Source organism: Neobacillus niacini, from assembly GCF_031456445.1.
Classification (GTDB): Bacteria; Bacillota; Bacilli; order Bacillales; family Cytobacillaceae; genus Neobacillus; species Neobacillus niacini_I.
The window spans coordinates 1-104,255 of the sequence record NZ_JAVDUQ010000014.1; the positions used below are offsets into that span (position 1 = coordinate 1).

At 39.5% G+C, this 104,255-nt stretch carries 104 protein-coding genes, 2 pseudogenes, 1 riboswitch and 1 other annotated feature; of the genes and pseudogenes, 80 read left to right on the forward strand and 26 right to left on the reverse strand.

Annotated elements, in window-relative coordinates; translation table 11 throughout:
* Nucleotides 1-233 precede the first annotated feature (233 nt).
* The gene (gene trpB, locus J2Y67_RS13120; RefSeq protein WP_310174690.1) at nucleotides 234-1,403 is read left to right on the forward strand and encodes a tryptophan synthase subunit beta; all 1,170 of its coding nucleotides are present in this window, start codon (nucleotides 234-236) and stop codon (nucleotides 1,401-1,403) included.
* A gap of 256 nt (nucleotides 1,404-1,659) precedes the next feature.
* A complete protein-coding gene (locus J2Y67_RS13125) occupies nucleotides 1,660-3,168 on the forward strand; it encodes a DHA2 family efflux MFS transporter permease subunit (protein WP_310174692.1) in 1,509 nt (502 codons plus the stop codon).
* A gap of 44 nt (nucleotides 3,169-3,212) precedes the next feature.
* On the opposite strand, the gene J2Y67_RS13130 is transcribed toward J2Y67_RS13125, so the two are convergent.
* Complete coding sequence (locus tag J2Y67_RS13130) at nucleotides 3,213-4,238, reverse strand: acyltransferase (protein WP_310174694.1); 1,026 nt, start codon at nucleotides 4,236-4,238, stop codon at nucleotides 3,213-3,215.
* 169 nt (nucleotides 4,239-4,407) lie between these two features.
* Between J2Y67_RS13130 and J2Y67_RS13135 the strand changes: the two genes are divergently transcribed.
* The 4 genes from J2Y67_RS13135 (at nucleotide 4,408) to J2Y67_RS13150 (ending at nucleotide 8,322) form a co-directional block, all read left to right on the forward strand.
* On the forward strand, nucleotides 4,408-4,731 hold the full coding sequence (locus tag J2Y67_RS13135; RefSeq protein WP_310174696.1) for a hypothetical protein: 324 nt from the start codon (nucleotides 4,408-4,410) through the stop codon (nucleotides 4,729-4,731).
* A 69-nt stretch (nucleotides 4,732-4,800) separates the two neighbouring features.
* The gene (locus J2Y67_RS13140) at nucleotides 4,801-5,724 is read left to right on the forward strand and encodes an aldo/keto reductase (RefSeq protein ID WP_310174698.1); all 924 of its coding nucleotides are present in this window, start codon (nucleotides 4,801-4,803) and stop codon (nucleotides 5,722-5,724) included.
* Nucleotides 5,725-5,880: 156 nt separating this feature from the next.
* Nucleotides 5,881-7,425 carry a DUF4145 domain-containing protein gene (locus J2Y67_RS13145; protein ID WP_310174700.1) on the forward strand — a complete coding sequence of 515 codons (1,545 nt, stop codon included), beginning with the start codon at nucleotides 5,881-5,883 and terminating at the stop codon, nucleotides 7,423-7,425.
* A gap of 423 nt (nucleotides 7,426-7,848) precedes the next feature.
* Nucleotides 7,849-8,322, forward strand: a complete 474-nt coding sequence (locus tag J2Y67_RS13150; protein WP_310174702.1) for a hypothetical protein — start codon at nucleotides 7,849-7,851, stop codon at nucleotides 8,320-8,322.
* An 11-nt stretch (nucleotides 8,323-8,333) separates the two neighbouring features.
* On the opposite strand, the gene J2Y67_RS13155 is transcribed toward J2Y67_RS13150, so the two are convergent.
* Entirely contained in the window at nucleotides 8,334-8,534 is a 201-nt protein-coding gene (locus tag J2Y67_RS13155; RefSeq protein WP_310174704.1) for a hypothetical protein, read from the reverse strand.
* A gap of 158 nt (nucleotides 8,535-8,692) precedes the next feature.
* Here J2Y67_RS13155 and J2Y67_RS13160 point away from each other — a divergent pair, with 158 nt between their 5' ends.
* The 3 genes from J2Y67_RS13160 (at nucleotide 8,693) to J2Y67_RS13170 (ending at nucleotide 10,720) form a co-directional block, all read left to right on the forward strand.
* A complete protein-coding gene (locus J2Y67_RS13160; protein ID WP_310174706.1) occupies nucleotides 8,693-9,214 on the forward strand; it encodes a DUF2179 domain-containing protein in 522 nt (173 codons plus the stop codon).
* A gap of 93 nt (nucleotides 9,215-9,307) precedes the next feature.
* The gene (locus J2Y67_RS13165; RefSeq protein ID WP_310174708.1) at nucleotides 9,308-9,733 is read left to right on the forward strand and encodes a hypothetical protein; all 426 of its coding nucleotides are present in this window, start codon (nucleotides 9,308-9,310) and stop codon (nucleotides 9,731-9,733) included.
* A 90-nt stretch (nucleotides 9,734-9,823) separates the two neighbouring features.
* Nucleotides 9,824-10,720 (forward strand): TIGR01777 family oxidoreductase, encoded by an 897-nt coding sequence (locus tag J2Y67_RS13170; protein WP_310174710.1) that lies wholly within the window; start codon nucleotides 9,824-9,826, stop codon nucleotides 10,718-10,720.
* Nucleotides 10,721-10,969: 249 nt separating this feature from the next.
* On the opposite strand, the gene J2Y67_RS13175 is transcribed toward J2Y67_RS13170, so the two are convergent.
* On the reverse strand, nucleotides 10,970-12,313 hold the full coding sequence (locus J2Y67_RS13175; protein ID WP_310174711.1) for a TldD/PmbA family protein: 1,344 nt from the start codon (nucleotides 12,311-12,313) through the stop codon (nucleotides 10,970-10,972).
* Between the two features lie 3 nt (nucleotides 12,314-12,316).
* Nucleotides 12,317-13,705, reverse strand: coding sequence for a TldD/PmbA family protein (locus J2Y67_RS13180; RefSeq protein WP_310174713.1), 1,389 nt, complete (start codon nucleotides 13,703-13,705; stop codon nucleotides 12,317-12,319).
* A 244-nt stretch (nucleotides 13,706-13,949) separates the two neighbouring features.
* On the opposite strand from J2Y67_RS13180, the gene J2Y67_RS13185 reads away from it, so the two are divergent.
* Entirely contained in the window at nucleotides 13,950-14,453 is a 504-nt protein-coding gene (locus tag J2Y67_RS13185) for a hypothetical protein (RefSeq protein ID WP_310174714.1), read from the forward strand.
* Nucleotides 14,454-14,679: 226 nt separating this feature from the next.
* Entirely contained in the window at nucleotides 14,680-15,762 is a 1,083-nt protein-coding gene (locus tag J2Y67_RS13190) for an inorganic phosphate transporter (RefSeq protein ID WP_310174716.1), read from the forward strand.
* Here J2Y67_RS13190 and J2Y67_RS13195 read toward each other — a convergent pair.
* Nucleotides 15,759-15,941 (reverse strand): hypothetical protein, encoded by a 183-nt coding sequence (locus J2Y67_RS13195; protein WP_310174718.1) that lies wholly within the window; start codon nucleotides 15,939-15,941, stop codon nucleotides 15,759-15,761. The genes J2Y67_RS13190 and J2Y67_RS13195 overlap by 4 nt on opposite strands.
* 46 nt (nucleotides 15,942-15,987) lie before the next feature.
* Between J2Y67_RS13195 and J2Y67_RS13200 the strand changes: the two genes are divergently transcribed.
* From J2Y67_RS13200 to J2Y67_RS13215, 4 genes are read left to right on the forward strand one after another with little or no spacing between them, the layout of a single operon-like run.
* Nucleotides 15,988-17,292: a toprim domain-containing protein gene (locus tag J2Y67_RS13200; protein WP_310174720.1), complete on the forward strand. Its 1,305-nt coding sequence runs from the start codon at nucleotides 15,988-15,990 to the stop codon at nucleotides 17,290-17,292.
* Nucleotides 17,268-18,695, forward strand: coding sequence for a hypothetical protein (locus tag J2Y67_RS13205; protein WP_310174722.1), 1,428 nt, complete (start codon nucleotides 17,268-17,270; stop codon nucleotides 18,693-18,695). The genes J2Y67_RS13200 and J2Y67_RS13205 overlap by 25 nt, the downstream gene beginning before the upstream one ends.
* Entirely contained in the window at nucleotides 18,640-19,338 is a 699-nt protein-coding gene (locus J2Y67_RS13210) for a hypothetical protein (RefSeq protein ID WP_310174880.1), read from the forward strand. The genes J2Y67_RS13205 and J2Y67_RS13210 overlap by 56 nt, the downstream gene beginning before the upstream one ends.
* Nucleotides 19,335-22,541, forward strand: a complete 3,207-nt coding sequence (locus J2Y67_RS13215) for an AAA family ATPase (RefSeq protein WP_310174724.1) — start codon at nucleotides 19,335-19,337, stop codon at nucleotides 22,539-22,541. The genes J2Y67_RS13210 and J2Y67_RS13215 overlap by 4 nt, the downstream gene beginning before the upstream one ends.
* Before the next feature lie 650 nt (nucleotides 22,542-23,191).
* Here J2Y67_RS13215 and purF read toward each other — a convergent pair.
* Nucleotides 23,192-24,571, reverse strand: a complete 1,380-nt coding sequence (gene purF, locus J2Y67_RS13220; protein ID WP_310174726.1) for an amidophosphoribosyltransferase — start codon at nucleotides 24,569-24,571, stop codon at nucleotides 23,192-23,194.
* 160 nt (nucleotides 24,572-24,731) lie between these two features.
* Between purF and purK the strand changes: the two genes are divergently transcribed.
* The 16 genes and pseudogenes from purK to J2Y67_RS13300 all read left to right on the forward strand — a co-directional run bounded on the left by purK (nucleotide 24,732) and on the right by J2Y67_RS13300 (nucleotide 39,901).
* Nucleotides 24,732-25,859 carry a 5-(carboxyamino)imidazole ribonucleotide synthase gene (gene purK / locus J2Y67_RS13225; protein WP_310174728.1) on the forward strand — a complete coding sequence of 376 codons (1,128 nt, stop codon included), beginning with the start codon at nucleotides 24,732-24,734 and terminating at the stop codon, nucleotides 25,857-25,859.
* 46 nt (nucleotides 25,860-25,905) lie between these two features.
* Entirely contained in the window at nucleotides 25,906-26,625 is a 720-nt protein-coding gene (purC, locus tag J2Y67_RS13230; protein ID WP_310174730.1) for a phosphoribosylaminoimidazolesuccinocarboxamide synthase, read from the forward strand.
* Nucleotides 26,618-26,872, forward strand: a complete 255-nt coding sequence (gene purS / locus J2Y67_RS13235) for a phosphoribosylformylglycinamidine synthase subunit PurS (RefSeq protein WP_310174733.1) — start codon at nucleotides 26,618-26,620, stop codon at nucleotides 26,870-26,872. Before purC ends, purS begins: the two co-directional genes overlap by 8 nt.
* A 1-nt stretch (nucleotide 26,873) precedes the next feature.
* Nucleotides 26,874-27,557: a phosphoribosylformylglycinamidine synthase subunit PurQ gene (purQ, locus tag J2Y67_RS13240; protein WP_310174735.1), complete on the forward strand. Its 684-nt coding sequence runs from the start codon at nucleotides 26,874-26,876 to the stop codon at nucleotides 27,555-27,557.
* Nucleotides 27,544-29,790: a phosphoribosylformylglycinamidine synthase subunit PurL gene (gene purL / locus J2Y67_RS13245; RefSeq protein ID WP_310174736.1), complete on the forward strand. Its 2,247-nt coding sequence runs from the start codon at nucleotides 27,544-27,546 to the stop codon at nucleotides 29,788-29,790. Before purQ ends, purL begins: the two co-directional genes overlap by 14 nt.
* 50 nt (nucleotides 29,791-29,840) lie before the next feature.
* The gene (gene purM / locus J2Y67_RS13250; protein ID WP_310174738.1) at nucleotides 29,841-30,875 is read left to right on the forward strand and encodes a phosphoribosylformylglycinamidine cyclo-ligase; all 1,035 of its coding nucleotides are present in this window, start codon (nucleotides 29,841-29,843) and stop codon (nucleotides 30,873-30,875) included.
* A gap of 84 nt (nucleotides 30,876-30,959) precedes the next feature.
* Nucleotides 30,960-31,196 (forward strand): annotated as a pseudogene (locus J2Y67_RS13255) (phosphoribosylglycinamide formyltransferase); the annotation flags it as partial.
* 361 nt (nucleotides 31,197-31,557) lie between these two features.
* Entirely contained in the window at nucleotides 31,558-32,283 is a 726-nt protein-coding gene (locus J2Y67_RS13260; protein WP_396954076.1) for a TerC family protein, read from the forward strand.
* A gap of 72 nt (nucleotides 32,284-32,355) precedes the next feature.
* Complete coding sequence (locus J2Y67_RS13265; protein WP_310174742.1) at nucleotides 32,356-32,733, forward strand: hypothetical protein; 378 nt, start codon at nucleotides 32,356-32,358, stop codon at nucleotides 32,731-32,733.
* Nucleotides 32,734-33,020: 287 nt separating this feature from the next.
* Nucleotides 33,021-33,221, forward strand: coding sequence for a hypothetical protein (locus J2Y67_RS13270; protein WP_310174744.1), 201 nt, complete (start codon nucleotides 33,021-33,023; stop codon nucleotides 33,219-33,221).
* Between the two features lie 64 nt (nucleotides 33,222-33,285).
* The gene (locus J2Y67_RS13275) at nucleotides 33,286-35,463 is read left to right on the forward strand and encodes a transglycosylase domain-containing protein (RefSeq protein WP_310174745.1); all 2,178 of its coding nucleotides are present in this window, start codon (nucleotides 33,286-33,288) and stop codon (nucleotides 35,461-35,463) included.
* Between the two features lie 151 nt (nucleotides 35,464-35,614).
* Nucleotides 35,615-35,902 (forward strand): hypothetical protein, encoded by a 288-nt coding sequence (locus J2Y67_RS13280; protein ID WP_310174747.1) that lies wholly within the window; start codon nucleotides 35,615-35,617, stop codon nucleotides 35,900-35,902.
* Nucleotides 35,903-36,023: 121 nt separating this feature from the next.
* A riboswitch (TPP riboswitch) is annotated at nucleotides 36,024-36,137 on the forward strand.
* 137 nt (nucleotides 36,138-36,274) lie between these two features.
* A complete protein-coding gene (thiC, locus tag J2Y67_RS13285) occupies nucleotides 36,275-38,044 on the forward strand; it encodes a phosphomethylpyrimidine synthase ThiC (RefSeq protein WP_310174749.1) in 1,770 nt (589 codons plus the stop codon).
* Complete coding sequence (locus J2Y67_RS13290; protein WP_310174751.1) at nucleotides 38,019-38,216, forward strand: hypothetical protein; 198 nt, start codon at nucleotides 38,019-38,021, stop codon at nucleotides 38,214-38,216. Before thiC ends, J2Y67_RS13290 begins: the two co-directional genes overlap by 26 nt.
* Nucleotides 38,217-38,434: 218 nt before the next feature.
* Nucleotides 38,435-39,613: an MFS transporter gene (locus tag J2Y67_RS13295; protein WP_310174753.1), complete on the forward strand. Its 1,179-nt coding sequence runs from the start codon at nucleotides 38,435-38,437 to the stop codon at nucleotides 39,611-39,613.
* A 129-nt stretch (nucleotides 39,614-39,742) separates the two neighbouring features.
* Nucleotides 39,743-39,901 (forward strand): hypothetical protein, encoded by a 159-nt coding sequence (locus tag J2Y67_RS13300; protein ID WP_310174755.1) that lies wholly within the window; start codon nucleotides 39,743-39,745, stop codon nucleotides 39,899-39,901.
* A gap of 770 nt (nucleotides 39,902-40,671) precedes the next feature.
* On the opposite strand, the gene J2Y67_RS13305 is transcribed toward J2Y67_RS13300, so the two are convergent.
* The 4 genes and pseudogenes from J2Y67_RS13305 to J2Y67_RS13320 all read right to left on the reverse strand — a co-directional run bounded on the left by J2Y67_RS13305 (nucleotide 40,672) and on the right by J2Y67_RS13320 (nucleotide 41,796).
* Nucleotides 40,672-40,929 carry an HPr family phosphocarrier protein gene (locus tag J2Y67_RS13305; RefSeq protein WP_310174757.1) on the reverse strand — a complete coding sequence of 86 codons (258 nt, stop codon included), beginning with the start codon at nucleotides 40,927-40,929 and terminating at the stop codon, nucleotides 40,672-40,674.
* Between the two features lie 147 nt (nucleotides 40,930-41,076).
* Nucleotides 41,077-41,425: pseudogene (locus J2Y67_RS13310) on the reverse strand (CAP domain-containing protein); the annotation flags it as partial.
* 75 nt (nucleotides 41,426-41,500) lie between these two features.
* The gene (locus J2Y67_RS13315) at nucleotides 41,501-41,641 is read right to left on the reverse strand and encodes a hypothetical protein (protein ID WP_310174758.1); all 141 of its coding nucleotides are present in this window, start codon (nucleotides 41,639-41,641) and stop codon (nucleotides 41,501-41,503) included.
* A 29-nt stretch (nucleotides 41,642-41,670) separates the two neighbouring features.
* Entirely contained in the window at nucleotides 41,671-41,796 is a 126-nt protein-coding gene (locus J2Y67_RS13320; RefSeq protein ID WP_310174761.1) for a hypothetical protein, read from the reverse strand.
* 184 nt (nucleotides 41,797-41,980) lie between these two features.
* Between J2Y67_RS13320 and J2Y67_RS13325 the strand changes: the two genes are divergently transcribed.
* The gene (locus J2Y67_RS13325) at nucleotides 41,981-43,105 is read left to right on the forward strand and encodes an NADH-dependent flavin oxidoreductase (RefSeq protein WP_310174763.1); all 1,125 of its coding nucleotides are present in this window, start codon (nucleotides 41,981-41,983) and stop codon (nucleotides 43,103-43,105) included.
* 26 nt (nucleotides 43,106-43,131) lie between these two features.
* Here J2Y67_RS13325 and J2Y67_RS13330 read toward each other — a convergent pair whose 3' ends face one another.
* Entirely contained in the window at nucleotides 43,132-43,269 is a 138-nt protein-coding gene (locus tag J2Y67_RS13330) for a hypothetical protein (RefSeq protein ID WP_310174765.1), read from the reverse strand.
* Nucleotides 43,270-43,340: 71 nt separating this feature from the next.
* Entirely contained in the window at nucleotides 43,341-44,396 is a 1,056-nt protein-coding gene (locus tag J2Y67_RS13335; protein ID WP_310174767.1) for a C40 family peptidase, read from the reverse strand.
* Between the two features lie 378 nt (nucleotides 44,397-44,774).
* On the opposite strand from J2Y67_RS13335, the gene J2Y67_RS13340 reads away from it, so the two are divergent.
* Entirely contained in the window at nucleotides 44,775-45,002 is a 228-nt protein-coding gene (locus J2Y67_RS13340; RefSeq protein ID WP_310174769.1) for an alpha/beta fold hydrolase, read from the forward strand.
* 88 nt (nucleotides 45,003-45,090) lie between these two features.
* Here the strand turns inward: J2Y67_RS13340 and J2Y67_RS13345 are convergent, their stop codons facing one another.
* Nucleotides 45,091-45,234, reverse strand: a complete 144-nt coding sequence (locus tag J2Y67_RS13345) for a hypothetical protein (RefSeq protein WP_310174771.1) — start codon at nucleotides 45,232-45,234, stop codon at nucleotides 45,091-45,093.
* Between the two features lie 407 nt (nucleotides 45,235-45,641).
* Here J2Y67_RS13345 and J2Y67_RS13350 point away from each other — a divergent pair, with 407 nt between their 5' ends.
* From J2Y67_RS13350 to J2Y67_RS13370, 5 genes are all read left to right on the forward strand, one after another.
* Nucleotides 45,642-47,216 carry a spore germination protein gene (locus J2Y67_RS13350; RefSeq protein ID WP_310174773.1) on the forward strand — a complete coding sequence of 525 codons (1,575 nt, stop codon included), beginning with the start codon at nucleotides 45,642-45,644 and terminating at the stop codon, nucleotides 47,214-47,216.
* A 27-nt stretch (nucleotides 47,217-47,243) separates the two neighbouring features.
* The gene (locus J2Y67_RS13355; protein ID WP_310174775.1) at nucleotides 47,244-48,344 is read left to right on the forward strand and encodes a spore germination protein; all 1,101 of its coding nucleotides are present in this window, start codon (nucleotides 47,244-47,246) and stop codon (nucleotides 48,342-48,344) included.
* A complete protein-coding gene (locus J2Y67_RS13360; protein ID WP_310174777.1) occupies nucleotides 48,328-49,509 on the forward strand; it encodes a Ger(x)C family spore germination protein in 1,182 nt (393 codons plus the stop codon). Before J2Y67_RS13355 ends, J2Y67_RS13360 begins: the two co-directional genes overlap by 17 nt.
* Before the next feature lie 123 nt (nucleotides 49,510-49,632).
* Nucleotides 49,633-50,604, forward strand: a complete 972-nt coding sequence (locus J2Y67_RS13365; protein ID WP_310174779.1) for a transglutaminase domain-containing protein — start codon at nucleotides 49,633-49,635, stop codon at nucleotides 50,602-50,604.
* Nucleotides 50,605-50,705: 101 nt separating this feature from the next.
* Complete coding sequence (locus tag J2Y67_RS13370; protein ID WP_310174781.1) at nucleotides 50,706-52,907, forward strand: MMPL family transporter; 2,202 nt, start codon at nucleotides 50,706-50,708, stop codon at nucleotides 52,905-52,907.
* A 265-nt stretch (nucleotides 52,908-53,172) separates the two neighbouring features.
* On the opposite strand, the gene J2Y67_RS13375 is transcribed toward J2Y67_RS13370, so the two are convergent.
* Entirely contained in the window at nucleotides 53,173-54,045 is an 873-nt protein-coding gene (locus tag J2Y67_RS13375) for a processed acidic surface protein (RefSeq protein WP_310174783.1), read from the reverse strand.
* Between the two features lie 195 nt (nucleotides 54,046-54,240).
* On the opposite strand from J2Y67_RS13375, the gene J2Y67_RS13380 reads away from it, so the two are divergent.
* Both J2Y67_RS13380 and J2Y67_RS13385 read left to right on the forward strand, forming a co-directional pair.
* Entirely contained in the window at nucleotides 54,241-57,339 is a 3,099-nt protein-coding gene (locus J2Y67_RS13380) for a DEAD/DEAH box helicase (protein ID WP_310174785.1), read from the forward strand.
* A gap of 28 nt (nucleotides 57,340-57,367) precedes the next feature.
* Nucleotides 57,368-58,150, forward strand: a complete 783-nt coding sequence (locus J2Y67_RS13385) for an arylamine N-acetyltransferase family protein (protein ID WP_310174787.1) — start codon at nucleotides 57,368-57,370, stop codon at nucleotides 58,148-58,150.
* 36 nt (nucleotides 58,151-58,186) lie between these two features.
* Here the strand turns inward: J2Y67_RS13385 and J2Y67_RS13390 are convergent, their stop codons facing one another.
* Nucleotides 58,187-58,528, reverse strand: coding sequence for a helix-turn-helix domain-containing protein (locus J2Y67_RS13390; RefSeq protein ID WP_310174789.1), 342 nt, complete (start codon nucleotides 58,526-58,528; stop codon nucleotides 58,187-58,189).
* A gap of 190 nt (nucleotides 58,529-58,718) precedes the next feature.
* On the opposite strand from J2Y67_RS13390, the gene J2Y67_RS13395 reads away from it, so the two are divergent.
* The 10 genes from J2Y67_RS13395 (at nucleotide 58,719) to J2Y67_RS13440 (ending at nucleotide 68,225) form a co-directional block, all read left to right on the forward strand.
* Nucleotides 58,719-59,723: an asparaginase gene (locus J2Y67_RS13395; protein WP_310174791.1), complete on the forward strand. Its 1,005-nt coding sequence runs from the start codon at nucleotides 58,719-58,721 to the stop codon at nucleotides 59,721-59,723.
* A gap of 35 nt (nucleotides 59,724-59,758) precedes the next feature.
* Nucleotides 59,759-61,189: an aspartate ammonia-lyase gene (gene aspA / locus J2Y67_RS13400; protein WP_310174793.1), complete on the forward strand. Its 1,431-nt coding sequence runs from the start codon at nucleotides 59,759-59,761 to the stop codon at nucleotides 61,187-61,189.
* A 145-nt stretch (nucleotides 61,190-61,334) separates the two neighbouring features.
* Nucleotides 61,335-61,802, forward strand: a complete 468-nt coding sequence (locus tag J2Y67_RS13405; RefSeq protein ID WP_310174796.1) for a flavin reductase family protein — start codon at nucleotides 61,335-61,337, stop codon at nucleotides 61,800-61,802.
* A gap of 161 nt (nucleotides 61,803-61,963) precedes the next feature.
* Nucleotides 61,964-63,370: an aminodeoxychorismate synthase, component I gene (pabB, locus tag J2Y67_RS13410; protein WP_310174797.1), complete on the forward strand. Its 1,407-nt coding sequence runs from the start codon at nucleotides 61,964-61,966 to the stop codon at nucleotides 63,368-63,370.
* Nucleotides 63,367-63,954: an aminodeoxychorismate/anthranilate synthase component II gene (pabA, locus tag J2Y67_RS13415; RefSeq protein ID WP_310174799.1), complete on the forward strand. Its 588-nt coding sequence runs from the start codon at nucleotides 63,367-63,369 to the stop codon at nucleotides 63,952-63,954. Before pabB ends, pabA begins: the two co-directional genes overlap by 4 nt.
* Nucleotides 63,955-63,958: 4 nt before the next feature.
* Complete coding sequence (pabC, locus tag J2Y67_RS13420) at nucleotides 63,959-64,798, forward strand: aminodeoxychorismate lyase (RefSeq protein WP_310174801.1); 840 nt, start codon at nucleotides 63,959-63,961, stop codon at nucleotides 64,796-64,798.
* Between the two features lie 220 nt (nucleotides 64,799-65,018).
* Nucleotides 65,019-65,804, forward strand: a complete 786-nt coding sequence (locus J2Y67_RS13425; RefSeq protein ID WP_310174803.1) for an ABC transporter ATP-binding protein — start codon at nucleotides 65,019-65,021, stop codon at nucleotides 65,802-65,804.
* Nucleotides 65,788-66,549, forward strand: a complete 762-nt coding sequence (locus tag J2Y67_RS13430) for an ABC transporter permease (RefSeq protein ID WP_310174805.1) — start codon at nucleotides 65,788-65,790, stop codon at nucleotides 66,547-66,549. Before J2Y67_RS13425 ends, J2Y67_RS13430 begins: the two co-directional genes overlap by 17 nt.
* Nucleotides 66,550-66,579: 30 nt before the next feature.
* The gene (locus J2Y67_RS13435) at nucleotides 66,580-67,581 is read left to right on the forward strand and encodes an aliphatic sulfonate ABC transporter substrate-binding protein (RefSeq protein WP_310174807.1); all 1,002 of its coding nucleotides are present in this window, start codon (nucleotides 66,580-66,582) and stop codon (nucleotides 67,579-67,581) included.
* Nucleotides 67,582-67,736: 155 nt separating this feature from the next.
* Nucleotides 67,737-68,225: an SCO family protein gene (locus J2Y67_RS13440; RefSeq protein ID WP_310174810.1), complete on the forward strand. Its 489-nt coding sequence runs from the start codon at nucleotides 67,737-67,739 to the stop codon at nucleotides 68,223-68,225.
* Between the two features lie 55 nt (nucleotides 68,226-68,280).
* On the opposite strand, the gene J2Y67_RS13445 is transcribed toward J2Y67_RS13440, so the two are convergent.
* Nucleotides 68,281-68,796 (reverse strand): gamma carbonic anhydrase family protein, encoded by a 516-nt coding sequence (locus J2Y67_RS13445; protein ID WP_310174812.1) that lies wholly within the window; start codon nucleotides 68,794-68,796, stop codon nucleotides 68,281-68,283.
* Between the two features lie 283 nt (nucleotides 68,797-69,079).
* Nucleotides 69,080-69,332, forward strand: a binding site (T-box leader).
* A gap of 67 nt (nucleotides 69,333-69,399) precedes the next feature.
* Between J2Y67_RS13445 and ilvA the strand changes: the two genes are divergently transcribed.
* The 11 genes from ilvA to J2Y67_RS13500 all read left to right on the forward strand — a co-directional run bounded on the left by ilvA (nucleotide 69,400) and on the right by J2Y67_RS13500 (nucleotide 78,289).
* Nucleotides 69,400-70,680, forward strand: a complete 1,281-nt coding sequence (gene ilvA / locus J2Y67_RS13450) for a threonine ammonia-lyase IlvA (protein WP_310174814.1) — start codon at nucleotides 69,400-69,402, stop codon at nucleotides 70,678-70,680.
* 183 nt (nucleotides 70,681-70,863) lie between these two features.
* Nucleotides 70,864-71,553, forward strand: coding sequence for a response regulator transcription factor (locus tag J2Y67_RS13455; protein WP_310174816.1), 690 nt, complete (start codon nucleotides 70,864-70,866; stop codon nucleotides 71,551-71,553).
* Nucleotide 71,554: 1 nt separating this feature from the next.
* Entirely contained in the window at nucleotides 71,555-72,910 is a 1,356-nt protein-coding gene (locus J2Y67_RS13460) for a sensor histidine kinase (RefSeq protein WP_310174818.1), read from the forward strand.
* Nucleotides 72,911-73,185: 275 nt separating this feature from the next.
* Nucleotides 73,186-74,523 (forward strand): MDR family MFS transporter, encoded by a 1,338-nt coding sequence (locus tag J2Y67_RS13465; RefSeq protein ID WP_310174820.1) that lies wholly within the window; start codon nucleotides 73,186-73,188, stop codon nucleotides 74,521-74,523.
* A 103-nt stretch (nucleotides 74,524-74,626) separates the two neighbouring features.
* Entirely contained in the window at nucleotides 74,627-75,058 is a 432-nt protein-coding gene (locus tag J2Y67_RS13470) for a VOC family protein (RefSeq protein ID WP_310174822.1), read from the forward strand.
* Between the two features lie 114 nt (nucleotides 75,059-75,172).
* Complete coding sequence (locus J2Y67_RS13475; RefSeq protein WP_310174824.1) at nucleotides 75,173-75,415, forward strand: replicative helicase loader/inhibitor; 243 nt, start codon at nucleotides 75,173-75,175, stop codon at nucleotides 75,413-75,415.
* A gap of 109 nt (nucleotides 75,416-75,524) precedes the next feature.
* On the forward strand, nucleotides 75,525-75,944 hold the full coding sequence (locus J2Y67_RS13480; RefSeq protein ID WP_310174825.1) for a GNAT family N-acetyltransferase: 420 nt from the start codon (nucleotides 75,525-75,527) through the stop codon (nucleotides 75,942-75,944).
* Between the two features lie 307 nt (nucleotides 75,945-76,251).
* On the forward strand, nucleotides 76,252-76,425 hold the full coding sequence (locus J2Y67_RS13485; protein WP_310174827.1) for a hypothetical protein: 174 nt from the start codon (nucleotides 76,252-76,254) through the stop codon (nucleotides 76,423-76,425).
* A gap of 175 nt (nucleotides 76,426-76,600) precedes the next feature.
* Nucleotides 76,601-77,026: a DMT family transporter gene (locus J2Y67_RS13490; protein WP_310174828.1), complete on the forward strand. Its 426-nt coding sequence runs from the start codon at nucleotides 76,601-76,603 to the stop codon at nucleotides 77,024-77,026.
* Between the two features lie 25 nt (nucleotides 77,027-77,051).
* Nucleotides 77,052-77,750, forward strand: coding sequence for a Crp/Fnr family transcriptional regulator (locus J2Y67_RS13495; RefSeq protein ID WP_310174829.1), 699 nt, complete (start codon nucleotides 77,052-77,054; stop codon nucleotides 77,748-77,750).
* Nucleotides 77,751-77,779: 29 nt separating this feature from the next.
* Nucleotides 77,780-78,289, forward strand: coding sequence for a DMT family transporter (locus J2Y67_RS13500; protein WP_310174831.1), 510 nt, complete (start codon nucleotides 77,780-77,782; stop codon nucleotides 78,287-78,289).
* Nucleotides 78,290-78,312: 23 nt separating this feature from the next.
* On the opposite strand, the gene J2Y67_RS13505 is transcribed toward J2Y67_RS13500, so the two are convergent.
* Nucleotides 78,313-78,717 carry a hypothetical protein gene (locus tag J2Y67_RS13505; protein ID WP_310174833.1) on the reverse strand — a complete coding sequence of 135 codons (405 nt, stop codon included), beginning with the start codon at nucleotides 78,715-78,717 and terminating at the stop codon, nucleotides 78,313-78,315.
* Nucleotides 78,718-78,873: 156 nt separating this feature from the next.
* Here J2Y67_RS13505 and J2Y67_RS13510 point away from each other — a divergent pair, with 156 nt between their 5' ends.
* Nucleotides 78,874-80,466 carry a long-chain-fatty-acid--CoA ligase gene (locus J2Y67_RS13510; RefSeq protein ID WP_310174835.1) on the forward strand — a complete coding sequence of 531 codons (1,593 nt, stop codon included), beginning with the start codon at nucleotides 78,874-78,876 and terminating at the stop codon, nucleotides 80,464-80,466.
* Nucleotides 80,467-80,534: 68 nt separating this feature from the next.
* Here the strand turns inward: J2Y67_RS13510 and J2Y67_RS13515 are convergent, their stop codons facing one another.
* From J2Y67_RS13515 to J2Y67_RS13525, 3 genes are read right to left on the reverse strand one after another with little or no spacing between them, the layout of a single operon-like run.
* The gene (locus J2Y67_RS13515) at nucleotides 80,535-80,771 is read right to left on the reverse strand and encodes a hypothetical protein (RefSeq protein WP_310174836.1); all 237 of its coding nucleotides are present in this window, start codon (nucleotides 80,769-80,771) and stop codon (nucleotides 80,535-80,537) included.
* A gap of 50 nt (nucleotides 80,772-80,821) precedes the next feature.
* The gene (locus J2Y67_RS13520) at nucleotides 80,822-81,055 is read right to left on the reverse strand and encodes a hypothetical protein (protein WP_310174838.1); all 234 of its coding nucleotides are present in this window, start codon (nucleotides 81,053-81,055) and stop codon (nucleotides 80,822-80,824) included.
* 5 nt (nucleotides 81,056-81,060) lie between these two features.
* Complete coding sequence (locus tag J2Y67_RS13525; protein ID WP_310174840.1) at nucleotides 81,061-81,294, reverse strand: hypothetical protein; 234 nt, start codon at nucleotides 81,292-81,294, stop codon at nucleotides 81,061-81,063.
* Nucleotides 81,295-81,513: 219 nt separating this feature from the next.
* Here J2Y67_RS13525 and J2Y67_RS27990 point away from each other — a divergent pair, with 219 nt between their 5' ends.
* A complete protein-coding gene (locus J2Y67_RS27990) occupies nucleotides 81,514-82,017 on the forward strand; it encodes a hypothetical protein (RefSeq protein ID WP_396954075.1) in 504 nt (167 codons plus the stop codon).
* A gap of 193 nt (nucleotides 82,018-82,210) precedes the next feature.
* Here J2Y67_RS27990 and J2Y67_RS13535 read toward each other — a convergent pair whose 3' ends face one another.
* Nucleotides 82,211-82,888: an SOS response-associated peptidase gene (locus tag J2Y67_RS13535; protein WP_310174842.1), complete on the reverse strand. Its 678-nt coding sequence runs from the start codon at nucleotides 82,886-82,888 to the stop codon at nucleotides 82,211-82,213.
* Nucleotides 82,889-83,211: 323 nt separating this feature from the next.
* Between J2Y67_RS13535 and J2Y67_RS13540 the strand changes: the two genes are divergently transcribed.
* From J2Y67_RS13540 to lsrF, 14 genes are all read left to right on the forward strand, one after another.
* On the forward strand, nucleotides 83,212-83,949 hold the full coding sequence (locus J2Y67_RS13540) for a GntR family transcriptional regulator (protein ID WP_310174844.1): 738 nt from the start codon (nucleotides 83,212-83,214) through the stop codon (nucleotides 83,947-83,949).
* Between the two features lie 68 nt (nucleotides 83,950-84,017).
* Nucleotides 84,018-84,860 carry a fructoselysine 6-kinase gene (locus tag J2Y67_RS13545; protein ID WP_310174845.1) on the forward strand — a complete coding sequence of 281 codons (843 nt, stop codon included), beginning with the start codon at nucleotides 84,018-84,020 and terminating at the stop codon, nucleotides 84,858-84,860.
* Nucleotides 84,861-84,963: 103 nt separating this feature from the next.
* Nucleotides 84,964-86,259 (forward strand): ABC transporter substrate-binding protein, encoded by a 1,296-nt coding sequence (locus J2Y67_RS13550; protein ID WP_310174847.1) that lies wholly within the window; start codon nucleotides 84,964-84,966, stop codon nucleotides 86,257-86,259.
* Nucleotides 86,260-86,315: 56 nt separating this feature from the next.
* Nucleotides 86,316-87,203, forward strand: a complete 888-nt coding sequence (locus J2Y67_RS13555; protein ID WP_310174849.1) for a carbohydrate ABC transporter permease — start codon at nucleotides 86,316-86,318, stop codon at nucleotides 87,201-87,203.
* 4 nt (nucleotides 87,204-87,207) lie between these two features.
* The gene (locus J2Y67_RS13560) at nucleotides 87,208-88,110 is read left to right on the forward strand and encodes a carbohydrate ABC transporter permease (protein ID WP_310174850.1); all 903 of its coding nucleotides are present in this window, start codon (nucleotides 87,208-87,210) and stop codon (nucleotides 88,108-88,110) included.
* 138 nt (nucleotides 88,111-88,248) lie between these two features.
* Nucleotides 88,249-89,214, forward strand: a complete 966-nt coding sequence (locus J2Y67_RS13565; RefSeq protein WP_310174852.1) for an SIS domain-containing protein — start codon at nucleotides 88,249-88,251, stop codon at nucleotides 89,212-89,214.
* 50 nt (nucleotides 89,215-89,264) lie between these two features.
* Entirely contained in the window at nucleotides 89,265-90,278 is a 1,014-nt protein-coding gene (locus J2Y67_RS13570) for an SIS domain-containing protein (RefSeq protein WP_310174854.1), read from the forward strand.
* Nucleotides 90,279-90,563: 285 nt separating this feature from the next.
* Nucleotides 90,564-91,115 (forward strand): GNAT family N-acetyltransferase, encoded by a 552-nt coding sequence (locus J2Y67_RS13575; RefSeq protein WP_310174855.1) that lies wholly within the window; start codon nucleotides 90,564-90,566, stop codon nucleotides 91,113-91,115.
* Nucleotides 91,116-91,204: 89 nt separating this feature from the next.
* A complete protein-coding gene (locus J2Y67_RS13580) occupies nucleotides 91,205-91,615 on the forward strand; it encodes a VOC family protein (protein WP_310174857.1) in 411 nt (136 codons plus the stop codon).
* Nucleotides 91,616-92,017: 402 nt separating this feature from the next.
* On the forward strand, nucleotides 92,018-93,535 hold the full coding sequence (gene hutH / locus J2Y67_RS13585) for a histidine ammonia-lyase (RefSeq protein ID WP_310174859.1): 1,518 nt from the start codon (nucleotides 92,018-92,020) through the stop codon (nucleotides 93,533-93,535).
* 100 nt (nucleotides 93,536-93,635) lie between these two features.
* The gene (locus J2Y67_RS13590) at nucleotides 93,636-93,785 is read left to right on the forward strand and encodes a hypothetical protein (RefSeq protein WP_310174861.1); all 150 of its coding nucleotides are present in this window, start codon (nucleotides 93,636-93,638) and stop codon (nucleotides 93,783-93,785) included.
* Nucleotides 93,786-93,941: 156 nt separating this feature from the next.
* Nucleotides 93,942-95,504 carry an autoinducer-2 kinase gene (lsrK, locus tag J2Y67_RS13595; protein ID WP_310174862.1) on the forward strand — a complete coding sequence of 521 codons (1,563 nt, stop codon included), beginning with the start codon at nucleotides 93,942-93,944 and terminating at the stop codon, nucleotides 95,502-95,504.
* A gap of 23 nt (nucleotides 95,505-95,527) precedes the next feature.
* Entirely contained in the window at nucleotides 95,528-95,884 is a 357-nt protein-coding gene (locus J2Y67_RS13600; RefSeq protein WP_310174864.1) for a cupin domain-containing protein, read from the forward strand.
* A gap of 15 nt (nucleotides 95,885-95,899) precedes the next feature.
* Nucleotides 95,900-96,691 (forward strand): 3-hydroxy-5-phosphonooxypentane-2,4-dione thiolase, encoded by a 792-nt coding sequence (gene lsrF / locus J2Y67_RS13605; protein ID WP_310174866.1) that lies wholly within the window; start codon nucleotides 95,900-95,902, stop codon nucleotides 96,689-96,691.
* Between the two features lie 42 nt (nucleotides 96,692-96,733).
* Here the strand turns inward: lsrF and J2Y67_RS13610 are convergent, their stop codons facing one another.
* Nucleotides 96,734-97,126, reverse strand: a complete 393-nt coding sequence (locus tag J2Y67_RS13610; protein WP_396954077.1) for a thiol-disulfide oxidoreductase DCC family protein — start codon at nucleotides 97,124-97,126, stop codon at nucleotides 96,734-96,736.
* 122 nt (nucleotides 97,127-97,248) lie between these two features.
* Between J2Y67_RS13610 and J2Y67_RS13615 the strand changes: the two genes are divergently transcribed.
* Entirely contained in the window at nucleotides 97,249-98,328 is a 1,080-nt protein-coding gene (locus J2Y67_RS13615; protein WP_310174868.1) for an NAD(P)H-dependent flavin oxidoreductase, read from the forward strand.
* A gap of 262 nt (nucleotides 98,329-98,590) precedes the next feature.
* The gene (locus J2Y67_RS13620; RefSeq protein ID WP_310174869.1) at nucleotides 98,591-99,238 is read left to right on the forward strand and encodes a phosphatase PAP2 family protein; all 648 of its coding nucleotides are present in this window, start codon (nucleotides 98,591-98,593) and stop codon (nucleotides 99,236-99,238) included.
* An 86-nt stretch (nucleotides 99,239-99,324) separates the two neighbouring features.
* Here the strand turns inward: J2Y67_RS13620 and J2Y67_RS13625 are convergent, their stop codons facing one another.
* From J2Y67_RS13625 to J2Y67_RS13640, 4 genes are all read right to left on the reverse strand, one after another.
* Nucleotides 99,325-99,993, reverse strand: a complete 669-nt coding sequence (locus J2Y67_RS13625) for a DUF2642 domain-containing protein (protein WP_310174871.1) — start codon at nucleotides 99,991-99,993, stop codon at nucleotides 99,325-99,327.
* Nucleotides 99,994-100,179: 186 nt separating this feature from the next.
* Nucleotides 100,180-101,265 carry a hypothetical protein gene (locus J2Y67_RS13630; protein ID WP_310174873.1) on the reverse strand — a complete coding sequence of 362 codons (1,086 nt, stop codon included), beginning with the start codon at nucleotides 101,263-101,265 and terminating at the stop codon, nucleotides 100,180-100,182.
* Between the two features lie 66 nt (nucleotides 101,266-101,331).
* On the reverse strand, nucleotides 101,332-101,832 hold the full coding sequence (locus J2Y67_RS13635; RefSeq protein WP_310174875.1) for a hypothetical protein: 501 nt from the start codon (nucleotides 101,830-101,832) through the stop codon (nucleotides 101,332-101,334).
* Nucleotides 101,833-101,987: 155 nt separating this feature from the next.
* A complete protein-coding gene (locus J2Y67_RS13640; protein ID WP_310174876.1) occupies nucleotides 101,988-103,058 on the reverse strand; it encodes a CotH kinase family protein in 1,071 nt (356 codons plus the stop codon).
* A gap of 317 nt (nucleotides 103,059-103,375) precedes the next feature.
* Between J2Y67_RS13640 and J2Y67_RS13645 the strand changes: the two genes are divergently transcribed.
* Nucleotides 103,376-104,035 carry a hypothetical protein gene (locus J2Y67_RS13645; RefSeq protein ID WP_310174878.1) on the forward strand — a complete coding sequence of 220 codons (660 nt, stop codon included), beginning with the start codon at nucleotides 103,376-103,378 and terminating at the stop codon, nucleotides 104,033-104,035.
* Nucleotides 104,036-104,255: the final 220 nt, after the last annotated feature.

Genomic DNA, 104,255 nt, shown 5'->3' on the forward strand with positions numbered 1-104,255 from the left:
CCCCATTATCTAAATGATTTTTTATTAATTATACAAAAAAGTACCCTATAGGTAGACCTTTTTTCAAAGTGTCTACTCTATAGGGTACATTTTAATCCGGGATGCCTTTTATTAATTTAAAGCTTTAAAGCGTCGGGGGTCAGACCCCAAAAATCTTAAAAACGAAATAATTGGAAAATTCACTTAAATAATGTATAATAAATCGAAAAAGTGGAGAAGGAGTCGAGTGGAGAATGACGAGCTTGAGCACAGAGAAAAAAGGGTATTTTGGGGAATTTGGTGGGAGTTTTATTCCAGAAAACCTCCAGGAAGTGATGGATCAGTTAGAGGAACAATTTTTGCGCTATAAGGATGATCCTGAATTTCAGGAGGAATTTAAATTTTATCTTAAGCAATATATTGGTCGGGAAAATCCGCTTACATATGCAGAAAACTTAACACAGAAAAATGGCGGGGCGAAGATCTACTTGAAACGGGAAGATTTAAACCATACAGGTGCCCATAAAATCAACAATGCCATTGGGCAAATCCTCCTTGCGAAAAGGATGGGAGCCAAAAGAATCATCGCTGAAACAGGTGCCGGGCAGCACGGCGTAGCAACTGCAACAGCATGTGCGATGTTCGATATGGAGTGTATCATCTACATGGGTAAACTTGATACCGAGCGCCAGGCATTAAATGTTTTCCGAATGGAATTACTTGGTGCGAAGGTCGTGCCCGTGGAAAAAGGACAGGGGCGTCTGAAGGATGCCGTTGACGAAGCACTGGCCGATTTGGTACAAAACTATAAAAATACATTTTACCTGCTGGGTTCCGCAGTCGGGCCGCATCCATATCCAACAATGGTCAAGCATTTTCAGTCAATCATTAGTGAAGAGTCCAAACGCCAAATCCTTGAGCAGGAAGGCAAACTGCCTACAGCCGTGATTGCCTGTGCCGGCGGCGGAAGTAATGCCATTGGGGCGTTTGCTCACTATATCGATGAAAAAGAAGTAAGGTTAATCGGAGTGGAACCAGCCGAAGCTCCTACGTTAACGGAAGGAACCCCAGCTGTCATTCACGGCTTTAAATGTCTCACCTTGCTTGATGAAAAAGGCGAGCCGAAACCAACTTATTCGATTGCAGCAGGCCTCGATTATCCTGGTGTTGGTCCTGAACACAGCCACCTTAAGGTCAGCGGCAGAGCTGAATATGTAACCGTGACTGGTCAAGATGCGTTGGATGCATTCCAGATTTTATCTAAAACAGAAGGGATTATACCCGCATTGGAAAGCTCTCATGCTGTTGCCCATGCCATCAAATTGGCCAAAGAGCTATCGAAAGACGATATTTTGATTGTGAATTTGTCTGGTCGCGGTGATAAGGATGTTGAGCAGGTCTTTAAAATGTTAAAAAATAAATAAAGCAAAAAATCCCCGAATCTTTATAAGAACGGGGATTTTTTTATGATCAAGCTTCTTTTTTAAAATGAAAGGTTCTATTAAATACTACTTGTAATAAGCAAGTAATTTGACAAAGTACTTTAGACTCAATATATAATAATAAACATTGGAAAAATCCCATTAAGATCATTTTACGTTTTAATCATCCTTCATTTTCAAATACTATAAAAAACATAATTTTTTCTTTTCAAATACAAATTTAGGGGGAGATTTTTACTTGGACAACCAAAAAAAATCAAATTTATCAGTGCGAACGACACCTATTTTTGCCGTTCTCATTGCAGGTGCTTTTGTAGCCTTTTTAAATCAAACAGTCATAAATGTTGCATTGCCACAAATTATGAATACATTTCAAATTTCAGCTGCAACGGCAAACTGGTTAAGTACAATTTTTATGTTAACAAATGGGGTTGTGATTCCCATTACAGCTTTCTTAATGCAAAGATTTACGACCAGGCAATTATTTTTATTCTCAATGGGAATTTTCTCGGTAGGAACCTTTATTTGTGCGATTGCACCGGCATTTTCTGTTATCTTAGTAGGCCGGGTTGTGCAGGCGATTGGTGCCGGCATACTTTTTCCATTAATTACAAATGTCATTTTTACCATCTTTCCATTGGAACGACGTGGTTTTGCCATGGGTATTTTTGGTGTCGCGATGAACTTTGCCCCAGCCATTGGTCCAACCTGGGCAGGGTGGATTATTGAAACATATTCCTGGCATGTGATGTTTTATATCATCGCCCCAATTGGACTGATAGACTTTTTTATTGCCATTTTTCTTGTGAAAAATGTGTCAGAGACAAGCCGTCCAAAACTTGATGTCCTGGGTGTTATTTTATCGACCATTGGATTTGGCGGAATTCTTTATGGGTTCACTACAGGAGGAACAAAAGGGTGGAATGACCCCGAGGTTATTAGCTTGTTTATTGTGGGCGGGATTAGCTTAATCCTGTTTGTTTGGCGTCAGTTGACGGTAGATCATCCGATTTTAGAATTCAGGATTTTTAAATATAAGATGTTCACGTTAACCACTATTATAAATGTGATTGTCACAATGGCGATGTTCTCAGGCATGATTCTAATGCCGATTTATATGCAAAATATTCATGGCTTCAGTCCGCTCCAAGCCGGATTCATGCTCCTTCCGGGCGGGGTGGTAATGGGGATTATGTCGCCTATTACGGGGAAACTGTTTGATAAATATGGGGCAAAATGGTTAACCATCATTGGTTTAGCCATCACGATTATTACCACCTATGCTCTAACAAGACTACATACCGATACTTCGTTTTCGTATGTATTATGGGTATACACTTTAAGGATGTTTGGGATGTCACTTTTGATGATGCCAATTTTTACAGCTGGTTTAAATGATTTGGGACTTAGTTTAAATAAATTCGGTACGGCCATGGTGAATACGTTAAGAATGGTTGCAGGAGCTGTAGGAATGGCCTTTTTTGTCTCCATAATGACCAATAATGGGGAAAGCCATGTGAAAAACATCATGGGGGAACAGCAGATTTCTCCAACAGATAAGGTCCAAATGGCTCTGGCAATAAAGCAGGGAACGGTGATGGGAATTGATGATGCCTTTATGATTGCTACTTATCTAACCATTGCTGCCTTTGTTTTGGCTTTCTTTATTCGGACAGGGAAACCTGGAAGAACAGAAGAATCACCGAATCGAAGCAAAGTCATAAAAAAGGTACCGCAGCCGCAATAACCGTAGAAATGAAAAAGCTTGCATCATTTGCAAGCTTTTTTTCTTTATCGCCCAAATAATTGACTAGTTTTTGTATATTGAATAAAGTTGTAGGTTATATATGACATGGTGAAAACAAGAAAGGCATCCATCACGTTTAATGTTATACTATGTGTCATTTTTCCAAGACCGAAATGGTAGAATATAAAGTCGTCGATATCAATAAACAACACATGAATCGTATAGATCCCCAAAGCATTTCCGCCTATTTTTGTGATTAACATTCCCTTACCAACTTGTTGATTTTTGATTGTAAATAAAAACAAAAAAACGGTTAAAAAGATCGTAGAGAAAAAATACTCACCATGCTTAGCAGATAACACCTTTTCAAGCCAATATCCTTCAGATAGCTGAAGCGCAAAGAATAGGAAAAAGAAATAAAAATAGGTTTTTATTTCCCCTTTCCGAGACTGTTGAAAAGGGGAAGCAGAAGCAAACCAAAATCCTATTGTCGTATAAAAGAGGCCAATGAATAAGGCATCCCGGGTACTGTCTATTGGAATTTTAAAAAATTGCGAATACCCTTGACCAAAAAGACCCACTATATTTAAACAAAGACTAAGGATTAGGAGGATCCTAATTTTTTTAAGCTTGAAGAATAGATATAATAAAGCGATACTCCAAGCAAGAGAGATGACAAACCACAATTGATATCCGCTTGTTCCTTCACCATAGTATAGGAGATTCAGAGGAGTTAAGTTCTCTAAATATTTATCTAATTCTCGGCTATGGTTGCCGTTGCCCATATAAATTTGAAAAACATCATAAAAAATATAAAAAATTAGCCAGCTAAAATATATCTTTAAGATTTTAATTACATATTTCTTAAAATATTCGACAGATTTAGGATTGTTTATCACTTTAAGTCCAAATAAATATCCTGAAGCCGCAAAGAAAAACGGTACCGCAAACCTGGAAAAGTTATCAAGGATGAAGTAGCCGAGCTCATGGTCACTCGGGAAAGTATGAATAACTACAACCGCTACGATTGCAAAAAATTTAATAAAGTCGATTGCATAATTTCTTTCCATTGTCCGGCCCCTCTGTTTGTTTATCCAGGTAATGCTTATATTATGTCCTTAACAGAATGGATTATGTTTAACAATAATACGCGAATCGCTGACCATTCCATTATTAGAGAATAAAATTGATCCACTTTAAAATGGGTCATACTATTGAAAAATGGTAAGGAGGATCACCATGCCACGAAAATCATCGCAAAATAACGAGACCACAGAAGAGGAAACAAATGTAGTTTTTCTAAAAGATGAGGGGAATGAAGATGAAACTGAAAATCTAACCCGGATGCTGGCAGCTGTTATGAATTATCTTACAGATGATGAATTAGAAGAGATGGATATTGAATATTTATTGGACAACACAGTTGGTCTTCGGGACTGGTGGAATCAATATCGCGAAAGTAACAAAAAAGTAATCGAGGAAGAAATTAAAAAATCACTAGGGGACCTGTCCTTAAGAGATCTAGAGAAGATCCATGAACAAATAAAAGAAATCAAGGAATAGTCAGGCTATATCCTATACCTTTGTTTTCCAAATTTGTTATCATGTAGTCATGAGAGGAGATGATTGGAAATGGCACTTCAAGTTCAAATTGGGAAAACGGAGTTAAAGGTAAATCCAATAGGGTTGGGGACGAATGCGGTCGGCGGTCATAATTTATTTCCGATCCTTGATGAACAAGCTGGAAGACAGTTAGTGCAAACGGGACTCGCGAATGGGATTAATTTTTTGGATACGGCCTTCATTTATGGACCAAAACATTCTGAAGAAATCATCGGGGAAGTAGTAAAAGAGAACGGAAACCGTTCTGATGTCGTTATCGCCACAAAAGCAGCCCATAAAATGGTGGGGAACGAAATTGTAATGGATAATTCACCGGCTTTTTTGAAGGAATCGGCGGATGAAGCCTTACAACGGCTCCAAACCGATTACATCGATTTGTTTTACATACATTTTCCAGACAAGGATACGCCAAAGTATGAGGCAGTGGGAGCGTTACAGCGATTAAAAGAAGAAGGAAAAATTCGCGCGATTGGGGTTTCTAATTTTTCCATTGAGCAGTTGCGAGAGGCCAATATTGACGGATATGTGGATGTCATTCAGGGGGAGTATAACCTCTTAAATCGCGATGCGGAGATAGAATTGTTCCCTTATGTTATGGAGCATCAGATTTCATTTATACCATATTTCCCGTTAGCCTCTGGGGTATTGACCGGAAAATATGATAAAAATACGAATTTAGCTGAAAAGCGAGGTAAGTTCTTTCAAAAGGAATTATTTGAAAAAAACCTTGAAAAAGTAGAACGTATTAGAAAAATCGCCAATGAAAAAGACATCGATATCGCTCACGTTGTGCTTGCCTGGTATTTAACCCGTGATGCTATTGATGTCGTGATTCCAGGAGCGAAAAGAGCAGATCAGGTTTTGAATAATCTTAAAACGCTAGATGTTCAGTTAACTGTCGATGAAATTCAAGAAATCGACCAGATTTTTTAATTAAAAGGGAAGCTTATACAGACGGATCTAAGACAAAATAGGAAGTTGAGTGAAGAATCTAGCCTTCAAAAGGTTAATATAAGAATGCTAGGATGATATCATCCTGGCTTTTTCTATATGGTAAAATAGAAGATAAAAAGGCTGGAGGAACGAACGTTGGACAAACATTTTTTTTTCTACCAATTTCTAGAGCCCATTTCAAAAGAACTAGCCTTGGTCGCCAAGGAACTGGAAAATAGTATTTTTACCAGCCCGCGCACGATGCTTACACATGCTAGAGTTTTTGTTGAAAATATTTTGCAGCAGGTGATAAAGGCAGAAGAACTGCCTGACGAGCCAAGGACAAACTTAAAAGAACGGCTCGACATGTTAAACGACAGAGGGTATTTAATCCCTGAAATTCGTGATGCTTTACATTACATTCGGCAAAATGGAAATCAAGCGGCACACGATGCCCGGACTTTTCGTTTTTCAGAAGCGTTATTGTCATGGGAAGCAATTTATAAAATCGTTAAATGGTATGTAGACGTTTATGGTCCAGTGGATGTGACCGTCCCTGACTATCAGGATCCTTCTCCAAGAGTCGAACAATCTTATGATATGTCTGAATTGGAAGTGCGATTAAAGACACTGGAGGAACTTTTGAGAAACCCTCCTCCAAAACTGGCAGATGAAGCTTCCAATCATGAAGTGGCTGTCACACTTGAATCCCCCACTGAGGTTCAGGGACAACCTGGTTTTACTGCCATTCGTACCTTTACCTATAAAGGAAGAAAGCTTGATGTCCCGTACTTTCTTCGTGATGCCTTTCTTTTACCGCAGCGGTTCGAAAAATCTGAAACCTTTTTGATTCGTCTTGGTGCTGAACAGCAAGCGCGCATTATGAGTGAGTTACCGAATAATCTAGAAGGCTTACATAAGCATGTAAAACGATACAGTGAAAAGAATGATGAACTTTTCTTTACGGAATTAAAACAATTTATCGAAGAGGAAAAAATCCGCAGACAACTTACTATTGAACGTTCAGGGGAACTGTTCTTCTTTTTTAAAGCTGATCACATTGTTGTAACGGAGGAATTGTCAAAACTAGCTCTTACCTCCAATGAATTCACAGGAATGCCAGGTCTTTTAAGACAGCTAAATGATGATGAAATTGCAACAGTGGGGCAGCTGCCGCAGGAGCTTGTGATTTTAGCAAAGTATGAAAATGTTGGAATTGGTATTGTAGAAAAGTTGTTCCAACAATTGAAAACAAAAACAAATGAAAAAAAGACTGATTCTGAAAATAGTGACTTTTTTAAAGAAAGTCGAAGCTACAAAAAGTGGGATTCACTCTATGTCAACGTAAAGCTAGGGGAAAGCAAATCAGTCATACGCGGTGACAGTGTTCCTTCCTTATGGAAAGAGGGATTAAGGTGGATGGAAGAACGAAAATTACCTCTTCATACATTAGTAAAAGAAGGAATCGTCCTAGGTTCTACGGATGTCGGAAAACGCTACGCAATTGCACTAGAACCCATTCATAAGGACCAGCGCAGCTTTACGCAAACACACACCTATGAATCCATGATAACAGGTGAAATCTACTACCTTGAAACCAAAATCAATCCGAAATCTGGACTTGAAACACTAGGGAAATTATTGACAAGGTTAGGGGTAGAGGTAAGTATTCCATTGTTGATGAAATCTGATTTACATTAGGAGAATATTAACGAATCTAAGGCATTTTTTGGTCTTCTTAGTAGTTTTGGTCTACTCATCTATTATTTAAAAACTCCCTCAAAAATAAAATTTTCTTGCCCTTATGTATATTTCTTGCTACAACCATTTCTTAGGAATAAATAATCATTCATTTTTGGGATAGTCAAAATCATTTTTCTATCGGTGCGATGCTTCCATTAGGAAGGATCGCTTTTTCCTTCATAAAAAAGTATTTTTGTCGTTTCTCCGTATGTGACATGCAAACATTTCATACAAATATTTAAAAGGTCTGTCACACATTTGTATATCATAGGTATAAAAAGGACCTGATCAAAGGACGTTTCCATTCCCCAAACATTGCACCTGCTGCGAAATCCCAAGAAATTGAGGAAAATACAAAATTAAAAACAGGAGGGGCTGTTTATGAAATTTACAATCGAGTATATCCCGCTAAACAAAATCAAACCGGATTTAACCCTGAAAATTACCGAGCACATAAAGAAACTTCAAAGGTTAATGTGGGACTGCATGTTTGTTTTAGTTGTCAAGAAAAACCGGAAAGATGACACCTACATCATTGTTAGCGGTCAAGATCGATTCGAATCCCTAAAAAAACACACCAAAAATATTTATGCGCCATGTATTGTTGATAAAAGTAGTACCACCGGAATAATATCCAGGTTTTATCGCTTGTGGAACAAACAACCCCTAGATGACTTTCCTTTAATGCCTCACAGCTGGTCAATCTTTCGTTCCTTTTTGAAACAAGAGCCCCGCTTTAAAAATCTATCCCGATCCGAACAAATAAGGGTAATGCTTATAGCAGCACGTTATAGGAAAACCGTGATTTATACAATGAAAACGACAGTAGATACTTTTCTAAAATCTAAAGGATAATCCAAAGTTTATTAATTTTTTTCGGTTATTACCCATCCATCAGGTGTTTTTTCTATATTAAAAATATTCTCATCGAAATGATTTCGAAGTACTTTATATTCTTCATTTTCAATTTTAACCTTTGTTTTTTGGATTTGTTTAACTGTAATTTCCGGCTTTTTCACTTCAAATATTAAATCATCTATAATAAAATAGGTTCTTTGACGTTGCATCATTCATTTCCCCTTTTATATTTCATACGTAAACAATTCAGCAAAAATGAATCAAACCCTATTAAAAATTTATTAAGTTTTTGTAAAAAACTACCCATTACTGAGAAAAAGCATGTTTTCATTGCTGACATAATAAGGTAAAGGGTGGGGGTGTTTTTTTGTTTGGCTTAGAACCAATTATCTTCATTATTATTGTGATTAATATTCTCTATGTGACCTTCTTTACATTGCGGATGTTGCTGGTGATCAAGGGTCAAAAGGTATGGGCTTCAATCATTTCGATGTTGGAAGTGTATGTATATTTGGTCGGATTAACCATCGTATTGGACAACCTTAAAAACCCAATTAATATGGTTGCCTATTGTCTTGGTTGGGGTTTGGGTGTTTATCTGGGAGGTAAGATTGAAGAATCCCTTGCTTTGGGCTACGTAACCGTACAGGCCATTGTTAATCCATTTGATTTTGAGCTTTCCCGTGCGTTAAAAAGACAGGGCTACGGGGTTGCATCCTGGGCAGCTGATGAAAAGAGCGACAGACGAACCGTCATTCAGGTATTGGTGAAACGGAGGCACGAACAAAAAGTGGTAAAAATGATTAATAGAATGTCACCAAATGCTTTTGTTATTTCCTATGAATTAAAAAATTTCCAGGAAGGATTTTGGGGAAGCGGAACCTTTTAGCTTTACGTTTGAAGTATACAAATTTGAATAAATGGAAACGTATTTGCAAAGCCTTTAAATAAGGAATTTTGTTTGAAGAAAGAGGACAGGGCTATGTTTTCACTTCGCGGGGATGCACATAAGATTTATCTTCAATTAAAAAAAGCCTCGAGGGATGACCCATCCTTCACAGAAATAAAAAGGCTTTTAGAATTAGAGGAAATCCAACATTTCTACCATTCGATTGATACAGAGACATTAAAAAGGATTTATTATTGTATGGTAAAAGAGAAAAATGGATCGGGAATGATCCCGATTCTCGTCTCAACGATTCCCTGGCTGTTAGTCATATTTGCAAAACAACTACAAGATTTTGTTTTTCAAGACCATAGCATGGTTTGGGCGATATTCGCGATTATTTCTTTAATCATCCTTCTATACAGTGTCATCATACACTTTTACGAAAAATCATGGGCCGCCGTTCATATTGAAATCATTCAAGCAATTCTAAATGAACGAAAAAAAAGCCAGCAAAAATAAGGGGTGCTGGCTATTTTTATTTTAAAGAGAAGATAACTATGATAGAAAAGGGGACTCTATTAGAATTTTATCTTGCTTGGAGGGGAGACCATGAAAATTATTATTGCAGGCGGATCAGGGTTTATTGGGCAAAAATTAACAGAACTCCTTAAAGAGGATCATGAAATCATTATTTTAACAAGAAAAGGAGAACGGTCTGCCGGTAAAATAAAGTATGTTAAATGGCTTGAAGAAGGTTCACTTCCGGAAAAAGAAATTGGTAAGGCTGACGCTGTGATCAATCTTGCTGGCGTATCGATCAATGATGGACGATGGACACAACATCATCAAAAACAAATCTATGAAAGCCGAATGACAGCGACTGAGGAGTTGTTAAGAATGGTTGAGGCTCTTTCAGAAAAGCCATCTGTTTTTATCAATGCAAGTGCCATTGGAATTTATCCACCGTCACGTCATACTGTATATACGGAAAAATCAACGGAAGTAGCGGATAACTTTCTTGGCCATACCGTTTATGATTGGGAAAGCAAAGCGGCTCGGATGATGGAGCATGGTATTCGTACGGTCTTTATGAGATTTGGTGTTGTATTAGGAAATGAGGGAGGAGCACTTCCTTTGATTGCGTTGCCTTATCGGTTATTCATGGGTGGTACAGTTGGCTCAGGTGAGCAGTGGGTATCTTGGATACACGTAACAGATGTAGTCCGCGCTATTTGTTTTGCCATTGAAAACCATCAGATAAGCGGGCCAGTAAATGTGACGGCACCGAATCCAAAAGTGATGAAAGATTTCGGCAGGACGATTGGCGCGGTTTTACATCGCCCGCATTGGTTTCCGGTACCAGCCTTTCTCATGAAGGTGGTTCTCGGAAAAAAGAGTTCACTTGTCCTGGAGGGGCAACATGTTATACCGAAAGTACTAATGGAGGAAGGTTTTGAGTTCAAGTTCACTACATTAGAATCGGCATTGGGGGATTTATTTCAATAGGTGAATAGAATTCTACTTCGGTAAATAACTAAATTAAGATTATAGTTTTTTCTAAGTGGTAGGTGTATTAAGGACAAAATGCAACTGTGAAAACTACAAAATGTCCTATAAAAAGATTTTAAGGACAAAATCTCGTCATACAAACCAGCCAAAATTCTTTAAAAGAAAGGTTGGTCATCAAAAAGAGTCAGCCCACCACCGCATTAACGCAGTGGGGGTCTGACCCCAAAATTCACAATTACCCCAAAATTATTCCACCGTTACCGATAATGACTTCACTAATACCGAGGGAGACCCTACTGGCGAAAGGGGGAACAGTAAATCTGAGCCAATCTCCTCAACATCCTGTAATAGTTGATAATAATTACCCGCAATCGTCATTAAATTTACTGGGAATGCAATCTTGCCATCTTTAACATAGAACCCATTCGCCGCAAGCGAAAAATCACCAGAGACTGTATTCGCCCCGGAATGCAAGCCTGATAAACTGGTAATCAGGATGCCTTCTCCCATGGCAGCAAGTAAATCTTCAAACGATGAACTGGAAGGTTCAACATATAAATTTGATGGTCCGACTTTAACCGCACTCTTATAAGAATCTTTATGCGCATGACCTGTTGTAACAGTAGAATCCTTTTTGGCTGTTTTCTGGTTATGTAGCAAGGAATTTAAAACTCCGTCTTCGACTAATGTCAACCTCGTAGAAGCTACACCCTCGCAATCAAATGTTCGACTCGCCAGGCCATCCTCTAAGAATGGATCATCGACAATCGTGAGCTTCTCAGCGGCAATTTGCTTCCCAAGCTTATCCTTTAAGGAAGAAATCCCCGCTTGTGTACTTTCTGCCGAAAAATTAGTGGAATAAGTCGCTAACAGCTGGGCTGCAGCATCATTTTTCAATAGGACCGGATATTCTTTGCTCTCAATATTTCTTGAACCTAATTGTGAAAGTGCTTCATCTGCGGCTTTTTTGGCGATTTCCTTTGCATTTAGGCTATGGAAGTCCTTGGTTACAACAAATTCAGATCCCGTTTTCGTTTCTTCTCCGTCTTTTACAATAGCTTCGACCCAGACATATAAATAATTCATTTGATCACGTAAGGATAAACCTTTATTATTAACTAGATTTCGTGTGAGTGACTCTGCCCGAATACCGCAATAATCTGTTCCTACAATTCTAGAATCCTGTGCATATAATTCCCGTTCCATTTCTTGAATCAGTTGGATTTTTTCAGCAGTGCTTACCTCGTTTAAGGATGGTGAGTAAAAGCTAGCTTTTTCATATTGACTACTGCCAGCAAAGATTTCTTCCGCTTCATCATCCTGCACCAATCCAGCATTTTCCTTCGCATTCTCAACCAAGAAGGGAATAGAGGCCTCATCTAATTTTTCGGAATAGGCATAACCCATCTTTCCATCGATTACCCCACGGAAAGAAACACCGCCATCTTCAGCGATTTCATATTGATCGATTTCACCTTTAAATACTTGACATCCAAATATTTCCTTGTTCTCATAATAAATTTCGATATCTGTAAAACCGCTGGCAAGCGCTTGTGAAAATAAATTTACTTGGAATTCTTGAATGTTCATTCGTTATTCCCCCTTTGTTCCGCCGACTGTCATTTCGCTTACCCGAATCATTGGCTGCCCAACATTCACTGGGATACTTCCACTTAATGCACCGCACATCCCGGCGCCATGACCCAAATTATTGCCGACCATATCAACGAGCTGCAATGTTCTTGGACCGTTTCCGATTAAGGTTGCACCTTTTAGCGGTTTGCCAAGCTTACCATTTTTCACCTCGTACGCTTCCATTACGGCAAAATTATAATCACCCGTAGCAGGGTTAACCTGCCCGCCGCCCATATACTTTGTATAAATACCTTGTTCGGTAGCTGCGATAATTTCTTCAGGTGTTGATTTTCCGGGAGCAATATAGGTGTTGGTCATTCGAGAGGTGGGCGCAAATCGGAAGGATTGTCTTCTTCCAGAACCCGTTGATTCCATTCCCATCCTTCGGGAATTAAATTTATCAATTAAATATCCTTTTAAAATCCCATTTTCGATGAGGACGTTTTTTCGGGCTTTTTCACCTTCATCATCAATATTAATGGAGCCCCATTCATTTTGCAGTGTCCCATCATCAATATAGGTAACGATTTCCGGTGCCACCCGTTCCCCAATACGGTTCGCGAAAACCGAGTTGTTTTTCGCCACAGCGGTTGCTTCTAATCCATGTCCGCAGGCCTCATGAAAAATAACACCACCAAATTCATTATCGATAATCACAGGGAATTTTCCGCTTGGACAAGGACTAGCGTCTAGCATGGTTACCGCAATCCTTGCTGCTTCATTCGCATAATAATCCATATTTTGATTTTCGAAAAATTCAAAGCCTTGATGGGCACCCGGTCCGTAGAAGCCCGTTTCCATTTTGTTATCACGAACAGCTACAGCCTGAATCGCCATCCTCGAGCGGACCCGTTTATCCTCGATGAATTTACCTTCTGAATTGGCAATCAGAACATTTTGTTCTTCATCCATATAACGGACGGTTACTTGTGAAATACTAGAGTGATAGTTTTTGGCTGTATCAAAAACTTTTTTCATAATGGTAATTTTTCTTGATTTATCCACCTCTAGAGGCAGAAATTGAACTGGATGACTGGATTCGAAGGATTCTTGGATGAAAGGGGCAGGTTGGATGGTTGAATTTCCACTTATGGCTTGTGCAGCATTTTTGGCGGCCTTTAAAAGGCTTTCTTTTCGAAAATCTGTTGTATACGCATAAACACTTTGCAATCCTTTAAACACACGGATGCCAATCCCAAATTCACGACCGGAAAGGCAGGTTTCTACTTTACCGCTTCGTAGTGACATATTATTCGTGAAACGATCCTCCACAAATAGTTCAGAAAAGTCACCGCCGGTCGACAAGGCAGCTGTGAGTACGTCTTCAATTAAAGATTTACTAAGCATAGGGTCCCCCTTTGGATTTAAAAGATTTATATCCTCTTTGATTATATGTCTTAATCACTTAATCATACAAAGGAAATGCGCTATTTTGGTAAAAATAGATATTTTTAGAAAAAGGGACTTTTCTCTTATATTAAGTCATGAGGGTCAAATACTTTATCAATCACTAAATTATTTGATATATTTAATGAAATGTTAATAAATTTTAAAATAATTCTTGTGACAGCTGTATGGAGGAAACAGGTTTATGGTTGTTGTAAAATCAGTAAAAGTTGACGGAGAGAGTCTCTACATTTTTAAAAGCGCCATTTATATTTTTGAATCCGGTGCAGGTTTAACATTAGAATTGGATCTGATTGTTAGTGAGGTTGCTGTAAAAAAATATAAAAAAGAGGATACCCTGATTATTGAAATAGAATTAGAGGATGGGAGAATGATTAATTCAATTATGCATGTTAAAATCCTTTCTGGTGGATTGCCACAGCTCCATTTGATCTGTGAACTGGATGGTATTGAGGAGTATAAAGATTTCGAGCGGGTGAGCGAAAATGATTCATGGTTTCCGAATATTGAGGAGGGTATCACTATAGAGGAAATCAGAAAAGTGGAAATGCCGGACGAAGATGTAAGTTTAAAACTGAAGCTGCCAATTGATCAGGTGGAATGGTTAAAAGCGCAAAAAAAGGCACGGTTAAATGAATTGTTTAAAGAATTTTTATATGAGTATTGGGGTAAACAGAAAATTAAATAACTGAATGGGAACACGCTGGAAAAAGCGTGTTTTTTTATTTCATTGAGTTTTTCAAAAATTATTAATTATTATTTTTAAAAAATTCCCCAACATTTGAATATTCCTAATTGATTATTGCCGATAGGGACTGTATAATAATCATCATATAAATTATTCCTATCTGATTAGTATGAATTAAAGTTCAAAACATTAGGAATTTGAAATGATACATAAGGGGAGATGGACGATGTTTTGGACGTACATAGCATTTATCATCGCATTCTTTTTTGCAATGAATATTGGGGCCAGCGGAACAGCTGCATCCATGGGTTCCGCATATGGTGCTGGTGCAATAAAAAATAAGCGATTAGCCATGATCCTTGTGGCAATCGCAGCGTTTCTCGGCGCTGTCCTCGGCGGTGGCGAGGTTGTAAAAACCATTGGAAAGGGGATCATACCTTCCTCCATTCTTAGTATTGAAATGGTCGCCCTCATCCTTTGCGGCGCAACATTAACCTTATTTATCGCCAATCTGATGGGAATTCCGTTATCAACCAGCGAGGTGACGGTTGGCGCAATCGTGGGGGCTGGAATTGCTTATAAAAAGTTGTATTTTGATAGTCTTCTAGTCATTGTCACCTTTTGGATCCTTGTTCCACTCGTCTCCTTCTTTATTACGTTTTTCCTTGGAAAACTAATCTCCAAGGCTGAGAAGCGGTGGAATGGGTTGACAAAAAAAGGAAAATGGAAAAAATGGCTGGCAATACTACTCGTAGTAGGGGGCTGTTTTGAAGCTTTTTCTGCAGGGATGAATAATGTAGCAAATGCGGTTGGACCGCTTGTTGGTGCCGGAATGCTGGCTGCAAATAAAGGAATTTGGATTGGCGGTCTTTTTGTTGCCCTAGGTGCCATTTTATTGGGGAGCAGAGTCATTGAAACAAACGGAAAGAAAATCACCAAACTCTCCCTATTAGAAGGAAGCGCCGTTTCTTTTACAGGTGGAGCACTGGTGACGGTCGCCTCACTATTTGGATTACCAATTCCGCTGACACAGGTAACCACTTGCGGTATTTTAGGTATAGGGGTATCACAAAAGGGTTTTGGAATTTGGCAAAAATCTGTCATCCAAAAGATTTTAAAAGTCTGGTTGATTTCACCATTAGCATCCCTGGTGATTTCCTATTTGCTTATTAATCTCTTTATTCAAGGCAATATGTATAATATCTTCATTATCTTGAGTACCTTTATAGCAGGATTAGGTGTGTTAAGTCTTTCTGCCAATGTCCGTAAAGAGAACAGTACGACCCATGATGAAGGCGGGGGAATCTAGTTGTTTAAAGCTGCAGTCAGTAAATGGCTGCAGCTTTTTTCAGCTAATAGGAAAGTATAAACTTTTCCAAGTTTATACTTTCCTATTACGCATAAGTGCAACTTCGCCTCTGTCTTCGCCCTTAGGGGCTCGCCAATCGGCGAGTTTTCTTTATAATTTTTACCTTCAGCATCGTTCATAATACTTTGCTAAAATAGAATTAAACAGGCTAATGGAGAAAATAGGATGAATCAGGACGAAATTAATTATATCAATAACTTCATATTAAAAAATGGCGAGCGTTTAGATCTAACAGGCGCAATTCAAAGCGATGCATCTTTTGTTGAAATCAAAATCGTTAAACAAACAGAAAGAACGTATCGAGTGGTGGGATTCATAACCCTTGTAGCTAACAATCTAATCGATTCCAAAATGGTGGATGAACAATTATCTACTTTTACACCTAGAAAAAAGCTTCATTTAAATGAGCATGAACCCCAAACCTTAAAATGGTTTCAGCAGGGATTCATTATGAAGGAATTCCGTTTTAAAAAGGACGGAAAAACAGTAGAATCACAATATTATCGAATGGGTTATCCTTTGTATAAATTTTTAAAAGGGCAACTGCGTGCTGAGGAAGAAAAAATAGAAAACGAGTTTAACAGTTGGAAGAAAACCGCATCAACATTAGGGCAAATATGCACCAAGTCAAATCAACGGGAAAGTGGTTATCAAGCCTGCTTATCGATGATAAACGAGATTTGCCAAATTAGCTCCAATGAACTAAAAACTGCAGCACAATTTCCTGCAGGATGGTCATTCGCAAAAAGACTGAAATTCCTTCATTTTATGAATGCCTTTTGGCAATTATCCTTTCAAAAAGATGAATTTGATTGGAAGGAAATCGGAGCAAGCTATTATCAAAAAATCGGCGGATCTAAAGAATTTGACCGGTATAAAGATGACTATATTAATCTATTAGAGCAATGGGCAAGTTGGCCAGTCGCCTTGTTAGGAATGGCGAGTCTTGGAAAAATCACTCCGCTTTATTTTTCAGGACAAATAAGCGGTCATTTTTCGTCATACCGTTTTGGACCGGTTCATTCCTTAACAGACCTAGCTATTTCAGAAGAGCGTTATACAACAGATTCTACAACCCTTTGGCTTGTAGAGAATCGTGCAATTTTAACAAGGATGTCAGCTAAGAAGAATTTTCTTGAAGAAACTAATTCTCTCGTTATATGTGTAGATGGACATCTGCGCTCCTCACATAAGCATTGCATCCAACAGCTTTTGGCGGGCGGGAGGGTCAAGCAGGTATTGATTTGGAGTGACTACGATCCGGACGGTTTTCAAATAGCAAAAGAAGCCTATCTTACTGTTCTAGAAAAATTCGCTGGCACCATTAAATGGATTAGGCACGATTCAAATGTCCATACAAATTGGCAGGAATATGAAACCTACATGGAATTTCTATTGAAAGAAACTAAAATTGAACAAGAACAGGTTTTAGGAGGTGTTGAAGAATGGAAAAAGTGGATTCATCAATAATTTCCATTTTTCAAGCGGATGAATCGAATCCTGAAGTTCTGCAATCTCTAAAAGATATTGCCTCTTTATCAGGTGTCCTCAGTGATTTAGGATCACAAAACAATTATCAATCACCCGCAGAAATTTTACGGTTCCTTAAAATCATTCAACTAATTAATGAAGAAGCCCTTGGTTTAGATGATCCGATAGAAAATGCCGAAACGGTTTATTATCGCTATCGAAACCGATATACCGATCCTGAACCGCCATCTAAGAAAAAGGTAGAACAAATCGTCAATGTTCTCGTTAAATATAATTGGATTTCGAAAACCTCAAGACAGTTGAAAATGCGCGATGTCGGTAAGAGGATGATGGATGCACTGATCCGTTTGGCCAATGATTCGTTGGCTTACTATATGCATGACGATATTGGTCGATCACTTTTTCAAGCGAGACGGGATGCGGAATTAAGTGAAGCCTATGATGATCATGGAATCTCTGGCGGCAATAAGATTGCCAGTATGATTCGCAATGTGGAAAATGCGATTCAAATCATGAAAGAACGGGAATTGGAAATGCTCGCAGATCGGAATGCACTCCCGCAGCTGGAAGTGATTCACCAATTAATGCAGGAGCTCGAGGGGAAATTACAGGAACGCTTCAGACAGTTTCAAACCGTTGAAGAGAGCCTAGTTCTGTCTCATTTAATGCAAAAAGGGACAGCGGTCCTTGCTGAGGGGACGAATTTAAGCTTAGGGATGATCAACAAATACTTAAGATTTACCCATATGCAAAAAACACCATTATCCTCGACCATTCAACCTGAAAAGGTCCGGGCTTTTATCACGCAAATGTATGATCCCCCGCTTGACTCCGATGTTCCAAATGTTTATCAATTATTTAGTTTTATGGAGCAAGGACAGCATGAGGACGAGGCGATCGACGGTTTATGGATGCCTGTAAAGTTCGCAACACCAATCGGGCCTGCTGCGATTGATGCTGCCGTTTATTATCTCGAAACCTATGAACCGATGGCAGACCCTATTGATGAAATAGAAGAGGAACTTTATTATACGACAGAGGTCATTTCTGAAGGGGATATGGAAGAGTTCATGGGGGAAAGCCAGTGGAAGCTGACGAAATCGATGATTGAAACGGAAGCGATTGAAAATTACTTAAAAGAACATGATGAAGCTCCAATGGAACAGCTGGTGATCGAAGCCACTTCTTCTGCGTGGAGCGATGCTGTCAATGCCATAACGGCAGTAGCAGCGTTAGTTGGTAACAAAAAAATAACCGTATCAAAGCCCGCAGAAAAGGTGGAGATACCAAACTATGATCGAAAATGGGAGTGGATGAATCGTGACGATGGATCCAACATTATCAGAAATAGAAACAAACGTGAACAATCAGTTGAACGTTAATCCTTTAAATGTGATGCAATCATTAAAGGGATTCTTAACGGAAGAAGAGGAATTAACGTTCATGAACATACTTTTTTCCTCCTCCGCCTCGATCCGGTCTGGAAACTTCGGTCTTTCTAGAAAAGAGATTGAAAAACAGCTTCACATCCAAGGAAATGATGAGAAATTCCAATCTTTTCTCACAAGGGTCAACCAAGCTGTGAGTCGTTATATGAAAGTGATTTATGATGAACGCCGTGACCAAGTCATCGTTATGATGCGGGTCCCTGCAAGAGCTGCCCGTAATACGCTAACAAAGGAAAGCCTGGCCGTACTCCTCTATATGTTTTATCAACAGGAGGTTTTGCAGCATGAATTTACCTTATTTGACCAACTGTTAAATGCCTTTGGTCATGAAACGACTAAGGCCAACCAGCGTTTATTAATGAACATTGATCCACTCAAAAAAATTGGGGCGGTTGAGGAATATGATACAAACTCACAGGAAAAGGCCTATCAACTTACCGCCATTGGCGTTCATATGTTTACAGACTCATTCCTAAGAAGAACCGCTGAATTTAGTCAATCCAATCAATTAAACAAGGAAGAAGTGCTGAAGTTTTTCAAGCGCTATAATCTCTATCAAAAAGGTGATGCTGAATGATTCCATGGAGACTAACTTTTTCAGGTATTCGCGATTACCCGCCAACTTTACTAGATTTATCGGGGGAAAAAGACCATGTAATGATCACCGGTCCAAATGGGGCCGGTAAATCAACGATTACTTTTTGTATGGGTGCAGTATTATATTCTTCAAAGGTGGATGTCGAAGGGTTAAAATCACGAAATTTACCGGTGGACCAGACGTGGAAGGCGAAGATTTCTCTACTTTTTAAAAATGAAGGTTTCATGAAAATAGATGCCCCTTGTTTTGTTGAGTTCGGTTTAAAAATTAGTCAAGATCCGGGCCAGCCGATGAAAAAAGAGTTTAGGATTTCAACCGGAGATACCATCGACGAATGGGAAGAAACGATTCACTATACTTCCGGCGACAGGTTTTACAACTTTACCGGCTTTAAAAGGGACCTTCAATATAAATACAAAGTCGACCCGGATCTCTTCTATTTAATTTGGTATCAACAGGAAGTAAACCAATTCGCTGTGATGAATCCCGAGGAACGGTTTCGCATTTTTAGTGAAATGCACGGGATTGACCAGGTGCAGCGTGATTGGGAAGAGAGTATGGAGAAGGTAAAGGACAGCGAGGAGTCCCTCCGTGCTGCAGAATCGAATGTGAAGTTGATGAAATCGGAACTTTCAATGAAAAGGACGGCCTTGGATCGATATTTGGATAATCAAAGGCGCCTCAACCAAGGCGGGACGCTTTATACGGTTTCCATTTTACAATTGGAGGCTCATTATAAAAAGGAAATTGAGAGATTAGAAGAAGTTGTTTTAGGTTTAGAAGAAGAAATTGCAGAGGCAAAAGATGATTTGTCTATCAAAAAAGGATTAAAAGAGCATACCGATGAACAGCTTCAGGCTTCGAAAGCAAAGCGTAATCAAGTAGAAATGACGATTGGCGAGGTAGAGCTGGAGCGGGATCAATTGGATGAAAAGATTAAAAATCTCCAATTTCGAATTGTGGAATTAGATCGTGAATTAGAAGCGATTACGAAACGAAAAAATCAAGTCACGCGGACTGAAGAGGAAGTAAATACGGCTCTTAGTAAACTTTTAGCGGACCAGGAACGAACCAATGACCATTTTAGGCAAAACCAAGAACTATTGCGCGAAAAAGAAACTGAATGGCAGAAAAAGGTTGAGCTGATTACTCGGTTTGAACAAGAAATTGCAAATGATGAGCAAATGGAACAGGTGCACTGTGATCGATTACAACAGTACACGAGCAGCCATGAAGTCCAACAGAAGATCGATTCGCTTGAAGCAAGGGTTACTTTGAATAAAGAATATCGTTTTAATGACTCTATTAAATTAAAGGACTTGAAGGAAGAATTAAAGTTACTTTATGAGGACAGGGATTTTTCTTTAAGACAGATGGAGTCTATTAAATTTTTCGCTTCCTTAAACATAAAAGTCTATGCTCTTAGGGAATTATTAGAGCTGGATGAGCATGCACAGCCAAAAGATGAACAATTATTTAATGCTATAAAATATACAATCTTTTTCAATGGAAAAGCGATTGCCCCACCCAACGATCTATATCATGTGCCGTTAATGATGGTAGTTCCGGACAGGGTGGTAACAAAATTACCTTCTCTTCACTTACAGGTGAAGGAGGGATTAGATGAGGAAGTTCTAACTTTTGCGATGAAAGCTCTTTGGTGGGTGGAGCAATTTTTTAAAGGGAGCTCTTTTTCGATCAAAAATGGTTCTCTCATCGACCCTATGGGAATCCGTGGCCCGCAGGAAAAAGAACGGTATATCTTAAGTGCGAAAGCTTTAAAAAACCGCAAGCAGGAAGTCGAGAAGCTGGTGATGAATCTTTCTCAAAAACTAGCACGATTTGATGAAAACATAACTGCTGATACAAAAACGATTCAAGAATTAAATAGTATTATTCATCAAGTAAGAGAATCAGAAGCCTTTATGACAAATGAGTATGAAAGAATAGTAAGGAAAAACAAGCTGAAAGAAGAAATGCAGTTAAAAAATTCAATTGATGTGACAATCATTGAATTGAAACAAGCGCTGGAAAAATTAATGCGCCAACAAATACAGCAAGAAACTTTAAGGGCCGTTTTAGAGGAAGAAGCAAACATTTACGATGAACTTGGAAAAATGAAGGACAAGTATGAGGAGCGGAACCATTTACAAATTCAATACGATCAAAAAAATGAACTTCTTCGAAATGTTAAACGAAAGATTGATAGTTTGAATGATGACTTTAATCAGGTAGAAAGCGCCATTAACAGAACTGAACGAGAAATGACCAAATTGAATGGTGCTCTGGAGGACGCCGAACGAAAAATAGCAATCATTGAAAAACAAAAAAAGAATTACAGTGAGGACAAGGAATCTAATCAATTAGAACTCGTTCAAGTTATGAATGATCTAGTGGACTTACAAAAATTAATTCCGGCCATTTATGCTGATGCTAGTGCTATTACTGAGGGCGAGTCCGCACCATCTGTTCCGCAAATCAAAAAGAACCGTGAAAATGGTAAGGTTATGTTTGATAATGCTCGAACAGAGGCTGGAATTGATCCGGCCGCTCAGGAGAATTATGATACGGTAAAATCTGAATATGAGCGTTTGGATCATGAAAATAAAAGGATGAAAATCTTGCTTGATGAAGATAAAGAAAGGACCGAAAATCTGAAAGATCAATTGGAAACGACGATTAATATGCGTGTCCTTGAGTTGCAGCAGCGTTTTAAATCCTATATGAGCCAATTCCAGTTTGAGGGGGAAATTAGCTGGGAGTCCTATGAAGACAGGAGAAAACGGACCCACTTTCATTTGTATATAAAAGCTCGCAAAGAAGGACACCGAGGTGCAATGGAGGATGTTAGTATTAAAGCACGGGGCGGAAGAGTTGGAAAAGGGGTTTCCGGCGGAGAGGAATCGCTAAGTTCTCTGCTATTTGCGCTCGCCCTTTTACAAAATCTACAGACCGCTCCTGGGTTTATTGTGCTGGATGAGTTTGATAGTGCATTGGATGAGCATCGGAAGGTTAAAGTGTTTGATCTGTATGTAAATGAGCTAAAACGTAAGCTTATTATTCTTACACCTAAGTCACATGAAGAAGCGTATTTAGACCGATTTACGAAAGCTTTTGTGGTCCAACATGATCCAACGGTTCCTAAGAGTAGAGTTGTGGGGATTGTTAAGGCGATGAGTTAATCGGAAAGTGGCGTTTTGCTTCTTAGTTGGAAGATTTTAGGTCAGTGCCCGTGGAGCTTGATTTTTCCAAGAAACGGGCACTATGAGCCCTTGTCAGTGACCGCGAGGCTTAATTTTTCAAAGAAACGGGCACTATGAGCCCTTGTCAATGCCCGTGAAGCTTGATTTTTCTAAGAAACGGGCACTATGAGCCCTTGTCAATGCCCGTGAAGCTTGATTTTTCTAAGAAACGGGCACTATGAGCCCTTGTCAGTGCCCGTGGAGCTTGATTTTTCCAAGAAACGGGCACTATGAGCCCTTGTCAGTGCCCGTGAAGCTTGATTTTTCTAAGAAACGGGCATTATGAGCCCTTGTCAGTGCCCGTGGAGCTTAATTTTTCCAAGAAACGGGCACTATGAGCCCTTGTCAGTGCCCGTGGAGTTTGATTTTTTCAAGAAACGGGCACTATGAGTCCTTGTCAGTGCCCGTGGAGCTTGATTTTTCCAAGAAACGGGCACTATGAGTCCTTGTCAGTGCCCGTGAAGCTTGATTTTTCCAAGAAACGGGCACTATGAGCCCTTGTCAGTGCCCGTGGAGCTTAATTTTCCCAAGAAACGGGCACTATGAGCGCTTGTCAGTGACCGCGAGGCTCTTTTTGACTTTACTCAAGCTCATTTCAAGTACAATTTAGTTGGATAAGCCCCACTAAAACAAGCGATACAACGACTGCTCGTTTCTGCCAGATCAACATCTACTGCCTCCAATAATCCCTCGGTGCTTAAAAAAGCTAAGGTATCTGCGCCGATGACTTGTCCCATTGCTTGTTCATGTTCATGCTTGTTCGCAAATAGTTCTTCTTTTGTCGGCATATCCACACCATAAAAACAAGGATTTTTTACCATAGGCGAACTAATTCGAACATGGACTTCCTTAGCGCCAGCTTGCCGAATCAATTCAACAATCCGCTTACTTGTCGTTCCCCGAACAATCGAGTCATCTACTAAAACCACTCTTTTTCCTTCTAAAATTTCTTGTACAGCACTTAATTTCAAACGAACCGCCAAATCTCGCAATTCTTGAGTCGGTTCAATAAATGAACGTCCTGCATAGGGGTTTTTGATAATTCCCATTTCATATGGAATTCCTGATTGCCCAGAAAAACCAAGGGCGGCTGGGACACTCGATTCCGGAACGGCAACCACAACATCTGCTTCTATTGGATGCTCCTTGGCTAAAATTTGCCCTAATTCCTTTCGAATGGCTAATACACTTCTTCCTTGAATGACACTATCTGCACGAGCAAAATAAACAAATTCAAAAGAACAAAGGGAAACGTCACCTTTTGCAGCAAATCTTCCTGATTGAACCCCCTTTTCATCGACAAGAAGCCATTCACCTGGTTCAACATCTCGCCAAAATTTGGCATCAACTGCATTTAACGCGCATGTTTCAGAAGCGGCGATAATGGAATCACCAATTTTACCAAGACTAAGCGGTCTTAAACCCTGACGGTCTAAGGCAATTAACATTTGTTTTTCCGTCATAATGAGCACAGCAAACGAACCGTCTAGCCGTTTAAGCACATCAGGTCCCGCTTCAGAAAAATACTTTTTACTTGATCGGGCTATTAAGTGGGCGATAATTTCAGTATCTGTTGTTGTTTGAAAGATGCTTCCTTGCTGTTGCAGGACATCTCTTTCAATCCTTGCATTCACAAGGTTCCCATTATGAGCTACAGCCAAATCCCCTTCGCTGTATTTAAAGACAAGGGGTTGTGCATTTTGCAGTAAGCTTTCTCCAGAGGTGGAATAGCGAACATGGCCAATGGCCATATTTCCGTTCAGTTCATCAAGGGTCTTGCGAGAAAATACTTGAGTAACTAATCCCATTCCTCTATGATGCCTGAATGATTTTCCATCGCTTGCAACAATCCCCGCACTTTCCTGACCGCGATGCTGAAGAGCATGAAGTCCGTAATAAGTTAAATCAGCTGCTTTAGGGTGATTAAAGACTCCAAATACCCCGCATTTCTCCTGCATTTCCGAATTCATCTTGTCTTCCTCCTATTGAAATCATTTTTTTATTTTTGGCGTAAGGAGAATTTCTATCCTATTTGATTTTACATTTAAAGATTTTTGAGGCTAAAAAAGTAAAAGCATGTATTACGGGAAAGTCTAAAAATAAACTTTGGCTTTAAGGAGGGGAACATTTATGAAAGTAATTAAACCCGGATCTACGATTGGCATTTTAGGCGGAGGACAGCTGGGAAGAATGATTTCGATTGCGGGAAGAAATATGGGGTATCGCTTCATTACTTTGGACCCGACACCCGACTCTCCCTGCGGACAGGCAGCCGATCGCCAAATTATCGCTTCCTTTTCGGAGCTAAATGCGGCAAAGGAATTAGCAAACTCTTCAGACGTCATTACATATGAATTTGAAAATGTTGATTCTGATGTTGCTTCTATTTTAGAAACAACATCTTTTGTTCCACAGGGAAGTGAGCTCTTAAAAATTACCCAAAACCGTATTCGAGAAAAATCTACGTTACAGTCTAACGATGTGCCTGTTGCTCCCTTTATGGTGATTCAATCTGAAAAGGATATTCACAGAGCAGTAGATCGCTTTGGCTTTCCCTGTGTCATGAAGACCGCGACAGGGGGTTATGATGGAAAAGGGCAATGGGTGATACGCGAAAAGGATCAAATACCCATTGCAGTTGAGGCATTGAAGCATTCAGGTGTAGAAATGATCATGGAACAATTTATTTCATTTAGTAAGGAACTATCCGTGATTGTAGCAAGGAATTTAGCAGGTCAGGCAAAAACCTTCCCTGTAGCTGAAAATATTCATATTAACAATATCCTTCATCAATCCATTGTCCCAGCAAGAATTACTGAGGAGCAAAGGAAGCAGGCGGAGATAGTTGCTTTGAAAGTGGCAGAATCACTAAAAGCAGTAGGCTTAATTGCTATAGAAATGTTTCTTACGAACGATGGTGCTATTTTAGTAAATGAATTAGCCCCTAGACCCCATAATTCCGGTCATTATTCTATGGATGCATGTGTAACCTCACAGTTTGAACAACATATTCGGGCAATATGTGGACTGCCTTTAGGAGATACTACTCTTTTAAGTCCGATTATTATGGTGAATATATTAGGTCAGCATTTAGGTAAAGTGTTAGATAAGCTGGACCGGCTTCCTACAACAGCCAAACTACATTTGTATGGGAAAAAGGAATCAAAAGAGAACAGGAAAATGGGGCATATTAATTTTTTAGGGTCTTCATTTGAACAAGTCTTCCAACAAATTGAAGAACTGAAAATTTGGGATTAATAAAAGATGGCTCCTGCCCAAAAGACCATTAAAGGAGAAAAAAGAGATGGAAAAATTAGAAATGCTTTATGAGGGAAAAGCTAAAAAAGTGTTCAAGACATCTGAACCAGGAAAGTATTGGATTGAATATAAAGATGATGCCACAGCCTTTAATGGGGAAAAGAAAGGGACGATTGCCGGGAAAGGAACCATGAACAACGAGATTAGTGCCATTTTTCTTACCTTGTTGAAGGAAAAAGGGCTAAACAATCATTTTATTAAACGAATATCTGAAACGGAACAAATTGTCAGACAAGTAGAGATTATCCCAATTGAGGTTGTGGTTCGAAATATAGCGGCAGGTTCACTCGCTAAAAGACTTGGGTGGAAGGAGGGGAAGGTGCTCCCACAAGCCATAGTGGAATACTATTACAAAAATGATGAACTGGGAGACCCTATCATTAACAATGATCACATTGCCCTTCTTGGCTTGGCTTCAGAATCAGACTTAACAGAAATTCGAAACCAAGCACTGAAAATTAATGAAATTTTGCAAGACTTTCTCTTAACGAAAGAACTTATCTTAGTCGATTTTAAATTGGAATTCGGTAAAACGCCAGAAGGTGAAATCATTTTAGCTGATGAAATTTCCCCTGATACATGTAGGTTCTGGGATGCACAAACAAAGGAAAAATTAGATAAAGATCGATTCAGACGAGATTTAGGTAACGTGGAAGAAGCTTATCAAGAAATATTACGAAGAATTGGGGGTACTGTTGGTGTTTAAGGCAATCGTCTATGTAACTTTACGGGAAAGTGTTTTGGATCCACAAGGAAATGCGGTTCACGAATCTCTTCATTCACTTGGATATGATGAGGTTGGAGAAGTACGAATAGGAAAATATATGGAGCTAGAAGTTAATAGTGAGGAACAAAAAATGGCGGAGGAACGGGTTAAGGATATGTGTGAAAAGCTTTTAGCCAACACGGTAATTGAGGACTATAGGTTTGAGCTGAAGAAGGGAGAAAATTAAAGTGAACTTTGCTGTACTTGTTTTTCCTGGTTCGAACTGTGATGTGGATATGTATAAGGCAGTTGTTGATACGATTGAACAACCAGTAGAGTACGTATGGCATCTGGAAACAGACCTATCTAAATATGATGGAATCCTTGTTCCAGGGGGATTCTCTTATGGAGATTATTTGCGTCCTGGTGCAGTGGCAAGTTTATCTCCTGTAATGGAGCAAGTTAAAATTGCAGCAGAAGCTGGAAAGTTGATTCTTGGAGTTTGTAATGGCTTTCAAATTTTAACAGAAACAGGTCTTTTACCTGGGGCGTTGAGAAGAAACCAGCGATTAAAGTTTCATTGTGAAACAATCAATCTAATCGTCGAAAATAACCAAACCCCATTTACTTTAGGATATAAAGAAAGAGAGATGATCCAGATTCCGATTGCCCATGGGGACGGAAATTACTATTGTGATCAAGAGACATTAGATCATTTAGAAAAGAATAAACAAATTGTTTTTCGATATGAAGGAAAAAATCCAAATGGATCAATTTCTGAAATTGCCGGGGTCATCAATGAAAGAGGAAATGTCTTAGGGTTAATGCCCCATCCGGAACGTGCGGTTCATAAATGGCTGGGATCTGATGACGGTAAGCGGATGTTTTCATCTATTTTAAGTTACTGGAGGAAACAAAATGGAACAGCATAACGAACCAACCCCAGAGCAAATTTTCGAAGAAAAAATTTATCGGGAAATGGGTTTGACCGACGAAGAATTTGACAAAATGATCGAAATACTCGGGCGAAAACCTAATTATACGGAAACGGGGATTTTTAGTGTAATGTGGTCGGAGCACTGCAGTTATAAAAATTCCAAAGTAGTTCTACGAAGGTTTCCCACTTCTGGTCCTCGTGTTCTTCAAGGCCCTGGAGAAGGAGCGGGTATCGTAGATATCGGGGATCAACAAGCGGTTGTTTTTAAAATAGAAAGCCATAATCACCCATCAGCCATTGAGCCCTACCAAGGGGCAGCTACTGGTGTTGGGGGAATTATCCGTGATGTTTTTTCAATGGGGGCCCGTCCCATTGCATTATTGAATTCACTCCGTTTTGGTGAATTAGATAACCCAAAAACCAAATATTTATTTGAAAACGTTGTCGCTGGGATCGCCGGATATGGGAATTGTATGGGGATTCCAACCGTAGGAGGTGAGATTTATTTTGATTCCTCTTATGAAGGAAACCCCCTCGTAAATGCGATGTGTGTAGGATTAATCGATCATGATCAAATTCAAAAAGGTGTAGCAAAAGGGATTGGTAACCCTGTCATTTATGTCGGTGCAGCAACCGGAAGAGATGGCATTCATGGGGCTACATTCGCTTCAGAGGAGTTAAGTGAAAATTCCGAAGCCAAACGTCCGGCTGTTCAAGTTGGAGATCCCTTTATGGAAAAATTGTTACTAGAAGCGACGTTGGAGTTGATTTCCTCAGGACATGTGGTCGGAATTCAAGATATGGGAGCGGCAGGATTAACCAGCTCTAGCTCTGAAATGGCCAGTAAAGCCGGAAATGGCATTGAGTTGAATCTTGACCTTGTTCCGCAGCGGGAAAAAGGAATGAACGCTTACGAAATGATGCTTTCGGAATCCCAAGAACGAATGCTGGTCGTAGCAAAAAGAGGAAAAGAAGAGGAAGTTGAAAAGATATTTAACAAATGGGGACTCCATTCTGCAGTAATTGGAAGAGTAACTGATGATAATCAACTTCGAATCCTCCATCAAGGGGGAGTAGTCGCAGAAATTCCTGCGGATAAGCTAGCAGAAGATGCACCTGTGTATTGTAAACCCTCTAAAGTGGCTCCTTACTATGAAAAATATTCAACATTGGATCCTGCTGCAGAATTAGAAGAGCCAACGGACTTTAATTCTGTATTAAAACAACTGTTAGCATCCGCGACGATTGCCAGCAAAGAATGGGTATATCAGCAGTATGACTATATGGTAAGAACCAATACGGCTGTCATCCCAGGGTCGGACGCGGCTGTAGTGGCCATCCGGGGAACACGGAAAGCTTTGGCGATGACGACAGATTGCAATGGAAGATATGTGTATCTTGATCCCTTTACTGGAGGTGCCATTGCAGTAGCAGAAGCAGCTCGCAACGTTGTTTGTTCCGGTGCTGAGCCCCTTGCTATAACCGATAATTTAAATTTTGGCAGCCCGGAAAAACCGGAAATCTTCTGGCAGTTTGAAAAAGCAGCTGATGGCATTAGTGAAGCATGCCGGCAGCTGAATACCCCGGTCATTGGCGGAAATGTCAGTCTTTATAACGAATCAAACGGAGAAGCAATCTTTCCTACCCCAACCATTGGGATGGTGGGCTTAATTCAAGATATCGAACATATAACCACGCAGGAATTTAAAAAAGAAGGAGATTCCATCTTTTTAGTCGGTGAAACCAAAGAGGAATTAGGCGGTTCGGAATATCAAAAATTAGTGAAAGGGAAAATTGAAGGACGGCCGCCACAATTAAATCTTGAGTTTGAACGGAGCATCCAAGCTTTCACACTCAAGGTAATTCAAGAGGGTATCGTTCAGTCTGCCCATGATGCTGCTGAAGGAGGGTTAGCTGTTGCCATAGCTGAAAGCTGCATTGGTGGGAATATGGGGGCAGAAATTCATTTAAATGATGAACTAAGAACTGACATTTCTCTATTTAGTGAAACTCAATCCCGAATCGTTCTTTCTGTCTTAAAGGAACACGTCGAAAAGGTACAAGAAATAGCGGGGCAAATGCAGGTGCCACTAAAAGAACTTGGTAAAGTAACAGGGAATGAACTGTCAATTTCACATAATGGTAAAACCGTCCTTTCAATGCCTATTGTTGAACTCTCCGCAGCCTGGAGAAATGCCATTCCCAATATTATGCGTTCGGGTCGATGAAAAAACACACAAGAAAATTCCGCAAGTTTACCCTAAAGGAGTGAAACGAAATGAGTGATGCCTACCGCCAGGCTGGAGTCGATATTGATGCGGGAAATGAAGCCGTTGAACGAATGAAAAAGCATGTAAAAACGACCTTCCGACCGGAAGTATTAACCGGATTAGGAGGGTTTGGTGCACTTTTTAAACCGAATCTTCAGGAAATCGAAGAACCTATTTTTGTCTCGGGTACAGATGGGGTTGGGACAAAACTAAAAATTGCCTTTTCATTGGACAAGCATGACACGATTGGTATTGATGCTGTTGCCATGTGTGTAAATGATATAGTCGTCCAAGGGGCCGAGCCCCTTTTTTTCCTCGATTATCTTGCTTGCGGCAAGATTATCCCTGATAAAATTGAAGCCATTGTAAAAGGGATTTCAGATGGATGCGTTCAGGCAGGATGTGCGCTAATTGGCGGAGAAACTGCTGAAATGCCAAGCATGTACCAGAATGAAGAATATGATATTGCCGGATTTACTGTAGGGATGGTCGATCAAAAACACCTTATCGATGGTTCGAAAGTAAAAGATGGCCAGGTGTTAATTGGTTTAGCTTCTAGTGGTGTACATAGCAACGGTTTTTCTCTTGTCCGCAAAGTTCTATTAGATGATGCTAAACTCTCCTTAACAGACTATGTTGAAAAATTGGGTGCACAATTAGGAGAAGTATTACTGGAACCAACGAAAATTTATGTCAAATCCGTTCTTTCAACGATAAGAAAATTTCCTGTTTATGGACTGGTACATGTTACTGGGGGAGGCTTTTACGATAACATCCCCCGCATTCTTCCGAAGGAACTGCAGGCTGAAATTCATGAAGGATCATGGAATATCCCGAAGATTTTTTCCTTTATCCAAGAGACAGGGAAAATTTCAGATTATGATATGTACCGTACCTTTAATATGGGAATTGGTATGATTTTAGTCGTAGACACTAAGGATTCTCAGGCGGTTTTAGAGCATTTTCAAGGGTTGGGGGAAGCTGCATCTGTGATAGGAACAGTGCAAAGAGGTACCGAAGACGTCGTGTTCAAAAAGGAGTAATCATGAAAATTGCCGTTTTTGCTTCTGGAACGGGAAGTAATTTTGCAGCGATTCTAGAATCCATTAAATTCAAAAAAATCAAAAAACGTGGAAGTAGTTTTGTTAGTCAGTGATAACCCCATTGCACTTGCAGTCACGAAAGCAAAAAATGCATCGATTCCGGTGTTTAGTTTTAAGGCAAAGGATTTTCCCGACAAACAAGCCTATGAACTAGAAGTTCTTGAAAAATTAACCAATATCCATGTTGAGTTTATTCAACCAGATGGGGTACTTTTTTTCAAAGGTGCGGCGAATAGTTTGTTTTATCGACTCAGGTTCTAGGAAGTCTAAAATACGATAAAATGCCCCAAGTTGTTGTATAACATTGCGACAAAAAAAGTGAAGGAGCATTCCTTCACTTTGATTATCTATAATATAGAGATTTCCGAATCAATTTTTCATGCTAAAAACATCCTTTTATGTTAACTTGTTAGGGTTATTTTACCTATTTCAGACAGGTTTATGTACAGGATATTCCAGAACCGACAACTGCTTATGTTCATTCTAATGATCATTGGCACGGTTATTTTTAGGAAACCATGATATCAACAGGATTAAAAGTTCATTAATAAAGAGTCCAAACATACATATTAAAGAAGGACGACCTATACATTAATTAAAACTGAATTTAAAGGGGAAAGGAATCCTTATGGAATTTCTACGAGAATTAATCCATCATTTAAGCCCATTTCTGTCTTTAGAGACCGTTGCAAAAATTTTATCTGACCCTGCCAGCTGGGGAGTGATTGGCACTCTGGTGGTTCTAGAGGGATTATTATCTGCCGATAACGCCGTTGTTTTGGCCGTAATGGTGAAGCACCTGCCAAAAGATGAAAGAAAAAAAGCCTTATTCTATGGAATTTTCGGAGCTTATTTGTTTCGTGTGTTAGCAATTGGTTTAGGGGTAACCTTAATCAATATCGCTTGGATTAAAATTGTTTGCGGTCATTATCTTCTATGGATTGTTTTTCAAAACTTTATTAAGAAAAATGAGGAGGAAGACGACACCCATTCAAAAAAAATGGGTTTTTGGAGAACGGTTCTGACCGTGGAACTTATGGATATCGCCTTTAGCTTCGATAGTATCATTGCTTCATTCGGTGTATCGAATCAGGTGTGGGTCCTTTTTTTAGGAGGAGTGTTAGGAATCTTAATGATGCGCGGCGTTGCGCAAATATTCCTAACGCTGATTGAAAAAGTATCGGAGCTTGAAACAACTGCTTTTATATTAATTGCGGTGATCGGCTTAAAAATGATTGCTTCTGCATTTGGATTCCATCTTGACCAAATGGTCTTTTTCAGCACGTTAGTTGCCTTATTTCTGGGAACCTTTATTGTTCATTACTTTAGAAAAAAATTAATCTTATAGAATTCTAATCTAGTTGATTCGCCGTTGCCCGAACCTTCATATTTCATTTATTAATATATATGGAGAAAGTCGGTGGTTTTTTTGACAAATGGATATTACCATACGGAAGTCATTGATATCGTAACAACAGTAACAGGAGGGACAAAATGCAGAATGCATTTTCAACTGACGACAGAAAGTATGACTGGCGGGGGATTAACGACGATCACCTATACGATTACGAACTTTCTGGATTCGAACTGTATGATTTACTACTTAACATTGGATGAACATTTGTTTCCTTTTGATCCCGGCATCACTCCGGGCAGTATCGGGACGATTAAATTCTCCAGAAATGGTACTTCCGTTCCTGCTATCGGCAGTGTCTATGTGGAGTGCGGAGGCCTGGATTTCGAATTCGGCACATTGTGTACCGCCGTGCTAAAGGGAGATTGCGTCACCCCTGAGTAATACCATAATGGAAGCTCCAGCTTATGGCTGGATTTTTTTTATTTTTAAACATTTCCCTGTGTATTTAAGTTTTTTTCCTTTTTACTGGCAAAATTCCGTCAATTTGATACAATATATCAATAATGTACCTAGATGAATTTTGTTTACCCTACCCCCTTAATTATTAGATTCACGACGAATCAATATCCTTGTACGATGTACATAGATTGATAGATTATGAGATTGGATTCTCATCCATTATATATTGGGAAAGTGTGCTTTAGGAGTTTTTGAAAGGGAGATTTAAATTGAAAGAATATATTATTTGTTATACATTGGATCATGATATTAAGCGTGAAAAAATTATTAAAGATCAAGAAGTTAAAAAGGAGGATGTTATACAAGAAGTATTAGATAATGTCCTCCGGCATTCCTATATTGTTGCAAAATGTGAACAGGGGGATTACAGGATTAATTCATCCTCCATTCGGTATATACGGGTTTTATAAAGCGTGTTACAATGGTCACTTAGCATCAACATTGTGTAACTTAGAGCAACGGGAGAGAGAAAGAATGTCAGAAACCTATCGCTACCGTGAGGAACGAAAACAAGCGGAAAGAGCAAAACAACAAGAACAAAAAAAGAAAAAATCACCAAAAAAAGGTTCTCTATGGAAGAAAATTTTATTGGCATGTATTATTCTAGGTGTCTTGTCAATTGGAACAGGAGTTATTACGTTTGCTGTGATGATTAAAGATGTTCCGTCATTAGATGCATCCAAATTAGTCGATCCGCTTTCAACGAAATTTTATGATCGAAACGGAAAGTTTCTTTATGAATACGGGAAGGAAAAGCGGACGAAAATCACCTATAACCAAGTTCCAAAAAAGCTGGAACATGCCTTTGTCGCCACAGAGGATTCACATTTTTATGAGCATCATGGAATCGACATCAAACGGACCGCTAAGGCGATTTTCATGAACGTAACAGGAGACTTTGGTTCCCAGGGTGGAAGTACCATTACACAGCAAGTCATCAAAAACTCATTTTTGACTCCGCAAAAAACATTAAAACGGAAGGTACAGGAATGGTATCTAGCCTATAAATTGGAGCAAAAATACTCCAAACACGAGATTTTGATGATGTATTTTAATAAAATTTATCTTGGAAACCGATCCTACGGCGTTGCTGCGGCGGCAAAAAATTATTACGGCCTCGATGCAAACAAATTAAATAAATTAACGCTTCCAGAGGCTGCGATGATTGCCGGTCTGCCGCAAAGCCCAAATAATTATGACCCAACGAAACCAAAAAACAAAGAAGCAGCAACCGCCCGCCGAAATCTAGTTTTATCATCCATGCACCGGCAGGGCTATATTACGAAGAAGCAGATGCAGGATGCCATGAAGGTTCCTGTAACAAAGGGACTTGTTAAGAAAAAAAATCAAGGGATGCCGTATGAAGCATTTATTGATGCAGCTGTAAAAGAAGTCGAAGGAAAGATGAAGAATGTTGATATCGGTACCGCTGGATTGTCGATTTATATGACGTTGGATCCAAAAGCCCAGGATTATGCCAACAAAATGATGAATACCAATGAAATTATCAGCTATCCGAACGAACGTTTCCAAGGTGCTTTCGTATTTTTAGATTCAAAGACCGGTGAAGTAAGGGCCATTGGGAGCGGACGGAACGAATATAAAGCCGGTTTCCTTGGTAACAATTTTGCGGTTGACCTCATCCGCCAACCGGGTTCAACCTTTAAACCGATTTTGGATTATGGTCCTGCAATTGAATATTTGAACTGGTCTACACATCATCAGTTAAATGATCAGCCGACAACTTATTCAACAGGTCAACAGATTCAAAACTGGGATCGACGCTACCATGGCATGATGTCAATACGGACAGCCCTTCAATGGTCGTATAATATCCCGGCACTGCTTACGCTCCGTGAAGTGGGCATGGACCGGGCAAAAAACTTTGCTAAACAACTAGGGATAACCTTTGATCATAATCAAATTTATGAGTCCTATGCCATTGGAGGAAACACCGTGAGCCCGTTAGAAATGGCAGGTGCCTATAGTGCTTTTGCCAATCAAGGCGTATACAACCAACCGCATTTTGTGCAAAAAGTGGTGTTTCCGAATGGTAAGGTCAAGAGCTTTAAGCCGAAACCAAAACAAGTCATGCACGATTATACAGCTTATATGATTACTGATATGTTGCGGGATGTCGTTGATTCCGGGACAGGTAAAGCGGCAAATGTTCCTTGGCTCGATGTTGCTGGAAAAACGGGGACGACTAATTTTGATGAGCGGACGAGTCTTCAATATGGCTATCCACTTGGTAATGTAGCAAAGGATAGTTGGTTTACAGGGTATACACCACAATATACGATGTCGGTTTGGACCGGTTATGTGAAGAATGGATCTGGCAACTATTTACCTGGAGATACGACACATATCGCGCAAATTATGTTTAGTAAAATGATGCAGGCATTTGGCACGGACACGTCAACTTTCCAGCAGCCGTCTGATGTTTACCAAATGGGAAATGATCTTTATATTCGAGGTGCAGCTGAAGTCCCACCACCACCTAAGCCGGTGGTGCAGCCGAAAAAAATCGAAGAGAAGGTAGTAAAGAAGGCGAAAGCTTGGGAAAAACAAACACAAAAAGAAAAAAGTCCGGGTAATCAAAAATGGCAAGAGAAGAAGCAAAAAGAGAATGGAAAAAATAAAAACCATTAGGTTGTGTGAAGACTGTTTGAATTCAATTTCAGCAGTCTTTTTTTGAAAAAATTTCATAAAACTGGAATAAAGTGAAACCAAGTGAATAAACCAAAACTTCAAAGTCAACTCTATAGACAAACGGGCAAATTGACGGTATGAGGTGTTTTCTTTGCAAGATTGGTGGATTTATCAACATTTTATTAATACGATGTGGTTTATCTTGTTTCTCCTTTCCCTTCCAGCCATCTTGGGACTTTATATTTTATATTCCTATATGAAAAATAATAAACAGAATAATAATCAAGATCAGCAGAGTAATCAAAATAACCAAAATCAACAGCAAGCAAATCAACCGGAAAATCAAAGCAAGCAAAGTAACCAAGAAAACCAAAACCAACAACAAACGAACAATCAGGAAAATCAAAACAGCCAAACGACTCAAGAACAACCAACCTGAGAATTACATTCAAAAATATAGTTCTTTTTTCTCATTTCAATAAAAATAAAGAAAAAAGCTTTTATTATCTTAAAACCTATGTTATTTTAATAAGTGAGTTTCATTTTGTATATTGTTTCCAATGCTCTACTAGGGGGGTCCGATAGCTCGGACTGAGAGAAGAATGCGTTTAATTCTTTGACCCTTCGAACCTGATCTGGATGATACCAGCGTAGGGAAGTAGTAATGAAGGCGTCAATTTTTGATGATGCTCCACTACTTTTTGACATGAATCAGGTTCTGTGCTTACAGAACCTTTTTTTATTGTCAACATTTCTTTATGTCCTATTACTGTATCTTTCGGATTGGAAAAAATTTCAAGGAGGAAGATTCATGCAAACGGAAATGAACATTGAATTAAAATCGCAATTTACAGGAAGTAAAAAGGTATATCAAAACGGTTCAAGGCCGGATATCCAGGTTCCAATGAGGGAAATTAGCCTAAACCGAACCGTGACTACTTTTGGTGAAGAAGAGAATACCCCTCTTCGTGTTTATGATACAAGCGGTCCTTATACAGATGTGAATTATCATATCGATATTCGCAAAGGGCTGCCCGCTTTGCGTCGGAACTGGATTCTCGAACGGAATGATGTGGAGGCGTATGAAGGTAGAGAGATTAAACCAAAGGACAACGGCTACCTTGAAGGGGATGAACGCGCAAACCTTGAATGGTTTCCGAATTTAAATAAAACCCCTTTACGGGCAAAGGCAGGACAAAATGTGACACAAATGCATTATGCCAAAAAGGGTGTCATTACGCCTGAAATGGAATTCATTGCAATTCGCGAAAATTTAGATCCAGAATTTGTTCGAGAAGAAGTTGCTCGGGGAAGGGCGATTATTCCTGCCAATATTAATCACCCTGAGAGCGAACCGATGATTATTGGTCGTAACTTTCATGTGAAAATCAATGCCAACATTGGAAATTCGGCGGTCACTTCCTCCATTGAGCAAGAAGTTGAAAAGATGACTTGGGCCACACGCTGGGGCGCAGATACGATTATGGATTTATCAACAGGAAAGAATATACATACCACAAGAGAGTGGATTATCCGTAACTCGCCGGTGCCAATTGGAACCGTTCCGATTTATCAAGCATTAGAAAAGGTAAATGGAATTGCTGAGAATTTAACCTGGGAGGTTTACCGTGATACACTAATTGAACAAGCCGAGCAGGGGGTCGATTATTTTACGATTCATGCCGGGGTCCTATTGCGTTATGTTCCGATGACAGCGAAACGGACAACAGGGATTGTCTCACGCGGAGGTTCTATCATGGCACAATGGTGTTTGGCGCACCATCAGGAAAGTTTCCTCTATACACATTTTGAAGAGATTTGTGAAATTTTGAAGCAATATGATATTTCCGTTTCACTTGGAGATGGATTACGCCCGGGAAGTATTGCGGATGCAAATGATGAAGCGCAATTTGCCGAACTTGAAACATTGGGAGAACTAACGGAGATCGCTTGGAAGCATGATGTCCAAGTATTGATTGAAGGTCCAGGCCATGTTCCGATGCATAAAATTAAAGAAAATATGGATAAACAACTGGAAATATGTAAAGAAGCACCTTTTTATACATTAGGACCATTAACCACCGATATTGCACCGGGGTATGATCATATTACTTCAGCGATTGGCGCAGCGATGATTGGCTGGTTTGGTACGGCGATGCTTTGCTACGTTACTCCGAAAGAACATCTTGGTTTACCGAATAAGGAGGATGTTCGTGAAGGGGTTATTACTTATAAAATTGCTGCACATGCTGCCGATTTAGCGAAGGGTCATCCCGGAGCGCAGGACCGTGATAATGCCCTATCGAAGGCTCGGTTCGAATTCCGATGGGAAGATCAATTTAATTTATCTTTGGACCCTGAGCGGGCAAGGGAATATCATGATGAAACACTGCCTGCTGAGGGAGCGAAAACGGCTCATTTCTGTTCCATGTGTGGTCCCAAGTTCTGTTCGATGAGAATTTCGCATGACATCCGGGGGATGGCCAAAGAGGATGCCGTGTTTGAGGGAACTTCTATCGAAGAAGGGATGAAACAAAAAGCGGAGGAATTTGTCCATGATGGGTCAAGAATCTATCGATAATTCGAATGAGATTAGGAGATTGATGGAGGAGGTCGGATCTTTAGAGGAACAGATTCAACACCTCAATAAAAAGATCCAAACGATTCAGCTTCAATGCAAGCATGTCTTTTTAGAAACTTCCGTCATGAGGAAATGCCGGAAATGCGGGTTTACGGAAAGTACTTATTATTAATAGTGATCTCTACATTTTTCAACATCAAGGGAATGAAGGACATAACTCAGTAGGAGAATGGGAGAATTGTCCTTCATCCAGGTGAAGCAAACTTTCTATCCACCCTTTATGGGTCTTACAGCTGCCTTATTTCAGGCGGCTTTTTTTATTGTCTTGTTTTTTTCTCCTGTTTGTATTAGGTTAAAAACGATGGAACTTCTTTGGCGGGAGCGATGAATGTGTTACATAAACGAGCCTTTTTGTATTTAAGTATTTTTCTATTCTTCTTTCACTCTTCTTCGACGGTTATCTCTACTTTTCTACCAGTCTATTTTCAAGAAGAGCAGCTTACGGGGACTCAAATTGGCTGGTTAATGGCGGTTGGACCGTTTTCTTCATTAATTTCGCAACCTTTTTGGGGATTTATCAGCGACCGTTATAAAACAATCAAAAAAATTCTGCTGCTTTGTCTTGCAGGGGTGATGATCTGCAGCCTCATTTTATTTCAAGTCAAGTCCTTTTTGATGCTTCTATTTATATGTGGTATCTTTTATTCGTTTCTCAGTCCAGTCGGAGCATTTGGCGACAGCTTAGCGTTACATACTTCTCAAATCGTTGGGTCATCTTTTGGAAGGATTCGGATGTGGGGTTCTGTTGGATATGCGGTTACCTCATACCTAGGGGGTCAAATTCTTACCCTAATTGGACTACAGCATTTAATCTATCCCTATCTTGCTTTTACGATGGTCGCATTTGGATTTTGTTGGAAGGTTATGGATATAAATACACCATCTGCGCCAATCAATCTCAAGGGAGCAGTCCGGAACATTCTCCGACCCAATTACTTATTTTTTCTAATGATCATCATTCTTGTAACGATTCCCCATCGGACAAATGATATTTTTTCAGGGATCTACATTAAGGAACTTGGAGGAAATGAGTCCTTAATCGGGTTATCCTGGTTTGTTGCAGTTGCTTTTGAAGCACTAGTGTTTCTACTAAGTCCTTTATGGCTCCGGTTTTTTAATGAAATGACCTACATGGTAATCGCGTCCGGATTATACGGAGTAAGGTGGCTTTTGTTTTCTCTGGCAGATACTCCTTCCCAAGTCATCATGCTGCAGGCCCTTCATGGAATCACCTTTGGAATTTTTTATTTGTGTTCGTTTCAATATGTGTCAAACCTTTTTCCGAACGAATTCAGAGCTAGCGGACAATTATTCTTTATTTCCGTCTTTTTCGGTCTGTCTGCTATCATTGGCTCATTAGGCGGAGGGATGATTCTTGATTTGTTTAACGGTCAAGTATTATACAAACTTTTAAGTTATCTGGCTTTTGCGGGATGTGGTGGGTTATTGGGATTCAAAGCCTATTCGGGCAAAAAATTAAAACCAATCAGGGAAATATTACAGAAGTAAAGAAAGAAATGAGAGTTTATGAATTCAGAAACGGTATCGGACAACCATGAAGCTGCTTCCATGAGTTGTATATTTAAGTGATCCGATGCAAAAAATAAGCTGAAATTTTTGCATCGGGAGGTGGCATATTTGGAAAAAAATCAACAAACCCAGGATTTGACCTCAAATAGAAAAGCGAATGAAGATGAGTTGGTAATCAGTTCAACTGGGTATGGACTTGAATCTGTATCAAAAGAGGAAGCATCTACGGAGTCAGATCGTTCAGACTCAACCTGTGGTGGATTGTAAGAAGGGTAAAAACTCTATTCTTTTTATGGAATAGGGTTTTTTCCATTTTCAAGGGGTTGAAGGACAAATCATTAGATGAACCCTGAAAACTGTCATTAACATTTGGCTTTATAGACAAAAGTCTTAATTAGCAGTGAAAAATGTCTATAATCCCAACTTTATAGACAAAAATCCTGAGCGACCTGTAAAACTGTCTATAATACTCAACTTTATAGACAAAAAATCTTGTGCGACCTGTAAAACTGTCTATAAAACGTAATTTTATAGACAAAAAATCTTGTGCGACCTGTAAAACTGTCTATAAAACGCAACTTTATAGACAAAAAATCTTGTGCGACCTGTAAAACTGTCTATAAAACGCAACTTTATAGACAAAAAATCTTGTGCGCCCTGTAAAACTGTCTATAATACTTAACTTTATAGACAAAAAATCTTGTGCGACCTGTAAAACTGTCTATAAAACGTAACTTTATAGACAAAAAATCTTGTGCGACCTGTAAAACTGTCTATAAAACGCAACTTTATAGACAAAAAATCTTGTGCGACCGCTAAACTGTCTATAAAACGCTATTTTATAGACAAAAAATCTTGTGCGATCGGTAAAACTGTCTATAAAGTGCAACTTTATAGACAATTCTTAAATGACCATAAAAAACTGTCTAAAAAACCCATCTTTATAGTCAGAAACCTGAGCGTCCGCGAAACCAGTCTATCCTATCTGCTCAAATACTACCAATTGAACCAAGAAATTTCCTCCATCATGCCCTCTGTCATTGAAACGATTCCACCGTACTAATGATTTGATTCAATGCTGCTTCCTCATCATTACCACTTGCTTCAAAGGTTAATTCAGCATCTTTTGAGACAGCGAGAGACAAAACTCCCATCATCGACTTCAGATTCACTCTGCGGCCCTTATGAGTCATAAAAATTTCCGAATGAAAACGAGAAGCTTCCTGGACCAATCGGGTAATATAGGGCGGATACAGACCGACTTTTGTTTGCAATTTTACCGAATGTTGAATCATATAGCTACCTCCCCAATTTTCTAAAACTCTCTGTCTTATGTATGAATCTCTCAAATAAAAAATGACCATTTTATCGTAAAATAAAGAAAAATCCCCAAGTCCCTTATTAGACTTGAGGATAATTTAGGTTTTAAAATTTATGGAATTTTAATTTCCAACAAACTCCCACCTCCAATAATTTCCATCTGGAACATATCCAACACCAAAATAATTATAGTTAGGATTTAGAATGTTCTTGTGGTGCGCTTCACTATTCATCCATGCACTGACAACTTCTTCCGGTGTTTTCTGTCCCATGGCAATGTTTTCACCAGCGTAATGATAAGTAAATAACATAATTTTCCATCATATCTAATGGAGACCCGTAGGTCGGTCTTGTATGGCTAAAGTAGCCATTCGCGGACATATCGCGAGATTTTTCATGTGCCATTTTGCTAAGTGTCAAATCAACTTTTAGTGCAGGTAATCCATTCTTCGCCCGTTCCTGATTGGTCAGTGAAAAATAGAGTGAGGAAATAAGTGAAGCAACGAAAAAAAGCCCACCAATCGGTAAGTGGGCTTTTAACTGAAACTAAATTTGCTTTTTCTGGTAGGCAATCACGACAATATCATCATGTACATTTTGATTTAATTCGTTTTCAATTGTTTTAATTTTCTCAACCTGTGAAGGCTCAAGGTTTGCTGCTTCATATCTTGAATCATGCTGGATCATCATATCTACTCCTTCTACAAGGTTATATCTTATTTTTCTCGATCCGTTTTTTCTTTTAATTCATAACGAATTTTGCCCGGATCTTGTTTTCCTTTTGGTACTGATCGCTTGCCACCCAGACTTACATTCGGATAGCTTGTGCCTTTTTCACTCATACATTTTACCTCCCAATATCAATGTCTACTTATCAGTCTTAGTGTAAGAAATAAACAAACATTTCATGCAAATTTTATTTGAAGAAACCCGAATCAAAAAAGGAATGCCCGTAATGAAAAAACGGAACACTAACCTTGTTCATTTTTTAAAAAGCTTTATTAGATTTTTAGGAGGATTTTCAACATGAATTCAAGGTTTGAACCATTATTTGAGCCATTTACTTTTCCAAATGGTGTTCAATTAAAAAATAGAATTGTGATGGCGCCGATGACGAATTTTTCTTCCAATCCCGATGGTACTGTAACCGAAGCTGAGGTGAAATACTATGCACGACGCTCAGCTGGAGTAGGCATGGTGATTACGGCCTGTACTTACGTAACTGAAAACGGAAAAGGATTTAATGGAGAATTTGGGGCAGATACGGATGATCTCATTCCAAGTTTAAAACAGCTCGCAACAGGAATAAAAGAGCAAGGTGCCAAAGCAATTCTGCAAATTTTCCATGGCGGCAGGGAAGTTCCTCCAGCACTTATCCCAAATGGCGATGTCGTCAGTGCCAGTAGTGTTCCAGCCGAGGGGCAAGGAAAACATGTTCCAAGGGAACTATCTGAACAAGAGGTGAAATCCCTTATCCACAACTTTGGTGAGGCTACACGTAGAGGAATCGAAGCAGGATTTGATGGCATTGAAATTCACGGAGCAAACGGCTATCTCATTCAGCAATTTTTTTCACCCCATTCTAATCTGCGGGAGGACCGCTGGGGAGGAAGTACTGAAAAAAGACTTGCCTTTCCATTGACAGTTGTGGAGGAAGTCAAAAAAGTAGTAGCAGCAAATGCGAAGAGTTCCTTTATTGTCGGCTATCGATTTTCACCAGAGGAACCAACAACGTCAGGAATTACGATGGCGGATACGTTGATATTAATCGATGCTCTTGCTGATAATGAGCTTGATTATCTTCATGTTTCCTTGAATGATTTCTGGTCAACTCCAAGACGCGGTATTGATGATACCCGCCCGCGGATTGAAATCATCAAGGAGAAGGTAGGCGACCGTGTTCCTGTTATTGGTGTCGGCTCGCTCTTTACTGCAGATGATGTATTAAAAGCTTTTCAAACCGGAGTGCCGCTTATTGCATTAGGGCGAGAAATCATCATTGAGCCTGACTGGGTACAAAAGGTGCAAGAAGGAAAAGAAGCAGAAATTGTCACAAAAATTGATAAAGATAAGCAGCAAGAGCTTGTGGTACCGGATCCGTTATGGCAGGCCATTGTGAATAGTCCGGGCTGGTTCCCGGGTGTTGAATAGTTTTTTATAAAAAGATTGACCGTCTTTTAAAGACGGTCATCTTCCCAGCCGCGAGAATAATCTTCTATTTTATTTTTTTCCTTTAATGTTTCTACGTATTGGGTTAAATCCTCCGTTTGATTCGTGATTGATTCATTTTTCTTATTTGGATTTTCTTTTTTCATTTCAAACTCCTCCTACTATTGTTTCTCCTATGTAATGTGACCAAGATTTAGATTTTAATGTATTAAAATAGTTAAATCCTTACCACCCGTCCATTAAAGGTCTGTTTCCAATATCCTTTGGTCAAATCCTCAATTGCAACCCCTGTATTGTTTTGTGACCCAATGAACTTACCATTTCCAAGATAAATTCCAACATGACCATCTTTTTTGTAGGTATCAAAGAATACGAGGTCACCCGGCTGGATTTCACTAAATGAGATCTGTTTGCCATCATTTTTTAAGCTGTCTGTCGTGCTGCCGACCTCGATCCCGGCTTGGTCAAAGGCCCAATGGACAAAGCCTGAACAATCAAACCTTCCATTGGCAATATCACCTACACTCCTCCCGCCGCCAAATACATAAACAGAGTTTCCAATATATTTATATCCGGCATTGATGACCGTTTGGATAGATCCTTTCTTAGGAACATTTTCAAAATCTTTTAGTTTTTCAAAGCTTTTACTTGCAGGCTTTCTTGGCGTTTCCTTATGTATAGTTGCCAACTTCTTATATTGTTTTTGTTGTGTCTTAAGCACAGTTTTCATGTTTATTAACTCAACCTTCAAATCATTATATTCAGCAAGTTTATCCTTTAAAGAATTCTTTTTATCTTCATATTCTTTTTTCACTTCCGCCTGCTGATTTAAAAGTTCCTTATCTGCCATTACAATAGTGGAAACGGCTCCCGCCCGCTCAACAAAATCTTTAAAACTGGTAGACCCAAGCAATACATCCAGATACTGAACATTCACACCACTTTGTTGATAGGCTTTCGCTCGTTCTTTTAATAAAGTATTTCGTTTTTTCATTGTATCCTTTAATTGTGAAATTTTTCTTTTAAGGTTTTTAGCTTCCAAGTTCGCAGCCTTTACAGCAGAATCCGTCTGCTTCAGCTTATTTCTATTGATTTCTAGAGATTGTTTTACTTGTTCGAGAGAAAGTTCATTTAGAGTATGTTGAACAATAGGTGGAAGTTCTTTTGTGGAAGGTAAAAGATTTTCTGTGTCAGCGAATGCTTTTGGAATGAATCCGATCGTTAAGAATAATGCAGTCGTCATCATAATGAATATAAATCGTATCAATTTCATCACTACTTTCTTTAAAAAATACCAGTGGCAATTGAAAGGAAAGGTATTTTCATAAAATTCGTTTAATTGGAATTATAGCATGACAGTTTTTCAACTTTGTAATAGGGGAGTTACAATTCAATATCAGACTAGCTACAAATAGAGACAGGAACAAAATATTGTCCCTGTCTCTATTTTAGAATTTCTACATAGGAAAGGATCCTTTTCCAAAACAGAGGAGCCGAAAATGGAATTTTTCGGCACAAGTGCTTGCGGGAACGACCAGATTTTAAATAAAAAAATTGTATAATACTACCTAGAAGCTATATTTGGGTTAAGGAGGAGTAATGATGCAAGAGGAAGTTGTGGGGGCCCTCTGAGTTTACGGTCTTAGGCAATTTGAAAAATTTTGATTGTACGTCGCGGTTGTCGGAGATTACATGTCCAACACTCTATACTTGCGGAGGGTATGATGAGGCAACACCGGAGTCTACTCAGTATTTTAGTTCATTGACTCCTGATTCAGAATTTCATGTTTTTGAAAACAGTGCCCATTTACCGTATGTTGAGGAGCCTGAAGAATATTTACGAGTTGTGAGGGAGTTTTTTAGGAAAATTGATTCGTAATCATTTAATATAACTCGGATTTAGAAATGAAATTGGTACCATCCTGATGAAAGAATTCAGGATGGATTTTTTATGGGAATTGCAAGTTTTAATGATTAAGTTTTTCATTATCCTTAGTCTGCTTGTGGGAGGATTCCTTTCTAGGATTCTTTGCAATCTTTACTAAAGACCAAACAAACCCAACACCCAAAATGGCTGTTAGAAACCACGCAAAAATTTCAATTCCATCCATACAAAAAAGCCTCCTTGTCAAATGGTGTTTCTTACATTTACGCTAATCATTCCGGAAATATGTCTAAACAACCATTAAAAAATTATCCTAAAACAAAATGTAAGCGTTACCAAATATAATTCTCCGCCACTGTTTATTTTCCTTTAAATAATTTTTAATTATCGAAATAGTAAATCCGACAAAAATCGGGCGGTGCAAGGCACCGCCCAATTTTTGTCGAATAACTTTGGTTAAGTTTCCATAAATTAGACAAGATATACGTAGTGGTGATGTGTATGTGGAAAATGGTGCTTGCGTTTATTCCAGAATGGAAGGTTTTGGTTCAGGCTTTGGTTACGTTTTTGATTCCTTTTGGGATATCTATGGTGTTTAGATGGATTCGGCAGATAGGGGAGGATTAGGCGGCGATGAAGGGACGGAAGTTCGAGATTAGGAATCTGAAAAAACAGTCATTGCAAACGAAGGAACATCAGGAATTCAAATTTTCACATACTCCCTCAAGCCAGTTTAACGGGGATCTTAGTGCAGATTTAGAGCTGATTCGCCAGGAAATTGGACATAATACCGATTTAAATATTCGCGAGTTTATTATCGGGGGCATAGGGGTTCAAGCAGCGCTTATTTTCATCGATGCCCTTTCAGACAAGGAACTCATTGAACAGCACATCATGAAGTCCCTGATGATGAATTTTTCCGAAATTTGTAATCTGCCTAGTTCTCAAAACCATTTGACCATCCCGATAGAGTTTTTAAAAAATCAAGTTTTATCTATTAGTGAGATAACCGAGGGACGAGAACTGCAAGAGTTAATTTCAAAGGTTTTTAAAGGCTCAACAGCCTTAATGGTTCATGGGCAAACGAATATTTTAATTCTAGGAACTGCGAAAGGAAAATCGCGTTCAATTGAGGAACCGGTTTCCGAGGCATTGGTAAGGGGACCGAGGGTAGGCTTTACCGAAACCTTGAGCGATAATACTGCTTTGTTGCGTCAGCAGGGTGATAATCGAAATTTAACCATGCTCCATTTTCAGGTAGGGGAACGATCGCATAAAGACCTCGTTATCGCATATAACCAGGAAATAGCCAATCTAGAATTGATAGAGGAAGTAAAGAAAAGAATTCATAACATTAACATTGATGATGCTGCTGAATCAGGCTTTATAGAGCAACTAATTGAGGACAATTTCCTTAGCCCGTTTCCGCAAGCGCAAAACACAGAGCGGCCTGACCGTGTTATTAGTGCTTTAATGGAAGGTCGGGTGGCAATATTATTAGACCGAACTCCATTTGCCCTGATTGTCCCGGCCACTTTCAATATGATGCTGCAATCGCCGGAAGATTATTATGAACGATGGCTCCCAGGGTCGCTCATTCGAATGCTACGTTATTTGGCTGCATTTATAGCTCTTTTTGGACCATCCCTGTATATTGCCTTTATTTCATTCCATCCCGGATTAATTCCGACAAAGCTTGCGATTTCGATTATGAAAACACGCGAAGGAGTCCCTTTCCCGGCCCTTATTGAAGCCCTCATTATGGAGATATCCATTGAAATTCTCCGGGAGGCAGGCTTACGTTTGCCGAAACCGATTGGTCCGGCAATGGGAATCGTTGGCGGTCTCATTATTGGTGAAGCGGCTGTACAAGCGGGAATCATTAGCCCGATTATGGTTATTGTGGTCGCAATAACGGCGATTTCTTCTTTTACCATCCCGCAATATAGCACGGGAATTTCATTACGAATGCTGCGTTTTGTGGCAATGTTTAGTGCCGCCTTATTTGGTTTGTACGGGGTAATTTTATTTTTCCTTTTCCTCTGCAGCCATATGGTAAAACTAAAGAGTTTTGGTGTTCCATATGCCAGCCCGGCCGTTCCGTATCGGCTTAATGACTGGAAAGACTTCTTGGTGCGGATGCCATTAATGCTCATGAAACGCCGTCCAGAGATGATGAAGACAAAGGATCCAATTCGAAAAGGTTAACTTATGTTGAAAGGAAGCGGATCAAGAATGATTCATACAAATGAAAAAATTACGACTCCGCAAACAGCTGTCATTGTCATCAATTATATATTGGCCGCCATCATCTTAACTTTGCCACGTTCAGCTGCGCAAAAAGTGAAAACACCCGACGTTTGGATTTCCGTTTTAATTGGCGGTTTTATTGCGATGGCCGCAGCAATATTGATTGCGAAACTAAGTCAACAATTCCCGAACAAAACAGTCTTTGAGTATACACAAGATCTTATTGGAAAAATTGGCGGAAGGCTGCTGGGAATATCGATCTCTATTTTTTACTTTACGATTTCTGCCTATGAAGTTCGAACAATGGCGGAAGTGACAAGAATGTTTTTATTAGAAGGAACACCCATTTGGGGGATTATCATGCCCTTTATGTGGGTAGGGATTTACTTGATCTTAGGGGGGATTCCTTCCATTGCCAGGCTTTTTGAAATTATTTTTCCTATTACTGTCATCTTTTTTCTTTTAGTTGCTTTTATGAGTTTTAAAATTTTTGAAATTGATAATCTTCGCCCCATTTTGGGAGAGGGGATTATGCCAGTCATTAGAGGGCTGGAAACCACGTCGCTGGCCTATACCGGATTTGATATTATGTTAATTCTTGTTCCGTTTATGCAACAGCCAAAAAAAGCCGTAAAAGCTGTCGTTGTTGGTGTTTCGCTTGCAATCGTTTTTTACCTGATTACTGTTGTAATGGTGATCGGTGCCTTGTCAGTGGACGGTGTCCTTACAAGAACATGGCCAACATTGGATATGATTCGGAGTTTTGAATTTCCTGGTCTGCTCTTCGAACGTTTTGAATCCTTGGTGCTGGTCATTTGGATCATGCAAATTTTTTCAACGTATGTTATTACGTTTTATGCATCCGCATTAGGTTTTTCTCAAATATTCAATAAAAGAATTCAGCCCTTTATGTATGGGTTGCTGCCGTTTATTTATATCATTGCCATGTATCCCAAAAACCCTAATTCGCTATTTAAGTTAGGCGATTGGATTGGAAATGCCGCTCTTCTCTTTTTTGGAGCGATGCCGATGGTTATGCTGATCATTGCAAAAATAAAGGGGAAACAGCATGAAAAGAAGCTATAAAATCATGCTGCTTTTTCTTGTCGTTCTCCTGCTCGGAGGCTGCTGGAGCAGTAAAGAAATCGAGGAATTAGGGTTGATTGCCGGTACTGCAATGGATTTGGAAAAAGACGGAGAACTTAAGGAAAAATTAGAATCAGATGATAAAAGTCTTCCCAATAGACCTCTATTCACTTTAACAAATCAATTTGTAACATCAAGTGGAACGGGGGCAGGAAAATCAGAGAACGCTACTGCACCGAAATCTTATATTAACATTTCTGAAACAGGCGATTCCATTCTACCTACGTTACGCAACATGACGTTAAAAATTGAAAAGCGCGCTTTTGCCGAACATGAAAAAGTGATTATTATTGGAGCGGATCTTGCACGTAAAGTAAGCCTGGAGAAGGCACTTGATTTTTTCATAAGAGAACAGGAAATGAGACCAAGCTGTCTTGTTATGATTGCAAAGGGCCGGGCTAGCAAAGTACTTGTATCCAAAAAAACAATTATTCCGGCCTTTCACCTTTATCAAATTACGAAAGGTGAAAAAAGAAATGCCAAGATTGTCCCAGCAATGCCTCTAGGCAAATTAGAGGGAAAAATGAATTCAGGATCCAGTTTTCTGATCCAAAATGTCAGCTTAGAAGGGGGAGAAGCAAAATTTTCGGGGGCTGCGATCATAAAGGGCAAAACGAAAAAACTACTAGGTTTTTTGAATGAAAAAGAAGTTGAAGGTTTAGCCTGGATTGCCGGGACGGTAAAAGGCGGAGTCGTCAGAAGTATTGATGAAAAGAGCGGCCAACCAATTATTTACGAAATGCTTTCGTTAAAAAGCTCCATTAAACCCCATTTAAAAGGAAACCAGCTTTCTTTCCATGTTAACATTCAATCGGAAGGACGGATTGCTGAAAACTGGGTACCATCTGGAGACCCGTTTAAAAATGAATTTCTAAAAAGAGCCGAAACAGCTGCCAAAAACCAAGTAAAGCAGCTCATTCAAGAAACATTACAAAAAACACAACAACATTATAAAGTAGACGTCGCCGGATTTGGCAACCAACTAAGAATCCAAAATCCCGCCCAATGGAAAAGACACAAAAAAAACTGGGACCAAACCTTCAGTCAAATCCCCATCACCTATGATATAAAAATCACCATAAAAGACTACGGAATGTCCGGATAAAATCAATCGACAAAATTCGAGCGGTACCAGGCACCGCTCGAATTTTGTCGAAATGCATTTTTTAATGAATTTTTCATCTTTGCCGTGTATAGTCTTTGTAAAAGTTGGTGGAGGTGTTGGCGGATGAGGAGGTTTTTGACTTTTGTTTTGGTGGTTGGTTCATTGTTTTTTTTGTTTAAGCACGGGGAGCTTCCGTTTTTGGCGCAGATTCAGGGATTTTTTTCTGGTTCTCAGGTTGAGCATGTGGAAAAGAAAGTGGAAGATACGATCACGAGTCAAAGCAAACAGACAAAGGTATCTTCCATTCCAGCCACATATGATAAAAAATATACCCCGACAAAAATTCAAACCTATTGGGTCACGATAAAAAATGGAAAATTAGATGTAACAGGGAAAGCGACACCCTATGGAAAATATTACAAAGCCGATGGTGTCATTTTATACATTGATGAGCCGAGAGCCAATAAAAAAACTACCGTAAAAGTGCCGTTTTCCGATAATCAACATTTTCATTATGAATATCCGCTTGCCTATTCTGTTGGTGACGTGGTTGTGAATCTTGATGAATATTACAACGGCAAAAAAGATGATCCCAATAAAGTATTAGGATATGCAAAATATCATTTAACCGATGGTGATCCCTACTTGCTGCCAAGCTTTATGGTGCAAAGCAATAACCCAGCACTAAAGACACTTGCCGAAAATATAACCGCAGGAAAGCACACCAATACGGAAAAATCACAGGTCATTTTCAAGTGGGTAGCGACCCATGTTGCTTATAATGCACCGTTGGTAAATGCGTCAAACCCGCCGATCTATTCTGCCTTACAAACCTATAAAACTCGTGTTGTATTATGTTCCGGCTATGCAGATTTAAATGCTGCACTTCACCGGGCGGCTGGCATCGACGCAAAAGTGGTCTACGGTGAAAATCATGCCTGGAATGAAATTAAACTGAATGGCAAATGGCAGGTAGAGGATCCTACTTATGGATCAGGATTTATTAATCTAAACACAGGAAAATTTGTCCAAAGTTACCATCCTGCCTATTTTTATAAATCTGATATGCATAAAGCCGGGGAATATCATTGGTAACATGCCTTTAAAATTTCCGAAGAGCAACCCTCGGTTTTCATAAAAACCCCAACAATGTGCCATCCTATTTCTATAAAACAAAGCTAGGAAAAGAGGCACATATGAAAGAATCAGAGAAAAAGGGATGGTTTTGGTATTGGGGTTTGAAAATATACCAATTCCGCTGGTTCGTTGCGGCCTTTTGGATTTTATTGTTTATTGTTTCTGCCGCGTACGCCCAAAAACTGCCCGACCGTCTAAAAGACAGCGGGTTAACGCCAAGAGGGAGTGAGTCGGACCGCGGTTTCTCGCTTATGCAAAAGAAATTGGGTACGGCTCCATCCTCCATTCATATTGTTTATTCGAGTAAAAACTTAGATTTAACAAGTGAAAAACAGAAAAATGCCATTTTACAATCTTTAAATCCTTTAAAAAAGAAAGACTATGTGGAAAGAATTCAATTGAATCAGACATCGCGCCTTCATTATGAGAAGGGTATTCAATTGGTAGTAGTAGAATTAAATCTAAAAAGTTCGGATGCTCTCAATCATTTTCCCGAAATCAGAAAGCTGATCGTCAAACCGCCGGGCATGAAAACCTATGTCGATGGGGACACCGCAACACTTTACGATATCCAGCGGGCAACCAAACAGGACATGCATCATTCAGAAATGATTGGGCTTCCGGTCGCATTGCTTGTCCTGCTGTTTATTTTTGGAACGGTATGGGCAGCCCTGATACCGCTTATCATCGGAATGATGAGCGTTTCTTTAACACTTGGAATGACTTATTTTCTTTCGGATTTCTATTCCCTTTCTAATTTTTTGCCCAATATTGTCATGATGCTTGGGCTTGCGATTGGCGTTGACTATGCACTGTTTCTCGTCAGCCGCTTCCGTGAGGAGTTAAGGCTTGGCAATGAAGTACCCAATGCCGTCGCAATGGCTGCGCAGACAGCAGGGAAGTCGGTGTTCTTTTCCGGATTCGCTGTATTGATTGGCATGTTCGGGATGTTGTTTATCAAGTTACCGATTATTTATTCGCTCTGCCTGGGAGGTGTCTTGGTTGTTTTCTCAGCGGTAACACTTTCCTGCACCCTTTTGCCGGCGCTGCTCGGCATTTTTGGCCGTCATATTAATTCGCTAAAAGTGTTTCCGAGAACACAAAAGAAATGGGAAAGCTCTACGGTATGGGAGCGAATCGCCAATGCTGTCATGAAACGGCCGGCGGTCCTGGCTATTATCATTAGCACCTTATTGCTATCGCTAATGCTGCCAATTACCCGTATGCGGATTGGCGTACCGACTGCAGATGTCCTTCCGCCTTCATTCGAGTCGCGAATGGGCTCCGAAATTCTGAAAAATAACTATGACAAACGCAAATCCAATCCGATTTTCATTGTTTTAAAAACGAAAGATAAGGTAGAGGATGAATCCACGATTCGAATGATTCAGTCCTACGAAAACAAAATTCGCCGAACTCCCGGAGTCATGGAGGTTAGCAGCTTTATCGATGCCCTGGGGAAGCATTCTCCGAAAGAAACATCTATTCTTCTGAGTTTGGCGGCAACAAAAGAGCAAATGGAAAAAGAAAAGCTAGTGAAAGGGAATTACACTCTCCTAAAGATTGTTCCGAAGTCAGATCCGGGGACAGCAGTAGCTGCTGACCTTGTTAAAAGAATGCGGAAGGTAAAAATTAATCAGGCGGAGCATTTTGTGACCGGGCAAACGGCTTTACGGGTGGACATGCTTGACCGGATTTTTAGCGGACTTCCCTATCTGATGTGGTTTATCATTGCTGTCACCTACCTTATTTTGCTCTATGCTTTTAAATCTGTTTTGATTCCGCTTAAAGCTGTCGTCATGAACATTCTTAGCCTTGGGGCTAGTCTCGGGATTGTGGTGATTATTTTTCAATATGGCTGGCTTGCGGACGATTTACGGATTACCTCGACTGGCTATGTCAGTATTATTATGCCCGTGACAATTTTTTGTATCGTTTTTGGAATTTCAATGGATTATGAAGTTTTCCTAATCTCAAGAATTAAGGAAGAATATGATCAGACAGGGGATAATAATCGAAGTACGGCGGTAGGATTGCAAAAAACAGGCAGCCTCATTAGCAGTGCGGCTTTGATATTAATGGTCGTGGTCGGTTCGTTTATTTTTACCAATATTGAAATTACCAAGGCACTCGGGGTCGGCTTATTTTGCGCCATTTTTATTGATGCGACGTTAATTCGGATCATTGTCGTTCCCGCACTGATGAAACTGCTTGGTCCTGCCAATTGGTGGGCACCGAAATGGATGTGGAGAAGATCCTGAGTTTTTTGGGCGAAATTGGGATTCGCTGATAAATCGACTGAATTCGCTGATAAACAGTCCCGATTCACTGATAAACCTCATAATTTCGCTGATAAAAATTTTTCCACTTGGAATTTAGGCGTTCAAAATCATAAAAATATGTTTTATTTGCGGATCGAATAATTTTATTTGCGAATCAAGGCAATTTATTTGCGGATTAAACCATATAATTTGCAAATCTAATTTAAAATAAAAAAGGCTGTTCCAAAAAGGACAGCCTTAAGAATTATTTATACCGTCTTGAATTATTATATTTATCTTGATGCAAGTAATCCACAAACTCATCAGAAAGCTCGCCTAAATGGAGCATTTCTTCATAACCTGCCATAAGACCTTCGAAAAATCCGGCCGGCAGGGTGAAATCAATTAATGGTGCTCCTGTTTTTGTATAGATCCCCGTATAAAGGTTGCCAGGAGGTTCTGACATTTTCAGAAGATCGTTTAACGTAATGTCCTTATTATTATTCTTAAGCTTTACTTGAATCCCGTAAAGATCAAAGGCAGTAGTTAAAATATCGGTTAATTCATTTAATTGCTCGTCCGTAAGCTCTGCACTTGGGTCCGTCGTATTCATAAATTGCTCCAGCCGGTAATCCAAGGATTCCATTTGATCTAGAGAATCTTTGTTATTTTCCTCCACCTGCGATAAATACGTAAAGAAATTTTCAACCTCTTGTTCAGTAATACCGATTTTTTGCAATTCATCTTCAATGCCAGCCATATATTTATCATGGTTTGTATAAAAGCCCACCGAGGCATCTAAATCCTCGATGAACTTATAGTCATTTAAAGAATCACCAAAATGATCCAAAAGCGCGTTTAGTTCACCTTGTGTCATATTATATTTTGTCAGTAAATCTTGTAAATTTTTTGAATTAATTGGTGTTCCCAGAACACTTTTTAATTCCTCAACTGAATTGAAATCCTCTAACGGGATTTCATAATAATCCAGGTAGTCCAACAATTCCTGTTTCGTCCAGCCAATTTCCGTCAAATATTGGTTCAGTTCATTTTCCGGAGGGGTAGCGCTGGCAAACGGGGCATAGGACAAAAGAAGGATGGATAACAAACAAGTTAAGAACGTTTTCTTATAGAACATAGATCAACCTCCAATGGATGTCCTTCATCCAATAATGTTCCCTCCCAAAAAAACTTCAGAGATAAAAATCATTGGTAAAAAACTTGGGGGAATTTTACAAAGAAATGTATAATTGACATAGGTAATCGATTGACCCTCTAGGGTTACACTATATGAGAAGAAACCGGGATCCACAGTTTAGGAAGGAAAACAGCAATGAATGTAACGTTAAACCAAAAGATGATTAAACAATTATGCGGAGAGCATTCCTATAAAAAAGGCGAAGAATTATCGAGACGCAAAAAAGTGGACCTGACGGAATATTCACCCGATAACGAAATCTGCCATGCCACCGTTCATGCCACAAATGAATTCCAAATTACGATTAAAAATCAACATGGGCAAATTGAAACAGCCTGCACATGTCCAAAGTTAGCTTCCTATCAAAAGCCCTGTCACCACGTGGCGGCCGTATTGGTTAATATCCTAGAAAGGCAGCAAAATCATTTGGATTTAACAAAAGGGATCTTGGGATTATTTCAGGAGGGAACTATCCGGCCAAGTACCGGGGAGCATATTATTGAAGATAGACAGTTATTTACAGTAGAATTTTTGTGCAAACCCATCCCGATTGACAACACTGAATACATGTTCGGGCTTATGATTCGAAGCAATTCCAAATCTTTTAAAATAATCGATTTTTTGGACAGCGTTGAACGGCGGGAAGCTTATCAAAATTACGATCCTAAGATCTATTTTTTTCAAAAAGAAACGGATGCTGTTCTTCAAGAATTAATTCGAACAAAGGACAAAGCCAGCCTCAGAGATGAATATATTTTAATCCCGGCCCGTGAATGGGAGAGGCTTTTACCAATACTTTTAAATGCTCCCTTGGTAAAATTGGAGCATCAGGGGAAAATTTTTGAAAAGATTCACTTATCAAGCGGACCCATCCCGCTTTATTTCCTATTTGAAACTGAGCCTAAGGAAGATTTCCAATTACAAGTTAATGGTTTAAATAAAATCACCATCCTTTACGATTTCGTTCTCTTTGAAGGCCAGATTTGGAAGCTGGAAAATGAAGAATTGGCACGTTTAAGTGAACTGAAGAAAATGCTGGATGCTTCCGGTACACACCAAATCTCGATATCGAGAGATCAAATGGAATCGTTTATTGAGCAAGTGATACCCGGCCTGATGAAAATTGGCCATGTCAGAATCGGTGAAGCTGTATCCAAACAATTGGATCAGACTGCCTTGAAAGCAAAGTTATATTTAGATCGAATAAAAAATCGTTTGCTTGCTGGTCTAGAATTCCACTATGGCAATGTGGTCATCAATCCTCTTGAAGAAAAAAAACAAGGCTCTTCGTTATTGAGAAATGGCGAACAGGAAGAAAAAATCCTAAAGATCATGGAGGAAAGCGGCTTTACGAAAACAGAGAGCGGTTATTTTTTACAAAATGAGGAATTGGAATATCATTTTCTGTATCATATTGTTCCAACCTTAAAAAAACTCGTTCAAGTCTATGCTACAACTGCGGTTAGAGCGAGATTGTTTAGAGAAAACCCCCAGCCGCGTTTTCGGGTGGATCGAAGAGAACGGACGGATTGGCTTTCGTTTCGCTTTGAATTGCAGGGAATTCCTGAAGTTGAGATTCGTAATATCCTAGCTTCGCTTGAGGAAAAACGGAAATATTATCGTCTTCGCGACGGGTCTTTTCTTTCGCTGGAGAGCCCGGAATTTAATGAATTGAATCGATTTTTACAAGGGATTGGTGTAAAACCGAAAGAGATTCACACGGAATTTGAACTTCCGCTTACACAAGGTTTGTCCGTCCTTTACTCCTTTGAAAATTCAGTAAGGATTGGTTCATCTCTAAAACAGCTTTTAGAGGATCTTCGAAATCCTGAAGGGGTTCAATTTGCTATTCCGGCAAGTCTCACAAGGATTCTACGGGATTATCAAAAACTTGGCTATCAATGGCTAAAAACACTCGCCCATTACGGTTTGGGGGGAATTTTAGCAGATGATATGGGACTCGGGAAAACACTGCAAAGCATTACCTATATCCACTCGGTTTTACCTCTGATACGGAAGGAGAATCAGACCGTTTTGATCGTTTCACCTTCCTCTTTAACGTATAATTGGTGGAACGAATTAAAGAAATTTACACCAGATATTCGGGCTGAAATCGTCGATGGCAGCAAAATCGTTCGGGACAGGCTGTTGAAAAACCTTGCGGAGGTGGATGTGGTGATTACTTCCTACCCGCTGCTGGTAAAAGACACTTTGTTATACAGTAAACTAGCTTTCCATACGCTATTTTTAGATGAAGCCCAAGCCTTTAAAAATCCTGAAACGCAAACGGCAAAGGCGGTAAAAAAGCTCCAAGCCAGTCACCGCTTCGCTCTCACTGGAACACCCATCGAGAATTCGCTTGACGAGCTCTGGTCGATTTTTCATGTCGTATTTCCAGAGTTGTTTCCGAATCGAAGAGCTTTCCATGAATTACGACGGGAAGAAGTAGCGAAGCGCGTTCGGCCATTTATCCTCAGACGGGTAAAGGAAGATGTGCTCGGTGAACTCCCTGAAAAAATTGAATCCATGCATTCATCCGACCTGCTGCCAGATCAGAAAAAACTTTATGCCGCTTATTTAGCTAAGCTGAAGCATGATACTCTAAAACATTTAGACAAAGAAACTTTTCAAAAAAATCGCATCAAAATTCTTGCCGGACTTACCCGGCTCCGGCAGCTATGCTGCCATCCGGCCCTGTTTATTGATGGATATAAGGGAAGTTCAGCAAAATTTGAGCAATTGCTGAAAATCATTGAGGAATGCCGAAGCACAGGCAGAAGAATGCTAATTTTTTCGCAATTTACGCAAATGCTAGGGATTATCGGCAGGGAACTGGCAAGCAGGGGAGTTTCTTATTTTTACCTGGACGGCAGTACCCCCTCTGCAGATCGAGTGCAGCTTTGCAGCCGATTCAATCTCGGCGAAAAAGATATATTCCTGATTTCCTTGAAGGCAGGCGGTACTGGTCTTAATTTAACGGGCGCCGATACGGTGATTTTGTATGATTTATGGTGGAATCCTGCCGTCGAACAGCAGGCCGCTGACCGTGCTTACCGAATGGGCCAGAAAAACACCGTCCAGGTGATTAAGTTGGTCGCACATGGAACGATTGAGGAAAAAATGAACGAGCTTCAAGAAAAAAAGAAACACCTAATTGACGATGTCATCCAGACGGGAGAAGAGAAGTTGTCTTCCTTAACAGAAAAGGATATCCGTGAGATTTTAATGATTTGAATCAATCATTTTGAGGGAGGGAAGATTTATGACCAATTTGAATTTACCATTTCGAAAAAGAATTGGTTATCCGGAGAACGAAATGATCACATTCGATAATTTAGAAGCCGTTCTCGAAAAAACAGCCAAAACGATTCCATTTGAAAATTTATGTATCATTGCAAATCAGGCAAAAGAAATCACGAAAGAGAACTTGATTAACAAAATTATCGATCAACACGAGGGCGGGCTTTGCTATGAACTAAATGGCATTCTCCATTTATTTTTACTGGAAAATGGATTTGTTGCAAAATTAATTTATGGTGTCGTTTACGACCACAATCATCAGCGTTGGGGCACGACCGGGAAAACCCATGTTGCAACTATTATCACTTACAATGAGCAACAATATCTTGTAGATACAGGATTTGGTGCGAATCTCCCTTTAAAACCTGTTCCATTATCCGGAAAGGTCGTAACTTCGAATAATGGTGAGTTCCGAGTGGAGAAAACAGAAACTGAGCATGGGGATTATATTTTTTACATGAAATTGAAACACAAAGATAAAGATTGGAAAATAGGCTATGCTTTTGATACCAAAGTCGCTATTACCGATCATTCAGGATTAACTGGGATACAAAAAATTATCATTGAGCATCCGGAATCTTCTTTTAATAAAAAGCCGTTAATTACCAGGCTGACAGACCGAGGCAGCATGACTTTGACAGATTCATCTATTACTGAATGGATCGATGGTAAGGTTGATAAACAGGACATTGATCCCAAAAAATACAAAGAGCTTGCAAAAGAACGTTTTGATATTCGGACCTAAAAAGATCCACCCATACAATATGGGTGGATCTTAACTTCATGATTTTAATCCTCGTTTTACACGCACAAAGGCTACGAAATCTGCTAATTCCTCTTTTGAAAGTAGCACACCATCCAAGGACAAAACTTTTTCGTTGGAATCTAATAATTCGGTAATTTCAATCACTGAATGTTCCGCCAATGAATCCTCAGTTCTCCCTAAAATATAATCTACCGATGTCTGAAATAAATCGGCTATTTGTGACAAGGATTGTAACGAAGGCAAACGATAACCCGACTCATAGCCGGCATAGGTGCTTTTGGCAATTCCCAGCTGGTCAGCGGTTTCTTGCAGGGACCATTTTCGTTCTTTTCGTAATTCCGATAATCGCTCCAACATTCGTCTCAAACTCCATCTCTTATATTTTTGAAAAAATTATAACATAGGTTACTAGATTAGAATAGAAAAAAAGTACGCGTATTGAATAATAATACTTGATTTATATAAAAATAATTCTATAATTTAGAGTATAAATACGCATAACGCGCATGACAGAATAAATACCCTGCCTAAAAAGAGGTGAAAGTTTTTGAAGAAAATTTTGATAATAGCAACAGGTGGCACGATTGCTTCAGTGGAAGGTAATGAAGGGCTTGTTCCTGGATTATCTGCCGATGAATTATTACATTTTTTCCCAAAATCAGCCGGTAACATCGAGATTGAATGTAAGATCCTCATGAACATTGATAGTACAAACATGCAGCCAGAGCATTGGGTTGAGATCGCTCAAGCTATATACCAACAATATGAAAAATACGACGGATTTGTGATTACACATGGAACGGATACCCTTGCCTATACTTCCGCGGCCCTGTCCTACATGCTGCAAGGACTTCGCAAGCCTGTCGTATTAACCGGGTCCCAGGTCCCGATTAGCTTTAAAAAGACAGATGCCAAAAAGAATGTGGCCGATGCACTAAGATTTGCTACAGAGGATGTTGGCGGAGTATTTATTGTTTTTGATGGCAGAGTGATCATCGGAACGAGAGCGGTAAAAATGCGCACGAAAAGCTATGATGCCTTTGAGAGTGTGAACTCTCCCTATGTTGCTTTTGTGAATGAAAAAGAGGTAAAATATCAGTGGAAACCTGTACCACCTGACGCGGGACTTGCATTGAATACTAATATAAACACCGATGTTTTTTTAATGAAATTATATCCTGGAACAAAACCTGAAATATTTGATTGCCTGAAAGGTTTGTATAAAGGAATTATCATTGAGAGTTTCGGAAATGGCGGACTTCCCTTTGAAGGACGAAATTTGCTTGGAAAAGTAAAAGAGCTAACCGATGCAGGTATCGCTGTAGTCATTACAACTCAATGTCTGGAAGAGGGCGAGGACTTATTATTATATGAAGTTGGCCGCAAGGTGGCGCAGTATGATATCATTTTATCCGGGGATATGAATACCGAGGCGATCGTGCCTAAGCTCATGTGGGCACTTGGACAGAAATCTTCTATTCAGGATATTAAGTCCATTTTTGAGACGCCTATAGCAGGGGATTTATCCACGAAAAGTGAAAAAGAAGAGTAATAGAATTTTACTAAAAATTAAAGAGGCGATATTTGATGTTGACCAATGATGTAAAAATGCGAGTGGAGAAAGACTTTTTAGGGGAAAAGGAAGTACCTGTTGAGGCCTATTATGGCGTACAAACATTAAGAGCAGTGGAAAACTTCCCAATTACAGGCTATCGTATCCATGAGGAATTAATAAAAGCAATGGCGATCGTAAAAAAAGCTGCTGCCATGGCAAACATGGATGTTCACCGCTTATATTCCGGAATTGGCGAGGCGATTGTGAAGGCCGCTGATGAAATGATCGAAGGGAAATGGCATGATCAAATCATAGTTGATCCGATTCAAGGCGGAGCTGGTACTTCTATCAATATGAATGTGAATGAAGTCATTGCCAATCGGGCGATTGAATTACTTGGACATGAAAAGGGAGACTATTATCACTGTAGCCCTAATACACATGTCAACATGTCACAATCAACAAATGACGCCTTTCCTACTGCGATTCATATTTCGGTATTGAATCTTCTTGAAAAATTACTTGGTACAATGAAAACGATGCATGGCGTGTTTTTACAAAAAGCCCAGGAGTTTGCGCATGTTATTAAAATGGGACGGACTCATCTTCAGGATGCAGTGCCGATTCGCCTTGGTCAGGAATTCGAGGCATATGGCAGAGTGATCGAGCGTGATATCAAGCGCATCGAGCAGTCGCGCCAGCATTTATATGAATTGAATATGGGAGCAACTGCCGTTGGAACCGGTTTAAATGCGGATCCAAAATATATTGAATATGTTGTCCAACATCTTGCTGACATCAGCGGTTTACCTCTTGTTGGTGCAGAACATTTGGTCGATGCAACGCAAAATACAGATGCATATACAGAGGTATCTGCTGCATTGAAGGTATGTATGATGAATATGTCTAAAATCGCTAACGATTTGCGTTTAATGGCTTCAGGTCCACGTGCAGGATTAGGTGAGATTAGCTTGCCAGCCCGTCAACCAGGCTCATCAATTATGCCTGGAAAGGTAAACCCGGTTATGGCCGAGGTCATTAATCAGGTTGCATTCCAAGTAATTGGGAATGATCATACGATTTGCTTGGCATCAGAAGCCGGGCAATTAGAATTGAACGTTATGGAGCCTGTTCTTGTATTCAACTTGCTTCAGTCGATTAGTATTATGAATAATGCGTTCGGTGTATTTACGGAACATTGCTTAAAAGGAATTACGGCAAATGAAGATAGATTGAAAGAATATGTGGAAAAGAGTGTCGGCGTTATTACCGCCGTGAATCCGCATCTTGGCTATGAGGTGGCAGCAAGAATTGCGAGAGAAGCGATTTTAACAGGCAAATCTGTCCGCGATTTATGTTTAAAGTATGATGTATTAACAGAAGAAGAGCTTGATTTAATTCTAGATCCATATGAAATGACTCATCCAGGGATTGCTGGTAAGGCATTATTGGAGAGAGATTAATAGTATCGCCAGGCATTATGCCTGGCGTTTTTTTGCTTAATTATATTTTCCACTTAATATGATAACAATGAGTTATGAATTGTCATTACGATCAAACATCAACCATACGATTAATACTACAGCTTTTATAGGGGAGTGAATACGTATGGATGATCGTTTTTTTCGTGATGCCATGGGAAAATTTGCAACAGGGATAACCGTGATTACCGCAGAAGTGAAGGGTACTACCCATGGGATGACGGCGAATGCTTTTGTTTCGGTGTCATTAAATCCAAAGCTTATTCTTGTGTCAATAGATAAAAGAGCTAAAATGTTGGGGTACTTGCAAGAAACGAATAGGTTTGCTGTAAGCTTTTTAGCCAGTGAGCAAAAGAAGGAATCGATGAGATTTGCCGGGCAAAAAAGGGATGAGGAACCTTATATTTTTGAGCGATTTAGCGAATTACCTGTTATTAAAGATGCCTTGGCTACTGTTGTTTGTACGGTTATTAATGAAGTTGAGGCAGGAGACCATGTTTTGTTTATTGGAGAGGTGCAGGACTTACAAGTGAAGGACGGAGAGCCACTCATTTACTTTAAAGGTAACTATCGAGAATTAAAGGATTTGAATTAAAAAGCAAATTATCTATAATCATATTATGTAAACTATTAATTACACTAGACTGTGCTTTCCGGCTCAGTCTTTTTGTTTTACTTAAAATTAAATTTATCCTATGAAAACCCAACCACCATCATGTATGATGAAAAAGACTAATCGTATAGGAGTGACAATCTTTGGTTCAACTTCATTTATACAGTAAAAAATTTCCTTTTTCAAAAGAAGCATTTTTTTCACATTATCGTGAAATCGCGGCAGATTACAATCATCATGTCCTGCTTGAAAGTGGCAGGGGCGGCCGATACAGTATTGCCGCCTTCAATCCAGAGAAAATGATTACTGGAAAAAACCATCAACTCATCATTCAAGATGGAAGCCATCAAGAAATAATAAACGGTAACCCCCTGCATTTATTAAAAGAATGGATGGGACAATATCACGTTGAAAAAATAGCAGAGCTGCCTGATTTTCAAGGCGGTGCTATTGGATACATAAGCTACGACTACGGTCGCTATATTGAAAAACTACCTGAACTAGCAAAAGATGACCTTGAATTACCAGAAATCTACTTTTTAGTTTTTAAAGAATGGTTTGTGTTTGATCATCTCACAAACGAATTATGGTTATTAATTTTGCATGAACAAGGGGAATCTGTGGGAGAAAGAGCAGATTTGTGGGAGAGCCGTTGGCTTGAAAAGGTTCCAACTGTTGAATTCGCGGAAAAGGTTTCGGCCCCACCCGAATCCTTAGAAGTATCAATGGATGAACAACAATTTATGGACGCTGTAAGAAAAATCCAACACTACATCGCTCAAGGAGATGTTTTCCAGGTCAATCTTTCAGTCCGTCAATCAAAACCGATAAAGGTAGAAGCGATGGAGGTCTATGAACAATTGCGGGCTCTAAATCCATCACCGTATATGGGTTATTTCCATACACCTGAATTTCAAATAGTCAGCGGTTCTCCTGAACTTTTGGTAAAAAAGAACGGTAGTGAAGTAAGTACCCGGCCGATTGCAGGGACCCGGTCTAGAGGGAAAAACGAGGCTGAAGACCAGGAGCTTGCAAATGAGTTAATTGAAAATGAAAAAGAACGGGCAGAGCATGTGATGCTCGTTGATTTGGAACGAAATGACCTCGGTCGGGTTTGCGCGTATGGGACGGTTGAGGTAAATGAATTTATGGTCATTGAAAAATACTCCCATGTCATGCATATTGTTTCGAATGTTCGCGGACAATTAGCGGATGATAAAAATAGCTTCGATGTGATCGATGCAGTTTTTCCAGGAGGAACCATTACCGGGGCACCAAAGATTCGCACAATGGAAATTATCGAAGAACTTGAACCCGTTCAAAGGGGAATCTATACCGGCTCACTCGGCTGGCTTGATTTCTCTGGTGACATGGAATTCAATATCGTGATCCGGACCATGCTTGTGAAAGATGGGATGGCGCATGTACAAGCCGGGGCAGGGATTGTCATTGATTCCAATCCGAAGCATGAGTATAAAGAGTCTTTGAAAAAAGCAGCAGCGCTTTGGCGGGCAAAAGAAATGGCAGAAGGAAAAGGAGAGCAACAATGATTTTCATGATTGATAATTACGATTCTTTTACCTTTAATTTAGTCCAATATTTAGGAGAATTAGGCGAAGATTTAGTCGTTAAACGAAATGACGAAACTACAATCGAGGAAATCTCTAGACTGCGTCCAAAATTCCTGATGGTTTCACCTGGTCCATGCAGTCCGAATGAAGCTGGGATCAGTCTAGAAGCAATCAAAGCTTTGGCGGGTGAGATTCCGATTTTCGGTGTCTGTCTGGGACAACAATCGATTGCCCAAGCCTTTGGCGGAGAGGTAGTGCAAGCAGAGCGTCTCATGCATGGAAAGACTTCTGAAATTTTTCATGATGGAAAAACGATTTTTGAACATTTGCCCAATCCATTTCCGGCGACACGTTATCATTCGCTGATTGTTAAAAAGGAGAGTCTGCCTGATTGTTTTGAGGTTTCTGCCTGGACTGCAGAAGGAGAAATTATGGCCATTCGTCACAAGGAACTTCCAATTGAGGGAGTCCAGTTTCATCCAGAATCCATTATGACCACTGCCGGGAAGGAACTTTTGCGAAATTTCGTTCACCATTATGGAAAAGTAGCAGTAAAAGGGTAATCAAATGTTTATATATGTAAACGGGTCCATTATTAAAAAAGAAGAAGCCGTCATTTCACCTTTTGATCATGGCTATTTATATGGAATGGGACTTTTTGAAACGTTTCGGGTTTATAATGGGCATCCCTTCTTATTGGATGATCATTTAGCACGTCTAAACGAAGGGCTCAAAGTATTAAATATTGTGAAACGGTTTACGCGAGGAGAAGTGAAGGATGCTCTTAAGCTTCTGCTGGATGCGAACGGATTTTCCAACGCTTATATCCGCTTCAATGTGTCGGCAGGAATTGGTGAGGTTGGATTGCAGGTTGAACCGTACGAAGAGCCGAATGTGCTGATTTTTGCAAAAACACTGCCTGAAGCGGGGGAGATGGCAGAAAAGAAAGCCGTCCTGTTGCGTCTAAAGCGAAATACACCAGAGGGTCTGACTCGATTAAAATCACATCATTATATGAATAATATGCTTGCAAAAAGAGAGCTTGGGAGCGCTCCAGACGTAGAGGGCATCTTTTTAACAGCAGAAGGTCATATTGCCGAAGGAATCGTTTCAAATATTTTTTGGGCAAAGGGAAACACGATCTATACACCATCGCTTGCGACAGGAATTTTAAACGGTATTACACGGCAGTTTATCATCCATGCTTCAAAACGTTTGGGAATGGATGTTGAAGAAGGGCTCTTCCAAGCGGAAGATGTGATTGCTGCAGAAGAAATCTTTGTCACCAACTCCATCCAAGAAATCGTCCCGATATCGGTGTTTGAAGGACAGACAATGCCGGGGAAAAACGGCTTATTCGTCCAAAAACTTCATCAAGTTTACCGGCAATCCTGTAAAAAACTCTAGTCCATATAATCCGTAACTGTCCACTCCAGATGGACAAAACAATTAAAAAGTCCACGAAGAGTGTCAGGCACCATTTTTCAAATGGTGCCTGACATTTATTTTTTTGGGAAATTATTCAAAAATTCTTGACTTTGAGTGTAAAGGATTTATAATAATAAATAATTATTTATAAATCCGATAAATCTAATTGGATTTATAGGTTAAGGCGGTGGGGACGAAAATGTTTTTACAAATTAACAGCATGAATAAACAATTTATTAATCAGAAAAAGACCAGTGATGTTCTTACAAATATAAATCTTGACATTAAAGAAGGAGAGTTTGTTTCGATTCTTGGACCTTCAGGATGCGGGAAATCGACGTTATTATCCATTGTTGCAGGATTAACAAAACCGACGAGTGGAGAAGTCGTACTTAACGGAAAGCCCATCACGAAACCAGGGAAAGATCGCGGAATGGTCTTCCAACAAGCTGCCTTGTTCCCGTGGATGACAGTAGAAGAGAACGTAATGTTCCCACTTCGTAAAGAAATGAACAAAAAAGACGCCCGGGATGTGGCCCAACATTTTCTTAAAATGGTCCAGCTAAGTAATTATACAAAACATTCACCACACGAGCTCTCAGGCGGGATGCAGCAGCGTGTGGCAATTGCCCGAGCACTTTCCATGAATCCAGCCGTATTGTTAATGGATGAACCGTTTGGGGCCCTTGATGAACAGACAAGAGCACGTCTCCATCATGAATTAGAAAAAATTTGGCTGGAAACAAAGAAAACGATTCTTTTTGTCACTCATAGTATCAGTGAATCTATCAAACTATCAGACCGCATCATTGTCATGGGCACGAGACCAGGGGTAGTACTAGAGGATATTGCAGTTAGAATTCCACGTCCAAGAGGAAATCACCCGCAAATGGCTGCAAAATTAGAGGAAAAAATTCTAGGATTATTACAAACTGAGATCGACAAAGTAGTGAAAGAGGAATTAGCTTATGCAGCAAACAATTAAACGCATCATTTTCTTCGCATTATTATTAATCATCTGGCAGGCCACAGTAAAAATTACGGGTGTTTCAGCCGCGGTAATGCCAGCACCAACGGATGTACTTAAGGCACTTGCGAAGGGATTTGAAGATAAAACACTAATCTATGATATTCTTGCCAGCTTCCGCAGGCTTGCGATTGGATTAAGTATTGCCATCATCCTCGGAATCGTCTTAGGCATACTTTTAGCGAAAAATAAAACCGCAGACGAAACACTCGGCACATTGATTTTATCACTGCAGAGTGTTCCAAGTATCGTTTGGCTGCCGATTGCAATTATGTGGTTTGGCCTGAATGAAACATCTGTCATTTTTATCGTCATTCTTGGCGCAACACTTGTGATGACCATCAATATGAGGATTGGAATCAAAAATGTTCCGCCTCTCTACATAAGAGCGGCTCAAACGATGGGATCAGGTGGATTGGATCTTTTTGTAAAAGTTATCTTCCCAGCGTCCATCCCTTACGCCGTAACAGGCGCCAGGCTTGGCTGGGCATTTGCCTGGCGGGCATTAATGGCTGGGGAAATCCTGAGCACTGGACCTGGATTAGGGTATACCCTTAAGTATGCTTCTGATTTCGGCAACATGAGCATGGTGATTGGAATTATGATTATTATTGGAATTATTGGCAGCATAGTAGATATTGTCTTTTTTCAACGGGTTGAAAAAAATGTCATTCGCCGTTGGGGATTAGAGACAGCCAATTAGATATAGAAAATTAGAGGGGGAACTAGAGAGATGAAGAAAAAATCAATGATTTTAAGCTTGGCGCTTTTGCTTGGAGCGGGTGTTTTAGCTGGCTGTGGGTCCAACAATGCAAGCTCTTCAAATGGCGGAGAGAAAAAGGTCGTTATTGGCTATTTTCCAAACATTGACCACGCACCAGCGATGGTGGCAAGAGAAAAAGGTTTTTACGAAAAAGAACTTGGTAAAGATGTAAAAGTGGAGTACAAAACTTTTCCGGATGGCGGTGCCTTTATGACTGCTTTAAAGACGGGTGATATTGATGCCGGTTTAGTAGGACCAGGACCTGTTATGAATAACTTTACAAATGGTGCCGATGTTAAAATTATTGCCGGAGCTTCTTCTGGTGGTACAGCGATTGTCGCCAGCAAGCAAAGTGGGATCAACTCTGTTAAAGATTTTAGCGGGAAAACTTTCATTACTCCAGGAGTAGGCTGCACACATGATGTTCAAATGGAAACATTTTTACAGGATTATGGAGTCAAGTCAGCCCGTATCGGGGGAACTTTAAAGCATGTAACTGGTAATCCGGCACAATATGCAAGTATGTTTGAATCAGGTAAAGTGGATTTGGCTGCTGTACCAGAGCCATGGGCTTCACAGTTAGTGAAGAAAGCAGGAGCAAAAATAATTGTTAACAGCCAAAAAATTTCTTACGGAACCACTTTGCCAAATACGATTCTTGTTACAAGTGGTAAGGAAATTAAAGCAGATAAAGCAGTCGTCCAAAAAATTGTAAAAGCACAGAATGAAGCGATTGCTTTTATCGATAAAAATCCTGAAGAAGCGAAGGAAATTACCGTAAAAGCCATTAAAGATATTACAAAACAAGGACTTGACAAAGATGTAATGGATCAAGCTTGGACACATATCCACTTTACAAGTGATGTAAACAAGGATGTGATTCAACAGTTTGCCAATTCTTCTGTAGAGTTAAAATTCTTAAAAGAAAAGCCTGATTTTGCTTCTTTAATTGATACACAATTTATTAATTAGATTCGAAAAAGTGCTGAGTGTTTACTCAGCTTTTTTTTCTGAAAATGAGGTGTTTTGATGTGAAACGCTGGTTGTTTTTAATCGTTTGTTTATTGCTGTTATCAGCATGTTCAAAGACCGAAACTAAAAATGTAGAGGACTCCTTCCCCCTCCATATGGAAGTACAGAAATTTGAGGCGGTGAATCAAGATGGTGAGCCCTTTTCCTTCTCAAAGCTAAAAGGAAAGGTTTGGGTGGCCGATTTTCTTTTCACAAATTGTGATACGGTTTGTTCGCCGATGACCGCAAACATGGCGTCATTACAAAAGAAACTGGCTGTAGCCGGGATGGATGCAGAGCTTGTGTCTTTTAGTATTGACCCTGACCACGACCAGCCGGGGAGATTAAAGGAATATGCCAAAGGGGTAGAGGCAGATTTCTCTAATTGGAACCTCTTAACCGGATACAAGCAGCCATTTATCGAAAGCTTCGCCAACAAATCCTTTATGGCAGCAGCGGCAAAACTTGAAGGCTCTAATCAATTTGTACACAGTACTTCATTCTACCTCGTCAATAAAGACGGAGTCGTCCTGCAAAAATACGAAGGCGCTTCAAACCCGCCATACAATGAAATTATTAAAGATATAAAAACATTGGAAGAGTGATTCGACAAAATTCGGGTGGTGCCAGGCTCCACCCGAATTTTGTCGAAAAAACCTATTACTTCTCAAGAATTTGTTTGTAATCCCGTCCTTTTTGGACGTAGACTTCGATAGACATTTGGATTAATAGCAAGTCTTTTTCTGTGAGTTCGCGGACTACTTTTCCGGGGGATCCAACAACGAGGGACCGCGGGGGAATTTTTGTTCCGCTAGTAATTAAGGTGTTGGCACCAATAATGCATTCATCGCCAATTTCGACGTGATCGAGCAGGGTGGAGCCCATCCCGATAATGCTGCGATTACCAATCTTACAGCCGTGTAAAATGACGTTATGGCCCACCGTAACTCCATTTCCAATTTCCACAGGACAGCCTTCGTATAAATGGATTGTGGTGTTATCCTGGATGCTGGTTTGTTCTCCAATGGTAATCGGACCCTCATCCCCGCGTAATACCGCATTAAACCAAACCGTAGACTCTTTACCAATTTTTATATCTCCAATTAAATAAGCTCCAGGTGCAACAAACACCGTTTCATCGATCGAAGGGGTAATACCATTGAATGGAATCTTCAAAATTTCTCTCTCCTTTTAACTATCTGAATTATCTCTCTTTTCAGGAATAATTATATCATCAAATTAATAGGGAAGGAATGAGAACGCTTTTTTTCTACTAGATGTTAATCAATTCAATGCGAAAAAGAAAACCTCCGGTCAGTGAATGGTACGAGAGTATATGAACATTTTATCTGTTCGTGAAAAATTCACATGAAAGCGTTTTAATTTTGACAAAATAATAAAAATAATCAAAATATATTGACGAAGCCCATTTACGGTGGTAACCTTATAACAAATTTAAGATGAATCGATGAAGAGAAGAGTAGGAATTGTTCTTGTTTTACAGAGAATCGACGATGGGTGGAAGTCGATAACAAAGCATTTCTGAAAATCATCTCCGAGATGCGTAGCTGAAAAAAGTAAGCTAGGCCGGAATGTCCACCGTTAAATTGGAACACGTATTTAAATTGGTACGTTGATTTGAGAGCCGCAGCTGTAGGGGGAATTTTTGCTGCGGAAGTAGGGTGGTAACACGAGCTAAACTCGTCCCTATACATGGGGCGGGTTTTTTGTTGTTTAAAAATTGAAATTGAAAAGCGTATTTATTTGGGAGGGACCATGATGAAACAGCAAGTCGAGCAAACAGAGCAAAATGAACAAACCTTAACTGCAGAGGATATTATCCTTGCCAGTCATAATATTAAGGATGAGATTTCACCAACTCCATTGCAATATAATGCAATTTTATCAGAACGATATGAATGTAATGTTTACTTAAAACGGGAAGATTTACAAAGTGTACGTTCCTTTAAAATTCGCGGGGCCTATAATCGGATTAAAAAATTAAGCGGCGCAGACCTACATAATGGAATTATTTGTGCAAGCGCCGGAAACCATGCACAGGGAGTAGCCTATTCTTGTCATCTTCTTAAAATTAACGGAAAAATTTTTATGCCAAGTACAACACCAAAACAAAAAGTGAAGCAGGTGAAATTCTGGGGCAGGGAAGATGTCGAAATTGTTTTAGTTGGAGATACCTTTGATGACGCCTATGAAAAAGCGAAGGAATGCAGCAAGCTTGAGAACAGAACCTTTATCCACCCGTTCGATGATTTTGATGTTATCGCCGGACAAGGAACGGTCGCTGTTGAACTCCTGAATGACTGTCAAGATCCAATCGATTATTTATTCGCGGCGATCGGCGGTGGGGGTCTTGTCTCAGGGGTTGGAACCTATTTGAAACAATATTCGCCGAATACCAAATTAATCGGTGTCGAGCCGATGGGTGCTCCAGGCATGAAAGAATCATTATCAAAAGGTAAGGTTACTTCGTTAAAAGAAATTGATCCTTTCGTCGACGGTGCTGCTGTTAAAACGGTTGGAGCCCATACGTTTGAGATTTGTAAGGACCTGGTAGAAGATATAGTGGTGGTCCCTGAAGGAAAGGTTTGTACGACACTCATTTCATTATACAATGAAAATGCCATTGTTGTGGAACCTACAGGTGCCTTATCGATCGCAGCACTTGATTCCTATAAAGAACAAATCAAAGGAAAAACGGTCGTTTGTATTGTCAGCGGGGGTAACAATGATATCGGAAGAATGCAGGAAATTAAAGAGCGTTCCAAAATTTATGAAGGACTGCAGCATTATTTCATTGTCCAATTCCCGCAGCGTCCCGGTGCATTACGCGAGTTTTTATTAGATGTTCTTGGACCGAATGATGACATCAGCCATTTTGAATATACGAAAAAGAACAACCGCGAAACAGGTCCGGCATTAGTCGGCATTGAGTTGAAAGATAAAGACGACTACTTCCCATTAATCGAGCGGATTAAAGCAAAAGGATTTTTATATCGGGAAGTGAATAAAGATCGGGCATTATACCAAATGCTTGTTTAGTAAACTTTTATAAATCTCCGAATCCTAGCAGGAATCGGAGATTTTTATTTTTAAAAAGAAAAATGGTACGATGAACCATATAAACTCCCACTGAAAATTATATTAATAATCCATTAAAAATCGAGAATAATGGAAGAAACATGTTAAATTATTGGTAGAGTCGTTTAAAAGGAGAAAGAAATCATGAAAAAACGTATATTAGTCATCGAGGATGAAATCAATATTGCCAAGGTGTTAAAAATAGAGCTTGAATATGAGGGCTATGAAGTGTTGGTCGAACATGATGGAAAATCGGGATTAAATAGGGCAACAGAAAAACCAATCGATCTTATTCTATTAGATGTTATGCTTCCTGAAATGAATGGAATAGAGGTATTAAGGAGACTTAGAAAAGCTGGGAATCAAACTCCCGTTATTCTTTTAACGGCAAGAAATATGACATTAGATAAGGTAACGGGATTGGATCAAGGAGCCAATGATTATATAACCAAACCATATGAAATAGAAGAACTTTTAGCGAGGGTGCGTGCATGTATCCGCGACCATTCTATCCATGTTCCAAAAGAAGATACTTCCGTGCTTTCGGTAGGAGATTTATCGATTGATACCAATACCCGGGAAGTGACAAGAGATGGGATTTCCATCACTGTCACTCCGAAAGAGTATGATTTATTGCTTTATTTAGTAACCAATAAAAATAAGGTCGTCACAAGAGATAATATTATCTTGAATGTTTGGGGGTATGAATATGAAGGGGAGACCAATGTGATTGATGTGTTCATCCGTCATCTTCGTAAAAAAATAGACGAAGGATTTGACCAAGAATTAATTCATACCGTTCGGGGAGTAGGTTTTACCATCAAGGAGAAATAACATGAAAATAACCACAAAAATTAACCTGATGACCACCGCATGGCTGCTTTGTGTATTAATCCTTATTAACGTAGTTGTCTTTGTTTCTTTTTTAAAAATTACCGTCAATATGGAAGAGGATGCGCTATTACAAAAGGCTAATGATATTATCGATGAACTCCATCATGACCAGCGTGAGGAGTTAGCAGAAAAATTAAAAGATTTTTTAACCATCCATTCCTATATCAGAGTGGTCAATCCGAATGGTAAAACTCTAGCCGAAGTTACCAATGATAAAGAAATTAGCGGCAAGATTCAACCAAAGTACACAAGCAAACAAGAATCCGGAAGAATATTGATCGGAACAAAAACGGGAGAAAAACAAGTCATCTATGTCCGTGTTCCGATTAAAACGAGTCAGCACCTCAGCGGAACACTTGAAATCGGTGAAGCCTTAATGGGGCTTGAAATGAGAAAAGATATTTTATTATGGATCCTTGGTTTATGCACAGTCCTATCCGGTATTTTGTCCCTGCTTGGCGGGAAATGGTTATCTGGCTTCATTATGCGGCCGATTTCCAATATGATCAAAACGATGGAGGATATTGAACAAAGTGGTATCCCGAAAAAGATTGTGATTCAAAATCGAACACGGGATGAACTCGAACAAATGGCTTCGACATTCAACCGGATGATTGAGAGACTAAGCGAAAATATGGAAAAACAAGACCAATTTATTTCCGATGCCTCTCACGAATTAAAAACGCCGTTAACCGTCATTAAAAGCTATGCAAGTCTTTTAAGAAGAAGGGGCGTGCAAAATAATGAAATGTCGACAGAAGCCATTGAAGCCATCTATTCTGAAGCAACCCGGATTCAAAAAATGACCGAAATGTTCTTGAATATGGCCACTTCCGAAAAAGAAACGACCTTGGACTTCAAGCAAGTGGATTTAGTTGGTTTATGTAAAGTAATTCAAAAACAGCTAAAAAATGCCTATAAGCGGGAGATTCATCTCCATTACAGTGATGAACATATCTTTATTCAAGCAGATGAACTGAAATTAAAACAGGTAATCATTATCCTTCTTGATAATGCGATCAAGTATAGCAAAGATCATATTGATTTATATTTGAATCAGCATCAACAGCGGGCATCGATTGTAGTAAAAGACTACGGGATTGGCATTCCGGAGCAAGATCTTCATCGGATTTTTGAACGATTTTATCGGGTGGATAAAGCAAGGAGCCGAGAAACAGGCGGCACTGGTCTGGGGCTTGCAATTGCTAAAAATATTATGAAAATGCATAAAGGAGAAATAAAAATAAACAGCGAAGAAGAAAAAGGAACAGAAGTTGAATTACAATTTCCTCTCTAAAGAATGTGAAAAATTCACACGGTGTCTGGCACTAATGTGAATTTTTCACAAAATATACACACCATTTTTGTCTCTGTTTCAAATCCCTCCAAAAATTCTTCAAACATATACACTATTAAATTACAACAATCTTTTTTAAAATTTTGGCTATTTAAATTAGCGGTAAAGGAGAAAATTGGAATCTAGAAAAATAAAATCATTTTTTGTTATAATGGTAAAGGACTTTATTTTCAAATAGAAAAATATGGGAAGTAATACGTTTTATGGGGGTCTATATGAATAAAAACAAGTATGTATTTTGGGGTCTGGTTATTACCACCCTTATTTCCGCACTAGATTCAAATATTATGCAAACGGCGAGTCCGACGATTGTCAAACAACTAGGCGGGATGGAGCTGTTTGCTTGGATTTTTTCTGTTTATATGCTGGCAAGCACGGTTACTGTGCCACTTTACGGAAAATTATCCGACATGTACGGAAGAAAGCGGCTGCTCATTATTTCAGTGGTGATCTTCACAATCGGTTCTTTGCTTGCAGGTATGGCAAATTCAATGGTCTCGCTCATTATTTACCGCGGTATCCAGGGGTTAGGAGCAGGCGGAATGCTGCCAATCTCGATGATCATTGTCGGTGATTTATTTACGATTGAAAAACGGGGGAAAATTCAAGCCGTCTTTAGCGGAATATGGACATTGTCTTCAATTGTAGGACCTGTACTTGGTTCTTTTTTTGTTGAAACCTTAACATGGAGATGGATTTTCTTTATCAATATTCCGATTGGAATTGCGACCGTTCTTTGTTTGATCCCATACAAGGAACAAAATCAATTTAAAAAGACTTATATTGATTATAAAGGTTTTGTTTTATTTGGTCTTTCCATTACGTTATTATTGCTGGCCACAAACGTTGCTGATGCATTCTGGTATGTCGTCGCGGGAATTGTTGGTATGGTCCTATTCCTGCTTGTGGAACGGAAGGTGGAACAGCCCTTTCTTCCGGTTACCTTGTTTAAAAACAAAGGAACCCTAATGGTCAATCTTTATATGTTATTTTTTTGTATTTCCTTTTTTGGTACACCGAACTACATCCCGCTGTTTTTACAAGAAGGTAGCCATATGAACATTTATCAAAGCGGTTTAATTCTATTAAGCATTGCCATTGGCTGGACGTTCGGAAGTACCCCAGCAGGAAAATGGATTTTACGTTACGGCTATAAAAAATTGTTTATCATCGGAAATCTGATTTGTACGCTTGCAGGGTTAATCATCTTTTTCGTCATAAAAGATGTTTCCTACTTTTTATTATTTGGTCTCTTGACCATTCAAGGATTTGCATTTGGTTTATTATTCGCCGTTGGGACAATCGCTTCACAGGAATTTGTCGAAAATAATATTAAAGGGATGTCTACTTCCCTGCAAATCTTTATAAGAAACATAGGGACATCGATCGGGGTGACGGTCATGGGGCTGTTTATCAATCATGCAGCGACAATGGTCATTGGGATGAAAAATATTTATCTTTTTGCGCTATGTGTAAGTGTCCTATCCATTATCGTGACCTTTTTAATCCCGGCAAAAAGCCCGGTTGAAAGTGAAGGGAATGTTATGAACTAAGCTGGCATTTGTGCCGGCTTAGTTTTTTATTGGAAAAATGGCAGGAGAAATTAAAAGTATGGAGAAAATATGAAAATGGAAAATATGAGTTGGAGGAAAAAAGATGATACCACAAAGGATTAGTTTAGTTACAATCGGGGCTTTTGAATTACCAAGACTTCGCAGCTTTTATCAATCATTGGGATGGGAAGAGACAGAAACGAGTTCTGACAATTTTGCTGTATTTAAAACCGCCGGGGTTCTGCTTTCGTTATTTCCAATTGAGGAGTTAGCGAAGGATGCAGGCATTGAGTTCCAATTATCTCCTGAAACCTATCGACCGATTACTTTAGCGATCAATGTGGAAACTCCCGAACAGGTCGACTCTACGATTAAAAAGATTCGTGAAGCGGGCGGAAAAATCTTAAGAGAGCCAAGTGATGCCTTCTGGGGCGGGCGAACTGCCTATTTTGCGGACCCGGAAAACAATCTCTGGGAGGTTGCCTGGAATCCAACATCGGTGTTTGATGAGCGAGGGGCAATGATTTCGTTTTAAAGAGTAAACTATCCTTCAGCATAAACCCAGCAACTGCTTTGAAAAACCTAGCTATTGCTGGGTTATTTTTTTCCATTAAAAGGTGAATAATAGCTCGATAAGGAGGGACACAAAATGACGAAACAAGAGGCATTAAAAATTTTGGTGCTGATCGAGTCTGTTTATAAAGGCTATATTTCCAAAAATGAAACAGTTACCTTTTGGTTCAATTACTGCTCAGAGTTAGATTTTCCTATGGTGATGTCAAAACTCAAAATGCATATCCGAACTAATCCCTATCCTCCGACAATTGCCGATTTGACTGACAAACCTGAGGACAAGCGGTTCCCATGGCTGCATGAATATAAAACAATATGATCCAATTGACATTCTAAATTCCACTGAACCTGAGATTGAAAGAGGCTGCTATTTATTTGGATGTAAACGGCACAATAACCAATATTATTTTGAAATAGAGGAGCGGGAGATGGATATACAATTATATCATGATTTTTCTAGAATCAATTTGGATGATATGAGAGAAGTCTATGAATCTGTCGGTTGGACAAAACATCGTAATGAGATCATAAAACAGGTATTCGATGCGAGCAATGTCACTGTGTTTGCTTCAGTAAGCGGTCGTACGGTTGGGTTTGGAAGGTCCTTATCTGATGGAGTCTTTAATGCAGCCATTTATGATGTGGTGGTTCATAAGGAGTTTCAAAAATTGGGAATCGCAAAAAGGATAATCGAAGATCTTTTGGATCAGCTCCAAAACGTTTCCTGTGTTCATTTCATTTCAACAACAGGAAATGAAGAATTTTACCGAAAAGTAGGTTTTAAAAAAATCAAAACGGGCATGGCGAGGTATTTGAACCAAGAACTAGATGCGGAGTATTTGGAATAGGGAGTATTAACGACCCTATTTTATTAGTAAAAGTTTTTGTTAACTGATAAACTGTCTATAAAAGTTGGTTTTATAGACTATATTTCTTTGATAAGGTTCTATGCGACCCATTCAAGGGAAGAGTCCCGCACCGGTAGCATAGAAAGGTTCTATGAGACCGAATCTGGGGAAGAGTCCCTTCCACGGTAGCGTAGCCGTGTTCTATGCGACCCAATCTGGCGAAGAGTTCCGTCCACAGTAGCGTAGCCGTGTTCTATGCGACCCAATCAAGGAAAGAAACCCGTCCACGGGAGCATAGCAAGGTTCTATGCGACCCAATCTGGCGAAGAGTACCGTCCATGGTAGCGTAGCCGTGTTCTATGCGACAGATTCCTATGAAGAATCCCATTTTGGGGCATTGATCTTTGATTGGTTGGACGACACGCTGCAAGTAAATAAAGAAAGCATTTCTGATAATCTAGATACGCAAATAAAAGCATAAAATTCGCAAATAAATCCTTTCCACTCGCAAATAAATAGTAGAAATCCTGTATTATTTTGATAATACGGGATTTTTATTGTGAAGGAAAAAATTATTTTAAGACATATGTCCTTCCTCAAGTTCTATAACAGGATATATCATGAACATAATGATTTTTTTATTGAGGAGAGAGAAAATGAAAGGGATTATATATGCGTTTTTAGGAGGGGCTTTTATAACTTTGCAAGGTGTTGCCAACGCTAGAATTAGTCAAGATATTGGCACTTGGCAAACAGCAACCATTACTCAGTTTACAGGGTTCATTACGGCATTAGCGATCATGATGGTTATCCGCGACGATACATGGAAAAAATTTAAGGAAGTGAAACCGGTCTATTTAACTGGTGGTGCCTTCGCTGCAGTAATCATTTACAGTAATGTAACTGCGATCCATCATATTGGAATGACTCTTTCCATCGCATGCATCCTAATCGCTCAACTTGGCCTTACCTTTATCATTGATTGTAATGGATGGTTTGGCGTATTGAAGCAAAAGATGACTATACGGCAGCTTATTGGAATCATGATGATGATTGCTGGCGTAGTCATTCTAAAATTTTGATTGGAACTGTAGGTGAAACCCAAGAATGGAAGAAATCAATGATCGTGAGCAGTTGAATGATTTTTTGAAAATGCATGAATTGGAACCAATCTTTAACGAAGAATTATTACCACATTTATCACTTTTTAACTTTGAACAAGGGGAAAATATCTGTTCACAAGGAGATGCTTCCCAGTATATGTACATTCTTGTGAAAGGAAAACTGAAAATCTATACAAACTCGGTCGAAGGGAAAACCCTTATTCTATCTTTTAAGACACCACTTGAAGTAATCGGAGATATTGAATACGTCCAAAATATCCCTATTATTAATACAGTTGAGGCGGTATCGTCAGTGACGTTGATTGGTATTCACCACCATTGGTTAAAAAAATATATGAGTGATTACTCACCATTTCTCCAATTTTTACTAAATATCATTACACAAAAATTCCATCTTAAATCCAATTCCATGAGCTTAAGTCTGATGTATCCAGTCGAAGTACGGTTGGCCAGTTATTTATTATCGGTCTCAATGGATGAATCCGATTCTCAAATGAATGAGCAACAAGGTTCAGTTAATCTTACAGATACAGCGAATTTCATTGGAACCAGCTATCGACATCTAAATCGAGTCATACAAAGATTCTGTTCAGAGGGATTGATTGAGCGTAACAAAGGCTCCATTATTGTAAAGGATAGGAAAGGCTTAAGGAAACTTGCCGTACAAAATATTTACGAATAACTTTGCACAAGAAGGAGGGGGTTAATATTATGGTTTTTGGATTACTGATATCGCTTCTCGCAGGAGCATTTCTAAGTATGCAAAACATCTTTAACAGTAAAGTCAATGAACGCGCAGGATCATGGTCGACAACCACACTGGTATTAGGCATGGGATTTTTCGCATCATTGATATTCGGGTTAATTTTTGAAGGAAAAAATCTATTTGCCTTGCAACATATGAAGCCTTGGTTCTGGTTCAGCGGTTTGCTTGGAATAGGGGTTGTCACATGCCTTGTGAAGGGAATGCGGCTGCTGGGTCCTACTTTTTCCATCTCAATCGCTCTAACATCGCAGCTGGGCTTTGCCTTATTATGGGACTCTCTCGGCTGGTTTGGTCTCAAACAGGTTCCATTTACTTTCAAACAATTAATCGGTGTCCTAGTCATAGTCTGCGGTATATTGGTATTCAAGCTGGGAGAAAGGAAGCACGTGATCTTAAAAGAAGCGATTAAGATGGGGATTCCAGCGAAAAATAAAAAACATGGATCTGTTCTGTAAAGATCCATGTTTTTTCGTGAAAATTATCTTGGTGTTAGAGGCTTAACTGATATCGCAGGAGAAGAGGTTTTGATCATGCAGCCGTCTAAATGCTCTTGATTTAATAAACCGAGCTGAAGAGCAGCTTTAATTTTGACATCATCCGGTTTTTTAATAATTTGAATCAGATCATTCATTTGTAATTCTTCTAATCTTTTAATCATCACTTCATCATTGTATTTTTCTATGTTCCGAATTTGCCGTTGAAGTTTATACCCGCTAATCGTAATTTCTCCTCTTACATTCTCGCCAACAAACTGATCAAAGTATTGCTGGAAGGATTCCTTTAATCGATTCATTTCCAATTCAATTTCTTTTTTCTGTTTATTCAATTCATAATATTTGATTAACATTTCTCCGGTAACCGAGGTTTCGTTTTTGTTTTTCATGATGTTCTCCCCTTCATACGAACGTATATTCTATATTATGACTGCCTTAGCAAATAAATTACAGTTCAGGGAAATTTCACATTTTAAGGTAGTAATTATTAAAAAAGATATGCTAGAATAAAATTAGAAAATTCAATTTATTAATGAGGTGAAAAGATGAATGTACCTTTAGTGTTAACAGAGTTCTTAGATCGTGCTGTAAAATTGTATGGGAACAAGAAAGCGGTTTATTGTGATGAGCGAGTTTTTACATACGAGAACTTAGCCGGAAGAGTTAATCAACTTTCCAATGGACTAAGGGATTTGGGAGTTGAAAAAGGGGACCGCGTTGCCTATTTGGCTCCCAATACCGTTGAAATGCTGGAAGGTTTTTATGGCATTTTTCAGCTTGGTTCGGTCATGGTGCCCCTGAATAGTCGATTAACACCTCAGGATTATTTATTCATCTTAAACCATAGCGAATCAAAATTGCTGTTTGTCGACCAGGATCTTTACCATTTAATCGCTCCAATTAAAGACAAGCTTGCAACGGTTGAACAAATTATTGTTCACTACAAAGATCATGAAACTCCAGAAACGGATTACGAACAATGGCTCGCGGGTTTTAATGCTTCCTCATTTGACCGTGAAGAATTGGATGAAAATGATGTAAGTAGCCTTCTGTATACAAGCGGTACTACCGGGAATCCAAAAGGTGTTATGTTAACGCACCGTAATAATTACCTTCATGCTTTGTGTACAATGCATCATTTACGAGTCAGAGATTGTGATGTATATCTTCATGTTCTGCCGATGTTTCATGTGAATGGCTGGGGAGCACCATTTTACTACACAGCCAATGGTGCCACACATATCTGTTTAAAAAAAGTAACACCTGAATCTATTTTTAAGGCAATGGAGGAACATAAGGTTTCCGTATTACACATGGCCCCAACCGTGCTGAACGCACTCTTGCAGTATTATGAAAAAAATAAACCGAAGCTTGAACAAGATGTACGTGTTGTCATCGCTGGCTCGGCGCCGCCGCCCGCATTTGTTACCCGGGTGGAAAAAGAACTTGGCTGGGAATTTATTCAGGTTTATGGGATGACAGAAACGACTCCGCTTAGCTTGGTTTCGACGATTCGTTCAGAATTACAACACCTTTCTCCTGAAGAGAAATCAAGAATTAAAGCCAAAGCGGGTTACCCGATGATCGGCTGTGATGTGCGAGTTGTCAATGAATATGGGGAGGAAGTTACCCGTAATGGGAAAGAAATCGGTGAAGTCATCACAAGAAGCCACGGGGTGATGAAAGGCTATTGGAAAAATCCAGAAGAAACGATGGAAACGATTCGGAATGGCTGGCTTCATACCGGTGATATGGGTACAGTCGATGAATATGGACACATCGATATTGTCGACCGAATGAAGGATATCATCATCAGCGGTGGAGAAAATATTTCTTCGATTGAAGTTGAAGGTGCTCTTTATGAACATCCTGATATTCTAGAAGCTGCTGTTATTGCTGTACCGCATGAAAAATGGGGAGAAACTCCTCACGCTTTTGTTGTTTTACGGGAGAATCGACAAGTCAGCGAGCAAGAAATTATCGCATTTTCCAGAGAAAAATTGGCCCATTTCAAAGCGGTAACAGGTGTCACTTTCGTCAATGAACTACCGAAAACTGCATCAGGAAAAATCCAAAAAGTCCACCTTCGCAATGATTATTGGGAAACTAAAGGGAAAGTAGGCCGATTTGTAAATTAACCACATGGCGCTTTCATATGAATAATTAAGAAGAGTGAAGAATCTATTATGATTCATCACTCCTTTTTTTAAATAATACTATTTTTCGTAATCCACGTGTCATTCAAATCACTGTCATAAACATACGAGATAGGAATAAAAATGGGGACGATGTCACCGTTTTGCTCTCCAAAGCCTTGGTTTCTTTTATAACCGACAAACTGGTCCCTAATTTGGTTTGCCCCTATATTCATGATGGAGGCGTGGTCAAACACATTAATTTTATAGCCTAACAAATTGATTTCTGTCGGCGCGAATATAACCATCAAAATCACCCCATGGAATTGACATCTCTAAAAAACCCAAGGCATTCTGTTTATATAACGCTGTTCTTAGCCGAATTAGTATCCGCAACATCTGGATCGACAACCCAGGAAATAGGGATATTGACAGGCGATATATCACCGTTTTGCTCCCCAACCCCCTGATTCCGTTTATAGGCAACTAACTCATCGATTATTTGATTGGGACCAAAATTTACGTAGGAAGAGTTATCAATGGCATTCACTTTAAAACCAAGAAGGTTAATCGCATACGGCCCAACGATCATTTCCATCACTCCCTATTGTTTTTCACTCTAGGTGAATCAATTGGCTCGTCATCATACGTCGCATGGATAGGAATCATAAAAGTAGTTAAGTCCGCCATTTGCTGGCCATACCCTTGATTTTTTTTGCCGGTCACATTTACCCCAACAATATAATTCTCTCCGAAGGATACTAATGAAGCATGGTCAGGACTTCCTATTTTCAGACCGCCTATATTAATCTTTGTCGGAATAAAAAACATGTTTTGTCCTCCAAATTACAGCATTTTAAGAGAAAAAATACGATATTTTTAAAGTTTATTCATTTCATGGTAAAAAAATAACAGTTTTAAAGGTTGGTTAACCCTAATCAGTTTTTACACACAGAAGCAGATTTATTTATATATATGGGTAACTGCCTATGCCTTTTTCCTGCTTTAACATAGTCTAGACTGTAACCTATAAAAAGGAGTGTGTGCTTCATGCAAAATATTGGTACAGGAACGATGGGTGGATTTCCTGGCTATGGTGGAATGGGCAGCATGGGAGGAGTTCCCGGCATGACAGGTATGGGTAGTATGGGAGGAGTTCCCGGCATGACAGGTATGGGTAGTATGGGAGGAGCTCCCGGCATGACAGGTATGGGTAGTATGGGAGGAGCTCCCGGCATGATGGGTATGGATGGAATGGGTGGTTTTCCTGGTCATGGATTTGATGGGATGCACGGACTTCCCGGTCAAGGAGGAATGGGAGCATTCCCGGGACATGGATTTGGAAGTATGGGAGGATTCCCTGGATATGGAGGATATGGAAGCATGGGAGGTCATCCTGGCTACGGCGGCTATGGAGGATTCCCTGGGGCTGGAGGATTCCATGGATATCCAGGTTTCCCAGGAGCAGGCGGAACCCAAATGTATGGTACACAAGGTGGAATGACCGGTTTTCCAGGTTATGCACCAGGGACAATGGGAGGTTTTCACGGCTAATTAAGCCGTACCTGCTGAATTTCAAGTATAAAGTGGTGTCCTAAAACTTGGGACACCACTAAAAAAAACGAAAGTGGTTATTTCCACTTTCGTAAGAAGGAAAAATGTTTGGGTTACTACAAAGTATGTCGTTGCTTGTACCTTGATGTAGTTTACTTGTCCTATAATAAAAAAATATTCCTTAAAAATGGGTCTAACAAATTTTTTGGACGAGCTCGATCGAATTATTCTTAGGTGAATTCACAAGGGAAGAGACCTCATATGCTTCCATTAATTGTTCATCATACGGTTTTAAAAAATCCATTAAATATTGCAGATTCGAAACAGAGGGATTCAGCCATATCTTTTCGTCCTCTGGCTTAAGGATGACAGGCATACGGTCATGAATATCCTTCATTAATTCATTAGGCTGGGTCGTAATGACCGAGCAGGTAAAGAGGGGCTTTTCATCAGGTGATTTCCAAGTTTCCCATATACCCGCCATCGCAAATAAATGATTGCTTTTCAACTTAATTCTCATTGGCTTTTTTGAACGGTCATCACCGCGTTTCCATTCATAAAAACTATCGGCAACAATCAAACAGCGTTTCCGTTTAAATGAATCCCGGAAGCTCGGTTTCTCGGATAAAGTCTCTGCTCGAGCATTAATCAATTTATTTCCAATGGATACATTTTTTGCCCAAGAAGGGACGAGACCCCATTTTAAAAACCCCATCCGATTTATTTTTCCATCATTGATAATGGCTAAAACCCGCTGAGAGGGTGCAATATTATAACTCGGACTATATAACTCCTGTTCCAGAAAAGCCTGAACATCAAATCGGTCTAAAACCTCCTCAATGGTTGCGGTTAACGTAAATCGACCACACATACTACAATCACCTCAGTTATTAAGTGTAACAAAGTTTTCATTCATTTTTCAAAATTTTTATTTAAAACATATTGACAAGACAGAAAATTTAAATTATTTTTAATGTAATATAAGATATATTAATTCCACACCATTTCACCTTTGGGTTTAACCTTCTAAGTCTTCTTTTTGAAAGCGCTATCCATCCATCACAAGTTACATTTACTTCCGAGATTATTTTCAAATATCCTTTTATTCATTATTATATTCGCTCTTAATGGTATATACCATTTTAAGGAAAAGTGAGATGATAAAAGAAAACACTAAAAATTGGGGATCATGAGATGAACAAAATGATGAAGGACGAGGAAGCAATTCCATTTTACAAGCAATTAAAAGATAAAATCCTTGATGATATTGAACTTGGAAAATTAAAGCACGGCGATAAGCTACCATCGGAAAGGGAACTGGCTGAACAATATGGAATCAGCCGGATGACAGCGAGGCATACCTTGTCCATTTTAGAAAGAGAAGGAGTGGTCGAGAGACGAGTCGGCTCCGGGACTTTTATTTCGAATAAAAAAATAGAAATGGACTTTATTACCTTTAACAGTTTTACAAGAAACATGATTAATAGGGGATTAACTCCTAGCACCCAGATTCTTTCGATTCGAAAAATAGAAGCAAAACCGATGTTAGCAAACAAATTAAAAGTAGCAATTGGTGAGTCAGTGACAGCAATCAAACGTTTGCGTCTTGTTGATGACATGCCAGTCGCGATTGAAGAATCATTTATTCCTGAAAAACTATGTCCTAATCTCGATCAAATTATCACCGATAACAGTTCCCTTTATGAAATTTTAGAAAACCATTACGGTATTGTCCTCGTCAAGGCAAAAGAGTACATGCAGGTTACCTACTCCGAGGAAAGTGATAGTAAGCTATTAAAAATCCGTTCCGAAAGTCCTTGCATTTTTCAAGAAGCGGTCGCCTTTGACCGAAATGAACAGGAAATTGAATTTTCCACTTCATTAACCAGAAGTGATATCGTTAAATTTTATTCTGAATTGAATCTCCAATAAACAGGAATTCCGTTCAGATTTAAATTTAATGGTATATACCATTATTTACCGACCTAGGAGGTTGAATCATGAAGGTAATTGGTGTTGGCGATAATGTAGTAGATCAGTATCTTTATAAAAGAACAATGTATCCAGGTGGCAATGCTTTGAATTTTAGTGTTTATGCAAAACAGCTTGGTGTGGAGTCCGCCTACCTTGGAGTTTTTGGCAGCGACCGTGCTGCTGAACATATAACCCAAACCTTAAAAAATTTAGAAGTCGATCTTTCACATTGCAGGTATCATGATGGTGAAAATGGCTATGCACAGGTAGATTTAGTCGATGGTGATCGGGTCTTTATCGGCGGAAATGGCGGAGGCGTCCAAAAGAACCATCCTATTGTCCTTACCGATGCAGACTTGGAATATATCAAAACCTTCGAAATTGCTCACAGCAGCATATATAGCGAGATGGAAGCGGAATTACATAAGTTAAAAGAGGCAGGGGTCAAAGTATCCTTTGACTTTTCAGCTGACTATAATGATGAAATTTTAGAAAAAACTTGTCAGCATGTGGATTTCAGTTTATTGTCCTGCGGTCAATGGAAGGATGAGGAAGTAGAGGAACTTTTAAAACGAGTTCACTCCTATGGAAGCATTCTAGCAATTGGTACGATGGGTTCACGCGGTTCCATGGTTTACGATGGCCATACCTTTTATCGTCAGGAGCCTCATTTTGTTCAACCCGTCGATACATTAGGGGCAGGAGATTCTTTTTTCACCGCCTTTATTCTTCATTATTTTAAAGGAAAGAAAGAAAAAATGATGGCGGCAGAAGCAGAGCTCATCAAAGCGAGCTTGGAAGAAGGCGCAAAGTTTGCTGCGAAAACCTGTCTTATCGACGGTGCTTTTGGGTTTGGGATTTCATTCTAATCCCCTTTTAGGGGGAGGAATTTTATTAATAGGATCCACAGGGGGTGTCATACATTAAATAGTTTGAAAGTTTAGTATTTTTAAAAATAAGGAGGGTTAATGAATGAGTAAAAAAATGAAGATTTTATTAGTAGCCATGCTAATGTTTGCACTCGTCTTAACGGGATGTTCAAGCACTTCGTCTACCAAAGAAGACGAATCGGGTAAAATCGTTCTAAAATTTTTGCATAAGTGGCCGCAGCCAGAATACGCTCCCTATTTTGAAGAAGTGGTGAAAGAATTTGAAAAGCAAAATCCAAATATTAAAGTAAAAATGGAAGCGATTGCAGACGAACCAATTAAGGATAAGCTCCGTGTCATCCTTGGCGGTAACGATGTTCCTGACATTATGTTCTCTTGGTCAGGAGAGTTTGCAAGAAAATTCGTTCGTGCCGGTGCAGCCTTAGATTTAACTCCTTATTTAATTGAAGACACCGCATGGAAAAACAGCTTTATTCCAGCTTCCTTGCAGCCATTTAGCTCCGACGGTAAAAACTATGGAATTCCGCTTCGCTTTAACGGAAAATTCTTTGTCTATAACAAAAAAATATTTGATAAATACCACTTACAAGCACCAAAGACTTGGGATGAATTCTTACAAGAATTAGACACCTTGAAAAAAGGCGGAGAAACTCCAATTATTTTTGGAAACCAAAGCCCATGGGCAGCCATCCATTACTTAACAGGTCTAAACCAAAAACTAGTAGCACAGGATGTCAGAATGAAAGACTATAATCCTAAATCCGGAGAATTTACGGATCCTGGTTATGTAAAGGCAATGGAGATGTTTGCTGACTTGAATAAAAATGGTTACTTCATGAAAAATGCCAACTCTACTTCCCATGATATGGCGAAGCAATTGTTCCTAGCAGGTAAGGGAGCCATTATGTATGTAGAATTAGAAGAATTCCCTGATATCGAAAAGGGCTTAAAAGGAAACTGGGGCTTCTTCCCGATGCCGTCCATTTTAGATGGAGCAGGAAATCAGAATTTCATCACCGGAGCACCTGATGGATTTATCGTATCATCAAAATCCAAGCATCCTAAAGAAGCTATTAAATTCTTAAAATTCTTAACTAGCAAAGAAAATGCTATGAAACTGACAAAACAGCTTGGCTGGCCTAGTCCGATTGATGGTGCAACAACATCTGAAACTTCCTTGAAACAGGTTGCAGAAGGCGTCGATTTCATGAAGAAGGAAGAGGGCATGGCTGAATGGCTAGATACGGATGTCCATGCAAAGGTTGCAGATGCATACCTAACGAATATTCAACTATTGCTTGACGGCACGAAATCACCGGAAGAAATTATTAAACAAGTTCAACAAGTTGCGAAACAAGTACAAGGTGAAGTGAACTAATAGAAGAAAGGGTAGGCAGTTATGTAACTGTTTACCCCCTCTAAGGAGGAAGAAGGATGACAAAAACATTTCGTAATAGTCGTACAGCTTTACTTTATATTTTACCAGCACTCCTTCTCATCCTGTTGTTTGTGTTTCTGCCGATTGTGCTGAATCTTTATAACAGTTTATTTAGGTGGAATTCATTTTCGGCAGGAAAAACTTTTGTAGGTTTTGAGTATTATGACAGGCTCTTTAAGGATCCAGTTTTCTATATTGCATTAAAAAATAATTCTCTATATGCCATTATTTCCTTAGTATTCCAAGTTGGAGGCGGATTAGTGATTGCCGCCATCCTCGAAGACAAACTAATTAGAAGATTTCAACCATTTTTCCGAACTGTATTTTTTATCCCTTCCGTTATTTCCATCGCTGTTGTTGGTTTATTATGGCAGCTGATTTATAATCCGGAAGTTGGTTTAGTCAATGGCTTTTTAAAATTTATTGGTCAATCCGAGTGGGCACATTCTTGGCTTGGGGATAGTAAAGTTGCCATCTATGCAGTTGTTGCCGTCTCGCAATGGCAGTATACAGGTTATATGGCGATGCTTTTCTTGATCGCGATGCAAAAAATTCCTTTTGAATATTATGAAGCGGCCATGATTGATGGCGCATCTAAGATAAAAACCTTTTTCAATATAACACTTCCACAGATCAAAGAAATGACCATCGTGGGTATGGTCATTACTGTAATCGGAGCATTCAAAGTGTTCGATGAAGTTTATATCATGACTTTTGGAGGACCCGGCCAATCGACAGAAGTTTTAGGAACGATGCTTTACCGCGCGGCTTTTCGGAATGATGAAATGGGCTATGCTTCCACGATTGGGACGGTCATTTTTGTCATCACTCTCATCCTTTCCTTAATTCAAATGAAATTAGGAAAATCTGGACAGGAGGCGTAAGAAAATGACAACAAGGGAAAATCCCGTTGTAAAAACAAACGAATTCCAACCAGTGAAAACGGCAGGATCGAAGATTACTACAAAAATTAAAAATAGAATCTTTCAAGGGACAGTCCTTGTCTGGTTTAGTATTTTTGCCATTTGTATTATATACCCGATCATTTGGCTTGGATTAAGCGGACTAAAATCGAATAGCGATTTCTTCTTAAGTACGTGGTCCCTGCCAAAAGAATGGCTTTGGAGTAATTATAAAGCCGCATGGGACGCGGGTATTGGTCATTTCTTCTTAAATAGTGTTCTTGTGACAGTGGTCTCCGTTGTATGTGTACTCTTCTTTGGATCGATGGCAGCCTATGGGCTGAGCCGCTTTCATTTTAAAGGTCAAAATTTCTTATTGATTATTATCCTAAGCGGTTTGATGCTTGCGCCGCAGGTTAGCTTAATCCCGCTTTATAAATTGTTGCAGGCGATTGGTCTATATAACACCTATGGAGCCTTAATCCTGCCTTATGTTGCATTTCAATTGCCATTTGCGATTTTCTTAATGCGATCCTATTTTCTTTCCATCCCCCATGAGCTTGAAGAATCGGCTATTCTCGATGGATGTAATAGTTGGAAGGTCTACCGGCATATTATTGTTCCGATGGGTAAACCCATCATTGCTTCCTGTGCGTTGTTGACGGGAATGAATGTCTGGAATGAATTCATGTTTGCCCTTGTATTCGTTGAAGATTCCAGCCTTCGCACAATCCCGGTCGGCTTAATGAACTTAAGAAGTCAGCTAAATACGGATTTTGGAATTCAATTGGCCGGTTTGGCAATATCCGCGTTGCCGATGATCATTGCGTACATTATTTTCCAAAGACAATTCGTTCGCGGCTTATCGGCTGGAAGTGTAAAAGGATAAGCAAGAGTACCAGGATAGTTGGAATAGGGAAGAAATGTACTTTCCTATTCCACGTAAATTCGTTTCTCACGATTGGTTTAAATGGTATATACCAAATAACCAATTTGGAAAAATATAGATTTTTAAGGAGGATACAAGATGTTAGCAGATGTACAAAAAGCGTTAGATGTGTTGAAGGAAAGGGATATTGACCGTGTTTATTTCGTCGCATGCGGAGGTTCTTCCTCCCTTATGTATGCAAGCAAATATGTGCTGGACCGGGAAAGCGAGACGATTGATTCTGATCTTTACAGCTCCAATGAGTTTGTCCATCGTAATCCGAAGAAATTAAACGAAAATTCGCTGGTGATTTTATGCTCACATCATGGAAAAACACCCGAAACGGTGGAAGCTGCACGTTTTGCTCGTGAAAAGGGTGCGTTAACTATTTCCCTAACCTTTGATGCTGATTCACCGCTTGCCCAGGTTTCTGAGAATGTAATCGTCTACCATGATCAGGAAGACTCAAATTATGTGAACGAATCCCCTGCCATTATGCTTGAACTTGTTTTTGGCCTGTTAGCAGAAAAGGAAGGCAATGAAAAATTTAATGATATCCTGTCCTCCTTAGAAAATCTAAGACCGCTTTTAAACAAGGCAAAAGAAGAGACTTTGGCCCAAGCGAAAGAATTTGCTGAGTCCTATAAGGATGAAAAAATTATTTACACGATGGGCAGCGGCGCCAACTATGGGATTGCCTATTGGTTTGCGATCTGCCTGCTGATGGAAATGCAATGGATCCATTCCCATGCGATACATGCCGGTGAATACTTCCACGGTCCCTTTGAAATTTTGGATAAAGAGGTACCTATTATCCAATTAGTTGGCTTAGATGAAACCCGTCCATTGGAAGAGCGTTCATTAGAATTTACCCAACGTTATGGTGAGAGAGTGATTGTCCTTGATGCCAAAGACTTTGACTTAACAGGTATTGCCGAAAGTGTAAAAGGGTATATTGCACCACTTGTATTACAAACCGTTTTACGACAGTATGCAGGGGAGCTAGCGGAAGTCCGTAACCATCCATTAAGCACCAGAAGGTACATGTGGAAGGTTCCTTATTAAGTTAGACTGGAAGTCTTAAATAATATCAAATGAAATTTGGAGGGATCCTCATGTTAAAATTTGAACACGATACTTTTTTAGAATATGTTGGAAACGAAGCAGTGGAGAAAAGAGAAGAAATTGAAAAAGTAGTAGATGAAATTTCCGCAAAAGGCTATAAAAATATCTTCCTTATCGGATCTGGCGGAACGATTGCGATGATGTACCCATTCGAATATATCCTAAAATCGAACTCAACCGTAGAGGTTCATGCAGAAATTGCTGCAGAATTATTAGTGATGAATAATCGCCATCTTTCAAAGGATTCAGTTTGTATTTTTGCATCTGTTACCGGAACAACAAAAGAAACGGTAGCAGCAGCCGAGTTCTGTAAGGAGAAGGGGGCCACCACCATTGGTTTGGTCGCTGAACCTGGTTCACCACTTGCTGAAACCGTTGAATATTGCATTTCAACAGGGCATGAGAAGCATTCGTTCGATACGTTCTTCCTTCATCTACAACTGTTGACATTCCGGTTTATCCATAACAACGATGAATTCGCGCAATACGAGCAATTTGCCAAAGAAATCGCCCTGCTGCCAGAAGGCATTGTCAATGCATTAAAAGCCTTCGATTCCCGGGCGGAACAATTTGCGATCAAACATAAAGATACAGACTATCATATGTTGGTCGGTGCAGGGAACCTATGGGGGAATACCTATTCCTACGCCATGTGTATTTTAGAGGAAATGCAATGGATTAAGTCTAAATCGATCCATGCAGCTGAATTCTTCCACGGTACACTTGAGCTTGTTGAGGACGACACCAGTGTCATTTTGTTCAAAGGCGAAGATGAAACTCGTCCATTGGTTGATCGTGTTGAACGATTTGCTGAAAAAATAACAAATGAATTATTCATAATTGATACGAAAGACTATCCACTTGAGGGCATTAGTGAGGAATTCAGAAAACACTTTGCTGTAAATTTAAACTGGGCATTAACTGGCCGGATTAGCGTCTACCTGGAGCGTGAAAGAAACCACCCATTAGAACTTAGAAGATATTACAGAAAAATGGAATATTAAGATAAAGCCGAGGTTAATATTAAAATTCCATACAAATGTTAAAATCATAGTAAAATATATTTATTTTAAATTTTCAATTACTTTTACACTTTAAACTGTTGAAAGAAAATTTCGAAAATGTTACTATTGAGTTGTTTAAATTCTTCTGAGTTTAGACCTCCTAAACTGAAGCTTAGCCTTGACCACTAAGCTTTACTTTGGACCTTTGAGACGTACTCAAAGGTTCTTTTTTTTGATGAAATCGGCTAAGATGGAATCAATATTATTTTGACGGAGGAGACTTAAGTGGATTTTGAGACTATTGATCGTTGGGATGAAGGAATCTGGAATAAGGTAAGTCCTATTTATCAAGAAGCCTTTGGGGATAAAGGAGCGAAACCAGAAAAGGTTATCCGTAACATGTTCCGTAAGCAAATTTGCTTCCTCCATGTTGCCTTACAACAAGATCTACCCGTCGGACTGGCACTCACCGGAAAATTACAGGGAATAAATGCCCTTGTGATTGATTACATAGCCGTTGACACTGATCATCAGGGTCGGGGGATTGGTTCTGAAGTGATCCATTACATAAAGGACTGGGCGATGGCTGAAGAGGGATTTGATAGCATTATGATTGAGGTCGAGTCAGAGATGACTGTTGAAAATCAGGATAGGATTCATTTTTGGAAAAAGAATGGTTTTACTTTAACGGACTATATTCATCGTTATATTTGGGTTCCAGAAACCTATCAAGCCATGTACATACAGCTCTCCCCGAATGAAAAATTACCCAAGGACGGGAAACAGCTTTTTAAACATATTGGTAATTTTCATAAGGAATCTTTTAAAGGCATATAACATGTTTGTAAATGCCATACGAAGTAAAAAATGATATATTGTGGACAGGGAAGAAATCGTTTCCAAGATCATATAAAGGGAGTGTCTAAATGAAGGGCCAAATCACACCGTATCTTATGTTTGATGGCAATGCCAGGGAAGCTTTGGAATTCTATCGTGAAGTGTTTCAAGGGGAAATTTTAAACGCCCAAACCTATGGGGAGTCAGGCTATAATAATTCTCCAGAGGCTCAAAATCTTCTGATTCATGCGCAATTCAAAAAAGATGATTTATTCATTATGGCATCTGATGCCTTTCCAGGAAATGCGATTAATAAGGGAAATAACATTTCGTTGGCACTTGATTTAGAAAGCGAAGAGGAAATTCAACGATTGTATGATGCCTTACGTGAGAACGGGAAGGTCTACATGGAACTCCAGGATACCTTCTGGGGAGCGAAGTATGCGAAAGTAACGGACCATTTTGGAATTACTTGGGATTTGAATTATCAAAAATCATAATAACATGCAAAAAACAAAGCACTCGATTTGAGTGCTTTTGTTTTTGGACTATATGTTAAGGTCAATTAAATAGTTTCGATTAACTTAGTATCTTCCGTGTAGAAGCATGGGACGATTTTCCCGTCCAATTAAGGTATTTTGCTTTTAGAGCCTATCATATTCTGTTCTGCTAAAGCACTATTGTGCTAAAATTCAGAAAATTCCATTGACAGACAGGATAGCATCACATAGAATAATAATGAAATTCAAGAATATAAAGATGGGATTGATTATTCATGAGGCATCGAAAAAAAATCGTTCAACATTTAATAATGGTTATCAAAGAGGCTGGACTCCAATTCTAAGTGAAATGGAATCCAGCCTCTTTCTTTATTTTACTAAAGTGGTAGAGGAGAGATTGGTGTGATTACGTTAACTGGTCAAGGTTTAACATTAAAAGAAATGAAAGAAGTACTATACGGTGGTCAAAAGGTTCAAGCATCGGATAAAAGTATGGAAGCAGTAAAAAAGAGCAGGGAAGCAGTAGACCGAATCGTTTCAGAAGGAAGAGTAATCTATGGGATTACAACCGGTTTTGGTAAATTTAGCGATGTATTAATTGATCAAAAGGATGTTCAAGACCTTCAGCTGAACTTAATTCGTTCACATGCATGCGGCGTCGGTGAACCATTCCCGGAAGATGTCGCAAAAGCCATGGTTCTTCTTCGTGCCAATGCTTTGTTAAAAGGATTTTCCGGCGTTCGTCCAGTTGTCATTGAGAGATTGTTAGAGCTTGTAAATCACGATATTATTCCCGTTATTCCGCAACAAGGTTCACTTGGTGCAAGTGGTGATTTAGCGCCGCTTTCTCATTTGGCATTAGTTCTTGTTGGTGAGGGAGAAGTATTTTACCAAGGAAACCGGATGGATTCTCTAACAGCCTTCCAAATTGAAGGACTTACACCTATAACATTAGAAGCGAAAGAAGGATTAGGAATCATCAATGGAACCCAGGCGATGACCGCCATGGGCGTTGTCGGTTACTTAGAAGCAGAACAGCTTGCCTATGGAAGTGAGCTTATTTCTTCGATGACTATAGAAGGATTAAATGGAATTATCGATGCCTTCGATGAATCCATCCAGGTGGCTCGCGGCTACCAGCAGCAAATTGATACAGCAGCAAGAATCCGCAGTTATTTAAGTGACAGCTTACTGACAACACAACAAGGCGAGCTTCGAGTGCAAGATGCTTATTCACTCCGTTGTATCCCTCAGGTACACGGGGCTTCATGGCAGGCGCTTGATTATGTAAAAGAAAAATTAGAAATCGAAATGAATGCAGCAACCGATAATCCATTAATTTTTGATGACGGCGAGAAAGTGATCTCTGGTGGTAACTTCCACGGTCAGCCGATTGCGTTTGCCATGGACTTTATGAAAATTGCTGTTGCGGAAATGGCCAATATTTCAGAACGTCGGATTGAACGACTAATCAATCCGCAATTAAATGACCTGCCGCCATTCTTAAGCCCAGAGCCAGGATTACAATCCGGTGCGATGATTATGCAATATGTGGCAGCAGCACTTGTATCTGAAAATAAAACATTGGCACACCCTGCAAGCGTGGATTCCATTCCATCCTCTGCAAACCAAGAGGACCATGTAAGTATGGGAACCATTGGTTCAAGACATGCTCATCAAATTATTCAAAATACCAGAAGAGTCCTTGCGATTGAATGGATTTGTGCCATGCAGGCTGTAGAATACCGTGGTGTTGAAAAAATGGCTACACAAACAAGAATACTTTACGAAAAGGGGAGAGAAATCGTTCCTTCTATTAAAAAGGACCGACTTTTCTCTAAAGATATTGAAAAAGCGGCTGATGTCCTGAAAACAATGGATCTGACAAAATTAATTCAGCAATTGAACGATGTAATATAAACTTTTAATCAAAAAATGATGTGACATCCATTCCATATGCTTTGCCAGTTTCATCTAATTTTACCAGCATCAAATATATTTTTAATTGGAGGATTTCAAAATGTGGGTCATCACTCTTTATTCGATGGAAAATATTAAAATGTTTGAATATGAAAAAGAAGAGGAAGCAATGGAAGCTTTCAAAAAATTTAAAGGAACCAAAATTCTTTCTGAAATTGTATATTTTAATGATCCTTGTTTTTTAAATTAATTTGCCAATTATTTGCTTAAAGCCCTGTATCCATCATACAGGGTTTTTTTCACTTGTTAAAGGAACCAGTGAATCCAGTTCTTTTTAAAAAAATTGCGGATATATTTCTTGTAGGCGGTGTGCAAAATTTAAAACCTAATATGGAGGAGAATTCAAATGGACTACATTCTCGCCTTTGATGCCGGAACAGGCAGTATTCGGGCGGTATTAATTGATCTGTTTGGAAATCAAATCGGGGTATCGCAATTCGAATGGGAACATTTAGCGGATAAACGATTCCCCGGGTCAATGGACTTTGATTGGGAAACCAACTGGGGCTTAGTTATCCAATGTGTTCGTAATGTGTTAAAAGACACTGGCATAAAGGCAAAGAATATCAAAGCTATCAGCGCAACAGCCATGCGTGAAGGAATTGTCCTTTATGATCCTCAAGGCAAAGAGATTTGGGCGTGTGCCAATGTGGATGCAAGGGCATCGGAAGAAGTAAAGGAGCTTAAAGAACGAAATTCAGGATTAGAAAAAGAGATTTATAACTTATCCGGGCAAATGTTCGCTCTTGGTGCATTGCCACGGCTGTTATGGATCAAAAATCATTTACCGGAAATCTATGAAAAAGCAGCCGCGATGACGATGATCAATGATTGGATTCTTTTTAAACTATCTGGCAAGCTTCAGGTCGACCCTTCAAATGGATGCACGACAGGTATTTTTGATTTAAAGAAACGGTATTGGGAAAGAAAAGCGGCTGCATTATGCGGAATTAAAGAGAACCTATTTCCACCAGTGAATGAGGCAGGAACCGTCTTAGGGGCAGTGACAGATGAGGCAGCTGCCTTAACCGGACTATCTCCTGGAACCCTGATTGTCTCAGGCGGCGGAGATGCACAAATGGCGTCTGTTGGAGTAGGAGCGGTATTGGAAGGGCAAACGGTGGTTTCAGGCGGTTCCTTCTGGCAGCAAGAAGTTAATGTCTCGCAACCCTTGGTAGATAAGGGAGGACGAATCCGGGTGAACTGCCATGCGGTTCCCCATCTATGGCAGCTTGAAACGATTGCCTTTTTTCCCGGCCTTGTAATGAGATGGTTCCGTGATGCTTTTTGTGAATTGGAAAAAGCAGAAGCAGCGGCAACTAGCCGTGACACTTATGAGATTTTAGAAGAAAAAGCAAAAGATGTACCGATAGGCTCGAATGGAATTATCCCGATTTTTTCCGATACGATGAATTTTGGTTCGTGGCGGCATGCCGCTCCATCCTTTATAAACCTCACACTTGATCCTCAAAAAACTGGAAAAAAAGAACTTTTTAAATCCCTTCAAGAAAATGCAGCCTTAATCACACTAGGAAACTTTAAACTAATTGAAGAAGCGACAGGTACCTACCCGAAAGAGGTTATTTTTGCCGGCGGAGCTTCAAAGGGAAGGCTTTGGAGCCAAACACTTTCAGATGTCTTAGGTATTCCAGTGAAGGTTCCGGTGGTAAAAGAAGCCGCCGCTTTAGGAACGGCTTTATATGCAGGAATCGGGGCCGAACTCTATGAAAATATTGAAAAAGCAGCCGAACAGGTAGTGAAGTGGGAGCGGACCTATCAACCGAATTTAGAAAATCATAGGCTTTATCTTAAAATCTATGAAAAATGGAGACGTGTTTATAAAGAACAGTTAATCTTAGCCGACCGTGGTTTAACCATTCATATGTGGAAAGCACCTGGATTGGATTAAATTTTTAAAGGGGGGTGAAGTGTATGAAGAAGGTCAATGAGAACGACTTTGAATACCGGTTTGGAGACAACGGACCGAAGTACTTAACGAAGGGTCCTAATGTGGATGTGGGAGTTGTAGTATTAAAACCGGGTCAGGACTTTCAAACCCATTATCATACCGTTTGCGAAGAAATTTTCTATATTTTAGAAGGGGAAATTGATTTTTATATCAATGGAGACCATGTTCCGGCAAAGCCGGGAGATATGATTCAATGCCGACCGCATGATTCTCATTATTTGATCAATCAATCGGAGCAACTGTTTAAGGCTGTGTTTATAAAGTCCCCGCATATTGCGAAACGGGACACTGTGAATATACCGAATCCCATTATTAAATAGAGGAGTGTGTTACGAATGAGCTGGGGATTTCAAAATCGTTTAAATAAAATTTTACCGAATAGAAGAGCCGTCATGCTGGCGATTGACCATGGTTACTTTTTGGGTCCGATCAGGGGCTTAGAAAAGCCTGGTGAAACCGTAAAGGATCTCCTTCCCTATACAGATTCTCTTTATTTAACCCGAGGAACACTTGCTGCCTGTATTCCTGATGATACAGATAAACCAATGGTCTTGCGTGTATCCGGTGGACCGACAACGCTTGGAAAGGATCTGGCAAATGAAACGGTTGTCACCTCTGTGAAAGAGGCAATTCGCCATAATGTGGTCGGTGTGGGGGTTTCCGTTTTTATTGGCTCTGATTACGAAACGCAAACCGTTACGAATCTTGCTCATGTTGTCACCAATGCCCATGATTACGGGCTCCCGGTTTTAGGGATCACAGCGGTCGGGAAAGAACTCGAAAAACGCGATGCTCGTTTTCTGGCATTAGCCTCCAGGGTTGTCGCCGAAATGGGCGCAGATATTGTTAAAACCTATTACTGTGAAAACTTTGAAGAGGTAACAAGCAAGTGCCCGGCACCGATTGTGATTGCCGGGGGACCGAAGTTTGATACAATCCGCGAAGCACTCGAGATTACGTATAATGCAATGGAGCAGGGAGCAGTCGGGGTGGATATGGGGAGGAATATTTGGCAGTCCGAATATCCGCTCGCGATGATCCAGGCGATTCATTCGATTGTTCATAATAGTTTTTCTGTTAAAGAAGCAGTGGAGTTATATGCAACCAATACAAAAATTAAAGCGTAAAGCGTTAACGCCTGAATTCTATGGGTTAGATTCAGGCGTTTTTTAATCCAAAAACCTCTCTCTCAACTCCGGTGAAGGGAGCATGCAGCTATTTTTCTTACCAAACCATTTATAGCGGTTTTTCGCTATGATATCATAAATGTAGTCTCTAATAAACGTTGGGACGATCATGAGGATGGCGAACAACTTCCATCCGCCTTTGAGTCCGCTGCAAACCCGTAATGCGGCAGTCGATTTAATGTAAACCTTTTCCTTTTCAATTAAAATAAAGCTATCGAGATCCGGAGCAAGACCATATTTCGTTACAATTCGTTTTCCCGTTCCTCCTTGGATGGATGCAAACTTAAATATTCCGGATGTGTCTCTCTTGATAATAAACTGCACACTGTGATTACATAAATTACATACACCATCAAAAAGAATAATTCGCTCCATTTCATCACACCCCATCCTAATACTCATCCGGTGTCACTCCACACGGACAAACCAATCGATTTGTCCACGGACGGTGCCCGTCACCAATTATGTTTATTATATTATGAAAGGCGGAAGATATCATGTGGCAAAATGAATTAACAAATGGGTTAGGTATCCAATATCCAATCATTCAAGCTCCAATGGCAGGGGGACCAACCACCTCAAAATTAGTGGCGGCTGTCTCAAATGCTGGGGGACTTGGTATGATTGGTGCCGGTTATCTCACTCCAAGTCAACTTCGAGAGCAAATACAAGAAGTAAAGCAATTAACCGACAAAAGCTTCGGAATTAATTTATTTGTCCCATCAAACTATCAACAGGAGGAGCAAAAAATAAAGAAAGCAAAAGAACTTCTCAGTCCTATAGAAAAGGAGTTAAATGTGGCACTCACTCCTAAAATACCAACTTTCGAAAAAGACCTCGATACTTTTCATGAACAGGTACGGGTCGTTATGGAAGAACAAGTGCCGGTTTGTTCGTTTACGTTTGGATTGCCGTCCCAAGAAATCATCGGCCATTTGAAAAATAATTCAATCATCGTCGCAGGCACAGCGACTACTGTTCATGAAGCCATCCTAAATGAACAGGCTGGTATGGATTTTGTCGTTTTGCAGGGAAGCGAGGCAGGAGGGCACCGCGGCACCTTCGAAAATAACGCCGAGCAAGGTCTAATTGGTTTAATATCACTAATTCCTCAAGCAGCCGACCAGATCAACATTCCAATCATCGCTGCCGGAGGGATTATGGATGCAAGGGGAGCATTGGCTGCAAAATGTCTCGGAGCACATGCCGTTCAATTGGGAACCGCGTTCCTCGTATGTGAAGAGAGTGGAGCTTCTCCTCTACATAAAGAAGCCATTATCAAAGCTTCAGAAGATCAGATAGTACTAACAAAAGCTTTTTCAGGAAAAATGGCAAGAGGAGTAAACAACCGGTTTATCGAAACAATGAAAAAAAATGAGCATGAATTGCCGCCATATCCGATTCAAAATGAGCTGACAAAAGGGATCCGCAAAGCATCCTCTTTATACGGAAACCCGGAATTTATCTCTCTTTGGGCGGGTCAAAGCCCCCGATTAGCAAAAAGCTTAACGGTTCAAGAATTAATAAATCAGTTCATTCAGGATACAGAAACTTTAAAGAACCGATTATCATTTTAAATTGTGAGGAAAAAATGTTAAAATTAAGTTTAACTGAAGTTCATTTTTAGACTTTAACAATAATCATTCAAACCATCAAACGTAAGGACCGAACAAAGGTGCCCACCTGCGTTTCGTCCTTTTTCTTTTACCATTTTTTCATCCTTAAACAATAGATTAATTGGGAAAATTATGCATAAACGCTGTGATTATGATACTATAAACTAGTGGTCTATTGCATTATAAAGATGGACTACCAATCTATAAAAAGGGAGGAATAAAAATGAAAATAGCTATAAAAAAAGCTCCCTACTTGCTTTTATTGTTAGTAATTCCTTTATTGGCTGTCGTTTATCAGATTTTAAATGAACGGACACATAAAGCAGTAGATATATCCACATCCATTGACCAGGCAATTCCTTTCCTACCTATATTTATCATTCCCTATATTGTTTGGTATGGCTATATTTTCTGTTATTTAGTTTACTTTTGTTTTAAGGACACAAAGGTTTATCTAAAAACATTAATCCTTATTGTGGCCGCAGAGCTTATTTGTTTTGTCGTTTATTTCTTTTTCCAAACGACCGTGCCAAGGCCAGAGCTAACAGGGAATACTGTTATCGTTAACCTTGTGGAATGGATTTATGCGAATGATCAGCCAGTTAACTGCTTTCCAAGCATTCATGTCCTGACCACTTTTACCATTATGCTTGCTTCGCTTCATATAAAGAAAAAACACATACTCAATACTTTATGTATAAATATTATCGGGACCTTAATCATTGTTTCCACATTATTCGTGAAGCAGCATGTCATTTTTGATATGATTGGCTCCGTCATTTTAGTAACCTTTTTATACGGAATCACTTTTGAACTATTATCCTTTCGGGTTAGTGAAAAATCAGAAACTGTTTATCTAAAAAATAAGTAAAATCATTATGAAGGTAAAAAGCGGACTAAATCAGTCCGTTTTTTTTCAAAAAAAAGTGTCCTGAAAAGACACTCCGTTTAAAGATTTTAGGTCATATGAACGGTTTTAATATGCTGTAGATGCAAATACACCGGATCCTCTTTAGCTCGAATAATTTCCACAAAATTGTTTTTAATCCCTTGAACTTTCCCTATAAAATGCTCACTTTCTCCCATATTAAAAACAATTAATTCTCCGACTAACTTTTCAATTTGCACCTCAAAGGACCTTGCAAAGGAGATGTTTGAAGGATTCACAGGGAAATTTGCGTTACTAAGCCCATAAGGACGTTGGTTTTCAGAGTAAGGAATTAACCACTTTAGATGGTTGAGGGAAATAAACATTGTTTTATAAATTGGGGAGTAAAAAATGAAATAATTATTCATGATGCTAATAATATATCCATGCAATGCTTTGTTTCCAGTTACATAGATTTCGGTAAAAATTCCTTTTGCAGAAGTAAGCGTCTTGCGAAGAGATATTTCTTCGTTATGATTATAAATCGGGGATGGTTCTGAAGAATGATAAAGCTCATCAATTTCATCCTCATCAAGAAATTCCCAATTTTGGATATGGACAGTGGGAATATATAAATAATCATAACCATCAAACAGGACCCATAAATCGCTTCCAATGTCGATAAGCATCCCACTTAAAAATTTTTTACCTGAAATCTCTAGTTTTATATATTTTCCGATATGTTCTTTTAAATTCATAAAATCACATCCTTTCATGGGACCTGCAATTTACAAGATGAGATGGACTAGTTTTAAGGAAATGACCTTGAAAAGACCAGTCCAAATCATTTTGTAAGGATTTCTTTAGGATGCTGTAAGGGACATTGACATGGAAGAGAAATATGTTGTTTTTCATCTCGAATTTTCTGGATAGAGGTTGTGGGATTAGAATCGGTTCGCTCTATTTCTCCTATTTGGCCAGCCGGCGAATGGGAAAGCCCCTTCGCTACTATTACGTGTAATCGGTTCGCCTGCAAAACGGGTAAGGCGTTTTTCCTCATTCTTTTGAGTGTTCTTTACATTCGGATCCGTGGTTTTCTTTGACTCTTTGTTTTCCTTCACTGAGCCGAAGATATTTGCTGTATCGCTAAATTTTAAGGCAGTTGTTTCTTTATTTGTTTTTACTTCTTCGACCTTTGTTTGAGAAACTTCTTTCTTGGAGGAACTCTTAGATTTTGAACTTTTTTGTTCCTTGTTAGAACGTTTGTTTTGCTTACTTTTTTCTTCTTTGGATGAAGAAGTATCACGTTTGCTTTTGGATGATTTTGTTTGTTTGTTGGTTGGTTCCTCTTTCTCAATACTTTTCGGTTTAATGGATTGTGACCAAACCATAGCCGAGGAATTATCAATGACAGGGAGACTGGAAATATCCATGCTTTCTTCTTCCTCAACAACTATTACTTCCTCGATTGCTGTTACTTCCTCGACAATGTCTATTGATTCGTTAGAACTATTCTCTACTTCCTCATCCTGTTTTGTTACTTCCGTTTCACTTTGTTCTTCATTATTTGAATCTGAAGCGGAATCTGAATCTGAACTACTTGAGTTATCTTCAATTATTCCCTTTACAATATTGGAGACGTGGGATAATTTGATTAGAATCCTTTCTTCATCGCTAACTAATGTAACAAAATCGGAATCCACTTCATTTACAATTCCGCTAAACGTTTGTTTATTTAAACAAAGAATGCTTACCCAAGAATGAGTTAATGAGGCTAATAAATCTGTTAAGCGGGTGGTTTTTACATATTCACTTGAAATTTCCTCACTTTGAAACTCTTTGGTGTTTTTTGTAATGGCTTGAATTTTATCTAGACTATAATAAAAAATGTAATTATTTTCGTTTTCTAATATTACATGATCTTCTTCTACGCCCATTAGTTTTCCTTTGACTATTTCTTCACCTACATAAAGATTTACACTAAAGCCTTTTAATAAATCTAGTGTAGATGAAAATCGATCTTGGCTCATTCATAAATCCTCCTTATGGGATTAATTGTCGCTTCTCCGAAAAGAGAAGCGACGAGTTACAACGCTTTATTTTTTCTTTTCGTTATTTTTGCCTTTATCTTCTTTGCCCTTCTCATCAGATCCTTTTTCGCCTTCATTCGTATTTTCTACTTTTAGGCCGTAGCTGATATTTCGAATATGGAACATGGAGAAGCGAACAATTTCATCTTTCACAATAATGGCTACATATTCAGAATTAATCTCACTAAGCACACCTTCAATACTTTCAGGTCCACGATTCATGTGTACCCATTGATATTGCATGCTTTTTAACAAATCCAAGAAGGTATTTGCCTTTTTATATTCAAACCCTTCTGGTGCATCTACGCCAGCATCAATTTTATCCTGAGTGCTTTCTGTAATACTTTTGACATGCTGCATATTGTAGTACAGAATGCCGTCTTTTTCCGTTAATAAGATAAATCCGTCATCAAAAACCTCCATTAATTTTCCGACTCTAGAATTTGGCCCATGTCTATCAACCTTGATGGTTTTACCGACAAAATTACTCATAATTTCCCTATTCATACCACCATTTTCCTCCTTAAAATTAAATAAACATTTACACTGCATCTATATGTATCACGGGGTGATGTTGTACTATTATAGGTGCCTGTTTTTGCAAATTACCGGAAAAATAGGCAAAAAAAAGTATATGGAACTTGCCATATACTTTACTTTGCCTATATAAACGTCATCATCTGTTCTTTGAGGTAAGAATTTCGTTTTTTAATAAACCTTACAATGTATAATTTTTCTTTTTCAAGAGTTTGTTCATTTATGGTTAAAAAGGGATCTAGGCTTATATAGGGCTTTAGTACATTGAAAAGGTCTGTGATAATGGGTTCAAGTTTTTTAACTGTAAATTGATTTTCTAAGGCAGATGAAAGGGTTTGTAAATACTTTTCTTTAAATGGAGGGAGATTGAGAAGTCTGCTGGTTAATGTATTGTAACCAGAAATGGGCACGAATTCATGGCTTAGTTTCCGTCCGTGAAGATCCCTTCCCCAAGTACCATCATAATCCCAGGGAGTCATTTCATAAAGATTGCTTTTACCATTATGATATAAAGCATAATTATGAATAAACCCATCAAAATTTTGCGTACAAACGACTCCTGTCAACCACTTTACATATTGATCGATATCCAGAAATTTAGGGATTTCTTTTTCAAATTCATCATTATTTAATGTATTAACCTTTGCAATAAACTCTTCTAGTCTTGCAAGATCTTTTTCGGATCCATTCTTTACTGTGTACCCTTGGTCTAAGCTGGTTTTTAATTTATTTTTTGGAGTGGTAAGGGAGAAATTTGCATGATAATTGGTGGCGTAAATGATTGCACCCTGTGGCAGATTTCTTTTATTCAATAGGTATTTGTCGAAAGATTCCAGCTCTAAATAAATCCCTTTACAAAATCCATTTATAAAAAGAAGAACATGCTTTGAGCTCGGTGAAATCACTCCTAAGGAATGAAAAAAATCCAGGGCAAGCTTGTTTCTGCTTAGTGAAATATCCGAAAACTCTGCATTAAGATGGATTTCATGGGCTCCATTGACCATATAGGGCTTTTGAAAAAGGATGTGATAGGATTTTTTTTTCTTTTTTCTAATGACATTCCCTCGATAAGCTAGGTTAATGGCATATTGATTTCCCTCGATTTTCAGGACTGCGGGCACAGGATCATCAGTCCAAATATCCTGTTCTAAATTTTTTAGTATTTTTGGATTAATAAAGATTTCATATTTAAGCACTTTAATACCCCTAAAAAATTCATTTTTTAGAATTGTATGCTTGCTACTAGGTAAATGTGCAGTTTGGAAAAATGGGAATTGGCAAAGAAATGGGGGAATTTTATTAAAAATATATAAATGTCCATGTCAATCCCGATGTTTTTCCCATAAGTTAGAAAGGAAAATACTTATTTTTGGAAGTGGTGAAAAAATGGTATTAAAGTTGGACATGGACCAGTTATTAGCTCAGGCGAAAGAAAATGGAGTGTTAGCCTTTTTAGATAATAATCCGAAAGAAGTCGTTGCAAAGCATAAAGGGAAGAAATCTAAATCGCGCGGTGGCAACAAAGGCCCTAAATCCAAAGGGAAAAAGCATAAGTCCGGAAGCAGCGGATCTAGCGGCAGTAGCGGTAAAAGGAGATCCAGCAGCAGTAGCGGTAGCAGCGGATCCAGCGGCAGTCATGGTAAAAGGAGATCCAGCAGCAGTCACGGTAGCAGCGGATCCAGCGGCAGTCATGGTAAAAGGAGATCCAGCAGCAGTCACGGCAGCAGCGGATCCAGCGGCAGTCATGGTAAAAGGAGATCCAGCAGCAGTCACGGCAGCAGCGGATCCAGCGGCAGTCATGGTAAAAGGAGATCCAGCAGCAGTCACGGCAGCAGCGGATCCAGCGGATCCAGCGGCAGTCATGGTAAAAGGAGATCCAGCAGCAGTAGCGGTAGCAGCGGATCCAGCGGCAGTCATGGTAAAAGGAGATCCAGCAGCAGTAGCGGTAGCAGCGGGTCCAGTGGCAGTCGCGGTAAAAGGAGATCCAGCAGCAGTCACGGTAGCAGCGGGTCCAGTGGCAGTAGCGGTAGAAGGAGATCCAGCAGCAGTCACGGCAGCAGCGGATCCAGCGGCAGTCATGGTAAAAGGAGATCCAGCAGCGGGTCCAGTGGTAGCAGGGGGTCCAGTGGTAGACAAAGTTCCAGCCGGAGCAAAGGAATTCGCGGACCACTAGGTAGACGTCTTCGGTCAGGTTCTTCAGGAAGTAGTGGGTCTAGTGGCAGTAGCGGTAGAAGGAGATCCAGCAGCAGTAGCGGTAGCAGCGGATCCAGCGGCAGTCATGGTAAAAGGAGATCCAGTAGCAGTAGCGGTAGCAGCGGATCCAGCGGCAGTCATGGTAAAAGGAGATCCAGTAGCAGTAGCGGTAGCAGCGGATCCAGCGGCAGTCATGGTAA

Bases quoted from the DNA above. Each gene is read 5' to 3' on its own strand.
- trpB (WP_310174690.1), top strand. From the start codon at position 234: ATGACGAGCTTGAGCACAGAGAAAAAAGGGTATTTTGGGGAATTTGGT.
- J2Y67_RS13130 (WP_310174694.1), bottom strand. From the start codon at position 4,238: ATGGAAAGAAATTATGCAATCGACTTTATTAAATTTTTTGCAATCGTA.
- J2Y67_RS13135 (WP_310174696.1), top strand. From the start codon at position 4,408: ATGCCACGAAAATCATCGCAAAATAACGAGACCACAGAAGAGGAAACA.
- J2Y67_RS13140 (WP_310174698.1), top strand. From the start codon at position 4,801: ATGGCACTTCAAGTTCAAATTGGGAAAACGGAGTTAAAGGTAAATCCA.
- J2Y67_RS13150 (WP_310174702.1), top strand. From the start codon at position 7,849: ATGAAATTTACAATCGAGTATATCCCGCTAAACAAAATCAAACCGGAT.
- J2Y67_RS13155 (WP_310174704.1), bottom strand. From the start codon at position 8,534: ATGCAACGTCAAAGAACCTATTTTATTATAGATGATTTAATATTTGAA.
- J2Y67_RS13165 (WP_310174708.1), top strand. From the start codon at position 9,308: ATGTTTTCACTTCGCGGGGATGCACATAAGATTTATCTTCAATTAAAA.
- J2Y67_RS13170 (WP_310174710.1), top strand. From the start codon at position 9,824: ATGAAAATTATTATTGCAGGCGGATCAGGGTTTATTGGGCAAAAATTA.
- J2Y67_RS13175 (WP_310174711.1), bottom strand. From the start codon at position 12,313: ATGAACATTCAAGAATTCCAAGTAAATTTATTTTCACAAGCGCTTGCC.
- J2Y67_RS13180 (WP_310174713.1), bottom strand. From the start codon at position 13,705: ATGCTTAGTAAATCTTTAATTGAAGACGTACTCACAGCTGCCTTGTCG.
- J2Y67_RS13185 (WP_310174714.1), top strand. From the start codon at position 13,950: ATGGTTGTTGTAAAATCAGTAAAAGTTGACGGAGAGAGTCTCTACATT.
- J2Y67_RS13190 (WP_310174716.1), top strand. From the start codon at position 14,680: ATGTTTTGGACGTACATAGCATTTATCATCGCATTCTTTTTTGCAATG.
- J2Y67_RS13195 (WP_310174718.1), bottom strand. From the start codon at position 15,941: ATGAACGATGCTGAAGGTAAAAATTATAAAGAAAACTCGCCGATTGGC.
- J2Y67_RS13200 (WP_310174720.1), top strand. From the start codon at position 15,988: ATGAATCAGGACGAAATTAATTATATCAATAACTTCATATTAAAAAAT.
- J2Y67_RS13205 (WP_310174722.1), top strand. From the start codon at position 17,268: ATGGAAAAAGTGGATTCATCAATAATTTCCATTTTTCAAGCGGATGAA.
- J2Y67_RS13210 (WP_310174880.1), top strand. From the start codon at position 18,640: ATGGATCCAACATTATCAGAAATAGAAACAAACGTGAACAATCAGTTG.
- J2Y67_RS13215 (WP_310174724.1), top strand. From the start codon at position 19,335: ATGATTCCATGGAGACTAACTTTTTCAGGTATTCGCGATTACCCGCCA.
- purF (WP_310174726.1), bottom strand. From the start codon at position 24,571: ATGAATTCGGAAATGCAGGAGAAATGCGGGGTATTTGGAGTCTTTAAT.
- purK (WP_310174728.1), top strand. From the start codon at position 24,732: ATGAAAGTAATTAAACCCGGATCTACGATTGGCATTTTAGGCGGAGGA.
- purC (WP_310174730.1), top strand. From the start codon at position 25,906: ATGGAAAAATTAGAAATGCTTTATGAGGGAAAAGCTAAAAAAGTGTTC.
- purL (WP_310174736.1), top strand. From the start codon at position 27,544: ATGGAACAGCATAACGAACCAACCCCAGAGCAAATTTTCGAAGAAAAA.
- purM (WP_310174738.1), top strand. From the start codon at position 29,841: ATGAGTGATGCCTACCGCCAGGCTGGAGTCGATATTGATGCGGGAAAT.
- J2Y67_RS13275 (WP_310174745.1), top strand. From the start codon at position 33,286: ATGTCAGAAACCTATCGCTACCGTGAGGAACGAAAACAAGCGGAAAGA.
- thiC (WP_310174749.1), top strand. From the start codon at position 36,275: ATGCAAACGGAAATGAACATTGAATTAAAATCGCAATTTACAGGAAGT.
- J2Y67_RS13290 (WP_310174751.1), top strand. From the start codon at position 38,019: ATGATGGGTCAAGAATCTATCGATAATTCGAATGAGATTAGGAGATTG.
- J2Y67_RS13305 (WP_310174757.1), bottom strand. From the start codon at position 40,929: ATGATTCAACATTCGGTAAAATTGCAAACAAAAGTCGGTCTGTATCCG.
- J2Y67_RS13315 (WP_310174758.1), bottom strand. From the start codon at position 41,641: ATGATCCAGCATGATTCAAGATATGAAGCAGCAAACCTTGAGCCTTCA.
- J2Y67_RS13320 (WP_310174761.1), bottom strand. From the start codon at position 41,796: ATGAGTGAAAAAGGCACAAGCTATCCGAATGTAAGTCTGGGTGGCAAG.
- J2Y67_RS13325 (WP_310174763.1), top strand. From the start codon at position 41,981: ATGAATTCAAGGTTTGAACCATTATTTGAGCCATTTACTTTTCCAAAT.
- J2Y67_RS13330 (WP_310174765.1), bottom strand. From the start codon at position 43,269: ATGAAAAAAGAAAATCCAAATAAGAAAAATGAATCAATCACGAATCAA.
- J2Y67_RS13335 (WP_310174767.1), bottom strand. From the start codon at position 44,396: ATGAAATTGATACGATTTATATTCATTATGATGACGACTGCATTATTC.
- J2Y67_RS13345 (WP_310174771.1), bottom strand. From the start codon at position 45,234: ATGGATGGAATTGAAATTTTTGCGTGGTTTCTAACAGCCATTTTGGGT.
- J2Y67_RS13350 (WP_310174773.1), top strand. From the start codon at position 45,642: ATGAAGGGACGGAAGTTCGAGATTAGGAATCTGAAAAAACAGTCATTG.
- J2Y67_RS13355 (WP_310174775.1), top strand. From the start codon at position 47,244: ATGATTCATACAAATGAAAAAATTACGACTCCGCAAACAGCTGTCATT.
- J2Y67_RS13360 (WP_310174777.1), top strand. From the start codon at position 48,328: ATGAAAAGAAGCTATAAAATCATGCTGCTTTTTCTTGTCGTTCTCCTG.
- J2Y67_RS13365 (WP_310174779.1), top strand. From the start codon at position 49,633: ATGAGGAGGTTTTTGACTTTTGTTTTGGTGGTTGGTTCATTGTTTTTT.
- J2Y67_RS13370 (WP_310174781.1), top strand. From the start codon at position 50,706: ATGAAAGAATCAGAGAAAAAGGGATGGTTTTGGTATTGGGGTTTGAAA.
- J2Y67_RS13375 (WP_310174783.1), bottom strand. From the start codon at position 54,045: ATGTTCTATAAGAAAACGTTCTTAACTTGTTTGTTATCCATCCTTCTT.
- J2Y67_RS13380 (WP_310174785.1), top strand. From the start codon at position 54,241: ATGAATGTAACGTTAAACCAAAAGATGATTAAACAATTATGCGGAGAG.
- J2Y67_RS13385 (WP_310174787.1), top strand. From the start codon at position 57,368: ATGACCAATTTGAATTTACCATTTCGAAAAAGAATTGGTTATCCGGAG.
- J2Y67_RS13390 (WP_310174789.1), bottom strand. From the start codon at position 58,528: ATGTTGGAGCGATTATCGGAATTACGAAAAGAACGAAAATGGTCCCTG.
- aspA (WP_310174793.1), top strand. From the start codon at position 59,759: ATGTTGACCAATGATGTAAAAATGCGAGTGGAGAAAGACTTTTTAGGG.
- J2Y67_RS13405 (WP_310174796.1), top strand. From the start codon at position 61,335: ATGGATGATCGTTTTTTTCGTGATGCCATGGGAAAATTTGCAACAGGG.
- pabA (WP_310174799.1), top strand. From the start codon at position 63,367: ATGATTTTCATGATTGATAATTACGATTCTTTTACCTTTAATTTAGTC.
- pabC (WP_310174801.1), top strand. From the start codon at position 63,959: ATGTTTATATATGTAAACGGGTCCATTATTAAAAAAGAAGAAGCCGTC.
- J2Y67_RS13425 (WP_310174803.1), top strand. From the start codon at position 65,019: ATGTTTTTACAAATTAACAGCATGAATAAACAATTTATTAATCAGAAA.
- J2Y67_RS13430 (WP_310174805.1), top strand. From the start codon at position 65,788: ATGCAGCAAACAATTAAACGCATCATTTTCTTCGCATTATTATTAATC.
- J2Y67_RS13435 (WP_310174807.1), top strand. From the start codon at position 66,580: ATGAAGAAAAAATCAATGATTTTAAGCTTGGCGCTTTTGCTTGGAGCG.
- J2Y67_RS13440 (WP_310174810.1), top strand. From the start codon at position 67,737: ATGGAAGTACAGAAATTTGAGGCGGTGAATCAAGATGGTGAGCCCTTT.
- ilvA (WP_310174814.1), top strand. From the start codon at position 69,400: ATGAAACAGCAAGTCGAGCAAACAGAGCAAAATGAACAAACCTTAACT.
- J2Y67_RS13455 (WP_310174816.1), top strand. From the start codon at position 70,864: ATGAAAAAACGTATATTAGTCATCGAGGATGAAATCAATATTGCCAAG.
- J2Y67_RS13460 (WP_310174818.1), top strand. From the start codon at position 71,555: ATGAAAATAACCACAAAAATTAACCTGATGACCACCGCATGGCTGCTT.
- J2Y67_RS13465 (WP_310174820.1), top strand. From the start codon at position 73,186: ATGAATAAAAACAAGTATGTATTTTGGGGTCTGGTTATTACCACCCTT.
- J2Y67_RS13470 (WP_310174822.1), top strand. From the start codon at position 74,627: ATGATACCACAAAGGATTAGTTTAGTTACAATCGGGGCTTTTGAATTA.
- J2Y67_RS13475 (WP_310174824.1), top strand. From the start codon at position 75,173: ATGACGAAACAAGAGGCATTAAAAATTTTGGTGCTGATCGAGTCTGTT.
- J2Y67_RS13480 (WP_310174825.1), top strand. From the start codon at position 75,525: ATGGATATACAATTATATCATGATTTTTCTAGAATCAATTTGGATGAT.
- J2Y67_RS13485 (WP_310174827.1), top strand. From the start codon at position 76,252: ATGCGACCCAATCTGGCGAAGAGTACCGTCCATGGTAGCGTAGCCGTG.
- J2Y67_RS13490 (WP_310174828.1), top strand. From the start codon at position 76,601: ATGAAAGGGATTATATATGCGTTTTTAGGAGGGGCTTTTATAACTTTG.
- J2Y67_RS13495 (WP_310174829.1), top strand. From the start codon at position 77,052: ATGGAAGAAATCAATGATCGTGAGCAGTTGAATGATTTTTTGAAAATG.
- J2Y67_RS13500 (WP_310174831.1), top strand. From the start codon at position 77,780: ATGGTTTTTGGATTACTGATATCGCTTCTCGCAGGAGCATTTCTAAGT.
- J2Y67_RS13505 (WP_310174833.1), bottom strand. From the start codon at position 78,717: ATGAAAAACAAAAACGAAACCTCGGTTACCGGAGAAATGTTAATCAAA.
- J2Y67_RS13510 (WP_310174835.1), top strand. From the start codon at position 78,874: ATGAATGTACCTTTAGTGTTAACAGAGTTCTTAGATCGTGCTGTAAAA.
- J2Y67_RS13515 (WP_310174836.1), bottom strand. From the start codon at position 80,771: ATGGTTATATTCGCGCCGACAGAAATCAATTTGTTAGGCTATAAAATT.
- J2Y67_RS13520 (WP_310174838.1), bottom strand. From the start codon at position 81,055: ATGATCGTTGGGCCGTATGCGATTAACCTTCTTGGTTTTAAAGTGAAT.
- J2Y67_RS13525 (WP_310174840.1), bottom strand. From the start codon at position 81,294: ATGTTTTTTATTCCGACAAAGATTAATATAGGCGGTCTGAAAATAGGA.
- J2Y67_RS27990 (WP_396954075.1), top strand. From the start codon at position 81,514: ATGCAAAATATTGGTACAGGAACGATGGGTGGATTTCCTGGCTATGGT.
- J2Y67_RS13535 (WP_310174842.1), bottom strand. From the start codon at position 82,888: ATGTGTGGTCGATTTACGTTAACCGCAACCATTGAGGAGGTTTTAGAC.
- J2Y67_RS13540 (WP_310174844.1), top strand. From the start codon at position 83,212: ATGAACAAAATGATGAAGGACGAGGAAGCAATTCCATTTTACAAGCAA.
- J2Y67_RS13545 (WP_310174845.1), top strand. From the start codon at position 84,018: ATGAAGGTAATTGGTGTTGGCGATAATGTAGTAGATCAGTATCTTTAT.
- J2Y67_RS13550 (WP_310174847.1), top strand. From the start codon at position 84,964: ATGAGTAAAAAAATGAAGATTTTATTAGTAGCCATGCTAATGTTTGCA.
- J2Y67_RS13555 (WP_310174849.1), top strand. From the start codon at position 86,316: ATGACAAAAACATTTCGTAATAGTCGTACAGCTTTACTTTATATTTTA.
- J2Y67_RS13560 (WP_310174850.1), top strand. From the start codon at position 87,208: ATGACAACAAGGGAAAATCCCGTTGTAAAAACAAACGAATTCCAACCA.
- J2Y67_RS13565 (WP_310174852.1), top strand. From the start codon at position 88,249: ATGTTAGCAGATGTACAAAAAGCGTTAGATGTGTTGAAGGAAAGGGAT.
- J2Y67_RS13570 (WP_310174854.1), top strand. From the start codon at position 89,265: ATGTTAAAATTTGAACACGATACTTTTTTAGAATATGTTGGAAACGAA.
- J2Y67_RS13580 (WP_310174857.1), top strand. From the start codon at position 91,205: ATGAAGGGCCAAATCACACCGTATCTTATGTTTGATGGCAATGCCAGG.
- J2Y67_RS13590 (WP_310174861.1), top strand. From the start codon at position 93,636: ATGTGGGTCATCACTCTTTATTCGATGGAAAATATTAAAATGTTTGAA.
- lsrK (WP_310174862.1), top strand. From the start codon at position 93,942: ATGGACTACATTCTCGCCTTTGATGCCGGAACAGGCAGTATTCGGGCG.
- J2Y67_RS13600 (WP_310174864.1), top strand. From the start codon at position 95,528: ATGAAGAAGGTCAATGAGAACGACTTTGAATACCGGTTTGGAGACAAC.
- lsrF (WP_310174866.1), top strand. From the start codon at position 95,900: ATGAGCTGGGGATTTCAAAATCGTTTAAATAAAATTTTACCGAATAGA.
- J2Y67_RS13610 (WP_396954077.1), bottom strand. From the start codon at position 97,126: ATGGAGCGAATTATTCTTTTTGATGGTGTATGTAATTTATGTAATCAC.
- J2Y67_RS13615 (WP_310174868.1), top strand. From the start codon at position 97,249: ATGTGGCAAAATGAATTAACAAATGGGTTAGGTATCCAATATCCAATC.
- J2Y67_RS13620 (WP_310174869.1), top strand. From the start codon at position 98,591: ATGAAAATAGCTATAAAAAAAGCTCCCTACTTGCTTTTATTGTTAGTA.
- J2Y67_RS13625 (WP_310174871.1), bottom strand. From the start codon at position 99,993: ATGAATTTAAAAGAACATATCGGAAAATATATAAAACTAGAGATTTCA.
- J2Y67_RS13630 (WP_310174873.1), bottom strand. From the start codon at position 101,265: ATGAGCCAAGATCGATTTTCATCTACACTAGATTTATTAAAAGGCTTT.
- J2Y67_RS13635 (WP_310174875.1), bottom strand. From the start codon at position 101,832: ATGAATAGGGAAATTATGAGTAATTTTGTCGGTAAAACCATCAAGGTT.